Annotated in this window: 114 protein-coding genes and 2 tRNA genes (1 of these 116 running past the window's edge); 69 read left to right on the plus strand and 47 right to left on the minus strand. The window is 63.8% G+C overall.

The features are described 5' to 3' along the window. Positions 1 to 81 precede the first annotated feature (81 nt). Complete coding sequence (locus ACODSR_RS09390) at positions 82 to 801, minus strand: hypothetical protein (RefSeq protein ID WP_489075855.1); 720 nt, start codon at positions 799 to 801, stop codon at positions 82 to 84. Positions 802 to 836: 35 nt separating this feature from the next. Continuing rightward, on the minus strand, positions 837 to 1577 hold the full coding sequence (locus ACODSR_RS09395) for a TrmH family RNA methyltransferase (protein WP_119744745.1): 741 nt from the start codon (positions 1575 to 1577) through the stop codon (positions 837 to 839). A gap of 104 nt (positions 1578 to 1681) precedes the next feature. Here ACODSR_RS09395 and ACODSR_RS09400 point away from each other — a divergent pair. Further along, positions 1682 to 1768 (plus strand) — tRNA-Tyr (locus ACODSR_RS09400). Between the two features lie 37 nt (positions 1769 to 1805). Here ACODSR_RS09400 and ACODSR_RS09405 read toward each other — a convergent pair. Together ACODSR_RS09405 and ubiG are read right to left on the minus strand one after the other, a co-directional pair. Beyond that, positions 1806 to 2396, minus strand: coding sequence for a YdeI/OmpD-associated family protein (locus tag ACODSR_RS09405; protein ID WP_489075857.1), 591 nt, complete (start codon positions 2394 to 2396; stop codon positions 1806 to 1808). Positions 2397 to 2400: 4 nt separating this feature from the next. Next, the gene (gene ubiG, locus ACODSR_RS09410; RefSeq protein WP_489075859.1) at positions 2401 to 3135 is read right to left on the minus strand and encodes a bifunctional 2-polyprenyl-6-hydroxyphenol methylase/3-demethylubiquinol 3-O-methyltransferase UbiG; all 735 of its coding nucleotides are present in this window, start codon (positions 3133 to 3135) and stop codon (positions 2401 to 2403) included. 82 nt (positions 3136 to 3217) lie between these two features. Here ubiG and ACODSR_RS09415 point away from each other — a divergent pair, with 82 nt between their 5' ends. The 9 genes from ACODSR_RS09415 to ACODSR_RS09455 all read left to right on the plus strand — a co-directional run bounded on the left by ACODSR_RS09415 (position 3218) and on the right by ACODSR_RS09455 (position 10360). Then, the gene (locus tag ACODSR_RS09415) at positions 3218 to 4483 is read left to right on the plus strand and encodes an aspartate kinase (protein WP_489075861.1); all 1266 of its coding nucleotides are present in this window, start codon (positions 3218 to 3220) and stop codon (positions 4481 to 4483) included. A gap of 251 nt (positions 4484 to 4734) precedes the next feature. After that, positions 4735 to 5742 (plus strand): NAD(P)H-dependent flavin oxidoreductase, encoded by a 1008-nt coding sequence (locus ACODSR_RS09420; RefSeq protein ID WP_489075863.1) that lies wholly within the window; start codon positions 4735 to 4737, stop codon positions 5740 to 5742. Between the two features lie 45 nt (positions 5743 to 5787). After that, positions 5788 to 6699, plus strand: a complete 912-nt coding sequence (locus ACODSR_RS09425; protein WP_489075865.1) for a hypothetical protein — start codon at positions 5788 to 5790, stop codon at positions 6697 to 6699. Between the two features lie 109 nt (positions 6700 to 6808). Next, positions 6809 to 7171, plus strand: coding sequence for a DUF1428 domain-containing protein (locus tag ACODSR_RS09430; protein ID WP_489075867.1), 363 nt, complete (start codon positions 6809 to 6811; stop codon positions 7169 to 7171). 22 nt (positions 7172 to 7193) lie between these two features. Beyond that, a complete protein-coding gene (locus tag ACODSR_RS09435; protein ID WP_489075869.1) occupies positions 7194 to 7997 on the plus strand; it encodes a VOC family protein in 804 nt (267 codons plus the stop codon). Next, complete coding sequence (locus ACODSR_RS09440) at positions 7994 to 8485, plus strand: VOC family protein (RefSeq protein ID WP_489075871.1); 492 nt, start codon at positions 7994 to 7996, stop codon at positions 8483 to 8485. Before ACODSR_RS09435 ends, ACODSR_RS09440 begins: the two co-directional genes overlap by 4 nt. Next, entirely contained in the window at positions 8482 to 8943 is a 462-nt protein-coding gene (locus ACODSR_RS09445; protein ID WP_489075873.1) for an SRPBCC domain-containing protein, read from the plus strand. The genes ACODSR_RS09440 and ACODSR_RS09445 overlap by 4 nt, the downstream gene beginning before the upstream one ends. A 150-nt stretch (positions 8944 to 9093) precedes the next feature. Then, positions 9094 to 10032, plus strand: coding sequence for a right-handed parallel beta-helix repeat-containing protein (locus tag ACODSR_RS09450; protein ID WP_489075875.1), 939 nt, complete (start codon positions 9094 to 9096; stop codon positions 10030 to 10032). 133 nt (positions 10033 to 10165) lie between these two features. Continuing rightward, positions 10166 to 10360 carry a hypothetical protein gene (locus ACODSR_RS09455; protein WP_107124289.1) on the plus strand — a complete coding sequence of 65 codons (195 nt, stop codon included), beginning with the start codon at positions 10166 to 10168 and terminating at the stop codon, positions 10358 to 10360. On the opposite strand, the gene ACODSR_RS09460 is transcribed toward ACODSR_RS09455, so the two are convergent. After that, on the minus strand, positions 10357 to 11745 hold the full coding sequence (locus ACODSR_RS09460; RefSeq protein WP_489075877.1) for a helix-turn-helix domain-containing protein: 1389 nt from the start codon (positions 11743 to 11745) through the stop codon (positions 10357 to 10359). The genes ACODSR_RS09455 and ACODSR_RS09460 overlap by 4 nt on opposite strands. Positions 11746 to 11886: 141 nt before the next feature. On the opposite strand from ACODSR_RS09460, the gene ACODSR_RS09465 reads away from it, so the two are divergent. Continuing rightward, positions 11887 to 13482: an isocitrate lyase gene (locus ACODSR_RS09465; RefSeq protein ID WP_489075879.1), complete on the plus strand. Its 1596-nt coding sequence runs from the start codon at positions 11887 to 11889 to the stop codon at positions 13480 to 13482. A 202-nt stretch (positions 13483 to 13684) separates the two neighbouring features. Here ACODSR_RS09465 and ACODSR_RS09470 read toward each other — a convergent pair whose 3' ends face one another. Further along, positions 13685 to 15493, minus strand: a complete 1809-nt coding sequence (locus ACODSR_RS09470; protein ID WP_489075881.1) for a DUF885 domain-containing protein — start codon at positions 15491 to 15493, stop codon at positions 13685 to 13687. A 196-nt stretch (positions 15494 to 15689) separates the two neighbouring features. Between ACODSR_RS09470 and ACODSR_RS09475 the strand changes: the two genes are divergently transcribed. The 9 genes from ACODSR_RS09475 (at position 15690) to ACODSR_RS09515 (ending at position 22234) form a co-directional block, all read left to right on the plus strand. Continuing rightward, positions 15690 to 16376, plus strand: a complete 687-nt coding sequence (locus ACODSR_RS09475) for a glutathione S-transferase family protein (RefSeq protein ID WP_489075883.1) — start codon at positions 15690 to 15692, stop codon at positions 16374 to 16376. Between the two features lie 89 nt (positions 16377 to 16465). Further along, positions 16466 to 17914 carry a 3-isopropylmalate dehydratase large subunit gene (leuC, locus tag ACODSR_RS09480; protein ID WP_489075885.1) on the plus strand — a complete coding sequence of 483 codons (1449 nt, stop codon included), beginning with the start codon at positions 16466 to 16468 and terminating at the stop codon, positions 17912 to 17914. Between the two features lie 112 nt (positions 17915 to 18026). Further along, positions 18027 to 18620 (plus strand): 3-isopropylmalate dehydratase small subunit, encoded by a 594-nt coding sequence (leuD, locus tag ACODSR_RS09485; RefSeq protein WP_489075887.1) that lies wholly within the window; start codon positions 18027 to 18029, stop codon positions 18618 to 18620. Positions 18621 to 18677: 57 nt separating this feature from the next. Next, entirely contained in the window at positions 18678 to 19001 is a 324-nt protein-coding gene (locus ACODSR_RS09490) for a DUF1476 domain-containing protein (RefSeq protein ID WP_119744710.1), read from the plus strand. An 11-nt stretch (positions 19002 to 19012) separates the two neighbouring features. Next, positions 19013 to 19246: a BolA/IbaG family iron-sulfur metabolism protein gene (locus ACODSR_RS09495; protein WP_006965900.1), complete on the plus strand. Its 234-nt coding sequence runs from the start codon at positions 19013 to 19015 to the stop codon at positions 19244 to 19246. Between the two features lie 56 nt (positions 19247 to 19302). After that, positions 19303 to 19635: a Grx4 family monothiol glutaredoxin gene (grxD, locus tag ACODSR_RS09500; protein ID WP_489075889.1), complete on the plus strand. Its 333-nt coding sequence runs from the start codon at positions 19303 to 19305 to the stop codon at positions 19633 to 19635. Between the two features lie 493 nt (positions 19636 to 20128). Beyond that, positions 20129 to 20497: a BlaI/MecI/CopY family transcriptional regulator gene (locus ACODSR_RS09505; protein WP_489076181.1), complete on the plus strand. Its 369-nt coding sequence runs from the start codon at positions 20129 to 20131 to the stop codon at positions 20495 to 20497. Then, on the plus strand, positions 20494 to 22023 hold the full coding sequence (locus tag ACODSR_RS09510) for a M56 family metallopeptidase (RefSeq protein ID WP_489075891.1): 1530 nt from the start codon (positions 20494 to 20496) through the stop codon (positions 22021 to 22023). Before ACODSR_RS09505 ends, ACODSR_RS09510 begins: the two co-directional genes overlap by 4 nt. 58 nt (positions 22024 to 22081) lie before the next feature. Continuing rightward, positions 22082 to 22234, plus strand: coding sequence for a hypothetical protein (locus tag ACODSR_RS09515; protein WP_489075893.1), 153 nt, complete (start codon positions 22082 to 22084; stop codon positions 22232 to 22234). A gap of 49 nt (positions 22235 to 22283) precedes the next feature. On the opposite strand, the gene ykgO is transcribed toward ACODSR_RS09515, so the two are convergent. Then, positions 22284 to 22409, minus strand: coding sequence for a type B 50S ribosomal protein L36 (gene ykgO / locus ACODSR_RS09520; RefSeq protein ID WP_003046794.1), 126 nt, complete (start codon positions 22407 to 22409; stop codon positions 22284 to 22286). Between the two features lie 199 nt (positions 22410 to 22608). Here ykgO and ACODSR_RS09525 point away from each other — a divergent pair, with 199 nt between their 5' ends. Together ACODSR_RS09525 and ACODSR_RS09530 are read left to right on the plus strand one after the other, a co-directional pair. Beyond that, complete coding sequence (locus ACODSR_RS09525) at positions 22609 to 23208, plus strand: hypothetical protein (RefSeq protein ID WP_489075895.1); 600 nt, start codon at positions 22609 to 22611, stop codon at positions 23206 to 23208. After that, a complete protein-coding gene (locus ACODSR_RS09530; protein ID WP_489075897.1) occupies positions 23205 to 24335 on the plus strand; it encodes a M14 family metallopeptidase in 1131 nt (376 codons plus the stop codon). Before ACODSR_RS09525 ends, ACODSR_RS09530 begins: the two co-directional genes overlap by 4 nt. A gap of 124 nt (positions 24336 to 24459) precedes the next feature. Here the strand turns inward: ACODSR_RS09530 and ACODSR_RS09535 are convergent, their stop codons facing one another. The 5 genes from ACODSR_RS09535 to ACODSR_RS09555 all read right to left on the minus strand — a co-directional run bounded on the left by ACODSR_RS09535 (position 24460) and on the right by ACODSR_RS09555 (position 27863). Continuing rightward, positions 24460 to 24738, minus strand: coding sequence for a DUF2218 domain-containing protein (locus ACODSR_RS09535; RefSeq protein ID WP_489075899.1), 279 nt, complete (start codon positions 24736 to 24738; stop codon positions 24460 to 24462). Positions 24739 to 24742: 4 nt separating this feature from the next. After that, entirely contained in the window at positions 24743 to 25375 is a 633-nt protein-coding gene (locus tag ACODSR_RS09540; RefSeq protein WP_489075901.1) for a PadR family transcriptional regulator, read from the minus strand. Between the two features lie 343 nt (positions 25376 to 25718). Further along, positions 25719 to 26270 (minus strand): nucleotide exchange factor GrpE, encoded by a 552-nt coding sequence (gene grpE / locus ACODSR_RS09545; RefSeq protein ID WP_294132824.1) that lies wholly within the window; start codon positions 26268 to 26270, stop codon positions 25719 to 25721. Further along, entirely contained in the window at positions 26267 to 27313 is a 1047-nt protein-coding gene (hrcA, locus tag ACODSR_RS09550; protein ID WP_489075903.1) for a heat-inducible transcriptional repressor HrcA, read from the minus strand. The genes grpE and hrcA overlap by 4 nt, the downstream gene beginning before the upstream one ends. 55 nt (positions 27314 to 27368) lie before the next feature. After that, complete coding sequence (locus ACODSR_RS09555; RefSeq protein WP_489075905.1) at positions 27369 to 27863, minus strand: DUF6438 domain-containing protein; 495 nt, start codon at positions 27861 to 27863, stop codon at positions 27369 to 27371. Between the two features lie 105 nt (positions 27864 to 27968). On the opposite strand from ACODSR_RS09555, the gene rph reads away from it, so the two are divergent. Next, entirely contained in the window at positions 27969 to 28685 is a 717-nt protein-coding gene (gene rph, locus ACODSR_RS09560) for a ribonuclease PH (protein ID WP_088183292.1), read from the plus strand. 135 nt (positions 28686 to 28820) lie between these two features. Next, the gene (rdgB, locus tag ACODSR_RS09565) at positions 28821 to 29450 is read left to right on the plus strand and encodes an RdgB/HAM1 family non-canonical purine NTP pyrophosphatase (protein ID WP_489075907.1); all 630 of its coding nucleotides are present in this window, start codon (positions 28821 to 28823) and stop codon (positions 29448 to 29450) included. A 114-nt stretch (positions 29451 to 29564) separates the two neighbouring features. Here the strand turns inward: rdgB and ACODSR_RS09570 are convergent, their stop codons facing one another. Beyond that, on the minus strand, positions 29565 to 30245 hold the full coding sequence (locus ACODSR_RS09570) for a CAP domain-containing protein (RefSeq protein ID WP_489075909.1): 681 nt from the start codon (positions 30243 to 30245) through the stop codon (positions 29565 to 29567). Here ACODSR_RS09570 and hemW point away from each other — a divergent pair. Further along, positions 30244 to 31431, plus strand: coding sequence for a radical SAM family heme chaperone HemW (gene hemW, locus ACODSR_RS09575; protein WP_489075911.1), 1188 nt, complete (start codon positions 30244 to 30246; stop codon positions 31429 to 31431). The genes ACODSR_RS09570 and hemW overlap by 2 nt on opposite strands. 163 nt (positions 31432 to 31594) lie before the next feature. Here hemW and pyk read toward each other — a convergent pair whose 3' ends face one another. Further along, positions 31595 to 33046, minus strand: a complete 1452-nt coding sequence (gene pyk, locus ACODSR_RS09580) for a pyruvate kinase (RefSeq protein WP_119744687.1) — start codon at positions 33044 to 33046, stop codon at positions 31595 to 31597. A gap of 116 nt (positions 33047 to 33162) precedes the next feature. Between pyk and ACODSR_RS09585 the strand changes: the two genes are divergently transcribed. The 6 genes from ACODSR_RS09585 (at position 33163) to ruvC (ending at position 36102) form a co-directional block, all read left to right on the plus strand. After that, positions 33163 to 33462: a DUF1244 domain-containing protein gene (locus ACODSR_RS09585; protein WP_489075913.1), complete on the plus strand. Its 300-nt coding sequence runs from the start codon at positions 33163 to 33165 to the stop codon at positions 33460 to 33462. Between the two features lie 42 nt (positions 33463 to 33504). Then, complete coding sequence (locus ACODSR_RS09590; protein ID WP_006956223.1) at positions 33505 to 33747, plus strand: DUF2312 domain-containing protein; 243 nt, start codon at positions 33505 to 33507, stop codon at positions 33745 to 33747. 147 nt (positions 33748 to 33894) lie between these two features. Next, positions 33895 to 34221, plus strand: a complete 327-nt coding sequence (locus tag ACODSR_RS09595) for a heavy metal-binding domain-containing protein (RefSeq protein ID WP_171899206.1) — start codon at positions 33895 to 33897, stop codon at positions 34219 to 34221. A gap of 204 nt (positions 34222 to 34425) precedes the next feature. Further along, positions 34426 to 35169 (plus strand): YebC/PmpR family DNA-binding transcriptional regulator, encoded by a 744-nt coding sequence (locus tag ACODSR_RS09600; protein WP_489075915.1) that lies wholly within the window; start codon positions 34426 to 34428, stop codon positions 35167 to 35169. Positions 35170 to 35215: 46 nt separating this feature from the next. Next, the gene (locus tag ACODSR_RS09605; RefSeq protein ID WP_489075917.1) at positions 35216 to 35614 is read left to right on the plus strand and encodes an endonuclease domain-containing protein; all 399 of its coding nucleotides are present in this window, start codon (positions 35216 to 35218) and stop codon (positions 35612 to 35614) included. Further along, on the plus strand, positions 35611 to 36102 hold the full coding sequence (gene ruvC / locus ACODSR_RS09610) for a crossover junction endodeoxyribonuclease RuvC (RefSeq protein WP_006956228.1): 492 nt from the start codon (positions 35611 to 35613) through the stop codon (positions 36100 to 36102). The genes ACODSR_RS09605 and ruvC overlap by 4 nt, the downstream gene beginning before the upstream one ends. Before the next feature lie 149 nt (positions 36103 to 36251). Here the strand turns inward: ruvC and ACODSR_RS09615 are convergent, their stop codons facing one another. Genes ACODSR_RS09615 through ACODSR_RS09625 form a run of 3 tightly spaced genes read right to left on the minus strand, consistent with a single transcriptional unit; the run spans position 36252 to position 39376 of the window. Beyond that, positions 36252 to 36971, minus strand: coding sequence for a dienelactone hydrolase family protein (locus ACODSR_RS09615; protein ID WP_489075919.1), 720 nt, complete (start codon positions 36969 to 36971; stop codon positions 36252 to 36254). Positions 36972 to 36982: 11 nt separating this feature from the next. Continuing rightward, positions 36983 to 37978 carry a 50S ribosomal protein L11 methyltransferase gene (locus ACODSR_RS09620; RefSeq protein ID WP_489075921.1) on the minus strand — a complete coding sequence of 332 codons (996 nt, stop codon included), beginning with the start codon at positions 37976 to 37978 and terminating at the stop codon, positions 36983 to 36985. A gap of 45 nt (positions 37979 to 38023) precedes the next feature. Continuing rightward, positions 38024 to 39376 carry a methyl-accepting chemotaxis protein gene (locus tag ACODSR_RS09625; RefSeq protein ID WP_489075923.1) on the minus strand — a complete coding sequence of 451 codons (1353 nt, stop codon included), beginning with the start codon at positions 39374 to 39376 and terminating at the stop codon, positions 38024 to 38026. Between the two features lie 183 nt (positions 39377 to 39559). Between ACODSR_RS09625 and sdhC the strand changes: the two genes are divergently transcribed. The 3 genes from sdhC to sdhA are packed head-to-tail and all read left to right on the plus strand — an operon-like array spanning position 39560 to position 42146. Continuing rightward, positions 39560 to 39955, plus strand: coding sequence for a succinate dehydrogenase, cytochrome b556 subunit (gene sdhC, locus ACODSR_RS09630; protein ID WP_489006372.1), 396 nt, complete (start codon positions 39560 to 39562; stop codon positions 39953 to 39955). Continuing rightward, complete coding sequence (gene sdhD / locus ACODSR_RS09635) at positions 39955 to 40344, plus strand: succinate dehydrogenase, hydrophobic membrane anchor protein (protein WP_006956239.1); 390 nt, start codon at positions 39955 to 39957, stop codon at positions 40342 to 40344. Before sdhC ends, sdhD begins: the two co-directional genes overlap by 1 nt. Further along, complete coding sequence (sdhA, locus tag ACODSR_RS09640; RefSeq protein ID WP_489075925.1) at positions 40344 to 42146, plus strand: succinate dehydrogenase flavoprotein subunit; 1803 nt, start codon at positions 40344 to 40346, stop codon at positions 42144 to 42146. The genes sdhD and sdhA overlap by 1 nt, the downstream gene beginning before the upstream one ends. Positions 42147 to 42198: 52 nt before the next feature. Here sdhA and ACODSR_RS09645 read toward each other — a convergent pair whose 3' ends face one another. Genes ACODSR_RS09645 through ACODSR_RS09660 form a run of 4 tightly spaced genes read right to left on the minus strand, consistent with a single transcriptional unit; the run spans position 42199 to position 43691 of the window. Then, entirely contained in the window at positions 42199 to 42495 is a 297-nt protein-coding gene (locus ACODSR_RS09645) for a type II toxin-antitoxin system RelE/ParE family toxin (protein ID WP_489075927.1), read from the minus strand. Continuing rightward, entirely contained in the window at positions 42492 to 42731 is a 240-nt protein-coding gene (locus ACODSR_RS09650) for a type II toxin-antitoxin system ParD family antitoxin (RefSeq protein WP_489075929.1), read from the minus strand. The genes ACODSR_RS09645 and ACODSR_RS09650 overlap by 4 nt, the downstream gene beginning before the upstream one ends. A 31-nt stretch (positions 42732 to 42762) precedes the next feature. Then, positions 42763 to 43221 carry a vgr related protein gene (locus ACODSR_RS09655; RefSeq protein WP_489075931.1) on the minus strand — a complete coding sequence of 153 codons (459 nt, stop codon included), beginning with the start codon at positions 43219 to 43221 and terminating at the stop codon, positions 42763 to 42765. Then, the gene (locus ACODSR_RS09660) at positions 43218 to 43691 is read right to left on the minus strand and encodes a copper chaperone PCu(A)C (protein WP_489076183.1); all 474 of its coding nucleotides are present in this window, start codon (positions 43689 to 43691) and stop codon (positions 43218 to 43220) included. The genes ACODSR_RS09655 and ACODSR_RS09660 overlap by 4 nt, the downstream gene beginning before the upstream one ends. Before the next feature lie 175 nt (positions 43692 to 43866). Here ACODSR_RS09660 and dnaK point away from each other — a divergent pair, with 175 nt between their 5' ends. Both dnaK and dnaJ read left to right on the plus strand, forming a co-directional pair. Next, positions 43867 to 45765 carry a molecular chaperone DnaK gene (dnaK, locus tag ACODSR_RS09665; RefSeq protein WP_489075933.1) on the plus strand — a complete coding sequence of 633 codons (1899 nt, stop codon included), beginning with the start codon at positions 43867 to 43869 and terminating at the stop codon, positions 45763 to 45765. A 67-nt stretch (positions 45766 to 45832) separates the two neighbouring features. Then, positions 45833 to 46969: a molecular chaperone DnaJ gene (gene dnaJ / locus ACODSR_RS09670; protein WP_489075935.1), complete on the plus strand. Its 1137-nt coding sequence runs from the start codon at positions 45833 to 45835 to the stop codon at positions 46967 to 46969. Between the two features lie 92 nt (positions 46970 to 47061). On the opposite strand, the gene ACODSR_RS09675 is transcribed toward dnaJ, so the two are convergent. Further along, a complete protein-coding gene (locus tag ACODSR_RS09675) occupies positions 47062 to 48360 on the minus strand; it encodes an amino acid permease (RefSeq protein WP_489075937.1) in 1299 nt (432 codons plus the stop codon). Positions 48361 to 48506: 146 nt separating this feature from the next. Between ACODSR_RS09675 and ACODSR_RS09680 the strand changes: the two genes are divergently transcribed. After that, positions 48507 to 48797 (plus strand): hypothetical protein, encoded by a 291-nt coding sequence (locus ACODSR_RS09680; RefSeq protein WP_489075939.1) that lies wholly within the window; start codon positions 48507 to 48509, stop codon positions 48795 to 48797. Between the two features lie 74 nt (positions 48798 to 48871). On the opposite strand, the gene ACODSR_RS09685 is transcribed toward ACODSR_RS09680, so the two are convergent. Together ACODSR_RS09685 and ACODSR_RS09690 are read right to left on the minus strand one after the other, a co-directional pair. After that, positions 48872 to 50674, minus strand: coding sequence for an acyl-CoA dehydrogenase C-terminal domain-containing protein (locus tag ACODSR_RS09685; protein WP_489075940.1), 1803 nt, complete (start codon positions 50672 to 50674; stop codon positions 48872 to 48874). 46 nt (positions 50675 to 50720) lie between these two features. Then, positions 50721 to 51131, minus strand: coding sequence for a MerR family transcriptional regulator (locus tag ACODSR_RS09690; protein WP_294132734.1), 411 nt, complete (start codon positions 51129 to 51131; stop codon positions 50721 to 50723). 112 nt (positions 51132 to 51243) lie between these two features. Here ACODSR_RS09690 and ACODSR_RS09695 point away from each other — a divergent pair, with 112 nt between their 5' ends. The 7 genes from ACODSR_RS09695 to ACODSR_RS09725 all read left to right on the plus strand — a co-directional run bounded on the left by ACODSR_RS09695 (position 51244) and on the right by ACODSR_RS09725 (position 57928). Then, the gene (locus tag ACODSR_RS09695; protein ID WP_489075942.1) at positions 51244 to 51654 is read left to right on the plus strand and encodes a hypothetical protein; all 411 of its coding nucleotides are present in this window, start codon (positions 51244 to 51246) and stop codon (positions 51652 to 51654) included. Positions 51655 to 51921: 267 nt separating this feature from the next. Next, positions 51922 to 53961 carry a TonB-dependent receptor family protein gene (locus ACODSR_RS09700; RefSeq protein ID WP_489075944.1) on the plus strand — a complete coding sequence of 680 codons (2040 nt, stop codon included), beginning with the start codon at positions 51922 to 51924 and terminating at the stop codon, positions 53959 to 53961. A 15-nt stretch (positions 53962 to 53976) separates the two neighbouring features. After that, positions 53977 to 55245: a PepSY-associated TM helix domain-containing protein gene (locus ACODSR_RS09705; protein ID WP_489075946.1), complete on the plus strand. Its 1269-nt coding sequence runs from the start codon at positions 53977 to 53979 to the stop codon at positions 55243 to 55245. Positions 55246 to 55402: 157 nt separating this feature from the next. Next, complete coding sequence (locus ACODSR_RS09710) at positions 55403 to 57022, plus strand: NAD(P)/FAD-dependent oxidoreductase (protein WP_489075947.1); 1620 nt, start codon at positions 55403 to 55405, stop codon at positions 57020 to 57022. Between the two features lie 63 nt (positions 57023 to 57085). Beyond that, positions 57086 to 57271 carry a hypothetical protein gene (locus tag ACODSR_RS09715; protein WP_489075949.1) on the plus strand — a complete coding sequence of 62 codons (186 nt, stop codon included), beginning with the start codon at positions 57086 to 57088 and terminating at the stop codon, positions 57269 to 57271. A 70-nt stretch (positions 57272 to 57341) separates the two neighbouring features. Further along, entirely contained in the window at positions 57342 to 57629 is a 288-nt protein-coding gene (locus ACODSR_RS09720) for a type II toxin-antitoxin system RelE/ParE family toxin (protein WP_489075951.1), read from the plus strand. Next, positions 57629 to 57928 carry a HigA family addiction module antitoxin gene (locus ACODSR_RS09725; RefSeq protein WP_489075953.1) on the plus strand — a complete coding sequence of 100 codons (300 nt, stop codon included), beginning with the start codon at positions 57629 to 57631 and terminating at the stop codon, positions 57926 to 57928. Before ACODSR_RS09720 ends, ACODSR_RS09725 begins: the two co-directional genes overlap by 1 nt. Before the next feature lie 56 nt (positions 57929 to 57984). Here the strand turns inward: ACODSR_RS09725 and ACODSR_RS09730 are convergent. The 3 genes from ACODSR_RS09730 to rpoB form a co-directional block, all read right to left on the minus strand. Further along, positions 57985 to 58058 (minus strand) — tRNA-Gln (locus tag ACODSR_RS09730). A gap of 207 nt (positions 58059 to 58265) precedes the next feature. Next, entirely contained in the window at positions 58266 to 62522 is a 4257-nt protein-coding gene (rpoC, locus tag ACODSR_RS09735; protein WP_489075955.1) for a DNA-directed RNA polymerase subunit beta', read from the minus strand. Positions 62523 to 62601: 79 nt separating this feature from the next. Beyond that, positions 62602 to 66765, minus strand: coding sequence for a DNA-directed RNA polymerase subunit beta (rpoB, locus tag ACODSR_RS09740; protein ID WP_489075957.1), 4164 nt, complete (start codon positions 66763 to 66765; stop codon positions 62602 to 62604). A 525-nt stretch (positions 66766 to 67290) separates the two neighbouring features. On the opposite strand from rpoB, the gene ACODSR_RS09745 reads away from it, so the two are divergent. The 3 genes from ACODSR_RS09745 to ACODSR_RS09755 all read left to right on the plus strand — a co-directional run bounded on the left by ACODSR_RS09745 (position 67291) and on the right by ACODSR_RS09755 (position 68166). After that, entirely contained in the window at positions 67291 to 67629 is a 339-nt protein-coding gene (locus tag ACODSR_RS09745) for a DUF6481 family protein (RefSeq protein WP_489075959.1), read from the plus strand. A 118-nt stretch (positions 67630 to 67747) separates the two neighbouring features. Beyond that, positions 67748 to 67888: a hypothetical protein gene (locus ACODSR_RS09750; protein ID WP_294132692.1), complete on the plus strand. Its 141-nt coding sequence runs from the start codon at positions 67748 to 67750 to the stop codon at positions 67886 to 67888. Positions 67889 to 67956: 68 nt separating this feature from the next. Beyond that, on the plus strand, positions 67957 to 68166 hold the full coding sequence (locus ACODSR_RS09755; RefSeq protein ID WP_006950609.1) for a hypothetical protein: 210 nt from the start codon (positions 67957 to 67959) through the stop codon (positions 68164 to 68166). 8 nt (positions 68167 to 68174) lie between these two features. Here the strand turns inward: ACODSR_RS09755 and ACODSR_RS09760 are convergent, their stop codons facing one another. The 7 genes from ACODSR_RS09760 to hflK form a co-directional block, all read right to left on the minus strand. After that, positions 68175 to 69512, minus strand: coding sequence for a cell wall hydrolase (locus ACODSR_RS09760; protein WP_489075961.1), 1338 nt, complete (start codon positions 69510 to 69512; stop codon positions 68175 to 68177). Positions 69513 to 69533: 21 nt separating this feature from the next. Further along, a complete protein-coding gene (cysK, locus tag ACODSR_RS09765; RefSeq protein ID WP_489075963.1) occupies positions 69534 to 70463 on the minus strand; it encodes a cysteine synthase A in 930 nt (309 codons plus the stop codon). After that, complete coding sequence (locus ACODSR_RS09770) at positions 70460 to 71764, minus strand: MFS transporter (protein ID WP_489075965.1); 1305 nt, start codon at positions 71762 to 71764, stop codon at positions 70460 to 70462. Before ACODSR_RS09770 ends, cysK begins: the two co-directional genes overlap by 4 nt. A gap of 212 nt (positions 71765 to 71976) precedes the next feature. Further along, on the minus strand, positions 71977 to 73608 hold the full coding sequence (locus ACODSR_RS09775) for a helicase HerA-like domain-containing protein (protein ID WP_489075967.1): 1632 nt from the start codon (positions 73606 to 73608) through the stop codon (positions 71977 to 71979). 165 nt (positions 73609 to 73773) lie between these two features. Continuing rightward, positions 73774 to 75279: a Do family serine endopeptidase gene (locus ACODSR_RS09780; RefSeq protein WP_489075969.1), complete on the minus strand. Its 1506-nt coding sequence runs from the start codon at positions 75277 to 75279 to the stop codon at positions 73774 to 73776. A gap of 288 nt (positions 75280 to 75567) precedes the next feature. Continuing rightward, a complete protein-coding gene (hflC, locus tag ACODSR_RS09785) occupies positions 75568 to 76416 on the minus strand; it encodes a protease modulator HflC (protein ID WP_489075971.1) in 849 nt (282 codons plus the stop codon). Further along, complete coding sequence (hflK, locus tag ACODSR_RS09790; RefSeq protein ID WP_489075973.1) at positions 76416 to 77546, minus strand: FtsH protease activity modulator HflK; 1131 nt, start codon at positions 77544 to 77546, stop codon at positions 76416 to 76418. The genes hflC and hflK overlap by 1 nt, the downstream gene beginning before the upstream one ends. A 73-nt stretch (positions 77547 to 77619) precedes the next feature. Here hflK and ACODSR_RS09795 point away from each other — a divergent pair, with 73 nt between their 5' ends. The 9 genes from ACODSR_RS09795 to ACODSR_RS09835 all read left to right on the plus strand — a co-directional run bounded on the left by ACODSR_RS09795 (position 77620) and on the right by ACODSR_RS09835 (position 87647). Then, entirely contained in the window at positions 77620 to 78585 is a 966-nt protein-coding gene (locus ACODSR_RS09795; RefSeq protein WP_489075975.1) for an Mrp/NBP35 family ATP-binding protein, read from the plus strand. A 169-nt stretch (positions 78586 to 78754) separates the two neighbouring features. Continuing rightward, positions 78755 to 79189, plus strand: a complete 435-nt coding sequence (locus ACODSR_RS09800; protein WP_489075977.1) for a CoA-binding protein — start codon at positions 78755 to 78757, stop codon at positions 79187 to 79189. A gap of 38 nt (positions 79190 to 79227) precedes the next feature. Continuing rightward, positions 79228 to 81495: a molybdopterin cofactor-binding domain-containing protein gene (locus ACODSR_RS09805; protein ID WP_489075979.1), complete on the plus strand. Its 2268-nt coding sequence runs from the start codon at positions 79228 to 79230 to the stop codon at positions 81493 to 81495. Next, the gene (hemH, locus tag ACODSR_RS09810; protein ID WP_489075980.1) at positions 81492 to 82502 is read left to right on the plus strand and encodes a ferrochelatase; all 1011 of its coding nucleotides are present in this window, start codon (positions 81492 to 81494) and stop codon (positions 82500 to 82502) included. The genes ACODSR_RS09805 and hemH overlap by 4 nt, the downstream gene beginning before the upstream one ends. 18 nt (positions 82503 to 82520) lie before the next feature. Further along, complete coding sequence (gene phbB, locus ACODSR_RS09815; protein WP_489075982.1) at positions 82521 to 83243, plus strand: acetoacetyl-CoA reductase; 723 nt, start codon at positions 82521 to 82523, stop codon at positions 83241 to 83243. Next, positions 83243 to 83539, plus strand: a complete 297-nt coding sequence (locus ACODSR_RS09820) for a ribbon-helix-helix domain-containing protein (protein WP_489075984.1) — start codon at positions 83243 to 83245, stop codon at positions 83537 to 83539. Before phbB ends, ACODSR_RS09820 begins: the two co-directional genes overlap by 1 nt. Before the next feature lie 62 nt (positions 83540 to 83601). Beyond that, on the plus strand, positions 83602 to 86004 hold the full coding sequence (locus ACODSR_RS09825) for a TonB-dependent receptor (RefSeq protein ID WP_489075986.1): 2403 nt from the start codon (positions 83602 to 83604) through the stop codon (positions 86002 to 86004). 176 nt (positions 86005 to 86180) lie between these two features. Then, the gene (locus ACODSR_RS09830; protein ID WP_489075988.1) at positions 86181 to 86948 is read left to right on the plus strand and encodes an energy transducer TonB; all 768 of its coding nucleotides are present in this window, start codon (positions 86181 to 86183) and stop codon (positions 86946 to 86948) included. Positions 86949 to 86963: 15 nt separating this feature from the next. Beyond that, positions 86964 to 87647: a Fe2+-dependent dioxygenase gene (locus ACODSR_RS09835; protein WP_489075990.1), complete on the plus strand. Its 684-nt coding sequence runs from the start codon at positions 86964 to 86966 to the stop codon at positions 87645 to 87647. Between the two features lie 127 nt (positions 87648 to 87774). Here ACODSR_RS09835 and ACODSR_RS09840 read toward each other — a convergent pair whose 3' ends face one another. From ACODSR_RS09840 to ACODSR_RS09880, 9 genes are all read right to left on the minus strand, one after another. After that, entirely contained in the window at positions 87775 to 88128 is a 354-nt protein-coding gene (locus ACODSR_RS09840; RefSeq protein WP_489075992.1) for a hypothetical protein, read from the minus strand. Next, entirely contained in the window at positions 88125 to 88994 is an 870-nt protein-coding gene (locus ACODSR_RS09845) for an FAD:protein FMN transferase (protein WP_489076185.1), read from the minus strand. The genes ACODSR_RS09840 and ACODSR_RS09845 overlap by 4 nt, the downstream gene beginning before the upstream one ends. Before the next feature lie 98 nt (positions 88995 to 89092). Further along, positions 89093 to 89971, minus strand: a complete 879-nt coding sequence (locus ACODSR_RS09850) for a DUF4198 domain-containing protein (protein WP_489076187.1) — start codon at positions 89969 to 89971, stop codon at positions 89093 to 89095. A gap of 12 nt (positions 89972 to 89983) precedes the next feature. Beyond that, on the minus strand, positions 89984 to 90508 hold the full coding sequence (locus ACODSR_RS09855) for a DUF2271 domain-containing protein (RefSeq protein ID WP_489075994.1): 525 nt from the start codon (positions 90506 to 90508) through the stop codon (positions 89984 to 89986). A gap of 13 nt (positions 90509 to 90521) precedes the next feature. Then, complete coding sequence (locus tag ACODSR_RS09860) at positions 90522 to 91166, minus strand: PepSY-associated TM helix domain-containing protein (RefSeq protein ID WP_489075996.1); 645 nt, start codon at positions 91164 to 91166, stop codon at positions 90522 to 90524. Between the two features lie 119 nt (positions 91167 to 91285). Beyond that, a complete protein-coding gene (locus ACODSR_RS09865) occupies positions 91286 to 92026 on the minus strand; it encodes a FadR/GntR family transcriptional regulator (RefSeq protein WP_489075998.1) in 741 nt (246 codons plus the stop codon). A 16-nt stretch (positions 92027 to 92042) separates the two neighbouring features. Further along, complete coding sequence (locus ACODSR_RS09870) at positions 92043 to 92975, minus strand: Gfo/Idh/MocA family protein (protein WP_489076189.1); 933 nt, start codon at positions 92973 to 92975, stop codon at positions 92043 to 92045. A 2-nt stretch (positions 92976 to 92977) separates the two neighbouring features. Further along, on the minus strand, positions 92978 to 94555 hold the full coding sequence (locus tag ACODSR_RS09875) for an aldehyde dehydrogenase (NADP(+)) (RefSeq protein WP_489076191.1): 1578 nt from the start codon (positions 94553 to 94555) through the stop codon (positions 92978 to 92980). Positions 94556 to 94691: 136 nt separating this feature from the next. Beyond that, positions 94692 to 96494: an IlvD/Edd family dehydratase gene (locus tag ACODSR_RS09880; RefSeq protein ID WP_489076000.1), complete on the minus strand. Its 1803-nt coding sequence runs from the start codon at positions 96492 to 96494 to the stop codon at positions 94692 to 94694. 137 nt (positions 96495 to 96631) lie between these two features. Between ACODSR_RS09880 and ACODSR_RS09885 the strand changes: the two genes are divergently transcribed. The 6 genes from ACODSR_RS09885 (at position 96632) to rpsI (ending at position 101221) form a co-directional block, all read left to right on the plus strand. Continuing rightward, entirely contained in the window at positions 96632 to 97537 is a 906-nt protein-coding gene (locus tag ACODSR_RS09885; protein ID WP_489076002.1) for a 2-dehydro-3-deoxygalactonokinase, read from the plus strand. Next, positions 97534 to 98163, plus strand: coding sequence for a 2-dehydro-3-deoxy-6-phosphogalactonate aldolase (locus tag ACODSR_RS09890; protein ID WP_489076004.1), 630 nt, complete (start codon positions 97534 to 97536; stop codon positions 98161 to 98163). The genes ACODSR_RS09885 and ACODSR_RS09890 overlap by 4 nt, the downstream gene beginning before the upstream one ends. Positions 98164 to 98229: 66 nt before the next feature. Continuing rightward, positions 98230 to 99252, plus strand: coding sequence for a COX15/CtaA family protein (locus tag ACODSR_RS09895; RefSeq protein ID WP_489076006.1), 1023 nt, complete (start codon positions 98230 to 98232; stop codon positions 99250 to 99252). Positions 99253 to 99257: 5 nt separating this feature from the next. After that, positions 99258 to 100046, plus strand: a complete 789-nt coding sequence (locus ACODSR_RS09900) for a hypothetical protein (protein WP_489076193.1) — start codon at positions 99258 to 99260, stop codon at positions 100044 to 100046. Positions 100047 to 100181: 135 nt separating this feature from the next. After that, entirely contained in the window at positions 100182 to 100661 is a 480-nt protein-coding gene (gene rplM, locus ACODSR_RS09905; protein WP_119745615.1) for a 50S ribosomal protein L13, read from the plus strand. After that, positions 100661 to 101221: a 30S ribosomal protein S9 gene (gene rpsI, locus ACODSR_RS09910; protein ID WP_489076008.1), complete on the plus strand. Its 561-nt coding sequence runs from the start codon at positions 100661 to 100663 to the stop codon at positions 101219 to 101221. Before rplM ends, rpsI begins: the two co-directional genes overlap by 1 nt. Positions 101222 to 101350: 129 nt before the next feature. On the opposite strand, the gene ACODSR_RS09915 is transcribed toward rpsI, so the two are convergent. Then, complete coding sequence (locus ACODSR_RS09915; protein WP_489076010.1) at positions 101351 to 102664, minus strand: lipopolysaccharide biosynthesis protein; 1314 nt, start codon at positions 102662 to 102664, stop codon at positions 101351 to 101353. 189 nt (positions 102665 to 102853) lie between these two features. On the opposite strand from ACODSR_RS09915, the gene ACODSR_RS09920 reads away from it, so the two are divergent. Beyond that, the gene (locus tag ACODSR_RS09920) at positions 102854 to 103618 is read left to right on the plus strand and encodes a phosphocholine cytidylyltransferase family protein (protein ID WP_489076011.1); all 765 of its coding nucleotides are present in this window, start codon (positions 102854 to 102856) and stop codon (positions 103616 to 103618) included. A gap of 28 nt (positions 103619 to 103646) precedes the next feature. On the opposite strand, the gene ACODSR_RS09925 is transcribed toward ACODSR_RS09920, so the two are convergent. The 3 genes from ACODSR_RS09925 to ACODSR_RS09935 are packed head-to-tail and all read right to left on the minus strand — an operon-like array spanning position 103647 to position 106242. Continuing rightward, positions 103647 to 104084 carry an HIT family protein gene (locus ACODSR_RS09925; protein ID WP_489076013.1) on the minus strand — a complete coding sequence of 146 codons (438 nt, stop codon included), beginning with the start codon at positions 104082 to 104084 and terminating at the stop codon, positions 103647 to 103649. After that, on the minus strand, positions 104081 to 105178 hold the full coding sequence (locus ACODSR_RS09930) for a CDP-alcohol phosphatidyltransferase family protein (RefSeq protein WP_489076015.1): 1098 nt from the start codon (positions 105176 to 105178) through the stop codon (positions 104081 to 104083). The genes ACODSR_RS09925 and ACODSR_RS09930 overlap by 4 nt, the downstream gene beginning before the upstream one ends. Further along, a complete protein-coding gene (locus tag ACODSR_RS09935) occupies positions 105175 to 106242 on the minus strand; it encodes a glycosyl transferase (protein ID WP_489076017.1) in 1068 nt (355 codons plus the stop codon). Before ACODSR_RS09935 ends, ACODSR_RS09930 begins: the two co-directional genes overlap by 4 nt. Before the next feature lie 159 nt (positions 106243 to 106401). Between ACODSR_RS09935 and ACODSR_RS09940 the strand changes: the two genes are divergently transcribed. The 6 genes from ACODSR_RS09940 to ACODSR_RS09965 all read left to right on the plus strand — a co-directional run. Next, positions 106402 to 107190 (plus strand): succinate dehydrogenase iron-sulfur subunit, encoded by a 789-nt coding sequence (locus tag ACODSR_RS09940; RefSeq protein ID WP_489076019.1) that lies wholly within the window; start codon positions 106402 to 106404, stop codon positions 107188 to 107190. A gap of 2 nt (positions 107191 to 107192) precedes the next feature. Continuing rightward, on the plus strand, positions 107193 to 107654 hold the full coding sequence (locus tag ACODSR_RS09945) for a PaaI family thioesterase (RefSeq protein WP_489076021.1): 462 nt from the start codon (positions 107193 to 107195) through the stop codon (positions 107652 to 107654). After that, positions 107651 to 108763, plus strand: coding sequence for a cell division protein ZapE (zapE, locus tag ACODSR_RS09950; protein WP_489076023.1), 1113 nt, complete (start codon positions 107651 to 107653; stop codon positions 108761 to 108763). The genes ACODSR_RS09945 and zapE overlap by 4 nt, the downstream gene beginning before the upstream one ends. Before the next feature lie 305 nt (positions 108764 to 109068). Continuing rightward, on the plus strand, positions 109069 to 110031 hold the full coding sequence (gene mdh, locus ACODSR_RS09955; RefSeq protein ID WP_489076025.1) for a malate dehydrogenase: 963 nt from the start codon (positions 109069 to 109071) through the stop codon (positions 110029 to 110031). A 98-nt stretch (positions 110032 to 110129) separates the two neighbouring features. After that, positions 110130 to 111014, plus strand: coding sequence for a succinate--CoA ligase subunit alpha (gene sucD, locus ACODSR_RS09960; RefSeq protein ID WP_489076027.1), 885 nt, complete (start codon positions 110130 to 110132; stop codon positions 111012 to 111014). A gap of 83 nt (positions 111015 to 111097) precedes the next feature. Beyond that, positions 111098 to 111326: the 5' end (the start) of a 2-oxoglutarate dehydrogenase E1 component gene (locus ACODSR_RS09965; protein WP_489076029.1), read on the plus strand. Its footprint extends 2567 nt past the window's final position; the window shows 229 of its 2796 coding nt (coding positions 1–229); it begins with the start codon at positions 111098 to 111100; the stop codon falls past the right edge of the window.

Genomic DNA, 111326 nt, shown 5'->3' on the forward strand with positions numbered 1-111326 from the left:
GCCTCCCATTCAGGATATACTGTGGGAGGCCGGGTGGGGGTGCGGGCCGGTGCGGTCTGTTCAGCGAAGCTGAACCAAAATTCAACGCTGCAAGCGCAGCGTGGCAGCGGGCGCCTCACTCGTCAGCGGGGTGACCCGCCAGACGATGCGCTTCCCGTTGGGCGCGGGTTGCGCGCCTTCCTCCTGATTCTGGCTGATAATCTCCGCGTCGCTCGTCAGCGTGAAGCTGCCGTTCAGCGCTTTGGCCGCTTCCTCGCCCGGTCCGTCCGCGCCTAGCGTCGGCCCCTGGCTCTTGTCGAACCCGTTGGCAAAGCCCGGCGCTTTTACGCGTACCCGGTCGTCTCCGCGCAATTCCACCGCGACGAAGGGCAACACGATCTGCGCGTCGATGTTGAAGGGAAACAGGAAGGCATGGGTCAGTCGCCCGCTGATCGCATAGTCGACATCGAACGTGCGATTTCCCAAATAACGCGCTGATATGAAACCTTTTTCTTTCGTGAAGGCATCAGCGATCGCGCGCATTTGCACGTCGTTACCATTGTCGGCTTCGCTGTCGGACTTCTCCGCGGCAATCTGCAACAGCTGGGCCGGCGCCGCCTCGCCATCCTCGCTTGCCGGTTCAGGGATGCCCATCGCCCCCTTTCCGCTGTCCGACGCGATGATCTCGCCCTTATAGGCGAAGCTGAAACTGCGGTCGGCCCGAATGTCGAGCGAGGATTCAAACTTGCCCGGCGTCACCAGGCAAGCCGACAGCGCCATCACCCCCGGCAGGGCCAGCACCCAACGCAACAGACATTTCATGGCGACGTCCCCCGACTAGCCGCCCGGTCGGCTGCCTACCGGCTGGCGGCGGCGTACAGGGCGATGGCCGCGGCGTTGGACACGTTCAGGCTCTCCATCCGCGGACTGATCGGCAGTTTAGCCAAAATGTCGCAATGCGCCATGCTGTTGTGACGCAGCCCTTCGCCTTCGGCCCCCAGCACCAAAGCGACGCGCGATTCGCCGATCGCGTCGCCCAAATTGGTATCGGCCTCGCCATCCAGCCCGATCCGCCAGTAACCCGCCTCGGCAATTTCGTCCAAAGCCCGCGACAGGTTGACCACCCGCACCCATGGCATGATCTCCAGCGCGCCCGACGCCGCGCGCGCCAGCACGCCCGATTCGGGCGGGGCGTGCCGGTCCTGCGTCACGATGCACAGTGCATCGAACGCGGCGGCGGACCGCAGGATCGCGCCGACATTATGCGGGTCGGTCACCTGGTCCAGCACCAGGATCGGCCGCTTGTCATCGCGCCCTTCGTCCAGCACATCGCCCAGCCAGACATCGTCCAGCGGTTCGACTTCGGCGACGATGCCCTGATGCGGCGCGTCGGACGGGACCATCCGGCCCATATCGGCCACATCGGCATAGACGATCGGCAGCACCGGCGGCAGCTCCAGCGCGCCCAGCGCTTCGCGGGTGCCCCATATCTTGCGCACGATGCGGTTGGGATTGGCCAGCGCCGCAATGACGGCGTGGCGGCCATAGAAGCGCGGGAACGCGCCCTTCGGCTTTGCGGGACGATGACCTCTTTTCATGGAAGCGCTCTTTTCACATCCGACCATTGACAGGCAAGCCTCCTTTCGCCATTGAGCCGCCTCCAGCGCGGGAAAGAAGCTTTTTCCTGACCGCGAAGGGTAATGGACAGGTGGCCGAGTGGTTAAAGGCAGCAGACTGTAAATCTGCCGGGCTACGCCCTACGTTGGTTCGAACCCAACCCTGTCCACCACCCTCTCAAAGGGTCGAGCGCATCGGGTCGCTCCCCCCTATCTCTGATATTTCCAGTTCCGCCCCTTGCCCTGCGCGATCCATTCGACCGCTTGGGCCATGCGCTTCTCGCGGGTCGAATCGCTCTTGGCATCATTGATCCATTCGCAATAGTCGCGGACCTTGCCGGGCGGGAAGGCGGCCCACACCGCCGCGGCAGCCGGGTCAGCAGCAATCGCCTCTGCAAAAGCCGGATGGACTGGCAGCGGCGCGCGCGGCTCTTTCGCGCTGGTGCGCGGTCGATCCCCTGCATCAATCAACGCCATCGCTTGTGCCAGTAGCGCGGCGATCTCCGCGTCAGGCGGCAGGTCGCTCAGGCGGGTGATCCTGCCGAACTGCCCCATCGCTCCCTGCCGAGTATCATCGCGACCAACCTTGTCATGCCAGAAACCGAAAGCAGCATGACTCTTGAACGCGGCCATGCTGCACAGATTCTGGTCCTTATAGGTGAAGAAGGGCATCCCCCATTTGATCGCCTCGCCCGCGTCCGGCACCGTGGCATGAACCAGCGCACGGATATGGGTCAGGATCGGCCGGGCAAAATCCGCCTGCCGCGCAATATAGGCGTCGATGCGGGGATCACCCACCATCGCGTCAGCTTTGGTGCCGCACGGTCAGCAGATAGTTGATCGCCTTGTTCGCCGACAGGGTAAAGCCCCGACCCGGATCGAAGCTCAGCCCGCTACTGTCGATCACCTCCAGCCCGGCCTGTTCCAGCAAGGCGGTCAGTTCTTCCGGCGTGATGAACTTGCCCCAGTCATGCGTCCCCTTGGGGATACCGCCGATGCTCTCGCCGATCGTGATCATGGCCAGGCGGGACAGGGGGGTGCGGTTGGGCGTGGACAGGATCATCAGGCCATCAGGGGCTAGTTTTGCCGCCAGCGCACGGACGAAAGCGGCAGGATCGGCGACATGCTCGATCACCTCCATCGACGTGACCAGATCGAACCCGCCGTCCGCCACATCCTCCACCGGCGTCGCACGATAGTCGATCGCCAGCCCTTGGCGGTCGGCATGGGCGCGCGCCGCCGCGATATTCTCCGGCGCCGCGTCCAGCCCCGTCACGCGCGCGCCCAGCCGCGCCAGCGGTTCGGCCAGCAACCCTGCGCCGCACCCCACATCCAGCGCCCGCTTGCCCTCAAGCGGCTCAAAATCATGCGATTTGCCCGGCCAATGCGCGTCGATCGCTGCGCGAATATAGGCCAGCCGCACCGGGTTCAGCTTATGCAGCATTGCGCTGCTGCCCTGCGGGTCCCACCACTCGGCCGCCATCGTGCCGAAATGGGCGGCCTCCCTGGGGTCGATCGTTGCTGTCGGGTTGCTTGCCATATCCGTATCCGCTGCTAAAGAAGCGCCGTTTCGCCCTTCTGGGACATTTTCTTTCTCACCAACTAGCAGGTTCGACAAGCAAATGGCGCGCATCGTGATGAAATTCGGCGGCACCTCCATGGCGGGGATGGAGCGAATTCGCAACGTGGCCGCGCGGGTCAAGCATGTGGTGAGCCAGGGCCATGAAGTCGCCGTCGTCGTGTCCGCCATGGCGGGCGAAACGGACCGGCTCGTCGGCTTCTGCAAGGAAGCCTCCGCCCTCTATGATCCGGCTGAATATGATGTCGTCGTGGCAGCAGGCGAGCAGATCACCAGCGGCCTGCTGGCAATGACGCTTAAGGCCATGGACGTGGACGCGCGCAGCTGGCTTGGCTGGCAGCTCCCCATCAAGACCGTCGAAGCCCATGCCAAGGCGCGGGTCAGCAGCATCGATACCGACGCGCTGCTCGCCGCGATGGGCGCGGGGCAGGTCGCGGTGATCCCCGGTTTTCAGGGCATGATGGCCGATGGCCGCGTCTCGACGCTGGGCCGGGGCGGGTCGGATACCTCCGCCGTCGCCGTCGCCGCCGCGATCAAGGCTGACCGCTGCGACATCTATACCGACGTCGATGGCGTCTATACCACCGACCCGCGCATCGTGTCGCGCGCCCGCAAGCTTGACCTCGTTACCTATGAGGAAATGCTGGAGCTGGCGTCGGTCGGGGCCAAGGTGCTGCAAACCCGCTCTGTCGGCCTCGCCATGAAGGAAGGCGTGGTCGTGCAGGTCTTGTCCTCCTTCGATGATCCCACCCAGAACGACCTGCCCGGCACGCTGATCGTCAGCGACGAGGAACTGGAAGCCAAGCGCAAGGATAACAAGATGGAACGTCAGCTCATCACCGGCATCGCCCATGACAAGAATGAGGCGAAGATCATCGTGACCCGCGTACCCGACAAGCCGGGCGCGGTCGCCAGCATCTTCACGCCGTTGGCCGACGCGGCGATCAACGTCGACATGATCATCCAGAATGACAGCAAGGACAACGAAGAGACGGACGTCACCTTCACCGTCCCGCGCGCCGACCTCGCCCGCAGCGTTGACATATTGGAAGCGAACAAGGACGCGATCGGCTTCCGCCGCATCATCACCGACACCGAAGTCGCCAAGATCAGCGTCGTGGGTGTGGGTATGCGCAGCCATGCCGGTGTCGCCGCAACCATGTTCAAGACACTGGCCGATCGCGGCATCAATATCGAGGCTATCTCCACCAGCGAGATCAAGGTTTCGGTGCTGATCGACGAGGACGAAACCGAACTGGCCGTCCGCGTCCTGCACACCGCCTATGGTCTGGACGCCCCGGCGGTATGATAAAAGCGCCTCGCTACAACTGCGATGTATGTGGTGTTTCTTGCCAGATGGGCGGAGGTATTTGGGAAGCTAAATATTTCCAAGGCTATGAGATGAATATCTGCAATAGTTGCTATTCGTCGAATTGGGATGGATGGAGTCCCCACCATGAGATCCTAGTAATTGCTCATTGTGAGAAGAAGTCCATCACGTTACCCCAGCGCAACGCAAAAGGCTGGTTGCCGCGCGATTATCCAAGCAAGGTTTAGAACATGCAGAAACTCACTGCCCTCATGGCCCGCGGCACGCAATTTCTCGGCTGCGACAGCGCGATCCTGTGCGGGGCGATGAGCTGGGTGTCGGAACGTCATCTCGTGTCGGCCATGTCCAACGCGGGCGGTTTCGGCGTGATTGCCTGCGGCGCGATGACGCCAGCTTTGCTCGACGCGGAAATTGCAGCGACCAAGGCGCTGACCAGCAAACCCTTCGGCGTCAACCTGATCACCATGCACCCGCAACTGTTCGACCTGATCGACGTCTGCGCCAGCCATGACGTGACCCATATCGTGCTGGCCGGCGGCCTGCCGCCCAAGGGCAGTATCGAGGCGATCAAGGCCAAGGGCGCGAAACTCATCTGCTTCGCCCCCGCCCTGGCGCTGGCCAAGAAGCTGGCCCGCTCCGGCGTCGATGCGCTGATCGTCGAGGGGCATGAAGCAGGCGGCCATATCGGCCCGGTCGCCACCAGTGTGCTGGCGCAGGAAATCCTCCCCGAAATGAGCGAACAACTGCCCGTATTCGTCGCGGGCGGCATTGGCCGGGGCGAAGCGATCGCCGCCTATCTCGAAATGGGCGCGGCGGGCGTGCAGCTTGGCACCCGCTTTGCCTGCGCCACCGAAAGCATCGCCCACCCAGCCTTCAAAAAGGCCTTTTTCCGCGCCTCGGCCCGCGACGCGATCGCCAGCGTCCAGATCGACCCGCGCCTGCCGGTCATTCCCGTGCGCGCGCTCAAAAATGCGGGCATGGAAAATTTCACCGCCAAGCAGCGCGAAGTCGCCAATCTGCTCGACGCAGGCGCGGTCGACATGGGCGAGGCGCAGTTGCAGATCGAACATTTCTGGGCCGGTGCGTTGCGCCGCGCAGTGATCGACGGCGATGTCGATGGCGGGTCGCTGATGGCGGGCCAGTCGGTCGGCATGGTGACCAGGGAAGAACCGGTCGCTGACATCATCGCGCAGCTGATGGCGGAGGCCGCGACGGCGCTAGAGCGACGGGCCGCCTGAATCCTTGCGATGAACGGTTAATCAGGCATATTTCCTCCGACCACAATGCCCGGCATGACGGTGCGCAGCCCATCGGAGAAATTGATGATCGTCCTGCGCCGTATTTATGGCCGTTTTTCGCTTGTGTCGCTGGCCGTGCTGGCGGCCTGTTCGACCCCGGTGAAGAAGCCGGAGCCGACCCCGCCGCCGCCGCTGGTCGAAACGGTCAGGCCGCGCCCGCCCATGGGCGCGGTGGAGGATATGAGCATCCCGGAAATAGCGGATGGCAAATATCTGACCCCCAATCGCAAGGTCACCTCCAACACCGCGCTCTGGCATGTCCGCATGGCGCTCAACGTCGCGGCCCTGTCCTGCCGCAGCACGGCCGATCTGGCGCGGCTGCAATATAACCGTCTGCTCCATGTCCACGGCCCTGTGCTGACGCAGGCCAATGAAGCGGTCGATCGCAACTATAAGGTCGCCTATGGCACCGCAGGCTTTGGCGCGCGCGAACGGCTCAACACCACCGTCTATAATTTCTTTTCGCTGCCCCCCGTCACCAAAAGCTTCTGCCCCGTTGCCGAAGCCGTCGGGGCAAAACTGCTCACGATGCCGTCCAGCGCGCTGCTGGACTATGCCCCGACCGCGCTGGCGGATCTGGAAAAGCCGTTCCAGGATTTCTACGCCGCCTATGCCGATTATCTGCGGCGGCTGGCCGAATGGCAGTCGCGCTTCGGCGGGACGGTGACGGTATGGGCGGCCCCTACGCCGCTACCGCCGCCGCCCGTCCCGCCCGGCGAGGCGCCGCGAGCGGGCTTTGCCCCCAGCGTCACCAGCGCGATCCAGCAGAATCTGCCGCCACCGCCCGATGCGGCGGCCCCATCACAGGCCCGCCGTCCGCCCGCCGTCGCGCCGACCCTGCCCGCCGCGCCGGGACCAAAGCTGATGGTCCAGCCACTGCCGACCAATACCGAATAAGCGACGCGCCGTTGCGCATTGGCGGGCGCGGCGGCATCATCGCTGGCGAGTCGCTTGACGGCTCTGCCCGCCATGCCAGCGCATGGCGGAGCCAAGGAGGAGAGAGACGATGGCCTATATGGACGGTTTCGTGATCCCGGTGCCCAAGGGCAATAAGCAGGCCTATATCGATATCGCGGCGAAGATGGCCCCGATCTTCATCGAATATGGCGCGACCCGCGTGGTCGAATGTTGGGGCGACGATATCAAGCCGGGCAAGGTCAACGACTTCCGTACCGCCGTGATCGCGGAAGAGGAGGAAGAGGTCGTCTTTTCCTGGATCGAATGGCCCGACAAGGAAAGCCGCGATGCAGGCTCTGCCCAAATGATGACCGACGAGCGGATGAAGCCTCAGGAAGGGCAGGAGATGCCGTTCAGCGGCGCGCGCCTCATCTATGGCGGCTTTGCCGTGCTGGTCGATGAAAAGGCCTGAACCACCCGACAGGAGAGAGGCGATGACCGACCTTAAGGGACAATTTTTCTGGGTCGAGCTGATGACCAGCGATCCGCAGGCCGCGCTCGCCTTCTACACCGATGTCGTGGGCTGGACCACGATGCCGTTTGGCCAGGATGGCGGCTATACGCTGATCGTCGGCAGCGCCGGGCCGGTGGGCGGGGTGATGGCAATCCCGGACGAGGCGAAGGATTGCGGCATGACCCCCTGGTGGGGCGGCTATATCGCCTCGGCCGATGTCGATGCGGACGCCGCGCGACTGGCGGCGGCGGGAGGCAGCATCAGGCGCCCGGCGGAGGACATCGAAGGAGTCGGTCGCTTCGCCGTGATGGGCGATCCGGGCGGCGCCACCTTCATGCTGCTCAAAGGCTCCAGCCCCGACGGCATGGAAGCCCCGCCACCCATGGCGATGGCCCATGTCGGCTGGCACGAGCTGTATAGCGGCAATTTCGACGCCGACATGGCCTTCTACACCGGCCAGTTCGGCTGGACCAAGGGGGAAGCCATGGATATGGGCGACATGGGCAGCTACCAGCTCGTCTCGCAGACCGGCGGCAGCGATTTTCCCAGCATGTCGGGCGGCATCATGCCGATCCCCAAGGAAATGCCCGCGCCGCTCTGGCTCTTCTACTTCGTCGTTGGGGACATTGACGCGGCAGCGGCGCGGGTGACCGCAGGCGGCGGCACCATCCTCCATGGCCCGTCCGAAGTGCCCGGCGGCAGCTGGATCGTTCAGCTGCTCGACCCGCAGGGCGCGATGTTCGCGCTGGTCGGCACCCGCGCCGATACAGGAGAAGCCGCATGACCATCATCGCCCCCTGCCTGTGGTTCGACGGGCAAGCGGAGGAAGCGGCGCATTTCTACGTCTCCGTCTTTGGCGGGTCGGTCGATCATATCAGCTACTACCCGCAGGAAAATCTCTCTCCCTCGCCAGCGGCGGGGGGCAGCGTCCTGCTGGTCGAATTTACGCTGTTCGGGCAACCCTATCAGGGGCTGAATGGCGGCCCGCAATTCCCCTTTACCGAAGCCGTCTCGCTGTCGGTCGCGTGCAAGGATCAGGCGGAACTGGATCTTTACTATGATGCGCTGACCGCAGACGGCGGATCGCCTGCGCCGTGCGGCTGGCTCAAGGACAAATATGGCCTGTCCTGGCAACTGGTGACGCAGGGGATACTCGCCAATTATCATAGCGGCGACCAGGCCGGGATCGACCGCATGATCAAGGTGATGATGACGATGGAAAAACTCGATACCGCCGCCATGCAGGCCGCCTTCGACGGCGAAACGGCATGAGCGAAGGCGCGCACGACCTGTCCGTCACCTGCACCATCGCCGCCCCGCGCGCGACATGCTGGCGCGTGTGGACCGATCGCAAGGAAGACTGGTTCTGCCCCAAACCCTGGCGCGCGGAAGTGATCGAGGAAGATCTCCGCCCCGGCGGCCGCAGTGCGGTGCAGATGTTCGGCCCGGATGGCGAGGAAACCGGGCCGATGGAGGGCGTCTTTCTGGAAGTGGTGCCGGGCGAACGGATCGTCACCACCGACGCCTATGCCGCAGGCTGGGTCCCGCAAACCCCTTTCATGACCGCCATCTGGACCTTCGCCGAGGAGGGGGATGCCACCCGCTTCACCGCCACCGCCCGTCACTGGGACGCAGAAGCCAAGGCCCGGCACGCGGAAATGGGCTTCCACCCCGGCTGGGACCAGATGATGGCGCAATTCAAGGCGCTGTGCGAGGTTGCTGCGGGGTGAGGGTTAGATGAGGGGGCTGGGCGCTGATCCCGCTACACCCTCCCGCCTCCCATCAACCTTCCCCCACCACTCTGTCCCATAGCGGGGCAGGGCGGCGTTAACCCCGTTCCCACCTTGGTCGCTACGCCGCGCGCGCCTATCCTTGCCGCCATGCGTATCCTGTCCACCAGCCTCCTCGTCTCCATCGCCATCGCTTCGACCGCGCTGGCGCAGGGCAATCCCGCACCCTTCACCCTTGCCGAATCGGGCCGCGCCTTCGGCTCGCTGGCCGATGCGCTGGGCGCGATCGGCGACGGACGCGGAACGGTGGTGATTGCCCCCGGCACCTATCATCAATGCGCCGTGCAGCAGGACGGCGACGTCACCATTCGCGCCGCGACCCCCGGCACGGTGATCTTCGACGGCGTGCCATGCGAGGGCAAGGGCGCGTTCGTGCTGCGCGGGCGGGCGAGCGCGGTCGACGGCATCATCTTCCAGAATATCCGCGTGCCCGACGGCAATGGCGCGGGCATTCGCCTGGAAAGCGGCACCCTCACCGTCCGCAACAGCCTGTTCCGCAACAGTGAGGAAGGCATCCTCACCGGCGATTATGAAGGCGGGCAGGTCAGCATCGACAAATCGACCTTCCGGCATCTGGGCCGGTGCGACCGCGATCTCGATTGCGCCCATGGCATCTATATCGGCCGACTGGCCGCGCTCACCGTCACCAACAGCCGCTTTGACCTCGGCGATGGTGGCCATTATCTCAAAAGCCGTACCGCCCGCGTGACGATCACCGGCAACAGTTTCGACGACAGCGGCGGGAAGCTCACCAATTATATGATCGACCTGTCCAACGGCGCGACCGGTATCATCACCGGCAATGAAATGGTGCAGGGCAAGGACAAGGATAATTGGTCCGCCTTCATCACCATCGCCCCCGAAGGCCGCGAACATTCGAGTGCAGGCCTTGTGATCGAAGGCAATAGAGCCGGTTTCGTGCCGGGGTTGGAGCGCAACAGCACCTTCGTCGCCAACTTCACCGACGACGCGGTACGGATCGGGAAGAACGACCTTGCACCAAGCATGAAGGTGAAGGACCGGCGGTAGGGGCTTCCCCAACCTCCGTTCGCCCTGAGCCTGTCGAAGGGTTGTTCTTCTTCAAGTAAAGGGCGAGGCTTCGACAGGCTCAGCCCGAACGGTTTTATTTGTATAGAGCAGCGGACTATCGGATACTGGCCCCATGCGAACCACCTATGACAGCGCCACCGTGCGCCTCTATCATCTGGGCGACGATGGCGGTGCGACGACATTGATGTACGGTCCCCTGAGCGAAGCGCTGCGCGTGGCCGAGCAACAGACGCAGGAAACGCAGGACGGCCTCTATCTGGCGACCGACAATGACGTGGTGGCCTATCTCGACCTGATCGAGAGCTAACCGTCGGCAAAGCCGAAGGGCGCGCGCGTCCGGCGAAAATCGTCGGGCAGCATATCCCGCCCGATCGGCGGCGCGGATCGGGCGAGGCACTGCGGGCGGTGACACAGGCGGCAGGTGACGCCGATGGGGGTCGGCTCCGGCGTCGGCTGGCCCTGGGTATAGATCAGCCGGTGGGCATGGTCGGCGGCGCAGCAGAGCGCAATCGCCCGGTCCACCCTGGCCGCCCCCCAGCCGCCACCGCCTGCGGTGACGGTGCGGGCGATCGAGAAGAAGCGCTGCCCGTCGGGCAGTTCGAGCCACTGGGTGACGACCTCCCGCGGCGTCTCGAACACCCGATGCACCGACCAGAGCGGGCAGGAGCCGCCATGGCGGGCAAAAGGAAAACCCGCCCCGTCGAGCCTCTTCGACACGTTGCCTGCCGGATCGACGCGCAGGAAGAAGAACGGCACCCGTTCCTGACCCGGTTTCTGCAACGTGGTCAGCCGATGGGCGGTCTGTTCAAAACTGGTGCCAAACTGCCGCGCCAGCGCCTCGACATCATAACGCCGCACCTCGACTGCCTTGGCGAACGCGGTATAGGGCATCAATATCGCCGCCGCCCCATAGCTGGCCAGCGCCCGCCGCGCGAGGCGGCGGCTGCTTTCATTTGCAAACTGGCCGTCCTTCAGGATCGCGTCGAACGCCTTGCGCATCTCCAGATAGGCGATCTGGAGCGCCAGCTGGAATTGCGAACTGGCCGTATCGAGCGTGTCGTCGAGCAGCACCGCGTCGCGATGCCGGTCATAGCGGCGCAGCGACCCGGCCATGACGTCGGACGGCAGGCGGCGGACGCGGAGATTATGGCGTACGCGCAGCCAGCCGGTCAGTCCGCCCTCGGCCTCCGCCTCCGCCGCCAGTTTCTCCGCCGCATCGTCCAGCAGCGGAAAGCTGTTGCGACGGGCAGCCAGAAAGCGTCGGGACTCCGCAACCGGATCGGGCGCATCATCGGCTGCGACGCCCTGATCGGCCAACGCCAGATGCTCCTCCCGATAGCTGGTATAGAGCCGCAACAGTGCTTCGGTGATGCCCGGATAATTGACCGCAACGTCCCCGGTGGCGAGGGCAGGCAGGTCCAGATCGGCGAACATCGGGTCTTTCAGCACCGCGTGCAGCCGCGCGGTCTGTTCGGTGCCGCCGTCGCCCGCGACCTCCGCCATATCCAGCTTGTAGGTCCGCGCCAGCCGCAGCAGCATGTCGGCGGTCAGCGGACGCTGGTTGCGCTCCAGCAGCGCGACATAGGAGGCGGAAATGTCGAGATCAGCCGCCATATCGGCCTGAGTCAGGCCCAGGTCGCGGCGCAACCGCCGCAACCGTGGCCCCATATAAACCGGACTATCCTTACGCATCGGGCCGACTCCTGTGCATACTTTACAACTTTACAGCATAAATTTGTAAAGATCGACAACTGAACTTCAGGAGGACTGCCGCACTGCAACAGGAGGGGGTAGGCGGGGCGCAACAGCTCACTTTCCACGCAAGGACCGGCCATGACCTACCAGGACAATATCGCGAAGGCGCAGCAACTCATCGGCAGCCATCCCGGCACCTGGGACGGCATCAATGCCGAATCCGTCGCCCGCATGAAGCTGCAAAACCGCTTCAACACCGGTCTCGACATCGCCAAATATACTGCGGGCATCATGCGCCGCGACATGGCCGCCTATGATCTCGACCCGGCCAACTACACCCAGTCGCTGGGCTGCTGGCACGGCTTTATCGGCCAGCAGAAGATGATCGCGATCAAAAAGCATTTCGGCACGACCAAGCAGAAATATCTGTACCTGTCCGGCTGGATGGTCGCGGCGCTCCGCTCCGACTTCGGCCCGCTGCCCGACCAGTCGATGCATGAAAAGACCAGTGTTCCCGCGCTGATCGAGGAACTCTACACTTTCCTCAAGCAGGCGGACGCCCGCGAACTGGGCCTGCTGTTCCGCGATCTCGACAAGGCGCGCGAAACCGGCAACGAAGTCGAGGCGCAGCGACTGACCCACGCGATCGACAATTATGAAACCCATGTCGTCCCCATCATCGCGGACATCGACGCAGGTTTCGGCAATGCCGAAGCCACCTATCTGCTCGCCAAAAAAATGATCGAGGCGGGTGCCTGCGCGCTCCAGATCGAAAATCAGGTCAGCGACGAAAAGCAGTGCGGCCATCAGGACGGCAAGGTCACCGTGCCGCATGAGGATTTCCTCGCGAAGGTCCGCGCCTGCCGCTACGCCTTCCTCGAACTGGGCGTTGACGACGGCATCATCGTCACCCGCACCGACTCGCTGGGCGCGGGCCTCACCAAGCAGATCGCGGTCAGCAAGGAACCGGGCGACATTGGCGACCAGTATAACAGCTTCCTCGATTGCGAGGAGATCGACCCGGCCACCGCACGCAATGGCGACGTCATCCTGAACCGTGACGGCAAGCTGTTGCGCCCCAAGCGCCTGCCCAGCAACCTGTTCCAGTTCCGCGAAGGCACTGGCGCGGACCGTTGCGTCCTCGACTGCATCACCAGCCTGCAAAATGGCGCGGACCTGCTGTGGATCGAAACGGAAAAGCCGCATATCGAGCAGATCGCCTCGATGGTCGACCGCATCCGGCAAGTCATCCCCAATGCCAAGCTGGTCTATAACAACTCGCCCAGCTTCAACTGGACGCTGAATTTCCGCCAGCAGGTCTATGATGCCTGGATCGAGGCGGGCAAGGATGTCAGCGCCTATGACCGCGCGCGCCTCATGAGCGTCGATTATGACGACACCGATCTGGGCCGGGAAGCCGACGACCGTATCCGCACCTTCCAGAAGGACGCGGCAGCGCGGGCGGGGATTTTCCACCACCTCATCACCCTGCCGACCTATCATACCGCGGCGCTCAGCACCGACAATCTCGCCAAGACCTATTTCGGCGAGGAAGGGATGCTGGGCTATGTCGAAGGCGTCCAGCGCAAGGAAATCCGCCAGGGCATCGCCTGCGTGAAGCATCAGAATATGAGCGGCAGCGACATTGGCGACGATCACAAGGATTATTTCGCCGGGGAAGCCGCGCTCAAGGCGGGCGGCGCGCACAACACGATGAATCAGTTTGCAGCCTGACGCTGCTCAAGAGCCAGTTCGCGGGACGTGCAGATGTCCCGCGATTTGGGTGGAAGGACTTGACGACCCGGCGGCGCACCGCCGGGTCGTTTTTTGTTTTAGAAGGCGCAGCGTGTTCCCGCGCAGGCGGGAACCCAGTCCCGCCGTCTGAACTGGATTCCCGCCTGCGCGGGAACACACTGCATTCAATCGCTTCTTAGCGTTACACAATCCCCGCCCGCTGCCGCACCGTCTGCTTCAATATATCGAGCGGCATCGCCCCCAATGCCAGCACATCATGAAACGCCTTGATGTCGAACGCCGCGCCCTGTTTCCGCTTCACTTCCGCGCGCAGGTCGTTCCAGACGGTATGGCCGATCTTGTAGCTGCACGCCTGTCCCGGCCACACCGTATAGCGGTCGATTTCGCCCTGGCTGCGGCCACGCGCAATGCCGGTGGTGGCGATCAGATAGTCGGTCGCTTTCTCCCGGCTCCAGCGTTTGACATGCATCCCGGAGTCTACGACCAGCCGTGTCGCGCGGAACAGCAGCGACTGGAGATAGCCGACCTGCCCCAGCGGATCGTCGTCGAACATGCCCATTTCGTCGGCCAGCTGCTCGGAATAGAGCGCCCAGCCCTCCGAATAGCCGCTATACCCGCCGCGCCGCCGGATCATCGGAATGGCGTCCGATTCCAGCGCGACCGAGACTTGCAGATGATGGCCCGGCACCGCCTCATGATGGGTCAGCGTCGCCAGCCCAAATTTGGGCCGGTCGAACGTGTCGCGCAGGTTGATATAATAGATGGCCGGACGCGATCCATCGAGCGACGCATTCTGATAATAGCCGCCCGGCGCACCCGCCTGAATGGTCACCGGCACGCGGCGCACTTCGACCGGCGCCTTTGGCACGGTGTTGAAACTTTCACCCAGCCGCTTCTGCATCGCGATGATCTGGACATTGAGTTGCGCCAGCAGCGCCTCGCGACCCGGATCAGTGTTCGGGAAAAGCTGGTCGGGCCTCTGGTTGAGCGCGACAAGGCGGTCGCCCACGCTTCCCTGGCTCATACCTTCGCCCTTCAGGATCGTGTCGATCCGGGCGCTGATCTCCGCCACCTGATCCAGCCCGATCCGATGGATTTCATCGCCGGTCAGCGCGGTGGTCGTCGCCGCTTCGGCAGCGGCCGCGTAAAAGGCTTCGCCATCGGGCAGACGCCACACGCCTGCGTCATGCGTCGCCTTGGCCCGCAATGCCTGTACCAGCGCGCGCTGGCGATCGAGCGCAGGGAAGATCGTGTCCGTGACGATCTTTTCGGCCTGCGCCGCACGTTCGGGCGGCAGGCCAGCGGCGGCAAGCTTCTTGGCGAACGACGCGACAAGCACCGTCTGCGTGGCGGGCTGATCGCGCAGCGACGCCTGCATTTTCATCGTCGTGTCGAGAATATAGTCGGGCGCGAACACGCCCTTGGCCGCGTCGGCTTTTTGCCGCTCCAACTCGCCATCCATCGCCGCCGGGAAGGCTTCGAGCCGGGCGAGATAGGCGTCCGCGTCGGCGGCATTGGCGACACGATGCTGCGAATCGAGGAAATCGGGCGTCTCGCGATAACTGCCGGTTAGCTGGCTCAGCACATAGGGGGCATAACGGCCCGCCGTTTCGCCATAGCCGAAGCGTTCGCCGCCGATCGACCGATCAAGCTGATAGGTCACCACATCATAATCGAGCGTCGATGCATCGCTCAGCGCCTTGCGGTCGATGCTGGCGAGCTGCTTTGCCTGTGCCTTGCTGCGCGCCAGATCGCGCGCGACCCCGGCGGCGGACGTGTCGCTGAGCTTGCCGCGCAAATCGGCGCGCTCGCCCGTGTCGAGGCCAAGCCGGGTGGCCTGTTCTGGCGAATCCGCCAGTCGTTCGTAGAAAAAGCCGTCGAGCATGGCGCGCAATCGCGCGTCGGCGCCTACGGGCTGGGCAAAGACTGGAGTGGCGGCGGCGCTCAGCGCGGTTGCGCCGCTGGTGGCAAGAAACTGGCGTCGGTTCACGTCAGGGAACTCCGTCTGTCAGGGGTGGGGCGATAGAGGGATAACGCCCATAATGCCCCCTTGTGCCGCGCTTCCAAAGGCTTGGCCAGCCTTAGCGCCAGATAAGCCAGCCTTATATCCGCCTCGCTGGATGCGGCTATACCGTCATTTGCCCATGCGATAAGGCGCACCCAGCTTGCATCAGGGAGACACGGCCATGACCTACACCCTCATCACCGCGAACCGCAATTATAGCAGCTGGTCGCTGCGCCCCTGGGTGCTGATGACCGCATTGGACATCCCGTTCATCGACCGGATCGAACCCTTCACGCAGGCGACCAACTATGCCGCCTTCCGCAGCTTTTCGCCGACCGGACAGGTCCCTGCGTTGATAGATGGCGAACGGACCATCTGGGATTCGCTGGGCATCACCCTCTATCTGGGCGATCGTCATCCCACCGTCTGGCCGACCGACGAAGCCGCACGGGCATGGGCGCAATGCGCGGCGGCGGAAATGCACAGCGGCTTTGCGACGCTGCGCAACGATTGCACCATGAATGTCGGGGTGCGGGTCGAGCCGCACCTGCACTCGCCCGCGCTGAACAGGGAAATTGCGCGCCTCGCCGAGCTTTGGGCCGAAGGGCTGACCTGCTTCGGCGGGCCGTTCCTTGCCGGACCGGCCTTCACCGCCGTCGATGCCTTTTATGCGCCGGTCGCGTTCCGGGTGCGGACCTATGAGCTGGACGTCGGCGCGGTGGGGCAGGCATGGGTCGACCATATGCTGGCGCTGCCCGCGATGCAGGCATGGGAAGAGGCCGCCCTGGCCGAGACCTGGCGCGAGGACAGCCATGAGGCTGAAATCGGCGCGGCAGGACGGATCATCGCGGATTATCGGGCGGTGTAACATTGTTGCCCGCCATATGGACAAAAGAGCAGTTTTCCACCCGCTTCCCCCTTTTCCCTGGGCCATTCCGGGTCTAGGGGGAAACCATAATGGTTAAGCTCCGCACCCTCTATGAGAAGATCTGGGACGCGCATGTCGTCGAGCGCCGCCCGGATGGCACCTGCCTGATCTATATTGATCGCCACCTCGTCCATGAAGTGACGTCGCCACAGGCGTTTGAGGGGCTTCGTCTCGCTGGCCGAACAGTGCGCCGGCCGGACCTGACGCTGGCGGTGCCGGATCATAATCTGCCCACGACGCCGCGCCGCGACGCCGACGGCCATCGCATCCCGATCGCCGACCCGGAAAGCGCGCAGCAATTGGCCGCGCTGGAGCGCAATGCCCCGGAATTTGGCGTGCGCCTGATCGGCGACGCCGATGTGGAACAGGGCATCGTTCATGTCGTCGGACCCGAACAGGGCTTCACCCTGCCCGGCACGACCCTGGTGTGCGGTGACAGCCATACCTCATCGCATGGCGCGCTGGGTGCGCTGGCCTTCGGCATCGGCACGTCGGAAGTCGAGCATGTGCTGGCGACCCAGACGCTGCTGCTCAAACAGTCCAAAACCATGGAAGTCGTGGTCGAGGGCGAGCTGGGCTTCGGTGTCACGCCCAAGGATGTCGCGCTGGCGATTTGCGGGCATATCGGCACGGCGGGCGGCACCGGCTATGTCATGGAATATCGCGGATCGGTGTTCCGCGCCATGTCGATCGAGGGGCGGCTGACCGTCGCCAATATGTCGATCGAGGCGGGCGCGCGGTCGGGTCTGTTCGCCCCCGACGAGACGACCTTCGCCTATCTCAAGGATCGCCCGATGGCCCCCAAGGGCGCCGACTGGGACGCAGCCGTCGCCTGGTGGCGCACGCTGGTGACCGACGAGGGCGCTGTGTTCGACAAGAGCGTGGTGATCGACGCCGCCGACATCGTGCCGACCGTGACCTGGGGGACCAGCCCCGAAGATGTCGTCGCGGTGACCGGCGTGGTGCCGGACCCGGCGAGTTTCGAGGATGCGTCCAAGCGGGCAGCGGCGCAAAAGTCGCTCGACTATATGGGGCTGACCGCCGGGCAGAAATTGGCCGACGTGGCGATCGAACATATCTTCATCGGCAGCTGCACCAACAGCCGGATCGAAGATCTGCGCGCCGCCGCCGCGCTGCTTGAAGGCCGGCACATCGCCAGCGGCATCAAGCACGCGATGGTCGTCCCCGGTTCTGGCCTGGTCAAGCGGCAGGCAGAAGCCGAAGGGCTGGACCGCATCTTCACCGACGCGGGCTTTGAATGGCGCGAACCGGGCTGTTCCGCCTGCCTTGGCATGAACCCGGACAAGGTGCCTGCGGGCGAACGCTGCGCGTCGACCAGCAACCGCAATTTCATGGGCCGTCAGGGACCGGGCGCGCGCACCCATCTGGTGTCGCCCGCGATGGCGGCGGCAGCGGCGATCACCGGCCGGCTGACCGACGTGCGCGAACTGTTGAAAAAAGAAGAGGGGATGGCATAGTGAAAAAGATTTTCTGGCTGCTGACGCTGGGCGCACTGGCCAGCGCGGCGATGGCCGCGACGCTGGGCCGGGCCGAGGACATTTCCGCCACGGAAGCAAAGCAGGCGCGCTGATGGACAAGCTGACCACGGTTGAGGGTAAGGCCTATCCGTTCGGGATGAAGAATGTCGACACCGACATCATCATCCCGTCGCACTGGCTCAAGACGATTTCGCGCAACGGCATGGGCAGGGGTGCGTTTGAAGTGTTGCGCAAGGAGCCGGGCAACGTCTTTGACGATCCGGCCTATGCGGGCAGCCCGATCCTGATCGCGGGCGACAATTTCGGTTGCGGTTCCAGCCGCGAACATGCCGCCTGGGCGCTGGGCGATCTGGGCATTCGGGTTGTGATCGCGCCGAGCTTCTCCGACATCTTCTCCAGCAATGCGTTCAAGAATGGCATATTGACCGCCGTTCTGCCGCAGGACGCGATCGACCGGCTGATGGAGGTGGCGCAGACTGACCAAATCCATGTCGATCTGGAGCAGCAGACGGTCACGACCCAGTTTCAGGATCGTTTCAGCTTCGAAATCGACCCGTTCCGCAAACATTGCCTGCTGGGCGGCCTGGACGAAATCGGCCTGACGCTGGGCGATGCCGACGGCATCGGCGTCTATGAAGCAAAAGTGGCGCAGGATCGCCCCTGGATGATCCCCGCCGTTGCGTAAACGCGCGCTTCTTCCTATCTCTTTTCCTACTATCAGGTTTCAACGGGGCTTTTGGGCATGACGACTTTCGACGATCGCGAACGGGCCTTTGAAAATATGTTCGCCCATGACCAGGAAATGCAGTTCCGCATCCAGGCGCGTCGCAACCGCCTGCTGGGCGAATGGGCCGCGGTGAAGATGGGGCTGACCCCGGAAGAAACCGATTCCTATGCCAAGGCGGTGGTGCAGGCCGATTTCGAGGAAGCCGGTGACGAGGATGTCATCCGCAAGCTGGTGGGCGACATGACCTCGGCGGGTATCGACATTGACGAGCCGGGCGTGCGCGCGGCTCTGGAAGAACAGGCGGTGATCGCTCGCCGCATGTTCATCGAAGCGCAGTAAGGCCGCCTGCGATGCCGATGGCCGCCGACGACATTGCCGACATGATTCGCGCCGCGATCCCCGACGCCGATGTCGAAATTACCGATCTGGCGGGTGACGGCGATCATTATGCCGCGCGGGTGGTGGCGGAAAGTTTCCGCGGCATGAGCCGGGTGGCGCAGCAACGCGCTGTCTATGCCGCGCTCGGCGGGCGGATGGGGGGCGTGCTGCACGCCTTGCAACTGACCACTGCGGTTCCCAACTAACCCGCATCACAGATTTGCGTCCAAAAGCGGCGCCAGACAGGAATGGACTTTCGATCATGACCGACGCCGTGCATCAGCGGATTGCCGAAATCGTGGGCGCCAACGACGTTGTGCTGTTCATGAAGGGCACGCCGCTCTTTCCGCAATGCGGCTTTTCCAGCCGCGCCATTGCTATCTTGGAGCATTTGGGCGTCGCCTATGAAACAGTCGACGTGTTGCAGGACCAGGCCGTCCGTCAGGGCATCAAGGCCTTTTCCGACTGGCCGACCATCCCGCAACTCTATGTGAAGGGCGAATTTGTCGGCGGCAGCGACATCATGATGGAAATGTATGAAGCGGGCGAACTGCACCAGCTGATGACCGATCAGGGCGTCGCGTCGGCAAGCTGATCCCCAGCATATTGTCCACACCATGAAGGGCGGTCCGGTCATCGGGCCGCCTTTTTTTGCTGGATTAGGGGGAGCCACCGGGTTGGGGGTGCCGACGGAGATCGGCCAGCACCCCCAGGGTAGTTACACGGTGGGTTACGGAACTAAGAGAAGCAACCGCTGTGCCAGAAACAGCAGGGCGCGCAAATCCGCGGTTACAAGGGTTAACGGCACGCGCGATGCTGCGGCATCTGTCAAATATTCCGACATTATGGAGCGGGAAACATCCTCCCCTTGCAGGGGAGGTGGCAACGCGAAGCGTTGACGGAGGGGTGTTGCCCTATCGATACGGCAACACCCCTCCGTCTGGCCTGCGGCCCGACACCTCCCCTGCAAGGGGAGGATCTTGGCCTCCAAACACTGTGTATCAGCTCGCTGCCGCCCCTATTGACTACAATCGTAATCAATGCGATTACATCTGTAGTTGAACAAGAGGCAGAGTCGCGTGGCGCAGGTGAGTGAGAAGATCAGCGAAGCCGAACTGGTGGTCATGGAGGCGCTGTGGGAACAGTCGCCACTGACCGCCAATGACGTGGCCGATCGCGTCACTGCCGCCCGCGACTGGAGCGCGCAGACGGTCAAGACATTGCTGTCGCGACTGATGGCCAAGGATGTGATCGCCGCCGATCAGGATGGCCGCCGTTTTCTCTACCGCCCACTGGTCGCGCGGGAGGATTATGTCGCCAGCGAATCGGGGCGGCTGGTCAACCGGCTGTTCGGCGGGCGGGTGTCGCCACTGGTTGCGCAGCTGGCCAGTCAGGACCAGTTGACCGAGGATGACATTGCCGAGCTTGAGGCAATCCTGAAAGGGCTGAAATCATGAGCGTCTGGATGGTCGAAACCCTGATTGCCACGACGCTGCTGATGGCGCTGGTCATGCTGCTGCGCCGACCGGTCGCGCGATGGCTGGGGGCAGGGGCGGCCTATTGTCTTTGGGCGGTGCCATTCGCCCGGATGCTGCTGCCTGCGCTGCCCGGCGATGTCGCCAGCCCCTCGCCGCTGCATGTTGCGGTCGATCAGGCGGGCCTGCCCGACCTGCTGAGCGTCACGCCGGCGGCGCAGGTGACGACCGACACCGCCTTCCCCTGGCTGGAGGTCGGCATCGGCCTCTGGTTTGCCGGGATGCTGACCTTCCTGATCATCCAGGGGGTCGGCTATGCCCGGTTCCGGCGGCACATGCTGACCGGCGCGACGCCGATCGGCGAGGAAGGTCGCATCCGCCTGATCACCAGCCCGCACGCCAGCGGGCCGCTCGCCTTTGGCGTGTTCCAGCCCTTCATCGTCCTGCCCGCCGACTTTGCCCTGCGCTATGACGCGCTGGAACAGGAAATGGCGATCGCGCACGAACGCGCCCACCATACTCATGGCGATCTGGCAGCGAACATGGTCGCGCTGGCGCTGCTCGCCATCCATTGGTGCAACCCTGTCGCCTGGATCGCTTACCGCGCCTATCGCGCCGATCAGGAAACCGCCTGCGACGCGCGCGTGCTGGCGCTCTACGGCCAGGATCAGGCCCATATCTATGGCCGCGCGATCCTGAAAGCCGCCGGTGGCCGCCAGTTCGCCGCCGCCTGTCATCTGACCCGAATCACCACCTTGAAGGGGAGGCTCATCATGCTTTCGCGCCACGAAATTTCGCTCCAGCGGATCAGTTGGGGCATGGCCGCTGTCGCCATTGTCACCGCAACGGGTCTCGCGCTCACAGCTTCGGGCAGCCGCGCCGCGCAGCAGATGGCGGCGATCAGCGACACGGTCGAAACCGCCGACTTTGCACGGCTTTCCAATCTGGTGGCCCAACCCGCCGCCGCCACCGTGCCGCAGACTGTTGATGAATGGCCGGAAACGCCTGCCGTCCCCACCGCGGCCAGAATCGACACCGAAATGGCCGCCGCACCGCCGCCCGCGCCAAGCGCCCCGATCGTCCCTGCCGCCGACATGATCGCGCCGGTCGCGCCAGTGCCGCCCATGCCAGCGGTGCCGCCTGTCACCGTGCGCGAAGAGAAGAACGCGATCACCATCACTCATGCCGATGGCCGGGTCGAGCGCCACCACATCCCGACCGAGGCCGAAATCCGCCGCATGGTGCCGCGCGTCGATGTCCGTAACGGCTGTGAAGGCGACCAGACCGTCAGCAAGCGCGAAAGCGTGGGCAGCGATGGTCGCCGCACCATCCGCATCCGCATCTGCGAGGCGCAGATCGAGGCGCAGGCCCATCGCGCCGCCCGCGCCGGGCTGATGGCAGCCCGCGCCCAGATTGCCCGCGCCGCCCATATGACCGATCGCATTCGCGCCGACGCGCTGCGCGATCTGGACGATGAAATTGCCAAGATAGACGAGCAGGGGGACTGACCTGCGCTCGACCGGCTCAACCGGATTGCGATGCTGAAAGCCATCCATGGGTCCGCCTATGGATGGCTTTTTTGTGGGCCGTGAAGATCAGAGCATCGGTGCGATCGCCTTCACTCTCAGGCCGAATCAACCGATGGCGCACAAATGCGTCGAGCGCCTGATCGGCATCGATCAGGCGCTCGGACAGGACTCAACGGTCCCAATATCGTAACAGGCTTGCCGACCGTCACAAAGGACGGCGGCGGGCCTCACCGCATGGCTTAGCCCTGGCGGGCCTTGAAGCGGCGGTTGGTCTTGTTGATCACATAGGTGCGGCCGCGACGGCGGATCACGCGGTTATCGCGATGACGGTCCTTGAGCGACTTGAGCGAGTTGCGGATCTTCATGGAAGTCTGCCTTCTTAGAATCTGGCTTTAGCGGAAAATCGAAGCGCTGCCCCTATGGCCGGGACGGCCTCAAGTCAAGTCCGGCGGCGTCACTTTTGCCTCCGTTCATCCCCCATGCAGCAAGTTGATGGCTTGGAGCGTTCAAGGAATTACACCGTCTGTGTCGTTTAGCGGTGAATATCCCGTTGGAGTAGATGCCATGTCCAAGCGCCTGATCCTTGCCGCCAGCCTTGCCCTCCCTTTAAGCGCCTGCGCCACGGCGATTCCTCCGGTGGAGGTCACCCGCTTCCATATCGGTGATCCCGCGCGCAGCGGGACGATCGCGGTGGAGGAAATGCGCGGCAATCCTGACATCAGCCTGGAATTTCGCACCTATGCCGCCGCCGTCGCGCAGGAATGGCAGCGTGTCGGCTTCACACCGGTTACCGCTGGCGCAACCAGCGACTATGTCGCCAGCGTCGCTTTCCGTCGCAGCTTCCGCCCTGCCGGTATCGACCGCAGCAGCGACAAGCCGGTCAGCGTCGGCGTGGGCGGCGGCATCGGTAGCGGCGGCTATTCCGGGCTGGGTGTGGGCATCGGCATCAACCTGTCGGGCAAGCTCAAGGATATCGTCACCACCGAATTGCAGGTGCAGCTGCGTCGCCGCGCCGATTCGACGATGATCTGGGAAGGCCGCGCCCTGACACAGGCCCGCGAAGGCACGCCCGCCGCGCAACCGGGGCTTGCGGCACAAAAGCTGAGCGCTGCGCTGATCGGGGGCTATCCCGGCGAATCCGGGCGCACTATAACCGTCAAATGACCATCTCCATCACCAGCGCATTCGACAGCGGCAATATCCGCGTCCTTTCCATCACCGACACGCCAGAGGGTGTCCGCGCCGAACTGGAAATCGTGACCGACCATCAGAGCGATTTCTATCAATGGTTCCATTTCCGTGTGGCCAATGCTGCCGGACGCTCCGTGGAACTGGCGATCGTCAATTGCGGCGGGTCGGCCTATCCCGATGGCTGGGCCAATTATAAGGCGCGGGTGAGCGAGGATCGCGAGACCTGGAACCAGGCCGATACCAGCTATGCCAATGGCACGCTGACGATCCGGCTGGAGCCGGACAGCAATGCGCTCTGGGTCGCCTATTTCGCGCCCTATTCGATGGAGCGCCACCACGATCTGATCGCCTTTGCCGCCTGCCAGCCGGGCGTCACCCATCGCGAATTGGGGCTGACGCTGGACGGCCAGCCGATCGACCTGCTGAGCGTAGGCGAGGGGCCGAAACAGGTATGGCTCTATGCCCGCCAGCATCCCGGCGAAACGATGGCGCAATGGTGGATGGAAGGCGCGTTGGAACGGCTGTGTGACGAAGAGGATTCGGTCGCGCGCCTGCTGCGGCAGAAAGCGACCATCCATCTGGTGCCCAATATGAACCCGGACGGCAGCAGGCGGGGCCATTTGCGCACCAATGCGGTGGGCGTGAACCTCAACCGCGAATGGCATGAACCGTCGATGGAGCGCAGCCCGGAGGTGTTTCTTGTCCGCGCGGCGATGGACGAAACCGGCGTCGACATCGCGATCGACGTGCATGGCGACGAAGCCATCCCCGCCGTATTCATCGCCGGCTTTGAGGGCATCCCGTCCATCACCGAACGGCAACTGACCCTCTACCACCGCTATCGCGACACGCTGGCGGCGCGCACGCCCGATTTCCAAACGCGGCTTGGCTATCCGGTGGCGGGGGAAGGGCGGGCCAACCTGTCCATGTCCACCAATCAGGTCGCCGAACGCTTTGGCGCGGTGGCGATGACGCTGGAAATGCCGTTCAAGGATAATGACGACCTGCCCGACGCCGATTTCGGCTGGTCCCCCGCCCGCTCCGCCCAACTAGGCAAGGATTGCCTGGCCGTGCTGGCGGAGATGATCGGGGAGGTTTGATTCCACCTCCGTTCGCCCTGAGCGAAGTCGAAGGGGGCTACTGAGCGGAGCGAAGTTCCTTCACTTCGTTCAGGAGAAGGCTTCGACTTCGCTCAGCCCGAACGGGTAGGGCTGGTCAATCCCCTCACTTCCAATCAAAGGCCAGCGGGGCCTCGCGAAACGCAAAGCGGTCGAGATGCTCTGCCACCACCTTCTTGAACATCGCGACATCGGCGTCCGGGGTCGGATCGATCGTCACCACCAGCGCCTCCTCCTGCGCGGCCATGCGGATCGGGCCCATCGGGAAGGCGATGACGCCCGATTGCGGATCAAACTCCGTCTCGAATTTATGACTCCAATGTTTGCACAGCTGTTGGAGATAGCGGCTGGCGTTGGGCGTGGGGACATGGGCGGTCAGCGTCATGACTTTAGAGCCTTTCGATCCTGGTGGCGGCCTCGTCGATCAGGGACGCGACGTCGAACATGGTCTGGGCATCGGCCCCTTCCTTTTCAAGCCGCCCCTGGATCGCCATGCGCAGATTGTGCATAGCGCGGCGTAGAGGCGCGCTATCGGTGCGCTCGGCCTTTTGCGCCAGCGACGCGATCCGCTCTATCACCAGCGCCAGTCCTGCCTGATGCTCGGCCAGATAGGCCGTGCCTTCGTCGGTGATCGCAAACAGCTTGCGGCTGCCCTGTCCCGGTTGCTCGGCGATCAGGCCCATATCGGCCAGCAGGGTCAGCGTGGGATAGACCACGCCGGGGCTGGGCGCATAGACCTCGCCCGACAGGCTCTGGATCTCGCGGATCAGGTCATAGCCATGGCGCGGCGTATCGGCGATCAGCTTGAGCAGGATCAGCTTGAGCGCATCATTGTCGAACAGCCGCCGCCGCCCGCCACCGCGCCCGCCGCCCATTGGCCCGTCCCCGAAGGGACCACCCCCGAACGAACGATCCCCGCCGCGCCCGAAGCCGCCCCGGCCAAAGCCGTCAGGGCTGAGAAAGCGACCATGACCGTGATGACGGTCGCCTCGCCCATGTTGTGCGTGTGAGAAGTGCATCATTTGTCTTTCAGTCTGTTTCATGATGCACTGAGATATATCTTAAAAAATTAGACGGTCAAGAGTTGCGATATATCTTTTACGCATCTTTGTGATTTCTGGACTCCAATCCTCCCCTTATAGGGGAGGTGGCTGGCCACCGGCCAGACGGAGGGGTGTCACACTATTGATAGGGCAACACCCCTCCGTCATCGCTACGCGCTGACACCTCCCCTTATAGGGGAGAAATGTATGACGCGCAGTCTTGATCGGCTTTGATTCTGAATATCGCCAGACAGCAGAACGCCCGCCCGGCGGAAACCGGACGGGCGATCATGACTCCAACGCTCGAAACCAGCGAAAACGCTTACTCCGGCGCTTTCGCCACGCTGACCATGGCCGGGCGCAGCAGCCGGTCCTTGATCATATAGCCAGCCTGCATCTCGATCAGGATCGTGCCGGGCGCGGCATCGGCGGAGGGGACTTCCATCATCGCCTGATGCTTGTTGGGGTCGAGCGGCTGGCCGACCGACTCGATCTTGCTGATGCCGTTGCGGCCGAACACCGCCTCCAGCTCGCGGCCGGTGGCTTCCAGCCCGACGACCAGACCCTTGAACTTCTCATCCTCACGCAGGTCGGCGGGGATAGTGGCGAGCGCGCGGCTCAGATTGTCGGCCACGGACAAAATGTCGCGGGCAAAATTGGTCGCGGCATAGGCGCGGGTGTCGGCCAGCTCCTTTTCCAGCCGGCGGCGCACATTCTGCGTATCGGCATGGGCATAGAGAATGTCCTGCTTGGCGGTCGCCAGTTCCGCTTCCAGCGCGGCGATGCGCTCTGCACTGGCATCGGCCACGGGCGCATCCTCCGGCAATTGATCCACGACTTCGGTATTTTCGACGTTCAGATTTTCTTCGCTCATCTCATCAATCTCGACAGCGTTTGTGCGGTGAAATCCACCATGGGGATCACCCGTGCATAGTTCAAGCGCGTGGGGCCGATCACGCCGACCACGCCGACCACCCGGCCGTCCGCGCCACGATAGGGGGCGGCTATGACCGAAGAACCCGACAGGGAAAAGAGCTTGTTTTCCGATCCGATGAAGATTTTGGTCGCGCTGCCCGCCAATGCGCTTTCCAGCAGGCGGGATATTTCCTGCTTGCCCTCCAGCTGCTCCAGCAATTGCCGCACCCGCTCCAGGTCCGCCGCCGTGCCATCGTCGATCAGATGGGCCTGTCCCCGCACGATCAGCACCGGCCGGTCATCGGCATCATGCGACCAGATGGCGATGCCGCGCTCCACCAGCTCCCGCGCCGCGCCGTCGAGCGCGCTGCGTTCGCTCTCCATCTCCTGCGCCAGATGATCACCCGCCTGCCGCAACGTCATGCCCGCAAAGCGCGCCGACATGAAATTCGCCGCTTCGTTCAGCATGGAGGGGGACACGCCGGGCGGCAGGTCCAGCACGCGATTTTCGACCGACCCATCCTGCCCGACCAGCACCGCCAGCGCCTGCCGGTCATTCAATGGCACGAAACCGAACTGGCGCAAGACCGGCTCGCGCCGTGGCACCATCACGATCCCCGCGCAGGCCGACAGGCCCGACAATGCGGCAGTGGCGGCGGACAGCGCTTCCTCGATCGGCCCGGCCTCGCTCAGCCCCGCCTCGATCGCGCGCCGCTCCTCCGCCGATGGCAGCGCCGCCTGCATCATCCCGTCGACGAACAGGCGCAGCCCCGTCTCGGTCGGCATCCGCCCCGCCGACGTATGCGGCGCGGCGAGCAGGCCCAGCTCCTCCAGATCCTGCATCACATTGCGGATGGAGGCAGGCGACAGGCTGAGCGAGGATATTTTGCTTAAGGTTCGCGACGCAACCGGCAGGCCCGTCCCCAGATAACTTTCCACCACCAGGCGAAAGACGTCGCGGGCGCGCTCGTTCAATTCGGTCATGGGTGTCGTTGGCGTCATCGGCACGATGTAGGATGGATTGCGCCGATGCTCAACGTCTGCGTACCCAACCGGCCTATTGGGCAGGCTTGGGCTTGAGCATCGATTCGATCCCCAGCAATTTGGGGATGCCGCCGATCGTCGTGCGCAGCTTCCCATAGCGCGCGTCTATGCAGCCCGACTGATAGTCCAGCCGCGTCGGCTTGGCCTCACCCCGTGTCCATTCGATGCGGTATCCTGGCATGTCGGTCGCAAAGCGGGTGCAATTCTCGCCATGGGCGATCCGCTTTTCCGTGCCGACCGACGGCTTGTACGGGGCCAGCGCCACCCGCAACTGCCGATATTGCGCCGGGGTCACGGTAAAGCGGGTCGGCCCCGGCACGGCGGTGAATTTCTCCGGCTCCAGCAGGCCCGACCCATCCGGCGTCACCCGCACGCTATAGGCCGGGCAGGCGCCAAAGCAGCGTCCGGCGGTAAAGCGGATCGTGTCACCGGCGGCGCGCGGCATGTCCAGCTCAGTGTCGGCGGTGGCGCATCCCGCCAGCAGCATCGCGGTGGCGGCTATCATCATTCTGGTCATCATGGCCCTTCTTATCGCCTTATTGCGCGCTTGGCACTGGCAAGAAACGCCACCGGGCGCTAAGCGCCGTCCCCTGACCGTTTTGGAGAAAATATTATGCGTCCTTCCGGCCGCGCGCCCGACCAGATGCGCGACATCACCATGGAGCCAGGCTTCACCATCCATGCCGAAGGAAGCTGCCTGATCAGTTTCGGCGACACCCGCGTGCTGTGCACCGCCTCGGTCGAGGAAAAAGTGCCGCCCTTCCTGCGCGGCAAGGGGTCGGGCTGGGTCACCGCCGAATATGGCATGTTGCCCCGCGCCACCCACACCCGCGGCAGCCGCGAAGCCGCCAAGGGCAAGCAGTCGGGCCGTACCCAGGAAATCCAGCGCCTGATCGGCCGTTCACTGCGCACCGTGGTGGACATGAAGAAGCTGGGCGAACGCCAGATCGTGATCGATTGCGACGTCATCCAGGCCGATGGCGGCACCCGCACCGCGGCCATCTCCGGCTCGTGGGTCGCGCTGCGCATCGCGGTGGACAAGCTGCTGGCGTCGGGCGCGCTCAAGGAAGATCCCATCATCCAGAAGGTCGCGGCGATCAGCTGCGGCATCTATGAAGGCACGCCGGTCCTCGACCTCGACTATGCCGAGGACAGCAATGCCGAGACCGACGCCAATCTGATCCTGACCGGCGACGGCAAGTTCGCCGAAGTGCAGGCGACCGCCGAAGGCGCGGCCTATGACGAGGAAGAGCTGCTTCGTCTGCTGCGGCTGGCCCGGATCGGCTGCGCCAAAATCTTCGCCGCGCAGGATGCCGCGACGGGGCGGTAACAGAACCGTTCGGGCTGAGCGAAGTCGAAGCCTTCCGCCGAGCGAAGCGAGGTGCAGCCTTCGCCAAAGCTCAGGCGAACCCTTCGACTTCGCTCAGGGCGAACGGAGTTTTGTTTCATAACTAGGAGCGGGATCATGACCGACCAATTCGGACAGGAACAGGCGATCCGCAAACTCGCCCCCGGCAAGCTGGTGATCGCCAGTCACAATGCAGGCAAGGTGCGCGAAATTGCCGCGCTGCTTGGTCCCTACGGGATCGAGCCGATCTCCGCCGCCTTGCTCGACCTGCCCGAACCGGAGGAAAGCGGCACCACCTTCATCGCCAATGCGGAATTGAAGGCGTTGCAGGCCGCCGACCTGTCCGGCCTGCCTGCGCTGGCCGACGATAGTGGCCTGTGTGTCGAGGCGCTGGGCGGCGATCCGGGGCTGTTTTCGGCGCGCTGGGCCGGGCCGGACAAGGACTTCACCCTCGCCATGCAAAAGGTATGGGACGGGATCACCGCCAAAGGCCCGGACGCAGGCCATGACGCCCATTTCATCTGCGCCTTGGCCCTCGCCTGGCCCGACGGCCATGTCGAGGCGTTCGAGGGGCGGGTCGATGGTACGCTGGTCTGGCCGCCACGCGGGGCCAATGGCTTTGGTTATGACGCCATGTTCCAGCCGCTGGGCTTCGACATCAGCTTCGGCGAAATGGACCCGGACGCCAAACACGCGATGAGCCACCGCGCCGATGCGTTCAAGAAATTGGTGGCTGCGGTATTTTGATCTCTACTCCCCTCCCTCGCAGGGAGAGGCCGGGGGTGGGTGGCGAGCGCAACGAGCCTCCTTTGGAGGCTACCCACCCCTACCCCTCTCCCTGAGAAGGAGCGGAATATCAGCTTACCGCCCCCCGCTCGCCAACTCGATAGTCTCCGTCGCCCCGCCATCCAGCGGCCCTTGCCCAAACGCATTGCCAGCGGGAAAATAGCGGCACACCAGATACTCATAATTCGCGCCTTCACCCAGCGCGCAGCCGACCTTGCGCGTGCCGCGCCAGATCATCTGGGTATAATGGCCAACATCCTGCCAGCGCCCGCTTGTGCTGAGGTCAGGCAGTTTGCCTTCCGCCCGGAACAGCTTTTTCTCGTCCGCAAACGCGCCGACCATGACATTATAGCCATAGAGGCGACGCGGCCCCATCCACAGATTTTCGCCGCTGGGGATCGCCCGGCTGGCGCGCGGGCTGTGACGGAACGCGCCGGTCTGCGCCATGTCGGCGGCATAGCGCGCCGCGTCCGCCGCCAGCGCCTCATCCCATTCCAGCGCTGGGACGCCGACCAGCGTCCGCTCGTCATTATGCGCGTCCAGCATCACAGCGCGCAGCAGCGGTTCGCCGCGCGGGGCTTCTTCCATGCCATAATAGGATGCGGGCATGACCACGCCGGTCGGCACTCCGACCGGCGCTGCAACCGCCGCCTTGTTCCCCGGCGCGCTGTCGGACGCCGCCTGCGCGCCCGTCGCGATCAGCAACGCCGCCCATAGCCCGGCGCGCAAAAACAGATTAGGGCTGCCCCCAGCCATGGCCGTCATTCCCCCCGAATCTTCATGCCTCTCGGCGGCGACCCCCGCCGACGCCCTTGCCTTATATATGCATTGGCCCTTTTGCGTATCCAAATGTCCCTATTGCGATTTTAACAGTCATGTCCGCGAGAGCATAGACGTTGCAGCGTGGCGCACCGCCCTCCTCGCCGACATGGGCCATGAGGCCGCGCTGACCGGCGGACGCCCGCTTTCCTCCATCTTCTTTGGCGGCGGCACACCTTCGCTCATGCCTCCTGCGCTGGTGGCGGACCTGCTCGCGGCGGCGGAAGGCCATTGGGGCTTTACCCCCAATATCGAGATCACGCTGGAGGCCAATCCCAACTCGGTCGAGGCCGCCCGCTTTGCCGACCTCGCCGCCGCCGGGGTCAACCGGGTGTCGCTGGGGTTGCAGGCGCTCGACAATGACGCGCTCCATTTTCTGGGGCGCGCCCATGACGTGGCCGAAGGGCTGGCCGCGCTCGACACCGCCCAGTTGGTGTTCGACCGGGTGAGCTTCGACCTGATCTATGCCCGCCCCGACCAGAGCGAGGCCCAATGGCAAGCGGAACTGGCCCAGGCGCTGTCGTTCGGCACCGGCCATCTCTCGCTCTATCAGCTGACGATCGAACCCGGCACCCGTTTCGCCACTTTGGTGGCGCAGGGCAGGATGACGCCCGCCGACCCCGATCATGGCGCAACCCTCTATGAACTGACCGCCGCGATGACTGGCGCTGCGGGCATCCCCGCCTATGAGATCAGCAACCACGCCCGCGCCGGGCAGGAGAGCCGCCATAACCTCACCTACTGGCGCTATGGCGATTATGTCGGCGTCGGCCCCGGCGCGCACGGGCGGCGCGGTGGCATGGCGACGCAGCGCCACAAAAAGCCGGAAAACTGGATCGGCGCAGTCAGCCGCAACGGCCACGGCCTGCAAACCGAACAGCTATTGGCAGGCGAGGAACGCGCGCGTGAAGCGCTACTCATGGGGTTGCGGCTGGGCGAGGGGGTCGATCTTGCCCGCATCGCGGCGCTGTCGGGCGTTGCTGTGGCAAAGCTGGTCGATGACCGCGCCATCGACCAGCTCACCGACCTTGGCCTCATCCGCCTGACCGACACCCGCCTGCAAGTCGCGCCCGCAGGCATGCTCCTGCTCGACGCGATCCTGCCGGAGGTGGTGGCGATCTAGCCCGAAATGCTTTGTTCAGTTCGTTTCGAGCGAAGTCGAGTAACCTGCGCGCCACGTTTCTCGACTTCGCTCGAAACGATCGGGGGATGGGGTTTCAACCTGGAGCCGTTGGAGACTGGCGATCCTCCCGCACGATGACTGCGGGAGGATCGCCAGATTATTCCTAATCCCGATCCTTGAGTTCATCCCCGCGCACCGCCGCGACATGCAGCACATTGGTCGATCCCGGCGTGCCGAACGGAACCCCGGCCAGCACGACGATCTTGCCGCCCTTTTCGGCCATGCCGTGGCGCAGGGCCATGCGGCGGGCCTTGCCGATCATTTCCTCGAAATTGCCGATATCCTTGGTGCGGATCGCATGGACACCCCAGGTCAGCCCCAGCTTGCGCGCGGTGTCGGTGCGCGGGGTCAGCGCCAGGATCGGCGCGGAAGGCCGTTCACGCGCCACCCGCCGTACCGTGCTGCCCGATGAGGTGAAGCAGGTGATGGCACTTGCGCCTACGACATTGACGATATTGCCGGTGGCTTCGGCCAGCGCGTCGGCAGTGGTCGGGTCGGGCAGCGTCTCGGTAAAGTGCAACCGGGCGAGATAGCCTGGATCACGCTCCACGCTGTGCGCGATCGCATCCATCATCGCGACCGCCTCGACCGGCCAGTCGCCCGCCGCGGTTTCCGCCGACAGCATGACCGCGTCTGCGCCGTCATACACGGCCGTCGCCACGTCCGACACTTCGGCGCGAGTGGGGGACGGGGACTTGATCATCGATTCGAGCATCTGGGTCGCGACCACCACCGGGCGACCCATGCGCCGCGCGGTAGCGACGATCTGCTTTTGCAGCGGCGGCACGTCATAGGGCGGCAATTCGACGCCCAGGTCGCCGCGCGCGACCATCACGCCATCGGCCATCTCGATAATCTCCTCCAGCCGCTGCACGGCCGACGGCTTCTCGATCTTGGCCATCAGCGACCCATAGCCGCCCATCAGCTTGCGCGCTTCGGCCAGATCCTCCGGCCGTTGCACGAAACTGAGCGCAATCCAGTCGCACCCCTGTTGCATGGCAAAGCTCAGGTCACGCCGGTCCTTGTCGGTCAGCGCCGGGACCGGCACCACCACGTCGGGGACGTTCACGCCCTTGCGGTTGGACAAAGTGCCGCCAACCTCGACGATCGTGTCGATGCGATCCTCGCTGATCGCCTTCACGCGCAGCACCATCTTGCCATCGTCCAGCAACAGCCGGGTTTCAGGCACCAAAGCGGCATAGATTTCCGGGTGGGGCAGGTTCACCCGGCGCGAATCGCCCGGCGTCTCGTCCCGGTCCAGAATGAAGGGCGCGCCCGTTTCCAGCAGCGCCAGCCCCTTCTCGAACGTGCCGACGCGCAACTTTGGCCCCTGCAAATCGCCCAGGATCGTGGTGGGCCGCTGGAATTCCTTCTCCAGCGCGCGGATGGTGGCGATGCGCGCGGCATGATCCTCATGCGCGCCATGGCTCATATTGATGCGGAAGGCGTCGGCCCCGGCAACGAACAGCGCCCGGATCATTTCGGGCGTATCGCTCGCAGGACCAAGCGTCGCAAGAATGCGGACCTTGCGCGAGCGGGGCGGTAGTCGTGACATATATTCTCCTGGCCGTCATGATCGCTGCCGACTTGGTCTATGACCTTGCCAGTGCGTCGTTATGGGTTATCCGTGCTGCACGACAGGATGATGTAGATCAGCGAAAGGGTCCGCCGATGAGCGACACCATACTCACAGATGCCGCCGCCGCAACCGCCTTCCGCCGTCTGGTGATGCATTTGCAGCATCGCACGGACGTCGAAAATATAGACCTGATGGGGCTGGCGGGCTTTTGCCGCAATTGCCTGGCCGACTGGGTGGCGGAGGCCGACGGCGGCCTGACAAAGGATCAGGCGCGCGAACTGATCCACGGGATGCCCTTTGCCGAATGGAAATCCCGCTATCAGGGCGAAGCGACGCCGCAGCAGATCGCGCGGATGAAAGAGAGTGTGGCGAAGAACGCCGACAATCACTAGGACGCCCTCCAACCGATTCACATCTACCGGAGATACTCCCCCATGACTGAACCCAATGTCGCCGCCGACCAGCTCCGCCTGCTGATCGAGCGTATCGAGCGCCTGGAAGAAGAGAAAAAGGGCATCGGCGACGACATCAAGGACGTCTATCTGGAAGCCAAGGCGACCGGCTACGACCCCAAGATCATGCGCCAGATCGTCCGCCTGCGGAAGATGCAGCCCCACGACCGGCAGGAAATGGAAGCCATCCTCCAGACCTACCTGTCTGCGTTGGGCATGGAATAAGGCTCTCCTTCCGTTCGCCCCCCGTTCAGGCCGGGGGCAGGCTCTGAGCTTGTCGAAGGGTTCCACTGAGCGTAGCGAAGTGCCTTCACTGCGTTCAGGCTAAGGCTTCGACAGGCTCAGCCCGAACGGGATCAGAGGGAGAGTGAAATGTCCGAAATCATCGTCAGCACCACCAGCCGTCTGGAAGGACGGCCTGCCAAGGAATATCTCGGCATCGTCACCGGCGAAGTAATCGTGGGTGCCAATCTGTTCCGCGATCTGTTCGCCAGCGTGCGTGACATCGTCGGCGGTCGGTCGGGCGCGTATGAAGATGTGCTGCAACGCGCGCGTGAACAGGCAATCGGCGAAATGCGGATGCGTGCCGCGACGCTGGGCGCCAACGCGGTCGTCGGCGTTGATCTCGACTATGAAGTGTTGGGCGCGAACGGCTCGATGCTGATGGTGTCAGCATCGGGCACCGCCATCCTTGTCTAGAAGACGGCGCTGACGCACCAGTCCGCTCCCCCACCCGGTTACCCAAGGGCAGTATCATATGGGTGGCCGGGTGGGGGAGCGGGCTGGTGCGGACTTCCAAATGCGCCCTTTCGCGCATTTGGCAAAAGGCTCCACATTGCGCACGGGCGCGCCCCTCGCTAGAGAGCGCGCTCGTGTTTCACCAGATAATGTCAGGAGAAGGCCGTGGCCGGCCATTCCAAATTCAAGAATATCATGCATCGCAAGGGCGCGCAGGACAAGAAGCGCTCCTCGATGTTCTCCAAGCTGAGCCGCGAAATCACCGTCGCGGCCAAGATGGGGATGCCCGACCCGGACATGAACCCGCGCCTGCGGCTGGCGATCAACGCCGCCAAGGCGCAGTCCATGCCCAAGGACAATATCCAGCGCGCCGTCGACAAGGCGAACGCGGCGGGCGGCGAAAATTATGAGGAAGTGCGCTACGAGGGCTATGGCCCCGCAGGCATTGCCATCATCGTCGAGGCGCTGACCGACAACCGCAACCGCACCGCGACCAACATACGCACCGCTTTTTCCAAAAATGGCGGCAATCTTGGCGCGTCGGGGGCAGTGAGCCACGGTTTCGACCGGGTCGGCCTGATCACCTATCCCGTCAGCGCAGGCGACGCCGATGCGATCTTCGAGGCCGCACTCGAAGCGGGCGCAGAGGACGTCTCGTCCAACGAGGACGAACATGAAATCTGGACCGCGATGGACGCGCTCCACGAAGTCGCCAAGGCGCTGGAAGCCAAGATCGGCGCCGCCGACAGCGCGAAACTCGCCTGGAAGCCGCAAACCCTTGTCGATGTCGACGAAGCCAATGCCGCCACGCTGATGAAGCTGGTCGATACGCTGGAAGATGACGACGACGTCCAGACCGTCTGGGGCAATTATGAAGTGTCCGACGCGGTGATGGAGAAACTGGGTTGAACCCATGATAAGCCCCTCCCCTTCAGGGGAGGGGTAGGGGTGGGGAATGGCACAAGACCCGAAATTGCTGAAATACGCGGCGGTGATGCGCCGCGAAGCAACCCCGTTTGAAATTATATTGTGGCGTCATCTCTCTCGATCGCAGCTAGGCCATAAATTCCGTCGCCAGCATGTCGTCGGCCAGCATATTCTGAATTTCTATTGTCCGGCTAAAGCGCTTGCTGTTGAAGTAGATGGCGAAACCCATGATGCTGCGGAAATGGCGACGCGCGACGCTGAACTGAGCGTTTCATGCGCATTTATTCTGCATTTCTCCAATCTCGATATTGCCCATAATATCGATGGTGTTCTCACTCGGATTGTCGATGTGCTCAATTCTTTGCCTGATCGCTGGCCCCACCCCAACCCCTCCCCTGAAGGGGAGGGGCTAGATATGCCCTCATGATCCTCCTCGGCCTCGACCCCGGCCTTGGCACGACCGGCTGGGGCCTGATCGCCGCCGATGGCAACCGGCTCACCCATCTGGGCAATGGCCAGATCAAGACCGACAGCGCGATGCCGCTGGCGACGCGGCTATTGGCGCTCGATCTGGCGCTCACGGACCTGATCCTGGAGCATCGGCCCGACGGCGCGGCGGTTGAGGAGGTGTTCGTTAACGTCAATCCGCAATCGACGCTGAAACTGGGGCAGGCGCGCGGCGTGATCCTGCTCAATGCCGCCCGCTCCGGCATGGAGGTCGGCGAATATGCCGCGCGGCTGGTCAAAAAATCCGTGGTCGGCGTCGGTAATGCGTCGAAGGATCAGGTCCACGCCATGGTATCGCGCCTGCTGCCCGGCGTGAAGATCGCCGGGCCGGACGCGGCGGACGCACTGGCCGTCGCGATCACCCACGCCCATCATCTAGCGAGCGCGCGGCGTATTCCGACGCGCTGAAGGCGCGCCTCTCCAGTTCCGTTCGGGCTGAGCGAAGTCGAAGCCTTCTACTGACCCCGGACTTGATCCGGGGGAAGTGGCTTCGCCTGCGGCTCTGCCAAGCCCTTCGACTTCGCTCAGGGCGAACGGGATTGGTTTTACCTTACGCTCTATCCGAACACTTCTTCCAGAAAATCCACCATCGCCCGAAAGCTGCGGCGGTCCGCGTCCGCGCTATAGGCTAGCCCCTTTTCAGGCATGTTGACGCTCTCATCGGTGAAGGCATGACCAGTGCGGCCATAGGCGTGGATCTGCCAGTCGCACCCCGCTGCGGTGAGTTCCTGCGCCAGCGCGACAGTGGCTTCGGGCGGGGCGATCGGATCGTCCCAGCCATGGCAGACCAGCAATTTCGCGCGGATCGCGGCATTGGGGAAGGGCGGCGCGTCATAGACGCCGTGAAAACTGACCCCGCCCGCCATGTCCGCGCCCGCCCGCGCCAGGTCCAGCACGCATTTGCCGCCAAAGCAGAAACCGATCGCCGCCGTGCGGGCCGCGTCCACCGTGTCCAGCCCCTTGAGCAACGCATGGGCGGACAAGAGCCGGTCGCGCAGCAGGGCGCGATCGGCGTTCATCTCCGCCATATAGCCCGCTGCATCGGGATCGGCACGGGTAGTGCGCTTGCCTTGGCCATAGACATCGGCAACGAGCACCGCATAGCCCAGCGCCGCTACCTTTTCCGCATAGGCGAAATCGCCTTCCTTGGTCCCCAGCACATTGGGAAAGAGCAGGATGCCGGGCCGTGGCGCGCTGGCAGCGCTGTCCGTTACGACCATGCTCTCGAACAGGCCGCCCGGCCCTTCATGGACAATGGCTTGGCGCGTGATCGTCATAGGCGCACTCCTTAAATGCTGCCAAAGCCGGGCGCTTCGCCCCTCGCCGCCGGATTCAGGCGGTTGGGCCGTTTCCAGCCGATGCGTGGGCGCTTGCGCAAACGCAACGTCGGCCAGTCGCCCCGGTCGGCGCGTTCGGCCAGCCGCATCCCCTGCGCGCGATAGGCGGCCAGCACTGCATCGGCCTGTTCGTTCAGCAGGCCCGCCAGCAGGATCGTCCCGCCATCCTCCACCAGCGCGCAGAGCGATGGCGCGAGTTCGATCAGCGGCCCGGCCAAAATATTGGCGATCAGCAGATCATAGGGCGCGCGACCGATGATCGCGGCATGATTGACCCCGGCGGCGGTGACCAGCGCCAACTGCCCCGGCCCGGCCCCCAGCGGCACGGCGTTGGTGGCAGCATTTTCGGCGCTGATCTCGACCGCGACCGGGTCAATGTCGGACGCGATAGCATAGGCGCGCGGCCACAGGTTCATCGCGGCGAAGGCCAGCAGCCCGGTGCCGGTGCCGATGTCGGCGATATTGTTGAACCGCATCCCGACCCGGCGCATCCGGTCCAGCATGGCCAGGCACCCGGCCGTGGTTTCATGCTGGCCAGTGCCAAAGGCGCGGCTGGCGGCGATCAATATATTGACCTGACCCGGCTGCTCCGGGTCGCTGGCGAGGTTGCGGACATGGAAGCGTCCGGCGGTGACCGCTTCAAGCCCCTGCTGGCTCAGCGTCACCCAATCCTCGTCCGGCAGCGCCTCGACCAGCGGCTTGGCTCCGGCGGCGCTGGGCACCATAGAGCGCAGCAACTTGATCGCAGCGGCGCTGGGCTTGCCCTCGAAATAGGCGTCGAGCTGCCAGGCATTATCATCGTCGGGTGCCGCTTCGCTGGTCATCAGCACCGGCGGGCGGTCCATCAGCGCAAAGGCGGCAATATCCCCGTCCAGCGCTTCGGCCTCGGCGCGGGTGCAGGGCAGGGTGACTTTCCAGCTTTGTGCGGAATGTGTGGCAGCGGTCATGCCGCCGCCTTTAGCCGAGCGAGAAGGGCAGGGGAAGCCGCGCGCTTACGCGACCTGCCGCCCGAAATCGGACGATGCATGACGCAAGCTGGCAAGCTTGCCTTCGACGCTGACGAAACCGCGTTCCAATTGGTCGATTTCCGAAGCGACGACTTCGGTGTCCTGCCGGATCGCCGAAATGGTGGTCGACATCGAATCGGCGGCCAGCGCCGTTTCATCGACGGCGGCGGTGATCATGGTGACGGTCTGCGCCTGCGCGTCCATCGCGTGGCGGATGCGCTCGGCACTGGCCTGCACTTCGCCCACCGTGTCGCGGATGCGTTCGTTGGTTTCCACCGACTGGCGGGTCGATGCCTGAATGTCGGCGATCTTGCCGGCAATCTCGTCGGTCGCGCGCGCGGTCTGGTTGGCCAGGCTTTTGACTTCCTGCGCCACCACGGCAAAGCCGCGTCCGGCATCGCCTGCGCGCGCCGCCTCGATCGTGGCGTTGAGCGCCAGCAAATTGGTCTGCCCGGCAATGTCGCGGATCAGGCCCAGGATCGATTCGATCGACTTGGCATGGTCGGACAGGGTGGACGACATGGTGACCGCGTCGCCCGATTGTTTGGCGGCGCGCAGGGCAACGCCGGCCGCGCCTTCCACTTCGGTACGTGCATCCTCGATCGCGCGGATCAGCCCGGCCGATGTGCGCGCGGCTTCCCGCATCGCGAGGGCGGATTGTTCTGCGGCTGCTGCGACTTCCGACGCCTTGCCCAGCATCCCACGGGTGGCGGCGGACGCATCCTTGGCCTGTTCACGCAGCGATTCGCCAAGGCGCGTCGCGCCGTCGATTTCGCCGACGATTCGCTGTTCGAACAGGGAACCGAAGCGCTGCCGCTCGGCGCGCTGCGCTTCGGCCTGATCGCTCGACAGGACGTTGCTCATAAAGCCTGAGTCCATCATCGAGATGTGGAGCATGATGATGGTCAGTCGCTGTTTGCGGGCTTCGTCGTCGCGACTATATTGCCAGACGAGTTCGATGATTTTTTCGTTCGCTGCAGCTACGGCCGCCAGCACAGATCGCACAGAAACCCCATGTTTGCGCGCACTGCGCACGCAATTGGCAGACGACTGCGCCCATAGGGCATCTTTGAAATGCAGCAATTTCTGTTCGACATATTGATGCGTCGCCGCCTCGATCGCGCTCACGGCGGCGGGGCTGAGTTTGTCGCGCAGTCCGGTTTCCCGCATATATGTCGTGAAAAAAACGTCTCCCACGCTAGCCATGCTGTCCTGGATCAGCAGGCCGATTTCCCGCGCGCCCTGGGAAAATCTGTCGGTCGGATCGATTTTCAGGATCAAATCCGGGCTGACGCTCTCGTTCAGGATGTGGGCAGGCGATGCGGCGAAGGACGACATGATGGGACAGCCCCTGTTGGTGCAATGGTCTTTAGCAAGCAGACCTTAGCGCGCTTTGGTTAATCACTTCTTATGATCGCGGGACACGGTCGTTGGGGCAGCGATGCTTTGCGTGGCTTGCCCTCATCCGCGTTCGCTCTTAAGGGGATCGCACTTAAGGGACTTATAGGGACAAGGGTAGACATGGCGCGATCCAACAGCCGGCCGCTCTCGCCGCATTTGACGATCTGGAAATGGGGGCCGGCGATGGCCATCTCCATTTTGCACCGCGTAACCGGCAACGGCCTTGCGACCGTAGGCGCGCTGGGTCTGGTCTGGTGGCTGATGGCCGCCGCGACTGGGCCGGAAGCCTATGCGACCTTCATCACATGCGCGACATCGCCCCTTGGCTATCTGGTGATGATCGGCATCACCTGGGCCTTTTTCCAGCATCTCTTTTCGGGTCTGCGCCACTTCGTCCTAGATATGGGCGCGGGCTATGAACTGCGCACCAACAAAAGCTGGTCGATCGCAGCGATGGTCGCGTCGGTGCTGGTGACCGGCCTTATCTGGCTCTATATTTTCGGAAAGGCCTTCTGATGGGCAACGGTACTGGTATCGGCCGCGTCCGTGGCCTCGGATCGGCGCGGCATGGCGCGCACCACTGGCTGGCGCAGCGCTATACTGCCGTCGGCAACCTGCTGCTGGTGCTGTGGCTGATCTTCAGCCTCTTGAGCCTGCCGGGCCTCGACTATGACAGCGTCGTGCTGTGGATCGCCAACCCGCTGGTCGCGGTGCCGATGATGCTGATGATCGTCAGCATTTTCTGGCACCTGCGCCTCGGCATGCAGGTGATGCTGGAAGATTATGTCCACGACAAGGGGCTGGCCTTCTTCTCGATGCTGCTGCTCAACTTCTATGCCTTTGGCGGCGCAGCCGCGGGCGTCTTTGCGATCGCCAAGATCGCCTTCACGGGGGTCGTCGAATAATGACGCAAGCCTATAAGATCATCGACCATGTGTATGACACCGTGGTTGTCGGTGCTGGCGGTTCGGGCCTGCGCGCGACCATGGGCAGCGCCGAAGCGGGCCTCAAGACCGCCTGCATCACCAAGCTGTTTCCCACGCGCAGCCACACCGTCGCGGCGCAGGGCGGCATCGCCGCGTCGCTGGGCAACAACTCGCCCGATCACTGGACCTGGCATATGTACGACACCGTCAAGGGGTCGGACTGGCTGGGCGATCAGGACGCGATCGAATATATGGTGCGCGAAGCACCTGCCGCCGTCATCGAGTTGGAACATGCCGGTGTGCCGTTCAGCCGCAACGAGGACGGGACGATCTACCAGCGTCCCTTTGGCGGCCATATGCAGAATATGGGCGCTGGCCCGCCGGTGCAGCGCACCTGCGCCGCGGCCGACCGTACCGGCCACGCCATGCTGCACGCGCTCTATCAGCAGTCGCTGAAATATGACGCGGACTTCTACATCGAATATTTCGCCATCGACCTGATCATGGAAAATGGCGAATGCCGGGGCGTGATCGCCTTGTGCATGGAAGATGGCTCGATCCACCGCTTCCGCAGCCATGCCGTCGTGCTGGCGACGGGCGGCTATGGCCGGGCTTATTTCTCCGCCACCTCGGCGCATAGCTGCACCGGCGACGGCGGCGGCATGGTGCTGCGCGCAGGCCTGCCCTTGCAGGATCTGGAGTTCGTGCAGTTCCACCCGACCGGCATTTACGGCGCGGGCGTGCTGATCACCGAAGGCGCGCGGGGCGAGGGCGGTTACCTCACCAACTCCGAGGGCGAGCGGTTCATGGAACGCTATGCCCCATCAGCCAAGGATCTGGCGTCACGCGACGTCGTGTCCCGTTCGATGGCGATGGAAATGCGCGAAGGACGGGGCGTGGGCGAGCATAAGGATCATATCTTCCTGCACCTCGACCATATCGATCCCAAAGTGCTGGCCGAACGCCTGCCCGGCATCACCGAAAGCGGCAAGATTTTCGCGGGCGTCGATCTGACCCGCCAGCCGCTGCCGGTGACGCCGACCGTCCACTATAATATGGGCGGCATCCCGTGCAATTATCATGGCCAGGTTGTGACCAAGAAGGGCGACGATCCGGAAGTCATCGTCCCCGGCCTGTTCGCGGTCGGCGAAGCGGCCTGCGTGTCGGTCCATGGCGCGAATCGCCTCGGCTCCAACTCGCTGATCGACCTTGTCGTGTTCGGCCGCGCTACGGGCTTGTTCCTCAAGGATAATCTCAAGCCCAACGCGCCGCACAAGCCGCTGCCATCGGACGCCGCCGATCTGGCCCTCGGTCGCCTCGACCATTATCGCAATGCGAAGGGCGCGACGCCCACGGCGGACATCCGCCTCGACATGCAGCGCACCATGCAGAAGCACGCCGCCGTGTTCCGCGACAGCGCGCTGCTGTCCGAAGGTGTCACCCGGATGCAGGCGGTCAACAAGCGGCTCCAGGACGTGAAGGTCAGCGATCGCTCACTGATCTGGAACACCGACCTGGTCGAAACGCTGGAACTCGACAATCTGATGAGCCAGGCGATCTGCACGATGGAAGGCGCCGAAGCCCGCAAGGAATCACGCGGCGCCCACGCGCATGAGGATTTCCCGAATCGCGACGACGACAACTGGATGAAGCACACCATCAGCTGGTTTGAAGGCTGGGGCGGTTCGGACGGCAAGGTGACGCTCGATTATCGCCCGGTCCACGACTATACGATGACCGACGAAGCAGAATATGTGAAGCCCAAGGCGCGGGTTTATTGATCTGCGATCAGGTTGAGAAGTCAGAAGGGGCGGGCCGGAAGGTCCGCCCTTTTTATTGCAGCTTGGCAGTATGATCTGCGCGCTGATGCAGGATGCGGACGATTTCGATTCCCGTCCCGCGATGGCGATAATATATATTGTGCCTTTCCACACGAAACTTGCGGTATCCGCCGCGAACATCGTCGATCGGGCTGCCGATGCCTGAATAGGCAGCGATCCGGTCGATCGCATCGGCAATCGCAACCAGATAGGCCTTGGCTTGCGCCGCGCCCCATTCCGTTTCGGTATATGTCGATATTTCCGCCAGATCACGTTCGGCAGCAACGGCAAAACTGACGGCAGCGGTCACGCCTCAGGAAACCGACGATCAATCCATTTACGCATGTCGAAGTCATGCAGGACGCCACTCTCTTCACCTTCGATCAGGGCCGCCCGCAATGCCTCCAGCTTCTCCTCCTCCATTTCCAGCAGCCGCAATCCCGCACGGACGACCTCGCTGGTCGATCCGAACCGGCCCTCGGCCACCTTGCGCTCGGCAAAGGCACGGAAATGGTCGCTCAGTGCGACGGAAGTGGATTTGCTCATCCTGGCATATTACCCGATTTGGGTAATCGCTTCAACCAAAGGGCAGCAGCCCCTCATAAGCCTCCAGCCCTGGTTTCCCCTCGACCATCACGCCCTGCCGCAACAAAAACGCATGACGCACAATCTCCGCCTGCTGCTCGATGCCATAGCGCGCGAACGGTTTGCCCGGCACGACCTCATAGTCATAGCGGCAAAAGGGGTGACGCATCAGCGGCAGCCACCACCGCCCCGACCGCTGTGCCTGCCACACATGGGTCATCTCGTGAATGAAATGCCCCTGTATGTGCAGCGGACTGTCACAAAAATCCGCGCAGAACAGCCCGCCATCAGGATGAAACCACAGGTCACCATCGGGCGCCATCGTCACGCCCCTGGGCTGAAACGGCCACCATTTGCGATCATGCACCCGCACCCGGTCATAATCGATGGCTTGCCCAAACATGCCCCGCGCCAGCGCAACCTCATCGCGCGTCAGGTAACGGCTGCTCAATGGCCCTCATGCTCGCCGGTTTTGGCCGCACCGGCGCCCGCTGGTTCGGGCTTGCGGATCACCGCGTCCACCAGCAACCTGTCGCCATTGGCCATCAGGAAGGTCAGCTGCATCTTGCCCCGGCCGATCGCTGTCTCATTGACCCCCCACAGCATCAGATGCTTGCCGCCCGGCGCAAAGGCGATCTCCCCCTTGGCCGGAACATCGACGCTGTCGACTCGCTCCATCGTCATCATGCCGTCCTTGTCGATGCTTTCATGCATCTCGACCTTGAGCGCATAGTCGGTCAGCACCCCGCGAATCTGCCCGCCCGCGTCACCGCCATGGGCCACGAAATAGCCCGCCGACGGCGTCTCCTTATTGGGGCTGAGCCGCACCCAGGCCTGGTCGATATAGGTGGGTGCCGGGTCGCCGCACGCGGCCAGCGCCAGCGGCGCCAAAAGGGCAAAAAGGGCAAAGGGCGCGCGCATCTTCATGTTCCTGACTGTCTCGTTTCCGGTCGCTATGCATAGCTAATCGCCCCAGCTTCTTGTGCCAAGCAAAAGCGCCCCTATATCGCCCATGCAAACTGGCCTTGCCTTGGCGCTTTCGTGAGGTATGGGGCCATCAACCGCTGAATAGAATTTGGGGTTCAAAGAGGACACAATGGCAAAAGTTATCGGTATCGACCTTGGCACCACCAACAGCTGCGTCGCCGTCATGGACGGTGGCAAGCCCAAGGTAATCGAAAATGCGGAAGGCGCGCGCACGACGCCTTCGATCGTCGCCTTCGCCAAGGATGGCGAACGCCTGATCGGTCAGCCGGCCAAGCGCCAGGCGGTCACCAACCCGGACAGCACGATTTTCGCGGTCAAGCGCCTGATCGGCCGCCGCTTTGACGATCCCATGACCAAGAAGGACATGGAACTCGTCCCCTATGACATCAGCAAGGGTCCAAACGGCGACGCATGGGTCAAGGCCGGTGGCCAGGATTACAGCCCCTCGCAGATCAGCGCCTTCATCCTGCAAAAGATGAAGGAAACCGCCGAGAGCTATCTGGGCGAAACCGTCACACAGGCGGTGATCACCGTCCCTGCCTATTTCAACGACGCCCAGCGTCAGGCGACCAAAGACGCCGGCCAGATTGCAGGCCTTGAAGTGCTGCGCATCATCAACGAGCCGACCGCGGCGGCGCTGGCCTATGGTCTCGACAAGCAGGACGGCAAGACGATCGCGGTCTATGACCTTGGCGGCGGCACGTTCGACATCTCCATCCTGGAAATCGGCGATGGCGTGTTTGAAGTGAAGTCGACCAATGGCGACACCTTCCTGGGCGGCGAAGATTTCGACGCCAAGCTGGTAGAATTCCTGGCCGCCGACTTCCAGAAGTCCGAAGGCATTGACCTGACCAAAGACAAGCTGGCGCTCCAGCGTCTCAAGGAAGCCGCTGAAAAGGCGAAGATCGAACTGTCCTCGGCCCAGACCACCGAAGTCAACCTGCCCTTCATCACCGCCGACCAGAACGGTCCCAAGCATCTGGTGAAGTCTATCACCCGCGCCGATCTGGAGCGTCTGGTGGCCGATCTCATCAAGCGCACGATGGAACCCTGCAAGAAGGCGATGGCCGACGCAGGCGTCTCCGCCAGCGAGATCAGCGAAGTCGTCCTCGTCGGCGGCATGACGCGGATGCCCAAGGTGCGCGAAGCCGTGAAGGAATTTTTCGGCAAGGAACCGCACACCGGCGTGAACCCGGACGAAGTCGTCGCCATGGGCGCGGCGATCCAGGCGGGCGTGTTGCAGGGCGACGTCAAGGACGTGCTGCTGCTCGACGTGACGCCGCTGTCGCTCGGCATCGAAACGCTGGGCGGCGTGTTCACCCGGATGATCGATCGCAACACCACCATCCCTGCCAAAAAGTCGCAGGTCTATTCGACGGCCGACGATAACCAGCAGGCGGTGACCATCCGCGTGTTCCAGGGCGAGCGTGAAATGGCGGCGGACAATAAGATCCTCGGCCAGTTCGACCTGCTCGGCATCCCGCCAGCCCCCCGCGGCGTGCCGCAGATCGAGGTAACGTTCGACATCGACGCCAACGGGCTTGTGAATGTCAGCGCCAAGGACAAAGGCACCGGCAAGGAACAGCAGATCCGCATCCAGGCATCGGGCGGCCTGTCCGACGCCGACATCGACCAGATGGTCAAGGACGCCGAACGCTTCGCCGAAGAGGATAAGAAGCGTCGCGAATCGGCCGAAGCCAAGAACAACGCCGAAAGCCTGGTCCACACGACCGAGCAGCAGCTGTCCGAACATGGCGACAAGGTCGATGCAAGCCTGAAGGGCGAGATCGAAACCGCCATCGCCGACACCAAGGCTGCGATCGAAAGCGGCGACGCCGACGCGATGAAAGCCAAGGCGCAGGAACTCGCCACGGTCGCGATGAAGCTGGGCCAGGCCATTTATGAGAAGGAGCAGGCTGCGGCTGCCGCTCCGGGTGCCGACGCGCCCAAGGCTGACGACGATGTCGTCGACGCCGAATTCTCCGAAGTGGACGACAACAAGGCTTGAAGCTGAAGCCCCATATCCGTCATTCCGGCACAGGCCGGGGTGACGGAGTTGGCGGGCGGGGGTCCGAATGACGACCGAAATCGACTATTATACGCTGCTCGAAGTCGAGCGCACCGCCGACGCCGGGGTTCTCAAGAGCGCCTATCGCAAGCTGGCGATGAAATATCACCCGGACAAGACCGGTGGATGCACCGACAGCGAAGCCAAATTCAAGGCGGTCTCGGAAGCCTATGAGGTCCTGAAAGACCCGCAGAAGCGCGCCGCCTATGACCGTTTTGGTCATGCGGCCTTCAAGCAGCAGCAACAGGGCGGCGGCGGCGGTTTCCACGGCGGCGGCGCTGGCGGCTTTTCCGACCTGGGCGATATATTCGAGACGATTTTTGGCCAGGGCGGTGGCTTTGGCGGCGGCGGTCGCCAGCAGCAGCGGCGCGGCGCCGACCTGCGCTACGACCTCGAAATCACGCTCGACGAAGCCTATCATGGCAAGCAGACCGAAATCGAGATTGAGGTGTCCGCTGCCTGCGACAGTTGCGAAGGGTCGGGCGCGCAGCCCGGCACCGGTGCCAAGACCTGCCATACCTGCAAGGGCCATGGTCAGGTCCGCGCGCAGCAGGGCTTTTTCGTGGTCGAACGCACCTGCCCGTCCTGTCATGGCGCGGGCAAGGTGATCGAAAGCCCCTGCCGGTCGTGCCGGGGCGAAGGACGGGTGGACAAGCCCAAGACGCTGTCGGTCAACGTCCCCGCGGGCGTCGACGACGGCACCCGCATCCGCCTGTCGGGCGAGGGCGAGGCGGGCGCGCGCGGCGCACCGGCTGGCGATCTCTACATCTTCCTGCACGTCAAACGCCATTCGCTGTTCGAGCGGGACGGCACGACCCTCTTCTGCCGCTGCCCGGTCAGCTTCACCACGGCGGCGCTGGGCGGCACGATCGAAGTCCCCGGTCTTGACGGCGTGCGCCACGCCATCAAGATCCCGGTCGGCATCCAGTCGGGCAAGCAACTCCGCCAGCGCGGCGCGGGTATGCCGGTCCTCAACGGACGCGGGCAGGGCGATCTCGTCGTCCAGATCGACGTCGAAACCCCCACGAAACTGACCGCGAAGCAGAAGGAACTGCTCGAAGCCTTCCGCGAGACCGAAACCGGCGAAGAATGCCCGGCCTCCACCGGCTTCTTTGGCAAGATCAAGGATTTGTGGGGGGATTGATCCAACCACTGTTCACCCTGAGCGAAGTCGAAGGGCACGCCTGAACGCAGTGAAGGCACTTCGCTTCGCTCAGTAGAAGGCTTCGACCTCGCTCAGCCCGAACGGTTGTTGGAACGGTGCGGACTATTCCGCGCCCACCAGTAAAACGGCAACCCCGCCGCCATCAGCAGCACACTCGACCCGCTCGCAACAACCCCCGCACCCCACAGCGTCCACAACGCATAACCCAGCCCCACAATCGCGGCCGGCACCACCACCCGAAACCGCATACTCGCCAGCGCGCACCCCACATAGAGCCACAGCGTCGCCGACGTCGCCAGCAGCGCCATGGCGGTGAACAACGCCACCAGCCCCTGCAAACTATTGGCGATCAGCAACAGGCTGGCCAGCATTGTGGACAATATCAGCCCGCGCACCGGCGTCCCCTTGGCATTGGTCCCCGCCAGCCAGCGCGGCAATTCCCCCGCCCGCGCCATCGCCAGCGGCACTTCCCCCATCAGCAGCGTCCAGCCATTCAGCGCGCCAAGGCAACTGATCGCCACGAACAAAGCGATGAAGCGCGCCGGGCCGGGCGACCAATAATGGCTGACGAAAGCGCCAAAGGGCGACCCGGTCTGCGTCTCCGCCGCTGGCAGGGTCAGCGCGATCCCTGAACAGACCAGCAGATAGATCAGCCCCGTCGCCGCCGTGCCGATCAGCGTCGCACGCGGGATCGTCCGTGCCGGATCACGGACCTTGTCCGCCGCCACGCTGGCCGATTCAAACCCCAGCAGCGCCCATAAAGTCAGCGCCGCCGACGCGGTAATGCCTGCCCCGGTCAGCCCCTGCGCCGGGAAGGGCGCGACCTGCGCGGTCCCGCTCGCCGCCGTTACGACCAGCAGTAGCAGCACCACCGCAATCGGGATCAGCTTGATCAGCGTCGTGACAATCTGCGTCACCCCCGCCGCCCGTGCGCCGATCAGATTGATCCCGGTCATCGCCCACAAAAAGCCGATCGAACAGAGCGCCCCGGCACCCGGTCGCGCCAGCACCGGCATCACGCTGGACAGATTCGCCGTCGCCGCCACGGCGATCGTGACATTGGTGATGATGATCGACAGCCAGTAAATCCAGCCAATCGCAAACCCCGCCAGTGGCCCAAAGGCGCGCGCAATAATCTGCGCCGCACTCGTCCCCGGCAACGCCACCGTCAACCGCGCAATCACAAAGGCCAGAACCAGCGACCCCGCAATCGTAAACCCCCACCCCGCCACCGCATCCCACCCGAACGGCGCCAGCGCAGCGGGCAGCAGGAACACCCCCGACCCGATCATATTCCCCATCACCAGCGCAATACAGGCGGCGAGGCCCAGCGTGCGTGTGGGGCTGGCGACAACGGGGAGAGGGGTCATATCGTCCTGCACATCATCCTCCACCGCCGTCGCGCCACGCTATCGCCGCCGGAACGGGATAGCCAGAATGGAAATGGTCGGGCCGGACAGGAACCAAAAACATTGCCGGGCCGTTTCTGGACTACAATGAAGCTTAGGAGGGACTGATGGTTGACGTTCGCAACGACGGATATGATGATCGCCGCGTGATTGTCGAAAAAAGAGGGTCGGGCCGCACGATCGGCATCGTGCTGATCGCTATCCTGGCTATTGTCGGCCTGCTGTTCGCCACTGGCTTCTGGAAAGCGGACGTCTCCGGCGGCGACATGCCTGAAGTCAGCGTCAAGGGCGGTGATCTGCCTGACGTCGACGTCGATTCCAAGGAAGTTGTCGTTGGCACCAAGAAAACAACCGTTGAAGTCCCCACCGTCGGCGTCAAGGATAATGGCGAGGAATAAGCCCCTCTCTCGCAGAACGAAAAAGGCTCCCCCGCACTGGCAGGGGAGCCTTTTTTGTTGGGCATGAAAGCGCCTTACGCCGCCAGGAACATATCCGGGTCCAGCGCCATCAGCGCGTCGGCCCCGCTCTCTATCTTGCGGCGCAGCGATCCCGCGTCGGGCATGATCCGCTCGGCAAAGAAGCGCGCCGTCACCAGCTTGGCCTCCAGAAACTTTGCGTCCCCTTCGCCCGCCGCCAGCAGCCCGGTCGCGGCCTTGGCCATGCGCAGCCACATCAGCCCGGTCGCAACGATGCCCAGGATATGCATATAATGATGCGCGCCTGCGCCTGCATTGTCGGGGTTTTTCATCGCATTCTGCATCAGCCACATGGTCGCGGCCTGCAACTGGCCGGTCGCCTTTTCCAGCGCTTCGGCCAGCGCCGCCAGCTTAGGCTCGGCCTTCGCGTCGGCCACTTCGGTCGCGATGATCTTCAGGAACGCCTGCAATGCGCGCCCGCCGTTCATCGCCAGCTTGCGGCCGACCAGATCCATCGCCTGCACCCCGTTGGTGCCTTCGTAAATCTGGGCGATGCGCGCGTCGCGGACATACTGCTCCACGCCATTTTCCCAGATATAGCCATGGCCGCCAAACACCTGCTGGCTGGACACGGCAACGTCGAAACCCTTGTCGGTGCCATAGCCCTTGATCACCGGGATCAGCAGGCCGATGAGATCATCCGCCATTTGACGCTCCTCCTCGGTGGCGGCGTGGTGCGACAGGTCGACCTGCAACGCCCCCCACAGGATCAGCGCGCGCAGCCCTTCGGTGATCGCCTTGCCTTCCATCAGCATCCGGCGCACGTCGGGATGGACGAACAGCGTATCGGCCTTCTCTTCCGGCTCCTTCGGCCCGGTCAGCGCGCGGCCCTGCCGCCGGTCACGGGCGTAATGGACTGCATTCTGCAAAGCGATCTCGGCCTGTCCCAGGCCTTGCAGGCCAACGCCCAGCCGCGCCGCGTTCATCATGATGAACATCGCGGCCAGCCCCTTATTCTCCTCGCCGACCATCCAGCCGGTCGCGCCGTCATAATTCATGACGCAGGTGGCGTTGCCATGGATGCCCATCTTATGCTCGATCGAACCGCAGGACACCGCGTTACGACCACCCAGCGATCCGTCGTCATGGACCATGATCTTGGGAACGACGAACAGCGAAATGCCCTTGCTGCTGTCGGGCGCCCCCGGCGTCTTGGCCAACACCAGATGGATGATATTGTCCGACAGGTCATGCTCGCCCGCCGAAATGAAGATCTTGGTGCCGGTGATCGCAAAGCTGCCGTCGGCATTGGGTACGGCCTTGGTCTTGATGAGGCCCAGATCAGTGCCGCAATGCGGCTCGGTCAGGTTCATCGTGCCGGTCCATTCGCCTGATACCATCTTGGGGATATAGCGCTGTTGCAGCTCGTCGCTGCCCTTGGCGATCAGCGCCGCGACCGCGCCTGCCGTCAGGCCATGATACATTTCAAACGCCTGATTGGCCGACAATATATATTCGTCCACTGCCGTCGCCACCACGCTCGGTAGCCCCTGGCCGCCAAATTCGGTCGGCGAATGGAGCGTGGTCCAGCCGCCCGCGACAAATTGGTTAAACGCATCCTTGAAGCCGGTCGGCGTGGTCACGCTGCCATCGGCATGGCGGGTGCAACCTTCCTTGTCGCCCACAGCATTGAGCGGAAACAGCACTTCGGCCGCGATCTTGCCGCCTTCGGTCAGGATCGCCTCAACCAGATCGGGGGTCGCATTTTCAAAGCCGGGCAGGTTGGCATAACGTTCCAGCCCGATGACATGGTCAAGCACGAAACGTGTGTCACGGACGGGGGGCGTGTAACTGGGCATGATCGTCTCCGGGCGTTTTTGTTATTGGGGGGAGGGGGGAGGGGGTTCAGTCTTTGGCGATGGCAGCGACGAAACTCGCCAGTTCGGCAATGGCTGCGTCAATATCGTCTTTCTGCCGGGTCAGCAGCTCGATCCGCGCCTGACATTTGGCGATGGTGACGCGGCGCTGCTCCTCATGTTCCTCGTCGGCATCATACAGGTCGATCATCTCGCGAATCTCGGTCAGGCTGAAACCGACCCGCTTGCCGCGCAAAATCCACGCCAGCCGCGCGCGGTCGCGCCGCGAATAGATGCGGGCCAGACCCTGGCGTTCCGGCGCGATCAGCCCTTCATCCTCATAGAATCGCAGGGCGCGGGCGGTGACGCCGAACTCCTCGGACAGGTCGGAAATACTATAGCTCTGCTGGTCCCGATGATCGGGTAGCTCGATGCCGGCGATGCTGCTGCGCGTGTCCATGGCAGGTGATGTAATGCAGCTTTACGTTTACGTCAAGGTGAGTGAGGGCAGCGCGACATGGACCAGTTGTCTTGGTGACAGGCCGGACGCTTGCCGCTAGAGCGACCGCGTCATGACGGGGGCCATCAGACATTCCAGCACCGCGCGCGGCCTGCTTGCCGCATTGGCGCTGCTCGTGTTCGCCGTGCAATTGCTGGTGCCGTCGGGCTTCATGCCGGTCCGCACGGACAAAGGCGTTATCGTGACCCTCTGCACCGGGCAGGGCGCGATCAACGTCCTGGTCGATCGCGACTCCGCACCGGGCAAGGGCGATCATGCGCCCGACGACGGTATGGCCGGGTCCATGCCCTGCGCCTTCGCCGCCTCGCTCCAGCCCGCCGTGCCGCCTTTGTTATTGGCCGCCCTGCCCTTGCCTGCCTGGCAACTGGCCCATGGCCCAATCGCCTTCGCGCTCAAAACCGGCCTGATCGCCCGCCTCGCCGCGCCACCGCCGCCTTCATCAGGGCCGCCTGCGATCCTGTAATCCTCCCTTTTGGGGGAGGGCTGTCGCGTATGAGCCGGACCCTAATTTACTTCGTCATGCTGAACTTGTTTCAGCATCCATCGTGCCTCAACAGCCGCCGCTGGGGACGAGAAATGGACCCTGAAACAAGTTCAGGGTGACGAGTAACAAGGGCAGGGCTTCATATGCGATAGCCCCGCCCCACACGGGGCAGGACGCAATTTCCCCGGCCCCATCCTGACCGAATAAAGTCAGGACAAAAAACACTATATCAATAGGTTAAAATCCATGCGTATCACCCATGCAACACGCAGCGCGTCGCTGTGCGCTATCGCCTGCGTTCTGTCCGCCGTCCCCGCCTTCGCCAACGAAGCTCCTGACCAAAGCCGCATCATCGTCACCGCCAGCGCGCTTGCCGAGCAAGCCGCCACCCGCGTCCAGCGCACCCCCGGCGGTGTCGATGTCGTGGCCGCCGAAGATTATGAAAACAAACTCGCCGTCTCCCTGCGCGACGCGCTGACCTTCTCCCCCGGCGTCTATACCCAGCCGCGCTTCGGGCAGGAGGTCCGCATCTCCATTCGCGGGTCCGGCCTGTCGCGCGGCTTCCACATGCGCGGCCTGACCCTGTTGCAGGATGGCATCCCGATCAACATGGCCGATGACAATGGCGACTTTCAGGAACTGGACCCGCAAGTCTTTCAGCATCTCGAAGTCTATCGCGGCGGCAACGCTCTGCGCTTTGGCGGATCGACGCTGGGCGGCGCGATCAACGCGGTGACGCCGACCGGACGCAGTGCGCCGGGCGTCGAACTGCGCGTCGATGGCGGCAGCTTCGACACCATCCGCACCAAGGCCGCCTATGGCTATGCCAACGAAACCGGCGATGCCTTTGCCGCGATCACCAGCGACCGATCGGATGGCGACCGCGACCATGGCAAGCGAAAATCCTATCGCTTGAACGGCAATGTGGGCCTCAAGATCAGCGACCGGATCGAAACCCGCTTCTATGCCAGCGCCCAGACGATCCGCCAGAAACTGTCCGGGTCGCTCAGCGAAAAATCCGTCCTGACCGATCCGACCAAGGGCAATTTCACCGGCGATCAGGCGCGCGACATCGATTCGATCCGCCTGCAAAACCGCACCACGATCCAACTCGGCAGCGGCCAACTGGTGGTCGGCGTCCATTACAGCGCCAAGCAGCTCTTCCATCCCATCTTTCAGGTCATCGACCAGAAATCGGAAGATCGCGGCGCTTTCGCCAGCCTCGATCTGGCGGGCGATCTGGGCGGTGTGCCGGTGGAGGTGACGCTGGGCAGTCAGGCGCGCTTCGGTAAGGGGACGGCGCGCCAGTTCGTCAATATCGCGGGCCAATCCGGCGCGCCGACCGCCTATGCCAGAGTGCGCGCCCAGACGATCAACAGCTATGGCGAAGTCCGTGTAGCCCCCACGCCCGGCCTGTGGCTGATCGCAGGCGGCGTCTACACCCATGGCGAACGGCTGATCGACAACCGCTTCGCCCCGCAACGCAGCGGCGACGCCAGCTTCGATGCCTTCTCGCCCAAGATCGGCTTGCTCTACCAGCCCGACGACGCCCCGCAATTCTACGCCAATTACAACCGCTCGGTCGAACTGCCCGGCTATAGTGAATTGAGCCAAACCCCGGCAGGCGGCGCACCCGGTTTCACCCCGGTCGGCGCGCAAAAGGCATGGACGGCGGAAATCGGCACGCGTGGCCGCATCGGCATCGCATCCTGGGACATCAGCCTCTACCGCGCCGACATAAGGGGCGAGATGCTGCAATATAGTGTCGTTCCCGGCGTCATTCCCGCCGCGACCTTCAACGCGGACAAGACCCGCCATCAGGGCGTCGAAGCCGGGTTGGACCTCCGCTTCACCCCCTGGGCATCGCTCCGCCAAGTCTATCAATATAGCGATTTCCGCTTCCGCAACGACGCCATCTATGGCGACAATCGCCTGCCCGTGGTGCCGCGCCACTTCTATCGCGCGCAACTCAGGCTCGGCACCGACCGGCTCAGCCTGTCGCCCTCGGTCGAATGGCTGCCGCAGGGCGCGTGGGTCGATTATGTCAACAGCAAGCGGGTCGGCAGCTATGCGCTACTCAATCTGGGCGCACAGGCCAAGGTCAGCGATGGCGTCACCCTGTTCCTCGACGCGCGCAACCTGACGCAGAAGCGTGCGATCGGCGACATCAGCGCACTGGTCCGCTACACGCCCGACGTCGCGGCCACGGCGGCGGACGAAGGCAGCGTCGCCTTCTACCCGCTCGAACGCCGCGCCATCTATGGCGGCGTGCGCGCGCGTTTCTGATCCGGGGGCAGGACGATGAACGATACAGGCTTTTACCGGGCAATGTGGCGCTGGCATTTCTACGCCGGTCTCATCGTCCTGCCCATCCTGGCGCTGATGGCGGTGACGGGCGCGCTCTATCTCTACAAGCCGGAGATAGAGGCGATGCTCTATCCGGTGCATTTTTCGGATGCGCCATCGGCCTCGTCTCTCCCGCCATCACGCCTGATCGCGACGGTGGAGGAGGCGACAGGCGCGCAGGCGACCCAGATCGTCCGCCCCGCCAGCCCGTCGGAAAGCTGGCGGGTGATGACAAAGGCGGATGCTGGCCCATCCACGGTCCATTTCGTCGATCCCCGCAATGGCCGGATATTGGGTCAGATGCGCGGCGGCGGCGGCATGAAGGTCATCAAGGATCTGCACAGCCTCGCGCTCACCGGCCCGGTTGGCAACCGTCTGGTGGAGGTGGTCGCAGGCTGGGCGATCCTGCTCTGCATCACCGGCCTCTATCTGCGCTGGCCCCGGCGCGGCCAGCCCGCCCTGGCGATCCGCGGTCGGGCATCGGGTCGCCTCTTCTGGCGTGACCTTCACGGCACGCTGGGTTTCCTGTCCGCCGGCGTCATCCTGTTTCTGGCCGTCACCGGGATGCCATGGACGGACGTGTGGGGCGGGGGGCTGCGCGCCGTGGTCGCCGCCAATGACTGGGGCCGCCCGAAAATGGCAGTGATCCCCTGGAGTACGCCAGCGAAGGAGGCGCTGCCCTGGACATTGCGCGAAGGCGGCGCGGCAGCGGGCAGGACCGGCGACATCGGCGTCGACGAAGCGCTCCGCCTCGCCACTATGCGCGGCATCGGTGGCGTCCAGCTGATCCTCCCCGCCACCCCCGGCGCGCCCTATCTGGCCGCGTCCATCGTAACACAAGCGCAGGACGCTCGCGCCATCACCATCGATGCCGCATCCGGCGCGGTGGTGCAGGATATGGACTGGCGCATGTTCGGTCCCGGCGCGCAGGCCGTCGAATGGGGCATCGCCACCCATCAGGGCCAGCAATATGGCGAGGCCAACCGCCTGCTGATGTTGGCGGGCTGCCTCTGCCTCCTGCTCCTCTGTCTGACCGCGCCGGTCTTGTGGTGGAAGCGACGGCAACAGGGACGCCTCACCCCGCCACCCGCCGCCAGCCCCACCGCACAGCGCATGGTTGTAGGGCTGATGCTGCTGATCGGCCTGCTCTTCCCGCTGACCGGTCTCAGCATGATAGCCGCATTGGCGGGCGAATGGATCATGGGCCAGCGCCGCACGACCTAAACCCCGTTCGCCCTGAGCCTGTCGAAGGGTAGTCCTTTTCTTCCGGGAAGAAGGACGGGGCTTCGACAAGCTCAGCCCGAACGGATTAAATGAGGGAGCAGGCTTCTGTCCAAGGCGGACGGTTTTCTTATCCAGCCACATCCTCTACAGCCCGTCCATGATCCGTCTCTCCGGCCTGCAACTCCCGCTCGACCACCCTGCCGAGGCGATCCCCGCCGCCATCTGCGCCCGGCTGGGCATCGCCGCGTCCGATCTTCTGTCCCACAGTCTCGTCCGGCGCGGCAATGACGCCCGCCGGCGCAGCGCGATCCAGCTTGTCTATACGTTCGACATTGCCGCAACGGATGAACCCGCCATCCTTACCCGCTTCGCCGGGGACAAGGATGTGCGCCCCACGCCCGACACCAGCTATAAGTTCGTCACCCATGCCCCTGAAGGCGGCCCGGCGCGGCGTCCGGTCGTCATCGGCGCAGGACCATGCGGCCTGTTCGCGGGCCTCATCCTCGCGCAAATGGGATTCCGCCCGATCATCCTTGATCGCGGCAAGGTGGTGCGCGAACGCACCAAGGACACATGGGGGCTGTGGCGCCGCGCCGAGCTGAACCCCGATTCCAACGTCCAGTTCGGCGAAGGCGGGGCAGGCACCTTCTCCGACGGCAAACTCTATTGCCGGGTCAAAGACCCCCGCTTTCTGGGCCGCAAGGTGCTGGAGGAGTTTGTCGCCGCGGGTGCGCCTGACGACATATTATGGGAAGCCCACCCCCATATCGGCACCTTCCGCCTCGTCACCATGGTCGAATCCATGCGCCGCCAGATCGAGGCGCTGGGCGGCGAATATCGCTGGCAAACCCGTGTCGATGACATCGCGCTGGAGCCAGCAGGCGACGGCACGCAAAAGCTGCGCGGCCTCCATTTACAAGACGGCAGCTTCCTCGAAGCCGACCATGTCGTCCTCGCTGTCGGCCATAGCGCCCGCCCGACCTTCGAGATGCTGCATGCCCGCGGCGTCCATATCGAAGCCAAGCCTTTCTCGATCGGCGTGCGGATCGAACATCCGCAAAGCTGGGTCGATCGCGCCCGCTATGGCCAATGCGCGGGCCACCCGGATCTGGGCGCAGCCTCCTACAGCCTGGCCCATCACTGCGCCAATGGCCGCACCGTCTACAGCTTCTGCATGTGCCCCGGTGGCCGTGTCGTCGCCGCCACGTCGGAGGAAGGGCGCGTCGTCACCAACGGCATGAGCCAATATAGCCGCGCCGAATTTAACGCCAATTCAGGGCTGGTGGTCGGCATCGACCCCGCCCGCGACTATCCCGACGGACCGCTGGCGGGGATCGAGTTGCAACGCCGCTGGGAATCGGCTGCCTTTGTCGCGGGCGGTGCCTCCTATTTCGCGCCGGGTCAGACCGTGGGCGACTTCATGGCCGGTCGTCCGTCCACCGCGCTGGGAGAGGTCGTCCCCTCCTACAAGCCGGGCGTCACCCCCACCGACCTGTCGCTTTGCCTGCCCGACTATGTTGTGGACGCCATCCGTGAGGCGCTTCCCGCTTTCGGTCGCCAGATCAGCCATTACGACCACCCGGACGCGGTCATGACCGGCGTGGAAACCCGCACATCCTCCCCCATCCGCATCACCCGCGGCAAGGATTTCCAGAGCCTCAACGTCGCTGGGCTCTATCCGGCAGGCGAAGGCGCGGGCTATGCGGGCGGCATCCTGTCGGCGGCGATCGACGGCATCAAGGTGGCGGAGGCGGTGGCGCTGGGGATGATGCGATAGGCTGGCAAAGTCCGGCGCGCCGTATATGCTCTACCCCGCCACCGCATAACGGGAGAGACAGGCATGACCAGCGACGTCCGCGCAGCCCTTGATCGGTTCGAGAATTTTATCGGCCGTTTCAGCCAGAGCGGCATCATCGACGCAGCCAGCGGCTTCACCACGGGTGACGCGGCCTTGCTGATCGGTGAAATCGAACTGGCCGACGCCCAACGCCGCGTGGAGGAACATTACCCGCACGATGATGCGTGAGGGAGCGGTCCGCATCGCGTGAATGTAAAGCAATGCTTGACATTTATATGTAAAGCGATACTTTCCATCCATGGAGATCGAGAGCATCAGCCACAAGGCGCTCCGACGGTTTGTCGAAACTGGCAAGCCCAAAGGACTGCCGGGTGATTTGGTCGACCGTCTGTTCAGGATGATCAACTTCATCATCGACGCAGACACGCTGGACGAACTTTCGACGCCACCGAATTACGGGCTTCATCCCATGACCGGCGATCGTGCCGGAACTTGGGCGATGACAGTGACGCGCAATTGGCGGCTGACCTTTTCGATCAATGAGCAGGGTGCCGTCACCGATCTGGACCTGGAGGATTATCACTGATGGCTATCAAGGTTCATTCCTCGTTCGCGATCCATGCCGGTGAGTGGCTCAAGACGGAAATTGTCGAGGCACATGGTGTTTCGATCAACAATCTGGCCCAGGCCTTCGGCGTCAGTCGGCAATCCATCAGCTCGCTTCTGAACGGGCGGGCGGCGCTCTCGGCCGACATGGCTATCCGTTTCGAGCATGCTTTTGGCGTGAAGGCTGAGACGCTGATGCGGATGCAGGCCCGCTATGAGTTGGGCAAGGCGCGCGAACATGAGGCCGATTTGGCGGTGCCCAGCCTGATTGCGGCCTGATCAAGGGCTATGCGTGCACGAATAGCAGAAATCAGCCGCATCGCATGGATGATTAATGGATGCCCGACAAGGACTCGAACCTTGATTGACGGAGTCAGAGTCCGCTCTCTTACCATTAGAGGATCGGGCATCAATCCTTAGCGCCATGCGCTTGGGAGGCCGCAAATAGGCGGGGGCAGGGGGCAGGTCAAGAGCATTTTAGCCCAAAAGATGCCGCAAAAAGAAAAGCCCGCCGGCGCGTCAAACGCATCCGGCGGGCATTGGCATTGCCCGATCATGGGCAACGCGCTTGGGAGCCATTCCCCATGTAGGAAACGGCTCCCGCGCTTTCAAAATGTCAGTCCATGTCCTGCGTGGTGAAATCTTCACCCTGCACGGCCCCCAGCGGATCGTCGCCAATCGCGGCTTCCGGTCCCTGGCGCAGTTCGGCGGCATGTTCGGCTGCCGCACTGGCTGGCGCGATCAGGTCGACCTGGCTCGACGCCCGCAGCGCGGCGCGCATTGCTGCGTCCCGCGAGGAGGCGGCGACGCGCAGGCGGTTCATGCCCGCGCCCGTGCCTGCCGGGATCAGACGGCCCACGATGACGTTTTCCTTCAGGCCAACCAGCGTGTCCTTCTTGCCCTGAACCGCCGCTTCCGTGAGGACGCGGGTGGTTTCCTGGAAGGACGCCGCCGAGATGAAGGAGCGCGTCTGGAGCGAGGCCTTGGTGATGCCCAGCAGCACCGGCTTGCCGGCAGCAGGCAGGAAGCCCGGCGCCAGCTTGGCGTTGATCTCGTCCATTTCCTCGCGATCGACCTGCTCGCCCACCAGCAGCGTGGTGTCGCCGGACTCGATGATCTCGACCTTCTGCAACATCTGACGAACGATCGTCTCGATATGCTTGTCGTTGATCTTCACGCCCTGCAAGCGATAGACTTCCTGGATTTCCGCGACCAGATATTCGGCCAACGGCTCGATGCCGAGAACTTCCAGAATGTCGTGCGGATCGGGCGAACCGCCGATCAGATTGTCGCCACGCTTGACATAGTCGCCTTCCTGAACGTCGATCACCTTGCTCTTGGGGATCAGATATTCGACCGGTTCACCGCCATCTTCAGGATTGATGGCGATCTTGCGCTTTGCCTTATAGTCCTTGAGGAACTGGACGCGGCCCGACACCTTGGCGATGATAGCGTTGTCCTTGGGCTTGCGTGCCTCGAACAGCTCGGCCACGCGCGGCAGACCGCCCGTAATGTCGCGGGTCTTGGCGGCTTCGCGGCTGACACGCGCCAGCACGTCACCGGCCTGCACCGTCTGACCATCCTCGACCGAAAGCATCGCGCCCACGGCCAGCATGTAGCGGGCCGCTTCGCCCGAACCATCGTCCAGCAGGGTCAGGCGCGGACGCAGATCCTCCTTGGTGCGGCTGGAGCCACGATGCTCGGTGACGACCTTCTGGGAAATGCCCGTCGCTTCGTCGGTCTGCTCGGTCAGCGTCTTGCTGTCGATCAGGTCGACATATTTGACGATGCCCGGACGTTCGGTGATCACCGGCATGGTGAAGGGATCCCATTCGGCGATCCGGTCGCCCTGCTTCACGGGGGCGTTATTCTCAAAGAGAATGGTCGCACCATAAGGCAGGCGATGCACCGCGCGTTCGCGACCTTCATTGTCGATGATCGCCAGTTCGCCGTTGCGGGCGAGCGACAGGCGGCGGCCACGGCTGTCCGTGATCGTCGGCATGTCGCGCAGTTCCAGCGTCCCATCGGCAATCGCTTCCAGGTTCGACGTTTCATTGAGCTGCGCCGCGCCGCCGATGTGGAAGGTCCGCATCGTCAGCTGGGTGCCAGGTTCACCGATGGACTGCGCCGCGATGACGCCGACCGCTTCACCGATATTGACCGGCGTTCCGCGGGCCAGGTCACGACCGTAGCATTTGCCGCACACGCCCATCTTGCTTTCGCAGATGAGAGGGCTGCGGATCTTCACCGCCTGCGTGCCGATCGCCTCGATCTTGGCGATCATCGGCTCGTCCAGCAACGTGCCGATCGGGATGATGACGGTGCCGTCCTTGCTGTCGACAATGTCCTGCGCAGTGGTGCGGCCCAGGATGCGTTCGCCCAGCGAGGCGATGGTGGAACCGCCCTGCACGATCGCCTTCATCTCCAGCGCGCGGTCGGTGCCGCAATCTTCCTCAACGATCGTGCAATCCTGCGACACGTCGACCAGACGGCGGGTCAGGTAACCCGAATTCGCCGTCTTGAGCGCGGTGTCGGCCAGACCCTTGCGGGCGCCGTGGGTGGAGTTGAAATATTCAAGGACGGTCAGGCCTTCCTTGAAGTTGGAGATGATCGGCGTTTCGATGATCTCGCCCGACGGCTTGGCCATCAGGCCGCGCATACCCGCAAGCTGCTTCATCTGCGCCTGCGAACCACGCGCACCGGAGTGCGCCATCATGTAGATCGAGTTGATCTGCGCCAGGCGGCCGGTCTGCGGGTCCTTGGGCTGGGCGCGGATTTCGTCCATCATCGCGTTGGCGACACGATCGCCGCAACCCGACCAGGCGTCGATCACCTTATTGTACTTTTCCTGCTGGGTGATCAGGCCGTCCTGATATTGCTGCTCATAGTCGGCCACCAGCGCCTTGGTCTCGTCAACCAAAGTCACCTTGCTGTCGGGGATGACCATGTCGTCCTTGCCGAACGAAATGCCCGCCTGGAACGCATGGCGGAAGCCCAGCGCCATGATGGCATCGGCAAACAGCACCGTGTCCTTCTGGCCGGTGTGACGATAGACCTCGTCGATCACGTCGCCGACGTCCTTCTTGGTCAGCAGGCGGTTGACGACATCGAACGGAACCTTGTGGTTCTGCGGCAGACATTCGCCCAGCAACATGCGGCCCGGCGTGGTCTCATAACGCTTGAGGTAGCTGTTGCCCGCCTCGTCGGTCTGCGGCACGCGGCTGATGATCTTGCTGTGCAGCGTCACCGACTTGGTGAACAGCGCCTGATGCACTTCCTGCATGTCGCTCAGCAACATGCCTTCGCCCGGCTCGCCTTCGCGCTCCATCGACAGATAATAGATGCCCAGCACCATGTCCTGCGACGGCACGATGATCGGCTTGCCGTTCGCTGGCGACAGGATGTTGTTGGTGGACATCATCAGCACGCGCGCTTCCAGCTGGGCTTCCAGGCTCAGCGGAACGTGGACGGCCATCTGGTCACCGTCAAAGTCGGCGTTGAAAGCGGAGCAGACCAGCGGGTGAAGCTGGATCGCCTTGCCCTCGATCAGCACGGGTTCGAACGCCTGGATGCCCAGGCGGTGAAGCGTCGGCGCGCGGTTTAGCATCACGGGATGCTCGCGGATCACCTCGTCCAGGATGTCCCAGACTTCCTTGCGCTCCTTCTCGACCCACTTCTTGGCCTGCTTCAGGGTCATGGACAGACCCTTGGCATCCAGACGCGCGTAGATGAACGGCTTGAACAGTTCGAGCGCCATCTTCTTGGGCAGGCCGCACTGGTGCAGCTTCAGCTCAGGACCGGTGACGATGACCGAACGACCCGAATAATCGACGCGCTTGCCCAGAAGGTTCTGGCGGAAGCGGCCCTGCTTGCCCTTGAGCATGTCGGACAGCGACTTCAGAGGACGCTTGTTGGCACCGGTGATGACACGGCCGCGACGGCCATTGTCGAACAGGGCGTCGACCGCTTCCTGCAACATGCGCTTTTCGTTGCGGACGATGATGTCCGGCGCGCGCAGTTCCATCAGCCGCTTCAAACGGTTGTTACGGTTGATCACGCGGCGATAGAGATCGTTGAGATCCGACGTCGCGAAACGGCCACCGTCCAGCGGCACCAGCGGGCGCAGCTCTGGCGGGATGACGGGCACGACGTCCAGGATCATCCATTCGGGGCGGTTGCCCGAATCGATGAAGCTTTCCACGACCTTCAAACGCTTGATGATCTTCTTGGGCTTCAGCTCCGACTTGGTCGTCGCCAGTTCCTCAAGCAGAACCTGCTTCTCGCCCTCAAGGTCGAGATCCATCAGCATCTGCTTGACCGCTTCGGCGCCGATCCCGGCGGAGAAGGCGTCCTCGCCATATTCGTCCTGCGCGTCGAGCAGTTCGTCCTCGTTCAGAAGCTGATACTTCTCCAGCGGGGTCAGGCCCGGCTCGATAACGATATAGCTCTCGAAATAAAGGACGCGCTCCAGCTGCTTCAACTGCATGTCGAGCAGCAGGCCGATGCGCGAAGGCAGCGACTTCAGGAACCAGATATGCGCAACCGGTGCGGCCAGTTCGATATGGCCCATGCGCTCGCGGCGCACCTTGCTCACCGTAACTTCGACACCGCACTTTTCGCAGACGATGCCCTTATATTTCATGCGCTTATACTTGCCGCACAGGCATTCATAATCCTTGATCGGGCCAAAGATGCGCGCGCAGAACAGGCCGTCACGTTCAGGCTTGAACGTGCGATAGTTGATGGTTTCGGGCTTCTTGATCTCGCCGAAGGACCAGGACCGGATGCGCTCAGGCGAGGCAAGGCCGATCTGGATCTGGTCGAATGTCTCGGTCTTGGCGACCGGATTGGCGAAGTTGGTCAGTTCGTTCATTTTTCATTCCCTCATGAGGGCAAAATTCTGGTGCGGGACGGGGCAGGGGCGTCGCTCGTGAGCGACGCCCGCAAATCCCTTATTCCGCCGCTGCCGCGAAGCCGCCTTCGTCCTCTGGAATCTCGTCGAGCGTGTTCAGCTCGACGTTCAGACCCAGCGAGCGCATTTCCTTGACGAGAACGTTGAAGCTTTCGGGGATACCCGCTTCGAACGTATCGTCGCCCTTGACGATCGCTTCATAGACCTTGGTGCGGCCGACCACGTCATCGGACTTCACCGTCAGCATTTCCTGCAACGTATAGGCGGCGCCATAGGCCTGGAGCGCCCAGACCTCCATTTCCCCGAAGCGCTGGCCACCGAACTGCGCCTTACCACCCAGCGGCTGCTGGGTAACGAGCGAGTAGGGACCGATCGAGCGGGCATGGATCTTGTCGTCGACAAGGTGATGCAGCTTCAACATATAGATGATGCCGACCGTGACCTTGCGGTCGAACTTGTCGCCGGTGCGGCCGTCGAACAGGTCGCTCTGACCCGACGAATGCAGCCCCGCCAGCTCCAGCATGGTCGATACGTCGGCTTCCCGCGCGCCGTCGAACACCGGCGTCGCCATCGGCACGCCGCGTTCCAGATGCTCGGCCAGATCGATGATCTGTTCGGGCGTCCGCGCTTCGATCTCGGCGGCATATTGCGGACCATAAGCGGTCAGCAGCCGGTCCTTGACCGCGTCGGGCATGTCGCCCGCCGACGGGTTGGGATTGGCCTCGCGCCATTCTTCCAGCGCGTGCTTGAGCTGCTGGCCAAGGCCACGGGCAGCCCAGCCCAGATGCGTTTCGAAGATCTGCCCGACATTCATGCGCGACGGCACACCCAGCGGGTTGAGCACGATGTCGACATGGGTGCCATCTTCCAGGAACGGCATGTCCTCGACCGGCAGGATGCGCGAAATGACGCCCTTGTTCCCGTGACGGCCGGCCATCTTGTCGCCCGGTTGCAGCTTGCGCTTCACCGCGACGAACACCTTGACCATCTTCAGCACGCCCGGCGGCAGTTCGTCGCCACGCTGCAGCTTGTCGACGCGATCCTCGAACTTGTCGACGATGATCTTCACCGCTTCGTCATATTGCGCCTTGACGGCTTCGATGCCCGCCTGACGGACATCGTCCGCCACCGCGAATTTCCACCATTCATGACGCTCGACTTCGCCCAGCAGAGCCTCGTCGATTTCGACACCCTTGCGCACGCCCTTGGGCGCGGCTGTGGCGGTCTGGCCGATCAGCATTTCCTGAAGGCGGTTGAAGGTCGCACGGTTCAGGATGGCGCGTTCGTCCTCGCGATCCTTGGCCAGGCGGTCGATTTCCTCCCGCTCGATCGCCATGGCGCGCTCGTCCTTGTCGATGCCGTGGCGGTTGAACACGCGCACTTCAACGACCGTCCCGGCAACGCCCGGCGGCAGACGCAGCGACGTGTCACGCACGTCGGACGCCTTTTCACCGAAGATCGCGCGGAGCAGCTTTTCTTCCGGGGTCATCGGCGATTCACCCTTGGGGGTGATCTTGCCGACCAGGATATCGCCGGGCTCCACTTCGGCGCCGATATAGACGATGCCCGCCTCGTCGAGGTTGCGCAGCGCTTCCTCGCCGACGTTCGGAATATCGCGGGTGATGTCCTCTGGCCCCAGCTTGGTGTCGCGGGCCATGACTTCAAACTCCTCGATATGGATCGAGGTGAACACGTCATCCTTCACGATCCGCTCGGAGATCAGGATGGAGTCTTCATAGTTGTAGCCATTCCAGGGCATGAACGCGACGAGCGTGTTGCGGCCCAGCGCCAGCTCGCCAAATTCGGTCGAGGGACCATCGGCAATGACGTCGCCTGCTTCAATGAGGTCGCCGACCTTCACCAGCGGACGCTGGTTGATGCAGGTGTCCTGGTTGGAACGCTGGAACTTCTGGAGCGTGTAGATGTCCACGCCCGACTGGCCCGGCGCAATATCGCCGGTGGCGCGGATGACGATACGGGTCGCATCGACCTGATCGACGATGCCCGCCCGCTTGGACGCGACCGCCGCGCCGGAGTCACGGGCAACCGTGCCTTCCATGCCGGTGCCAACGAACGGCGCTTCGGCGCGTACCAGAGGCACGGCCTGACGCTGCATGTTCGATCCCATCAGCGCGCGGTTGGCGTCATCGTTTTCCAGGAACGGAATGAGCGATGCGGCAACCGACACCAGCTGCTTGGGGCTGACGTCCATCAGGGTGATGTGGTCGCGCGGCGCCATCAGGAACTCGCCAGCTTCGCGGCTGGAGATGAGGTCCTCGACGAAATGGCCGTCGGCATCGACTTCGGCGTTGGCCTGCGCGATCGTGTGCTTGGCCTCTTCCATGGCGGACAGGTACACGACCTCGTCCGTCACCTTATGGTCGATGACCTTGCGGTAGGGCGTTTCGATAAAGCCGTACTTGTTCACCCGGCTGAACGTGGCCAGCGAGTTGATCAGGCCGATGTTCGGGCCTTCGGGCGTTTCGATCGGGCAGATACGGCCATAATGGGTCGGGTGAACGTCGCGGACTTCAAAGCCCGCACGTTCGCGCGTCAGACCACCCGGCCCAAGCGCCGACACGCGGCGCTTGTGGGTGACTTCCGACAGCGGATTGGTCTGATCCATGAACTGCGACAGCTGCGAGGAGCCAAAGAATTCACGCACCGCGGCCACGGCGGGCTTGGCGTTGATCAGGTCGTTGGGCATCACGGTCGACACGTCGACGCTCGACATACGCTCCTTGACGGCGCGCTCCATGCGCAGCAGCCCGACGCGATACTGGTTTTCCAGCAATTCACCGACAGAGCGGACGCGACGGTTGCCGAGGTTATCGATATCGTCGATTTCGCCCTTGCCGTCCTTCAGGTTCACCAGTTCCTTGACGACGGCCAGGATATCCTCGGTCCGCAGCGTGGTGACGGTGTCGTCGGCATCCAGGTCGAGACGCATGTTCAGCTTCACGCGGCCAACCGCCGACAGGTCGTAGCGCTCAGGATCGAAGAAGAGGCCCGCGAACAGCGATTCGGCGGTTTCCTTCGTCGGCGGCTCGCCGGGGCGCATGACGCGATAAATGTCGCTCAATGCCTGATCGCGCTCTTCGGCCTTGTCGGCCTTGAGCGTGTTGCGGATCCACGGACCGGTGCCGACATGGTCGATGTCGAGCAGTTCGAGACGGTCGATGCCCGCCTTGTCCAGCTTCTCCAGATTTTCGGGCGTCACTTCGTCACCGGCTTCGATGTAAATCTCGCCGGTGGTTTCGTTGATCAAGTCATAGGCGCTGTAGCGGCCATAGACTTCCTCGGTCGGGATCAGCAGCGTGGTCAGGCCGTCCTTTTCCGCCTTGTTGGCGGCGCGGGGGCTGATCTTGTGACCGGCGGCGAACACGACTTCGCCCGAATTGCCATCGACAATGTCGAATGCAGGCTTCAGGCCGCGCCAGGCTTCTGCCAGATAAGGAATCTGCCAGCCGCCTTCGCTGCGAACGAAGGTCACCTTGTTATAGAAGTGACCCAGTATTTCCTCGGCGGTCAGGCCCAGCGCATAGAGCAGGGCCGTGACCGGCAGCTTGCGCTTGCGGTCGATACGGACGTTGACGATGTCCTTGGCGTCGAACTCGAAGTCCAGCCAAGACCCGCGATAGGGGATGACGCGCGCGGCGAACAGATATTTGCCCGACGAATGGGTCTTGCCCCGGTCATGGTCGAACAGGACGCCCGGCGAACGGTGCATCTGGCTGACGATGACGCGCTCGGTGCCATTGACGATGAAGGTGCCGTTGCCCGTCATCAGGGGCATGTCGCCCATATAGACGTCCTGCTCCTTGATATCCAGAACCGAACGGGTTTCGGTGTCCTGATCCACTTCGAACACGATCAGGCGCAGCGTAACGCGCATCGGCGCTGCATAGGTGATGCCGCGCTGACGGCATTCCTCGGTGTCGTATTTCGGGTCTTCCAGCTCGTAATGGACGAAATCCATTTCGGCGGTGCCGGCGAAATCGCGGATCGGGAACACGCTGCGCAGCGTCTTTTCCAGGCCCGACACATAGCCGATCGACGGGTCCGACCGCAGGAACTGTTCATAGCTTTCGCGCTGAACCTCAATCAGGTTCGGCATCTGCACCACTTCGTGGATGTCGCCGAACACCTTTCTGATGCGCTTCTTTGCGCCGGTGTTGCTGATGGAGGGAGCCTTGGTCGCCATGCGTTGTCCTTGCCTTCGTTCGTCGCGTATTTTTCGCATCGCAGCGAAAATTCAGCCTGAACGCGAATGGAAAGGGGTGATTCGCACCCCTGCATCCACGCAAAAAAGTGCGGGTCGGGACTGTCCGAACCGCACTGTCAGCGTCTTGTAACCCGCCAAATTCGCCCCATACTGCCAGTGATCGTGCGCAATGCGACCCTGTACCCCGGACGATTCGGGAGACGGTTCCTGCCATGCCGCAAAGCTGCCTGAACCGGATTTCGAAGGGCGCATATAGGACAGGCATAGTCCTTTGTGAAGGGGGTAAGCGCCGCCGCCGCGCCAGAGTCACAGCCCCGTTTTTCCCCGCACCTTCCCTTTTGCTGCAACAGCTGCTATATGGATTTTGCTTACGTCGCCTTTTGACGGATATCGGACTGCCCTCGGCTTCTCCTCTTGTCCCCCATCGCGCCTCAGAAAGCCGGGATGTGCGAATAGTCGCGCATCCCTCTCATATCATGCGCAATGCAGGACAGATTAGAACGAATGCTGAAATATAAGGAACCCGATTTTCAGGAACGCAGGGCGCTCGCCACACAGGCGCGTGACAAGGCGCTGGCCAAGCTGCGCGCCAAGCCCCCGGTCGATCCGGTGCTGGCTGCCGAACGCGCCGCTGCGGCAGAGGTCAAGGCTGCTGCCGAACAGGAAAAGCGTCGCCTGGCCAAGCTCGCCCGCGAAGAAGAACGCGCTGCCAAGGTGGAGCGCGCGCGTCTGGAGGCAGAAGCCGCCGCCGCCGCGATCAAGCCGGAACTGACCGACGAAGAACGCAAGGCTGCGCGCGACGCGCGCTATCAGGCCCGTAAGGCCCGTAAAGGCGGGCGCTGACAGCGTCCCCGGTCGCGCCCGATGGCGCGCGGCTGACACACTCATGGTCGCATGGCCGGCATGGTGCCGCTATGGACCCAAATCACTTGTTACGCGGCATTGGCCGCGAGGAATAATTTTGCATAACCATTCACCCAGAAGCCCACGCCCCACGCTCTCGCTGTTCGACAGGAAGCGCCCTTATCATCCCGGCCTGACGCCGGGCGGCACCCTGTCCGCGAACCAGCTCAAGCAGATCGTTGCGGATATGGTGGGCTAAATATCGATCATGTCGGGGGAGCGCCGGTTGGTACTCCCCTTTTTTTCTGTCATTCAAAAGGAGGCCCTATGAGCCGCGCAGCAATCCGTCCCTTCCTGATCAGCAAAGATGAAGAAGGCCATTTCCGCCTGACCGTGCGGGAAACCCGCTATAATTCGCAGGGTTATCCGCTGACCTCGTCGCTGCTCCAGGACGAAAAATTCAAGACCGCGACCGCCGTCCGCGCCTTCGCGCGCGATATGTTCAAGGCCGAAGCCGGCCAGTTCGCGACGAAATAAGTCTTTGCCTAAGGGCTGGCGGCCGGGACTGTCCCGGTCCCAGAAACGGGAGATTTGGGCACCGGCGAGATCGTCACCGTTTCGAACCGTTGCTTCCATCGCACCCCGGCCAGCCCTGCTTGGGTCGTAACAGTCGTCGGTACGCGCTGGCGCATACATTCGCCCTTCACGGCGCGCGGCGTCTGGGCGCAATTCCACAAGGCGCGCTGCAATCCGCTGCCGACATTGTGGATATAGGCGAAGCTCATCGCTTCCATCTGCTTGTCATTGAGCGGCAGTCCGGCAGGTGCGCTGCCCGCCCGCCACGCCATGATCCGGCACTCGCCCCGCCCGGCGCAAAATGTCTGCGCGATGGCAGGCCAGCTATCCGCGCCGCTGTCCCGGCCAAGTTCCACCAGAAAACTTTTGGCTCCGGGCGCAACCGCGACCAGCCGCACCCCGGCCATCTCCTTGCCCAACGACTCCGCGCCAATCGCCTGTAGCGGCTGTGCCGCGAGATCGGCGGCTGCGCCCGTGGCAGACAGGGCAGGCGATCCCGCCGTCAACAAGTCGGTGGCACCATGATGCGCTGCCGACAGCCGCGCGATCCTGCCGATCAGCGGCTCCCCCGCCGCACTCCCGGCGCGAAACGCTGGCGGCGTCCCCCACCAGCCACGCCAGCGAAAGAAGAGATGCGTCCCCACGGCGGTCAGCTTGTCCAGGCTCCCGCTCCAATAGGGTACAACCCAGTCGGTATGATAATGGGTGGCATAGCCGACCGCCGCAAACACCTTGCCCGCCAGCGCGCCCCTGGCGATTCCCCGCGCTCGTTCCCAAGCAGCGGGGGAGGGAGTGCGCGCCAGCGCGCCGTCGCAACTGAAAGTGAATTGGCAGCCCGTCGTCCGCTCCTGCCCCTGAAACACGACGCCGCACACGGTCTTGGGGAAAGCAGGATGGCGCACCCGGTTCAGCACCACCTGCGCCACCGCCCGTTGCCCTACCGAATCGTCGCCTGCCTCGTAAATCTGCGCCGCCGCCAGACAATCGACCGCCCGCGCCAGATCCGTCTCGCTGCCGCTGAACAGGAAAGGCCGCGCCGCCGGATTGCGCAGCCGCGAAAAGGGGATGGCGGCATTGACCGCCCGCGCCCGATCCGCGTCCAGCGCATAGACGGCCACCGGCTCGACCTTGGGCGGTGGACTGGGTGGCCGGACGCTGCGCGCAGCGGCGGCGAAGCGGACCTGGCCATGAACAACCTGCCGCCGACTTTCCCAGCCAGCCACGACAGCAGGCAGGCCGACAAACAGCGCCAGCCAGACCAGCCACACCCATGGACGCGGCTGGTTAGAGGATGAAGCGTCGGTCATGCCGCTGGCGCTGCTAACCTATTATTCCGGCAGGAAATCGGGCACAGACAGATAGCGTTCGCCCGTATCATAGTTGAAGCCCAGCACCCGGCTGCCAGCGGGCAATTCCTTCAACTTCTGCGCAATCGCCGCCAGCGTCGCCCCGGATGAAATGCCAACCAGCATCCCTTCCTCGCTCGCCGACCGCCTTGCATATTCTTTGGCGTCAGCCGGATCGACCTGGATCACTCCGTCCAGCAGCTGGGTATGCAGGTTGGCCGGAATGAAGCCCGCGCCAATCCCCTGGATCGGGTGCGGGCCGGGCTGACCGCCGCTGATGACATGCGACAGGGTCGGCTCGACCGCATAGACCTTGATCCCCGGCCAGGCTTTTTTCAGCACCTCCGCCGTGCCGGTGATATGCCCGCCCGTCCCGACGCCGGTAATCAGCACGTCGATCGGCGCGTCGGCAAAGTCGGCCAATATTTCCTGCGCCGTGGTGCGGGCATGGACCGCGATATTGGCGGGATTCTCGAACTGCTGCGGCATCCAGCTGTTGGGGGTCTGCGCCACCAGCTCCAGCGCCCGCTCGATCGCGCCCTTCATCCCCTTTTCGCGCGGGGTCAGGTCGAAACTGGCGCCATAGGCCAGCATCAGCCGCCGCCGCTCGATCGACATGCTTTCGGGCATGACCAGCACCAGCTTATAGCCCTTGACCGCCGCGACCATGGCCAGGCCAACGCCGGTATTGCCCGATGTCGGCTCGATGATGGTGCCGCCCGGTTGCAGGTCGCCCGACGCCTCTGCCGCCTCGATCATGGCCAGCGCGATCCGATCCTTGATCGATCCGCCCGGATTGGCGCGTTCCGACTTGATCCAGACTTCCGTGCCGTCGGGCGCATCGCCAAACAGCCGGTTCACCCGGACATGCGGGGTGTTGCCGATGGTTTCGAGAATATTGGCAGCTTTCATGGGGCTTTCTCCTGGCTTGGGTCCGCCGCCCTTATGTCGGGTGGGTCGAAGGTGCGTGCAAGGCGCAATTCGGGAAAGAGCCGCGCCCAGAACAGGGTGATGACGATAGCACCGATACCGCCGCCAATAACAGCGGCAACCGGCCCGACCAGCGCGGCCAGGAAACCGCTTTCCGCCTCGCCCAGCTCGTTGGACGCGGAAATGGTGAGTTGCGACAGGCTCGACACCCGCCCGCGCATCGCGTCGGGGGTATGCAACTGCACCAGCGACTGGCGCACGAACACCGAAATCATGTCCGCCGCGCCCAGCACGACCAGCGCGCCGATGCCAAATTCCATCGCGATGCTGCGCGGCAGGAAGGCGGTGCAACCGAACGCTATGGTGGCAATGCCGAACAGGACAACCGCCCCCAACATCTTGACGCCCACTTCATTCTTCAATGGCCGAAACGAAAACCACAGCGCCACCAGCCCCGCGCCGATCCCCGGCGCGGCCGCCAGATGCCCAAGCCCCGCCGACCCCACATGCAATATGTCGCGTGCATAGACCGGCAACAGCGCGGTCGCGCCCGCCAGCAACACCGCAAACAGGTCCAGCGTGATCGTCGCCAGCACCAGCCGGTTGGTCCGCACATAGGTCAGCCCGTCGATCATCTGGCGGATCGGGTGGCGGCTGATGTCGCGCGCAGGCTGCGGCACCGGGCCGATCATCATCATCGCGCCCAGCGCCACGCCATAAAGGATTGCCGCCAGCGCATAGGCACCCCAGGGCGTCGCCGCATAGGCATAGCCGCCCAGCGCCGGGCCAACGATCGACCCGGCCTGCCACACCACGCCCGATATGGCGATGGCATTGGGCAACACCTCGCGCGGCACCAGATTGGGGGCCAGCGCGCCATAAGCGGGGCCATTGAAGGCGCGGGCAATGCCGACGATGACGGCGATGCCGAAGATCAGCGGCAGTCCGACCAAGCCCTGATATGTCGCATAGGCGAGCAACCCCGCCGCCGCGGTTAGCATCGTCAGCGTCAGCCGGGTGATGATCCGCCGGTCATAATGGTCCGCGACCCATCCGGTCAGCGGCGTCAGAAAGAATAGCGGCAAAAACTGCGCCAGTCCGATCAGCCCCAGCTGCGCCGACGCGCCCGCCGTCGTCATCGTTTCCCGCGCGATGTTGTACGCCTGCCAGCCCAGCACGATCATCATGCTATACTGCGCCAGCACCGCCGCGCACCGCCCGATCAGATAGGCCCGAAAATCGCCGAAATGCAGCGGATGGCGATGCGGGGAGGGGGCTGTCATGCCAACGGCTTTAGCCGCTGTCCCCGCAAACAGGCAACCATGGCGCTAGACAAAGGACGCAGCTTTTCTTGGCTACGCCATGCCATGGCTTTTGCCATCACCCTCCATCTTCCGTTCGCCCTGAGCTTGTCGAAGGGCTGTACTTCTTGAAGAAAAGACAAGGCTTCGACAGGTTCAGCCCGAACGGGGGCGTGCAGGGCATGTAAATGAACTTACTTGAACAAACTGCCCAAAATCCCGCGCACCAGCCGCCCCGCAATCCCGCCACTCGACGATTTGCGGCTCGATCCGCCAAACACCGCGCGGCCCAGTTCATTGGCGACCTGCCGCCCCACGGATGATCCTGCCGCGCGGGTGGCGGACTGGATCGCCTTGTCGATCGCCGATGGCTTGGCGGCCTCGCGCGCAGCGGCAGCGTCAGCGCGCGCCTGTTCCTTCAATTGCTGTTCGCGCTGCTTGGCCTCCGCCTTGGCCTGTACGGCGGCGGTCCGCTCGGCCTCATCCTGCGCCTTCTTCGCCTGCGCAGCGGCAGCGGCGGCATTGCCCCGCGCGGCCAATATTTCCTCGGCTGATTCCCGGTCGATCGCCTCGTCATATTTGCCCGCCACCGGCGAAATCGACTGGATGATCGCCCGTTCCTTGGGGCTTACCGGACCCAGCCGCGAACGCGGCGGCGCGATCAAAGTGCGCTGGACGATGCCGGGCGATCCATCCTCCTGCAACAGCGACACCAGCGCCTCGCCGACCTTCAACTCGGTAATCGCCGTCTCGACATCCAGGTCGGGATTGATGCGGAACGTCTCCGCCGCCGCCTTGATCGCGCGCTGGTCGCGCGGGGTGAAGGCGCGCAGCGCGTGCTGCACCCGGTTGCCCAATTGCCCGGCGACTTCCTCTGGTATGTCTATCGGGTTCTGGGTCACGAAATAGACGCCCACCCCCTTGGACCGGATCAGCCGCACGACCTGCTCGATCTTGTCGGTCAGCGCCTTGGGCGCCTCGTCGAACAGCAGATGCGCCTCGTCAAAGAAGAAGATCAGCACCGGCTTGTCGGGATCGCCCACTTCCGGCAACGTCTCGAACAGTTCGGACAAGAGCCACAGCAGGAAGGTCGCATAGAGTTTGGGACTCTGCATCAGCCTGTCGGCGGCCAGCACATTGATATAGCCGCGCCCCTGCTCATCCACCTTGAGCATGTCGTGAATATCAAGCGCCGGTTCGCCAAAGAAATGCGCGCCGCCTTGGGCTTCGAGCTGGAGCAATTGTCGCTGGATCGCCCCGACGCTCGCCTTGGTGACATTGCCGTAGCGCGCTGAGAGTGTGTCGGCATTTTCCGCACAATAGGCCAGCATCGCTTGCAAATCGCCCAGGTCGAGCAGCAGCAACCCTTCTTCATCGGCATAGCGGAAGGCGATGGTCAGCACGCCTTCCTGCGTTTCATTAAGGCCCATCAGCCGCGCCAGCAGCAGCGGCCCCATCTCGCTGACGGTGGTGCGAATGGGGTGACCCTGCTCCCCATACAAATCCCAGAAGATCGCCGGATTATCGGCATAGCTATAATCGGTCAGCCCGATTTCCGCCGCCCGCGCGACCAGCTTGTCAGCATTTTTGAACGTCGGGGAACCAGCCATGGCGATGCCCGACAGGTCACCCTTCACATCGGACAGGAACACCGGCACGCCCAACGAGGAGAAGCTTTCGGCAATCCCCTGCAACGTCACCGTCTTGCCAGTGCCAGTCGCCCCCGCGATCAGCCCGTGGCGGTTGGCCCGGCGCAGGTTGAGCAACTGGCGGACCCCGCCATCCTTGTCCGGCGCGCCCAGACCAATGAAAATGCCGTCGCTCATCCGCCCAATCCCCTGACAAAAAAACACCCGTTCGCCCTGAGCCTGTCGAAGGGCCGTTTTTTCTTCCCTTTTTAAAGAAGCGGCTTCGACAGGCTCAGCCCGAACGGGTCTGATATGGCTGCATCCACCCTACAGAGCGGAAGCATGTTCCGGCAAGCGCCGCGCTTATTTATCGCGCAAGCGCACCGGCAGGAAAATCGGCTGCTGGCCGCGACGCAGCACCTGGAGCAGGATGGCGTTGCGGTTCTGCGCCGCCACCGCCTTGACCTGCGCGTCCAGTTCCGCCTGGCTGGTGACCGGGCGGTTATTGGCGCTGATGATCACATCGCCGCGCCGCAGCCCCTTGGCCCCGGCATCGGTCGAACCGTCCACGGCCGTAATCACCACGCCGCGCGTATCGGCGGCCACGCCCAGCTGGCGGATGATGCCGGGCGTCAGCGGGATCGCCGAAATGCCCAGCGACTGCTGTGCCGCTTGCCCCGGATTCTGGTCCTGCTGGCTGAAATCCTCATCCTGTTGCGGGGCGAAGTTGGTCAGCTCCTCCTCGGAGGGACGCTCACCCACAACCGCCGTCACCGTCTGGCGCTGGCCATTGCGCAGCAGGACGATCGGCACCTTGCTGCCGATCGGCTGGCTGGCGACGATGGAGGACAGATTCTGGTCGGGGTTCACTTCCTGGCCATTGACCGCGACGATCACGTCGCCCGCCTTGATGCCCGCCTTGTCCGCGCCCTTGCCCGGCTCGACGCCCTGGACGAACTCGCCGCGATTCTTGGCCAGACCCAGCGAATCGGCCAGATCCTCGCCCAGCGGGCTGATCTGCACGCCCAGATAGCCGCGCTTGACGCTCTGCCCCTGACGCAGGGTCGCGACGATCGGCGCGGCCTGTTCGGACGGAATGGCAAAGCCGATGCCGACATTGCCGCCCGACGGCGACAAAATCTGGCTGTTGATGCCGATCACATTGCCGCGCATGTCGAACATCGGGCCACCGGAGTTGCCCTGGTTGATCGACGCATCGGTCTGGATGAACTTGTCATAGGTGCCGCCGGTGCCGCGATGCAGGGCGGAGATGATGCCCGCCGTCACCGTGCCGGACAGGGCGAACGGATTGCCGATCGCGACCACCCAGTCACCCACGCGCGCTTTGCTGCTGTCGCCGAACTTGACGAAGGGCAGGGGCTTTTTCGCGTCGATTTTCAGCACGGCCAGATCGGTCGCGGGATCGCGGCCGACCAGCTTGGCGCTATATTCTTCCTTGTTGGTCAGCGTCACCGTGATCGAATCGACGCTGGCGCCTTCCGCGCCTGCGGACACGACATGGTTGTTGGTGACGATATAGCCGTCAGCCGAAATCAGAAAGCCCGAACCCAGCGACTGGGCCTGCCGCGTCTGGGGCCGTCCGCCCGGTGCCTGGCCCTGGCCGAACAGGTCGCCAAAGGGCGTACCGGCAAAGGGATTCTGCACCGCCACCCGCTGCTTGGTGGAGATGTTGACGACCGCCGGTTGCAGCTTTTCGACCATGTCGGCCAGGCTCGCGGGCGCGCCCGCCGGGGCGGCGGCCTGCAATCCTTCATTCTGCGCGGTCTGCGCGCCGACATTGGGGGACGTGATGGCGATGGCGGTGCCGCCCAGCAACAGGGCACCGGTAATGGCATAAGCGTAACGCACTCGTGACGGTCCTCTCATGATCTTCAGGAAATGGAAGGCGGGACTCTCGATGGAGAGCCGGACATGCGCCGCCTTGCCTTAACCCTCATTGAATGATGCTGGTTCCGAAATGATCCGGCATGATTAGTGTCGTCTAACATTATCAATCCTCCCCCAGCGGGGGAGGTGGCAGCACGAAGTGCTGACGGAGGGGTGTCACCCTCTCGATAGGGCTACGCCCCTCCGTCTGGCCTGCGGCCATCCACCTCCCCTTAAAGGGGAGGATGATTTTGGACAGCTCAGCCCCCGTCACTTACGTCCCTGAAACTGTTGCAGAAACTCGTTGTTCGGCGACAGGATGATGTTGGTCTGCCCGGTCCGATCGGGCGAGAAGGTATAGCGATAGCTCTGCATCGCCCGATAGAAATCATAGAAGGACGGGTCCTTCCCGAAGCTTTCGGCATAGATGCGCGCGGCATTGGCGTCCGCTTCGGCGCGGATGATCTGCGCCTGCTTGGCCCCCTGCGCGCGGATCGTCAGCGCTTCCTGCTCGCGCGCCGTCCGCATCCGGGTGAAGGCGCTTTCCAGTGGCGTGCCGTCGGGCAGGTCGGCGCGCTTGATCCGCACATCGACAATCTCGGCCCCATATTGGCGCGCGACCCGGTCCAGCCCGGCCTCGATATTCTGCATCACCTGGCCCCGTTCGGGGCTAAGCAGCGCGGCAAAGGGCCGCTTGCCCAGTTCGTTGCGCAGCGCCGACCCCAGGATCGGGCGTAGTGAATCGGCCACCCGCTCCTCATTGCCCGCGGCAATATACATGCGCAGCGGATCGACGATGCGATAACGGGCGAAGGCATCGACCTGCAAGCGCAGCTGGTCGGTCGACAGCACCTGCTGGCGCTCCATCTCGACCGACAGCACCCGCTTGTCGATCCACACGATCTGGTCGATGAACGGCCAGCGCCAGATGATGCCCGCCCCGGTGTTCCCGAACGTTTCGTTCGGCTGATAGCGGTTGATGATGTCCTTGGGATCGCCAAAGCGCACGATCACGCCCTGCCGGGTTTCCGGCACGATCGTCACCGTGCTGCCGACAACGATCAGCAGGAACAGCGCGATCAGCGCTAGCGCGATGGGTTGGCGCAATATGGCTGGCATCACTGGCCTCCCGTCACGGTGGTCGCGCCGGGGGCAGCGGCGGTCGCCTGCGCGCGGCGCTTGATTTCGGGCAGCGGCAGATAGGGCGTCACATTGCCGCCTTCCACGATGGTCTTGTCGACGTTCGACAACACGCCCTCCATGGTTTCATAATACATGCGGCGGCGGGTCACGTCGGGCGACAGGCGATATTGTTCGTAAACCTTGTCGAACGACGCGGCCTCGCCCTGCGCCTTGGCCGTCACCTGCTGGGCCGCGGCGCGCGCTTCATTCAGATAGGTTTGCGCGGTCTGCTGCGCCGCAGACACGGCCTTGAACGCATCATTGACCGCGCTTGGCGGATCGGCCTGCTTGATCGCGACACCCTGAATACGGATGCCCGACCGATAACCGTCCAATATCTCCTGCATCCGCTGCTCGACCTGCTGCTCGATCGCGCTGCGCCCGGCGCCCAGCGCATCGTCCAGGCTGACGCTGGCCAGTACGGACCGCATCGCGCTTTCGGCGACTTCACGCACGGCGGCGTCGGGATCGGACAGTTGGAACAGATAGAGTTCGGGATTGCGGATGTTCCAGCGCACCGAATAAGCGAGGTCGATGATATTCTGGTCGCCGGTCAGCACCAGATTCTCGCTCTCCGCACTGGTCGATCCGACGTCGATGGTGCGGATTTCTTCCACATCCACCGTCGACACCGTCTCGAACGGCGCGGGCATGGTCAGGCTGATGCCGGGCGACAGGGTGCGGCTATATTTGCCAAGGAAGGTCACAACGCCGCGTTCCTGCGGGCCGACACGGTGGAAACTGGTCATCACCAGCCACAATATCACCAGCAGCGCGATCGCCGCAGGCCACAGCGCCTTGCCATTGGCGCGCGGGGGCAGGCCGCCAAAGCCGCCGCCACCGCCGCCGCCCTGGCCAAAGCTTTCGCGCCCCCGCCGCAGCAGTTCGTCGATGGCCGACGGGCCTTTCTGGCCGGTGGGCCGACTGGGCTGGGTCCATGGGTTGCGCGGGCCGCCATCGCCGCCCGGCCCTTTCCCGTCATTGCCATCCGGCCCGTCGCTTTTTCCGCCCCAAGGCCCTTGAGCCATGCTCATGATGCCGGGCATCCACCCGAAAATTCTTTTCATCGCTCTTCTATAGGAAGGCTTATCCACGAAAAACAGTGCCAATGGCTGCGATTATTTCCTACAGGGCGTCGCCATGACTGATATCGCCGATTTTACCGCCCGCCTGACCGCCTTGACCAATGGTCGCGCCAGCGCGCCGCGTATCAGGGATGGCATCATGACCCTCGCGCTCGACGTGGGCGGGCTTGGACCCGACCAGCGCGACGCGATCCTTGCCGCGATCCGCGACGGCGGGCTGACCGTGCCGGGCGTCACCGATGTCCGCATCGCGCAAACGTCCGAACGCCGCCCGCTCCGCATCATCGCGGTCGCGTCGGGCAAGGGCGGGGTGGGCAAATCCACCCTTTCGGCCAATCTGGCGGTCGCGCTCCACCGCCTTGGCCACAAGGTCGGGCTGGTCGATGCCGATATTTACGGTCCCTCGCAAGCCCGGCTGATGGGCAGCGAGGACCAGAAGCCCCAGGCGCGCGAAAAGAAGCTGATCCCCGTCACCGGCACACTCGGCATCCCGATGCTGTCGATGGCGCATCTGGTCGAACCGGGCAAAGCGCTGGCATGGCGCGGGCCGATGGTCGGCAATGCCCTGTCGCAACTGATCGACGCCGACTGGGGCGAAACCGAATTGCTGGTTGTGGACATGCCGCCCGGCACCGGCGACATCCAGCTGACCATGGTGCAGAAACATAAGCCGGCGGGCGCGGTGATCGTCTCCACCCCGCAGGATCTCGCGCTGATCGACGCGACCCGCGCCATCAGCCTGTTTACGCAGGCCGGCGTGCCGATGATTGGCCTCGTTGAAAATATGGCGGGTTATGCCTGCCCCCATTGCGGCGAAATCTCCGACCCGTTCGGGACCGGCGGGGCAGAAACGGCAGCGGGCGAGATGGCGATGCCCTTCCTGGGCCGTGTCCCGCTCGCCATCGACATTCGCCGCCAGTCCGACGCTGGCGATCCTCCCGCTGCTGGTGAAGGCATCCATGCCGACGCCTTCCGCGCCATCGCGCAAAAGGTCGCCGACTGGCTCGGTCGCACGGTTTGACTGTCCTACAGCCGGGCAAGCCCCTATAATGGTGCCGACATCGCGATAGGATCAGCGCCGCGCAACATTATGTCGCATTTGCCGGGAAATGTGCGAAGTTAAGCGATCATTCTCCAACATTGGGAACGCCTCGCCTCCCGCATCGTCATAGCCGCAAAGGAGAGAACCCATGCCGCTGACCGCCCCGCAGGACATCGCCACCCTGCTCAATGAAACCCGCACCATCGCCCTGGTCGGCATCTCCGACCGCCCCGACCGCGCCAGTTACCATGTCATGCAAGTCCTCCAAGACCATGGCTATCGCGTCCTGCCGGTCAACCCGCAGATAGCGGGCGAGCATGTCCATGGCGAATTTGTCTGGGGCCGCCTGTCCGACATTGGTGTCCCCATCGACATGGTCGACATCTTCCGCAACAGCGCCGCTGCTGGCGAAGTCGTGGACGAAGCCATCGCCGCCGGGGCCAAAGCGGTCTGGATGCAGCTGGGCGTCATCAACGAAGCCGCCGCCGCCCGCGCCGAAGCCGCTGGCCTGAAGGTCGTGATGGACCATTGCCCGGCGATCGAAATCCCCCGCCTCGGCATCGCGCCGATCGCGGCGGAATAACGCTTTCCAGCCCGCGCCTGCCTCTCTATCAGGCGGCTATGGCCCGCTTCCCGCGCAAGAAAACAGACCGGATCAAGGGCATCGACCGGCGCACGCTGCTGGTGGGCGGTGGCGCTGCGGCGGGCCTGCTCATCGCCTGGGGTACATGGCCGCGCCGCTACGCGCCCAACCTCAATGCAGCGCCCGGCGAAACGATCGTCAACGCCTTCCTCAAGATCGACCGGTCCGGCCAGATCATCGTCATCGTGCCGCAGACCGAAACCGGGCAGGGCGTCACCACCATCCTGCCCCAGATCGTCGCTGACGAGCTGGGCGCGGATTGGCGCACCGTCGCGGTGCAAAGCGCGCCGATCAGCCCGCTCTACGCTAACACATTGCTGGCCCGCGACTGGCTGGCGAGCGACTGGACCCGGCTGCTGGGTGACGCTGGCGACTGGGCGCTCGGCCAATATGCCACCCGCAACGCGCTGATGCTGACCGGCGGCGGCACATCGGTCCCGATGTTCCACGACGCCTGCCGCGACGCCGGGGCCGCCGCCCGCATATTGCTTTGCAAGGCCGCAGCGGCAAATTGGGACATCCCCTGGGAAAGCTGCGACATCCAGAACGGCCTCATCTCCGATGGTGGCGACCGGCGGATGAAGATCGGCGATGTGGTCGCAGAGGCGGTAGGCTTCGACCTGCCCGCCATCCTGCCGTTGCGGCAGGGGCAGGACGGGCGCCTTTCGGGGCAGGACCTCCCCCGGCTCGACACCCCGTCCAAGATTGACGGCAGCCATAATTTTGCTGCCGACATCCGCCTGCCCGACATGGTCTATGCCTCGATCCGGCAGGGGCCGATCGGCGACGCGACCCTGGCCGGGCTGGACGAGCGGTCCGCCAGCAGCGTCACCGGCTTCCTCAAGCTGATCCGGCAGGACCGCTGGCTCGCCGCCGTCGCGACCAACTGGTGGGCCGCGAACAAGGCGCTCGACCTCGCCGACCCGATCTTCACCCTGCGCGGCACCCCCGTCAGCACCGCGACGATAGATGATGCGCTGGAGGCGGCCTTCTCCAGTTCATCGGGTCGTCGCCTCTATGCCCAGGGGGATCTGCTCCCGGTATTCGAGGGCGCGACGATCCTGGCCAGCGAATATCAGGTCGATGCCGGGCTGCACCTCGCCCTCGAACCGCTCTGCGCCACCGCCCGCGTGACAGACGATGGCGCAGAAATCTGGCTGGCAACGCAAGCCCCCGGCCTCGCCCGCGCCGCCATCGCCGATGCGCTGGACTTGGCCGAAACTGCCGTCACCCTCTATCCGCTCCATGCCGGTGGCAGTTTCGGACGCAAGATGGATTGGGACGCGGGCGTGCAGGCGGCCTTGATCGCCCGCGATATGGGCCGCCCGGTGCAACTGCTCTGGTCGCGGCTGGAGGACGTCATTCACGACCGCCCGTCCGCGCCCGCCCATGCCCGCATGGCGGCAAAGCTGGGTCGCAACGGTGCGATCGAAGGCTGGCTGGCCAAGGTCGCGGCCCCCTGCGCCATGACGCAAACCTGGGCGCGCATCGCCGACGGGGCGCCGCCCCATCAGGCAGCCGTCGATAGTGCAGACAAGGCGACCCGGCTTGCGGTCGCAGGCATGGTGCCGCCCTATGCGATTCCCCACTGGGCGGTCGATCATTATCCCTGCGACGTTGGCTTGGCCCTCGGCTTCACCCGTGGCAACGCCCATCTCCACGGCGCCTTCTTCACCGAAAGCTTCGTGGATGAACTCGCCCATCTGGCGGGGATCGAGGCGATGTCCTTTCGCATCCAGATGCTCGGCGGCAATCCGCGCCTCGCCCATTGTCTGTCCAGCGCCGCCGCCATGGGCGGCTGGCAGGGCGGGATAGCGGGCAGCGGGCAGGGGATCGCCACCCATATGATGAACGGGGCCTATGGGGCCGTCATGGTCGAAGCCGCCATGCGCGGCAACCGGCTGAGCGTCGGTCGCATCATCGCTGCCGTCGATGTCGGCGATCAGGTCAATCCCGACATCGCCCGGCAACAGATTGAGGGCGGCCTGATCTATGGCCTTGCCACTGCCATGGGCGCGTCCGTTCCCTATGAGCGCGGCCTGCCGACCCGCGCGATCCTGGGCCGCATGAACCTGCCCCGCCTCGCCGACATCGGCGAAGTGACGGTGGAACTGATCCGCAGCACTGCGCCGCCCGCTGGCGTGACCGATCTTGCCGCGCCGCTGGTCGCGCCTGCCATCGCCAACGCCCTGTACACATGGACAGGTCAGCGTTTGCGCAGCCTGCCGCTACTGGGAAGCTCATGACCCTGCCACCAGACCATCCCGCCATCCCCGCGCCCAAAGTGGGCGTCCTGCTCATCAACCTGGGGACCCCCGATGCGCCCGACGCCAAATCGGTCCGCCGCTATCTCGCCGAATTTCTGTCCGACCGGCGCGTCGTCGAAATCCCGCCCTTGCTGTGGCAGCCGATCCTGCGCGGCGTCATCCTGACCACCCGGCCCAAAAAATCCGCCCATGCCTACAGCCAGGTCTGGACCGACCAGGGATCGCCGCTTGCCTTCCACACCCGCGACACCGCCCATGCGATGCAGGCGGCGATGGGCGATGGCGTGATGGTCGACTGGGCGATGCGCTACGGCAATCCCTCGATCGCCTCGCGCCTCGCCGCGATGAAAGCGGTAGGCTGCGATCGCATCCTCCTCGCGCCGCTCTATCCGCAATATAGCGGCGCGACCACCGCGACCGCCAATGACGCCGCCTTCGCCGCGCTCAAGGCGATGCGCTGGCAACCGGCCATCCGCACCCTGCCGCCCTATCATGACGACCCGGCCTATATCGCGGCGCTGAAAGTCTCGATCGAGGCCAGCATCGCCGCGCTCGACTTTACGCCCGACGCCTTGCTCGCGAGCTTCCACGGTATGCCCGAACGCACATTGCATCTGGGCGATCCCTATCATTGTCAGTCGGTCAAGACCGTCCGGCTGCTGCGCGAAACGCTTTCGCTACCGGTGCATATGAGCTTTCAGTCGCGGTTCGGCCGGGCCAAATGGCTGGAGCCGGAAACCGAAGCGACCCTCGCCAAACTGGTACAACAAGGTGTCCGAAACATTGCCGTAGCAACGCCCGGATTCTCGGCGGATTGCCTTGAGACACTAGAGGAAATTGCCCTGCGCGCGAAAGATGTTTTTTTGTCCGAAGGGGGTGAAAATTTTGCCTATTTGCCCTGTCTAAACGCCTCTCCGACGGCTATCACTCTGTACCAGAGGCTGTTGGGCCGCGAGCTTTCGGGCTGGATCAACCAGCCCGGTTAGTCAGGGAAGGATGCGCATATGTCGAGAGTAGCGATCGTGACGGGCGGAACACGCGGCATTGGGGAGGCGATCAGCCTGGCGTTGCGCGACATGGGCTATACCGTGGCGGCCAATTATGGCGGCAATGATGCCAAGGCGCAGGCCTTTACCGAAGCCACCGGCATCGCAGCCTTCAAATGGGATGTGGGCGACCATCGGGCCTGCCTTGATGGCTGCGCGGCGGTCGCGGATGCACTTGGTCCGGTCGATATCGTCGTCAACAATGCGGGCATCACCCGCGACGGCGTGCTGGCCAAGATGAGCTTTGACGACTGGAACGAAGTCATGCGCATCAACCTGGGCGGTTGCTTCAACATGGCCAAGGCGACCTTTGGCGGGATGCGCGAACGCGGTTGGGGCCGGATCGTCAATATCGGGTCGATCAACGGCCAGGCCGGCCAATATGGCCAGGTCAATTATGCCGCCGCCAAATCGGGCATCCACGGCTTTACCAAGGCGCTGGCGCAGGAAGGCGCCAAGGTCGGCGTCACCGTCAACGCCATCGCGCCCGGCTATATCGACACCGACATGGTGGCCGCCGTCCCCGCGCCGGTGCTGGAAAAGATCGTCGCCAAAATCCCTGTCGGTCGTCTGGGTCAGGCGCATGAAATCGCGCGCGGCGTTGCCTTTTTCTGTAGCGAGGATGGCGGCTTCGTGACCGGCAGCACGCTGTCGATCAACGGCGGCCAGCATATGTATTGATGATGAGCGGCGACGCCATGGACGGGCCGGATGGCCCCTTGGCGTCGCCCTTCGCCCCGCCGGTCAAGCGCAGCGTGACCATTGCGGGGCATCAGACCGCGATCAGCCTGGAACCCATTTTCTGGGACGCGCTGTGCGACCACGCCCAGCGTGACGGCCTGCCCATCAACGCCCTCATTGCCCGCATCGACCTTGCCCGCATGGGCGCACCCGATCCGCCCAATCTCGCCAGCGCGATCCGCTGTTGGCTCTTCGCACGGGCAGGTTGCGACAAAGATAATAATTATTCTCAATAGCGTTGACTCTGAGAAGGGTTCGCAATAGCAGCTTCCCCAACATCAAAGGGGATTTGCTGCATATGTCCAACTCACTGTCGCGTTCGTCTTTCCTTGCTCTCGGCTGCGTCGGCGCCATGGCCTTTGCGACCGGCGCCCACGCCCAGGAGACTGCGGCTCCCAAGCTCGGCGGCATGACCGTCACCGACACCGCGATTGATGAATCGGCGGTCAAGGTCGAGAAGGCGGAATCGCCCAAATATGTGCGCCCGCTGCTCGACACGCCCCAGACGATCACGGTGATCGGCAACCAGACCATCCGCAAGCAGAACCTGCTGACGCTGCGTGACGTATTGTCCACCATTCCGGGCATCACCTTTGGCGCGGGCGAAGGCGGCGGCGGTTATGGCGACAGCATCAACCTGCGCGGCCAGAGCGCGAACACCGATATCAGCATCGACGGCGTCCGCGACAGCGCGCAATATAGCCGCACCGACCCCTTCAACGTCGAACAGATCGAAGTGACCGGCGGCGCAAACTCCGTGTTCGGTGGTTCCGGCTCGATCGGTGGCAACATCAACATCGTGACCAAGCGGCCGACCGGCAATGACGAAACGCTGCTCCAGGCGGGCGTCGGCACGTCCGACTATTATCGCGCGACCATCGACAGCAATGTCCGCGTCTCCGACTTCATCGCCGTGCGCCTCAACGCCATGTATCATGAAAATGACGTGCCAGCCCGCGACGTCGATCGTTACGAGCGCTGGGGCGTCGCGCCATCGGTCAAGTTCGGCGTCGACGGCCCGACGTCGCTGACTTTGCTCTACACGCATCAGGAGGACAAGAATACGCCGCTCTATGGCGTGCCTTATTACAAGAATGCCCTGTATGACGGCCCGCTGCCCGGCGCGATCTACAGCGGCTATTATGGCTACAAAAATCTGGATCGTCAGGATCAGACGATCGACCAGGCCACCGCCATCTTTGACCATCGCTTCAGCGACCTGCTGGCTGTTCGCAACCTGTCGCGCTGGCAGCGGGTCGAACAGAAGCTGATCGTCAATCCGCCCCAGGGTGCCTTCTGCCTTGCCAATGGCCAGACCCCCACGGGGCTGGCCTGCGCGGCCGGGCAGGTCCCCGGCACCTATTATCCCAGCGGCCCGCGCGGCGGCTATCGCAATTCCGTCAATGACACGCTGTACAACCAACTCGACCTGACCTTCACGATTCCCGGTGGCCATTCGCTGGTGTTCGGCACGTCGATGTTGCAGGAAGATTATGCGCTGGATAACGGCAATGTCCTTCGCAATGCGGGCGGCGCGCTGCCCAACCCTGTGCTGGACCCGATCAGCATCAGCAACCCCAACGCCATCTACACCGGCCCGGTCAACGCGATCCGCACGGGCCATCAGGATGGTGACCTGTTCAACGTCGCGGCCTATGCCTTTGCCGCGGTCAAGATCGTCGATCAACTCGAAATCAATGGCGGCGTCCGCTACGAACATAATCGCGCGCGCTTCCGGTCCGACACGATCGCAACCCCGGCAACCGGCGGTGCCTACACAACGGGCCTGGCACAAAATGCGACCGACAATCTTTTCTCCTACCGGATCGGCCTGGTCTACAAGCCGGTGGAGAATGCCAGCCTCTATATCGCTTATGGCAACAGCAAAAATCCCACGGCGACTACGGTTCGTGCTGGCTGCGGCCTTGCGGCAGCGGCCAACTTCAATGCCGACCCGTGCGAGGCGAAGCCTGAACAGGCCGTCAATTACGAGATTGGCGGCAAGATCGACCTGTTCGACGCCAAGCTGCAACTGACCGCTGCTCTGTTCCGTAACGAACGGACCAATTATCGCGTTACCAGCAACGACCCTTTCATCGGCACGCTGCCCGTCAACGACGGTCGTAACCGCGTGGATGGCCTCACGCTGGGTGCGTCAGGCAACATCACCGACGCTTGGACGGTCTTCGCCAACTACACCTATCTGGATACCAAGGTGATCCAGAGCATTTCTGATGCGTGCATCGCCAATCCCGGTCCACGCAGCGTGACCAGCGGTACGCCACCGGTAACGACCATCACTAATCCCTGCGGAAATAATGCTGTGGTGCTTGACCCCCAGGCGGGCCAAGAAATGACCAATAACCCCAAGCATTCGGGTAGCCTGTGGACTACTTACACACTGCCATTCGGCTTGGAAGTGGGTTACGGTCTGACCTATCAGGGCAGCTTCCTGCTTAACAATCGGGCACTTGTGACGCCGCTGATTCCGGGCAGCACCGCGATCGCTCCAACCTATCGCTCAAACTCTTTTGTAACGCACCGCGCAATGCTGTCCTACCCGATCACGGAAAAGTTCAGTGCGCAATTGAACATCCAAAACTTCACCAACGAGAAATATTATACCAGCATCCGCAACAATGGCTGGGCCAATCCCGGCGAGGGCCGCTCCTGGGTGCTGACCCTGGGCTACAAGCTGTAACATCAAACCCTGTTCCCCCGGCATCAGTCCCTTGCCGGGGGTAGCGGACGGGCGGCGATACACTCCATCCTCCTCGGGTCGTCGCCCGTCCCACCTTACGTAAATAACGCAATTGATTCGCATTATGGTTCGCGTTATCGAGGCGGTGATCGGGTCAAGGGAAGGAAGGCGCTGCCATGCTCCATGCTGCAAGTCGGCCAGCCGACGATCTCCTGCCCGACCTGACGCATGATAATGTTCGCCCGTCCGTCATCGACATTGCCAGATCGCAGCCGCCACAGCCTGCTCCTGGCCGCTACGGCGCGCGCTCACGCCCCAACATCCCCGTCATCGCAGCCATCCTGATCCTGCATATCCTGCTGATCGGCGCGCTCATCCAGATCCGCAGCCATGTGCAGCGCGTGCAGGAGGCCAAGCTTACGGTGGTCAACCTCTCGCCACCCCCGCCACCGCCATCGGCAGAAACCCCGCCACCGCCGCCCTCGACGCCCGAAATCGTCGCGCCCCCGCCAATCGTCCAGACGCTGGTGCCGCCGGTCCAGACCGTGCAGACGACGCCCGATCCGGTGCCAGTGCCGACGCCGCAACGCGCTGTCGTGGCAACGCCCACCCCGTCACCCGCTGCTGTGTCGCCAGCACCCCCCAGCCTGATCCAGGGCGGCGACCTCAGCGCCCAGATGATCGCGGGCAAACCGCCACGCTACCCCATCGAAAGCCGCCGCAAGCGGGAACAGGGGACGGTCGTGCTGACCCTGACGCTCGGCATTGATGGCGCGGTCGATAGCATTGCCGTGTCGCAGAGCAGCGGCTTTGCCCGGCTGGACGAGGCGGCGCGCGATGCTGTGCGCAAATGGCGCTGGTCGCCGGTCGTCCGCAATGGTCAGCCGATGCGGGTCAAGGGCGTGGTCGAAATCCCCTTCGTCCTGCGCAGCGACGCGGCCTGAAACGCGGCACCAATCATGCTCATTGCCATTCCCGACCTGATCGACGCCGCCGGTGTCGCCGCGATCCGCGCCCTGATCGACGGCGCGGAATGGGTCGACGGCAACATCACATCCGGCCCGCAATCCGCGCTCGCCAAACGCAACCTGCAATTGCCGGAGGAGGCACAAGCCGCCAAACAGGCCGGGCAGATGGTGCTGGATGCGCTGGGCCGATCGCCCCTGTTCATCGCCGCCGCGCTGCCGATCAAGATATTCCCGCCCTTGTTCAACAGCTATGCGGGCGGGCAGGCGTTCGGCGTCCATGTCGATAATGCGGTGCGGATTCAGGCAGGGACGGGTTTTCGCGTCCGGTCCGACCTGTCGATCACCGTCTTTCTGGAAGAGCCGGATGCCTATGATGGCGGCGAACTGACGATCGAAACCAATTTCGGGGTGCAAAGCGTCAAGCTGCCCGCGGGCCATGCGGTCCTCTACCCGTCATCGTCCCTCCACCGGGTCGAACCGGTGACGCGCGGGCGGCGGGTGGCCAGCTTCTTCTGGCTCCAGTCGATGATCCGCGACGATGCCGCCCGGCAAATCCTGTTCGACCTGGATCGCAGCGTGCAGGAACTGGGTGCGCAACTGGGGCAGCAGCATGGCGAAGTCATCCGCCTGACCGGCATTTACCACAACCTGCTGCGCCGCTGGGCCGAAAGCTGACGCGAAGGCGAAATGTCTTTTCCTTGATCCGTTCGTTTCGAGCGAAGTCGAGAAACGGGGCGCACAGGTTTCTCGACTTCGCTCGAAACGAACGGCTGGTGGGGCTTCAAACCGAAGCCATCAGGTCCTAATTACCGTCGGCATCAACCATGAACACCATCGGCTTGCCGCGCGATGCCGGTTCCCATCCCGCCAGCAAGGCCGCACGGATGCCTCTGGCGATAATGGCATCGTTGATCTGGAGGCGGCCCCGCTGCAAGCCCTTGAGCAGGCGCTTGGGCGGCGGAAATTCCAGCACCGCGCCGCGCTGGCAATCCTGCTGCGACAGGGCGACGGTCATGCCCTTCCAGCCTTCGGCATCACTCCATTGCGGCTCGCGCCGGAGTTCCCATTCATATGTGTCCCCATCGACGGAGACGGTCCCGGCCAGATTTTGCATGAGGGTCGCATAGCAGCCTTGCGCCAGCACACCACCCTTCATTCCAGCATGGCGGCCAGCGCCGGTGTCATATATTCCTGCGCGCCATCGTGGGTCCGCAGCACCAGCCGGGCGGGCAGGGCGCGGCGGGTGGCCAGCGTCATGCCTTGGTCCGCCCCCAGCACGGTGATCGCGGTGGCCCAGGCGTCGGCCCACATGGCGCTGTCATGCAGCACCGTAACCGAAGCGACCCCCGCCGCGATGGGTGCGCCACGCGCCGGGTCTATGCTATGCGACAGCCTAGCCTCGCCATCTATGCGGAAGCGGCGATAGTCGCCCGATGTCGCGACCGACAGGCCACATAGCGCGATCCGCAGCACGGGAACGGCAAGGCCGGGCGGCGGCTCGACATCGACCCACCATGGCTGCATGTCGGGCTTCACCCCTTCGCCACGCAATTCCCCGCCGATTTCGATCAGGAAGTTGGCAACGCCCATCGCGCGTAGCTCCGCCGCAACGGCATCGACCGCAAACCCCTTGGCAATGCCCGAAAAATCGAGCGCAACATCAGCGAGACGGCGGGCCTTTTCACCCTCCAGCGCAATCGCCTGCCATGGCGAACGGTCAAGCCGCGGCGCAGGGCGGGGCAGGCTGGCGGGCCCAAAGCCCCATTGATCGACCAAATGGCCAATCGCGGGATCAAACGCACCGTCCGATAGCTGCGCTATCTCCAGCCCGACGCGCAGCACGCTCAGCATGTCCGGCGGCAGTGTCATCCATTCCCCCACCGGCGCGCGGTTGAAGCGGCTGATGGCGGACTGTGCCTCCCAATTGCTCATCTGGTCGATGATGCGGGCCAGCACATCCTCGATCACGGGGAGGCAATGGGCGGGCGGACCGACCAGTTGGGCGGACCAACTGGTCCCCATGGTCGGCCCGCCCAGCGTCACGATACGACCCGTCCGCGCCCGTCCCACAAACTGGTCGGGCGACAGGTCGGGCGGGATCGCGATACGGATGGCGGCGGTCAGGGTGCGAGCACTTCCAATGTGCTGACATAGGCCGCGCGCCGCTGCGGCGGGCCAGCCGGGCGGGCAGGACGCGGCGCGGGGGCTGCGCCCGGTGCGCCTGCACCCGGACCACCCGGCGCGCCACCTTCACGACCACCGCCGACACTGGCGTTCAGCCAGTACATGCCCGGTTGCGGCCAGGTGATCGCGACCTTGCCGTCCTGATCGGCGATCAGGTCCATCTGGCCCAGCGCGTCGCGATAGCGGATGCCGCCGGGGATGACGGTGACCTTCAGGCCCGACGCAGGCTTGCCGTCCAGCAGGAACTGGAAGGTCGCCGTCTCGCCCGACACCAGATCATTGGGGTGGGTCACCGGGACCAGTTCGATGCCCGATCCTGTCGGCTTGAATATGCCGGTGCTGGGCGCGCCCAGCGTCACGAAAATCTCGTTGCGATTGGACGCTTCGGCCACCTGCACATCGGTTGCACCCGCCGGGATGACGCTGGCCAGCTTGTCCTTGGTCGTGCCACGCGGCAGCCGTTCCTGCTTGCCGTTCAGCATATAGCTGCCCATCACATTGGTTGATGCGCTGCCGATACGGTAGGTGCCGGGCTGGGTCAGATGCACGTCGAAGGTGGAGCGATATTTGCCGGTCGCGGCATTTTCGATTTTGCCTGCGCTGCCATCCGGCTGGGTCACGACAATGCCGTCCGTCCGCATCGGCACATGCTCGAAATAGAAAAGGTCGTTGGAGACAGCGGCATCGACGGTGGTCCAGCTTTCGGTGCCGGACAGGGTGGTGGAGGATGGCATCATCCACTGGCGGTGCGCCTGCGCGGCGGCGGGCAGCATCAGGGCGGCCAAGGCGCCCGCGATCATCAGTCTGGCTTTCATCATCCTATCCCTTTATTTGCTGAAATTCAGGGCGACGGTGCCCAATTCTGCACTGCCCTGCGCCTTGACGCTCGCGCCGGGCTTTGGCGGCCAGGCGAAGGGCAGGCGTACGACTTCGCGCCCGCCGACTTCACGCGCGGCCTCCACGATCAGTGTGTAATTGCCGGGGCTGAGCGCACCGAGCGGCCCTTTGCCAGCCACGAAGGCAATCTTGTTGTCACCCGGCGCGCGGGTCGCGCCAGTTACGCCATCGGCCGGAAAGCTCATCGTCCGGCCCGATGCGCGCCACCATTGCCGCACGTCGCGCAGCCATTTGGTGCCTTCGCCCTTCTTCATGTCATAATCATACCAGACCGACAGGGTGCGCGGGGTCGCGCCCTCCTTCTCGACCCAGATCGCCACATAGGGGCGGTGATATTCGGCGACCGACAGGCGCGGGATGCCGACCGTCAGGTTGAGCGTTTGAGCGGCGGCGGGCGCCGCCATCGTCCCCAGCGCGGCAGTGCCGGTCAGCAGCAGGCGATAGCTGATCTGCATGGAAATATTCCCCTTAATGGATGAAGATGATGGCCAGCACCGCTGGCAGGGCCAGGCCGATGGCGACCAGTGGCCAGGTGCTGGGGCGCTTCTTGGCGTGCAACTGGAGCAGCAACAGCCCGGTCAGCGCGAACAGGAAACAGGCGACCGAGAAAATGTCGATAAACCATTTCCACACCGTGCCGGTATTGCGGCCCTTGTGCAGATCATTGAGGTAGCTGACCCAGCCCCGGCTGGTCGCCTCGCTCGTCACTGCGCCGTCATTCCGGTCGATCGAGACCCAGCCATCGCCGCCGGGGCGGGGCAGGGCCAGATAGATTTCGTCCGTGGACCATTCCGCCTCGCCCGTCCCGCGCTGGCCGACCGCCTTTTCAACCCAGGCCGCGACCGGCGCTGGCAGCGGCTTTTTGGCGTCGGGCGCATCGTCGGGGGCGATCAGCTTGCGCAGGTCGGCGGGCAGGGTCGCGCTCTTCTCGATCGTCTGGGGCGATCCTTCGACATCGGCGGCGTGGTTGAGCGTAATGCCGGTGAAAGCGAACAGCAGCAGGCCGATCAGGCTGACGGCCGAGCTGATCCAGTGCCAGCTATGCAGCTGCTTGAGCCAGAAGGATTTGGCGCTCTTTTTTTTCTGCTGCTGAATGCGGGCGGTTCCGTGCATCGGAAGGGGGACTGGTCCTGCGAGAATGGGTGTCGATCGCATACCGCGAACGATTCGCAATTGCAAACGAGTCGCAGGAAGAAATTTGTATCAAAATGTATGGGGCGGCAAAGCGCTGGTCAGTTGTTGCCGTTCGGCTCCGCCAGCGCGATGTCCATGTCCGCCAGCGCCAGCCGCAGCAGTTCCGCCATGGTCGCCCGCGCCGCCGCCGTGTCGCGCGCGGCGATCGCCTGAAATACGGCGCGATGATCGGGCAGGGGATCGCGTGGCAACAACTTCTTGCGATGCTTGAAGGTTGTGGTCCATCCCACCGCCGCACCCACGGAACTGGCCAGTGCTTCCAGCGCGTCATTATGGGTCGCGGCCAGGATCATATTGTGGAAGCGCTGGTCGGCAGCGCGGCCTTCGGGGTTGGAGAGGCCATAGCGGCCCATTTCGGCGAGCGCCGCCTCCATCACCGCCAATTGCTCGTCGGTGCGGCGGCGCGCGGCGAATTCCGCTGCGGCTGGCTCGATCACGCCGCGCAACTCGAACAGGTCGCGGATGAAATTCGCGTCCGGCTCGCCCGCAAACATCCAGGCGAGCATTTCTGGGTCCAGCACATTCCAGCGATTGCGCGGCAGGACGCGGGTGCCGGCCTTGGGGCGGCTTTCCAGCATCCCCTTGGCGATCAGGATGCGCACTGCCTCGCGATAGGCGGTGCGGGACACGCCCAGGCGGTCGGACGCCTCAATCTCGCCCTCGAACAATTCGCCGGGCTGGTGACGGCCGGTCAGGATAGCGGTGCCCAGATCGCGCGCGATCGTCTGGTGGATGCGCAGCCCGCACTCTTCCGATCCGACCTTGCGCCCGCTAGCCACTATTCCCGCTCCCGTTTTAGTCCTCGAATATAGCCGTAGGGCAATGCCGCCCGCAAAGGAAGGCATCCGCCACCAGCCGTAGCGGCGCGGTGTCGGCATCGATTGCGCGGGCCGCGACCAGATCGACGAAGCGGCGGTACATGGCCGGATATTCCTCGTCCGGCGCCTTCAGCTGCACTTCGCCGTCAAGGCGCAGCGTATTGCCGCCTTCGGACAAAAGTAGTGCGCCATTGTCGGTATCGACGGCAATGTCCCATGTCTGCGGCCCGGTCTGCCGCCAATCGAACACGGTGTCGATCGGTGCGCCCGACGCCGTCGCCATCGCCAGCGTCGCGCCGATCGGGGCGTCCTTGTTCGACGGCACTTCAAGGCTGGCCGACAGCAGCGTGACGGGTTCCGGCACGATTTCGGTCAGGATCGACAGCGCATTGATGCCCGGATCGAACACGCCGAAACCGCCTGCTTCCCAGATCCAGGGCTGGCCGGGATGCCAGTGGCGGACGTCCTCGCGCCACTGGATCGAGATACGCTCGATTTTGCGCTGGGCAATCCATGCCTTGGCCTGCGCCACGGCGGCGGCGTAGCGGCTGTGCCAGCTGGCATAGAGGGTGACATTCTGCGCCGTGGCCAGCGCGATCAGCGCCTCGACTTCGGACACGGTCGCGCCCGGTGGTTTTTCCAGAAACACATGCTTGCCCGCCAGCAACGCCTGCCGCGCTGCATGATAGCGGGCCTGGGGCGGCTGGCACAGGATGACGGCGTCCAGGTCCGGCTCACCCGCCAGCATCGCGCCGAGGTCGGGGTAATTATGCACCCCTTCCCCCTGCGCGTTGCGGCTGGCGATCGCGACCAGATCAATGCCGTCCGTCCTGACCATCGCGGGCAGATGCTGGTCGCGCGCGATTTTACCCAGCCCTACCAGACCTGCCCTGATAGTCTTGGCCCGGATGCTCACGCCGCGACGACCAGCTTGCCGTCGATCCGGCGGCTGAGGCCCAGCGGATTGGACGCCTGCAAGGCGGCGGGCAGCAGCGCGTCCGGCACGTCCTGATAGCAGACGGGGCGCAGGAAGCGCATCATCGCCAGCGTGCCGACCGAGGTGGAGCGGCCATCGGCTGTCGAGGGGAAGGGACCGCCATGCACCATGGCATGGGTCACTTCGACGCCGGTGGGCCAGCCATTGGTCAGGATACGCCCAACCTTGCGCGACAGCACGGGCAGCAGCCTGGCGGCGTCTGCGCTGTCGGCATCGGTCAGCTGGAGCGTCGCGGTCAACTGGCCTTCCAGGCCCGCGATCGTGGCGATGACTTCCTCGATGCTGCTGCACCGGATGAGGACGGACGATGATCCGAACACTTCCTCTGCCAGCAGCGGATTGGCGCCGAAGGTCGCCGAATCGGTCGCGAAGAAAGCGGCCTTGCCCCGGTTGCAGCCCTCTGCCTCCGTGCCGCGCGCGATGGTGGTGACGCCGTCTGCGCCCTCCAGAGCGGCGACACCCTTTTCATAGGCTTCGTGGATGCCCGGCGTCAGCATGACCTGCGGCGCTGCGCCGGACAAGGCTTCCGCTGCTGCGGCCACGAACGTGTCGAGGTCCGGCCCGTCGAGCGCGATGACCAGACCGGGGTTGGTGCAGAACTGGCCCGACCCCATGGTCAGCGACCCGACGAACGCTGCGCCCATGGCAGCGGCCCGGTCGGCCAGCGCACCGGGCAACAGGATGACGGGGTTGATCGACGACATTTCGGCATAGACCGGGATCGGTTCGGCCCGGTCGGCGGCGATCTTCATCAGCGCGACGCCGCCGCCGCGCGATCCGGTAAAGCCCACCGCCTTGACGCGCGGATCGGCAACCAGCGCGCCGCCCAATGCGCGATTGGCACCGGGCAGGTAGGAAAACACGCCTTCATGCAGACCGCACGCCTTGACCGCCGCCTGGATGGCGCGCGCGACGAGTTCGCCGGTGCCAGGATGGGCACTATGGCCCTTGACGATGACGGGCGATCCCGCCGCGAAGGCCGACGCGGTGTCACCACCCGCGACCGAGAAGGCGAGCGGGAAGTTGGACGCGCCGAACACGGCAACCGGGCCGACCGAATGGTTGACGCGGCGAAGGTCCGCGCGGGGCAGCGGCGCACGGTCGGGCAGGGCAGGGTCGATCGTCGCATCAAGCCAGTCACCGAGCCGCACATAGCTGGCGAACAGACGCAACTGGCCGACGGTGCGGCCACGCTCGCCCTCCAGCCGCGCACGCGGCAGGCCGGATTCGGCCATCGCGGTTTCGATCAGCATGTCGCCGATGGCGATGATATTGTCGGCAACGGTTTCCAGGAAGGTGGCGCGGGCGTCGGGCGTCAGCGTCGAAAAACTGTCGAACGCCGCGTCGGCCAGGGCGGCGGCTTCCGCGACCTCGGCGGGCATGGCGCTGGAAAAGGCAACTTTGCCCTTTTCGCCGGTCGCCGGATGGATGGCGTAAAAGGGATCGCCGCCTTGGCGCTCGTTTGCGCCGATGAGAATGGCTCCGTTGAATATGGCTTCGCTGGACATGGGACGTCTCCTGAAAATGACCGGACTGCTGGCTAGCCGATCGGGCGCGGACGCGCTGATCGTTTTCCGGCACAAGTGATGCAAAAATTGGATGGAACAGGGACTAGTCCGTCCCGGTTCCTTAATGATTGTCGCGCGGCAGACCCATGGTCTGGGCAATACGCTGATATTTCTCCGCCCCTTCCAGGATCGCGCCCGTGTCCATCTGACCCACGACCGATCGCTGGATTTCCTGCCAGGGGGTTTGCGAGGCGGGATAGTGATACCCGCCCGCCGCCACCAGCGCGGCGCGCCGCGCTTCCAGTTCCTCGTCGGAAATCAGTACGTTAACGGTGCCGGTGTTGAGGTCCATTCGCACCCGATCACCGGTTTCCAGCAGCGCGAGGCCACCCATCGCCGCCGCTTCGGGCGAGGCGTTGAGGATCGACGGGCTGCCCGATGTACCGGACTGGCGACCATCGCCGATGCAGGGCAGGGCGGACACGCCCTCGGTGATCAGATAAGCGGGCGGGCGCATGTTGACGACTTCGGCGGCACCGGGATAGCCGATCGGCCCCGCGCCGCGCATGAACAGCAGGGTCTGGTCGGTGATGCCGACCGACGGATCGTCAATCCGCGCATGATAATCCTCCGGCCCGTCGAACACGACCGCCGGGCCTTCAAAGGCGTTGGGATCGTCCGGGTTGGACAAATAACGATCGCGGAATTCGGCGCTGATGACACTGGTTTTCATGACCGCTGCGTCGAACAGATTGCCCGATAGCACCAGGAAGCCTGCATCCTCGACCAGCGGCTGGTCGAACGGACGGATGACCTTCTCATCCTCAATCTCCACGCCCCGGCAATTGTCGCCCATCGTCTTGCCATTGACGGTCATTGCGCCTTCATGGATCAGCCCCTGCGCGATCAGCTGCGCCACCACGGCGGGGACGCCACCGGCGCGATAATAATCCTCGCCCAGATATTCGCCCGCAGGCTGGAGGTTGACCAGCAGCGGAATCTTGTGACCCACCGTCTCCCAATCCTTGAGCGGCAGGTCGACGCCGATATGGCGGGCAATCGCGGCCAGGTGGATCGGCGCATTGGTTGATCCGCCAATCGCCGAATTGACCATGATCGCGTTGTGGAACGCATCTTTGGTCAGAATGTCGGAGGGCTTCAGATCCTCCTGCACCATCTCGACGATGCGCTTGCCGGTCAGATAGGCGACCTCCTGCCGGTCACGATAGGGGGCGGGGATCGCGGCAGAACCGGGCAGCATCATGCCGAGCGCTTCGGCCAGGCTGTTCATGGTCGATGCCGTGCCCATCGTGTTGCAATAACCGGTCGATGGCGCGGACGATGCGACCAGCTTGATGAAGCCTTCATCGTCAATCTTGCCCGCCGCCAGCAACTGGCGCGCTTTCCACACAATGGTGCCGGACCCTGTCCGCTCACCCTTATGCCAGCCGTTCAGCATCGGGCCGACCGACAAAGCGATGGCCGGGATGTTGACGGTCGCCGCCGCCATCAGCAGCGCAGGCGTGGTCTTGTCGCAGCCGGTGGTCAGAATCACGCCGTCAAGCGGATAGCCATAGATCGCCTCGACCAGGCCGAGATAGGCGAGGTTCCGGTCAAGCCCCGCAGTCGGTCGCTTGCCGGTTTCCTGAATCGGGTGGACCGGAAATTCCAGCGCGATGCCGCCCATTTCACGGATGCCGTCACGCATACGCTCCGCCAGCACCATATGATGGCGATTGCAGGGCGACAGGTCGCTGCCGGTCTGGGCGATGCCGATGATCGGCTTGCCGCTGCGCAGCTCGTCCAGGCTGAGGCCGAAATTCAGATAGCGTTCCAGATAGAGCGCGGTCATATCGATATTGTCTGGGTTGTCGAACCAGGCGCGGCTGCGCAACTTGGGGGCGGGCTTGGACAAATCGCTCATTGGGGCATCCTGACGCTTGAAAATCCGTGGCACGTTGACGCGCTTGGTCTCCTGATATACTCAGACAAATAGAAATTCAAGAAGCTGTATCGAGGACTTGTGAAGCGGATCGAGATTTTCGTGGAAGCCGATCGGCGATGAGCGGCTACACGGTCATCGGCGACTGGGGGACCAGCAATTTGCGCCTGTTCCGGGTCGAGGACGGGCGGATCGTCGCGCGTCGCGACGGGCCGGGCATCGGCGCTGTCGGACGGGCAGCGGAAGCTGCTTTTGCCGATACGGTCGCGCCCTGGCTGGTCGATGGGACACCGCTGTCCATCACCCTGTGCGGCATGGTCGGCGCGCGCGACGGCTGGGTCGAGGCACCCTATGCCGATTGCCCGGCGGACGCAGTAAGCTGGCGCGCAGCCGCCATAAGCTTTGACTGGCGCGGCGCGCCGATCGCGATCATGGCGGGGCTGGCCTGCACCGGCGCGGACGGCATCCCGGACGTGATGCGCGGCGAGGAAACGCAGATTTTCGGTGCCTGCGTGCATGACCCGGCACTGGCGCAGGGCCGCCGCCTGATCGTGCTGCCCGGCACCCACAGCAAATGGGCGCTGGTTCAGGATGGCCGGGTGCTGGCGTTCCGCACCGTGCCGACCGGTGAGCTGTTCGCCCTGCTGCGGGATCGATCGACGCTGGGACCAAAGGACGCGGTGGGCGACGCTGCGCAGGAAGCGGCTGGCTTTGCCGAGGGGCTGGCGCGGGCGGGCGAGGGCGCGGTGCTGGTCCGATTGTTCGCTGCACGGGCGATGCGGCTGCGCGCCGGGCGATCGGCCGATTGGGCGCTGGGCTATTTGTCCGGGTTGCTGATCGGCGGCGAGATCGTGGAAGCCCGCGCACTGTTGCAAGCGGACGCTGGCGTCACGCTGATCGGCGACGCGGGGCTGGCGGATCGCTATGCGCGCGCACTGGCCGCGCAGGGTGTTGAGTCGCAGCGTCTGGACGGCGACGCCTGCGCGCTGGCCGGGCTGGGCTATGTTGGAGACATGACAATATGACGATGGACGAACTGCTGGCCGATGGCGCGCCGCCGATCGCCGCCATCCTGCGCGGCATCCGCCCGGACGAGGCGCTGGACGTCGCCGCCGCGCTGGTCGAAGCGGGCATCCGCATCCTCGAAGTGCCGTTCAATTCGCCCGACCCGCTGGCCAGCATCGGCGCGATGCAACAGGCCTTTGGCGACCGCGCGATCATCGGCGGCGGCACGGTGCTGAGCGTCGAGGCGGTCGAGCAACTGCATGGCGCGGGCGGGCGCATCATGGTGACGCCCAACACCAACCCCGCCGTCATCGCGCGGGGCGCGGAACTGGGCCTTGAATTGCTGCCCGGTTTCATGACCCCCAGCGAAGCCTTCGCCGCCATCGCCGCCGGCGCACGCCGGATCAAGCTCTTCCCCGCCGCCCGGCTTGGCCCGGCCTATGTGAAGGCGGTCAAGGATGTGCTGCCCAGGCATGTCGGCGTCTGGGCCGTGGGCGGCACTGGCGCGGACACGATCGGCGAATGGCTGGCGGGCGGTTGCGAAGGCATTGGCGTGGGCGGCGCGCTCTACCGCCCCGGTGACGATGCGGCGCTGGTGGGAACGCGCGGGCGCGAACTGGTCGCGGCCTGGAAAGCGACGCGCTGACAACTTGGACGATTTGTCCCGATCGTCCTGCTTGAAACGATGCAGGCTTGGGGGCATGGACCGCTCATGGCCAATCCCTTTCCCCGCCCGGTGGCGATCGCCCGCTGGTTGCTGTTCGTCGCCGCTTTGGTGTTCATCATGGTCGTGGTTGGCGGTATTACCCGCCTGACCGAATCGGGCCTGTCGATCACCCAGTGGAAGCCGATCACCGGCGCTATTCCCCCGCTGACCCATGACCAGTGGATGGAGGCGTTCCGCCTCTACCAGCAAATCCCGGAATATCAGCAGATCAACCGGGGCATGAGCCTTGCCGATTTCCAGTTCATCTTCTTCTGGGAATGGCTGCACCGGCTGTTGGGGCGGCTGATCGGCGTCGCCTTCGCCTTGCCGCTGGCGTGGTTTGCGTGGAAGCGGGCGATTCCGGCGGGCTATGGTTGGCGGCTGGTTGCGCTGCTGGCGCTGGGCGGATTGCAGGGGGCGATCGGCTGGTGGATGGTCAAGTCCGGCCTGTCGCTGCGCACCGATGTCAGCCATTACCGGCTGGCGGTGCATCTGCTGACGGCGCTTTTCATCATTGGCGGGCTGGTCTGGACCGCGCTCGATCTGCTGGCGCTGTCCCGCAACAGCCGCGCCCGCCCGGCCCGATTGCGACCGCTGGCACTGGTGGCGCTCGTGGCGCTGTTCGTGCAGTTGATGCTGGGTGCCTTCACCGCCGGGCTGGACGCGGGCTATGTGTCCAACACCTGGCCCCTGATGAACGATCATCTGGTGCCGGATGGGATTAGCTGGCTGGGTTCGCTCTGGGCCACCGTGTCCAGCGACCCCTATCTCGTCCATTTCCTCCATCGCTGGTGGGCCTGGGGTGCAGCGCTGGCGCTGATCCTGCTGGCGCGAGAGGCCAAGCGCGCAGGCCAGCGCGCCCCTTCGATCGCGATCAATGCGACGGTGGGGACGCAGATCGTGCTGGGCATCGCGACCGTGTTGAGCGGCATCGCCCTGCCGCTCGCCGTGCTGCATCAGGCGGTCGGTGCGCTGGTGGTGGCGTCGGCGGCCTGGGGCGCCCATGCGATTGGGGTGCGTCGTATATGAGGATGATGCGCGCGGCGGCGCTCGGCCTGGCGCTGCTGGTGCCGGGGATCGCGCAAGCCGAAGCCATCGCCATCCCCTTTGCGCCCCCGGTCGATCAGCGCCTCACCTATCAGATCGAACAGCATCGCCCCGTCGAAGGCAAGGTCAGCCGGTTCAGCGCCACCCGCGATCTGCGGTTTGAGAAGGCGGGGGACGGCTATATTCTCCACGCCACGTTGCGCGCCATCGACAGCGATGCGCCCTCATCGGGCGCTGAACCCTATGCCGCCGCGCTGACGCCGCTGATCGGGGTGGAGCATCATTTCCATGTTGATGCCGCGGGGCAGATCGTTGCGCTCGACAATATGGATGCGGTCTGGAGCGCGGTGCAGGCTGGCCTCGCCAGGATGCTGGCAGCGTTCGCGCCGGACACGCCGCGCCACAAGTCAGTGCTGTCGGTGCAGGCTTTGCTGTCTGGCCTGTCGCCGGACGGGCGGCTGGCGCTGCTGGCTGGCGAATTGCGACCGCTCTTCCTGTTTGCAGGCGGCAAGGTGGAGGATGGCGCTGGTCGGGGCGTGCGGACCGTGGCGGGTGCACCGCTGGGCCGTCCGGTGCCGGTTGAAGGGATGCTGCGGGTGACGGCGCAGTCGGACAAGACGCTCGATCTGGACGAGCAACTGGCCGGGCAGGGCATTGCGGTCGGCATCACCTATCATCTGTCGCGGCATACCGGTTTGATCGAGAAACAGCAGCGCAGTCTGGCGCTGGGGACGCGCGCGGTGACGGAAAAGCGTGAGTTGACCCCGGCCAATTAGCGGCGGGTATTATTTTACCCGTCAGCAAAGCCGCCGAATCTCTTGACTTGTGACCTGCCACCGGTCATTAGCGCCCCAATTCCGGGCGTCGGCAACGGCGTCCGGTTTCCTTTTTCATTCTGGAGAATTGGCACCATGAAGGCGCTGATGAAGACCACCAAGTCGGCTTCGCCGGCGACGGTCGAAAAAAAGTGGGTCCTGATCGACGCGGAAGGCCTTGTTGTTGGCCGTCTCGCTTCGACCGTGGCGAATATCCTGCGCGGCAAGCACAAGACCAGCTTCACGCCCCATGTCGATTGTGGTGACAATGTCATCATCATCAACGCGGGCAAGGTGAAGTTCACCGGCAAGAAGCTGACCGACAAAGTCTATTACAAGCACACCGGCTATGCCGGCGGCATCAAGGAAACCACCCCTGCCAAGATTTTGGAAGGCCGTTTCCCTGAGCGCGTGCTGGAAAAGGCGATCGAACGCATGATCCCGCGTGGTCCGCTGGGTCGCCAGCAGATGCGCAACCTGCGCGTGTTCGGCGGCGCCGAGCATCCGCATGAAGCCCAGAACCCGCAAGTGCTCGACTTCGCGTCGCGCAACCGCAAGAACAAGGTGGGTGCATAATGTCCGATAACCGCCAGTCCCTGTCCGATCTCGCACAGATCGCTGCCGAAGCCGCTGCGGCTCCGGTCGCCGCGCCTGTCGCTGCCGAAGCGCCCGCCGCTGACGTCGTTGCCGATGCGCCGATCGCGCCGCCGGTTTCGACCATGCCGCTGCGTCAGCAGGAAATCGACAATCTTGGCCGCGCTTATGCGACCGGCCGCCGCAAGGATGCCGTCGCCCGCGTCTGGGTGAAGCCCGGCACCGGCAAGATCACGGTCAATGGCCGCGACCAGGAAATCTACTTTGCCCGTCCCACCCTGCGTCTGGTGATCAACCAGCCGTTCGGCGTGACCGATCGCAATGGCCAGTATGACGTGATCTGCACCGTCAAGGGCGGGGGTCTTTCGGGTCAGGCCGGTGCGGTCAAGCATGGCATCGCCCAGGCGCTGACCAAGTACGAACCGGCGCTGCGCAGCGCGGTCAAGGCCGAAGGCTTCCTGACCCGCGACAGCCGCGTTGTCGAACGTAAGAAGTACGGCAAGGCGAAGGCCCGCAAGAGCTTCCAGTTCTCGAAGCGCTAAGCGTTTCAGGCACTGCCAGACTATCGAGAAGGGGCCGGTTTTCCGGCCCCTTTTTCGTTGGGTGTCATCCCGCAGTAAGGGGAGGGCGACCACGGAGCGGTGGTGGTGCGTTACCTTTCACCCTCCCATTTACCCTTGCGCGCGCACCGCGTTGCGGCTGGCCAGGCCCATCATGACGAACCCGGCAATGGCAGCGACGATATTGGCGCTGGCGGCACCCATCGTGCCGTAGAGAGGGAGCAGCGCGGCCTGCATCCCCAGCAGCAGCGCGGTCGAGATGAAGGTGATGCGCAGCGACAGGCCCGCCCGGTCGGTCGCCATCAGCAGCGGGCGATAGCTGACCCCGATCAGGTCGATGCAGGCGGCAATGCCCAGCAGCAGCAGCAGCGGATAGGCGGGCAGGAAGTCGCGCCCGGCGATCAGCCCCAGCAGCGGATGGCCGATGATCAGGATCAGCGCGATGATGACCGCGCCTGCCACCAGCGCCAGCCGGTTGGTGCGGCGGAACAGCGCGCCCAGCGCTTCGCCCCCCTGGCTGCCGCTGCGCGACAGTTCGACGAAGATGCTGCGCGAGAGCAGCCCCGAAATCTTGGTCAGGGAATTGGCAAGCTGATTGGCGAGGCGGTAAAGGCCCGCGCCGACTGGTCCCACGAACAGCCCGACCACCAGCACCGCGACCTGCTGCCCCATGGACGACAGGCTGGTCTGGAGATTGGTGGCGGTCAGGAAGCCGATGATGCCGGGATTTTCCGCCCGTGCGTCCATCGCCCGGCCCGCGCGCCACTGGCCGATCCGCCCGCGCCCCTCGCGCAACGCCAGTCCCCAATAGGCGATGGCGCAAAGCAGCTCGGCGACCCCCCAAGCGATCAGGAAGCCGGTGATTGTCGGCATCAGCCACAGCGCCGCGACCGCGCCGATCATCCTGCCGACCGGGATCATGGTTTCGGCGAAGGCGGCCGAATCGAACCGGTCGAACAGGCGCAATATGCCGGTGGGGCTGGAGCGGATGGTGATCATCATCACCATGCAGAAAATCCAGGCCTGCCACCCCATGCCCGGCGGCAGTTCGAGCAGGCGGCCAAAGGCCAGGATGATGAAAGCGGCGATCGCGCCGCCGACTACGGCTGAGGCAAGATCAATGAGGATACAGAAGCGCAACACCCGGTTCAGCGCGTCGGCGTTACCGGTGGCTAAATGGGTCTGGCCATAGCGCACGATGATCTGCCAGCTGTCGAAACTGGTGATCGTCTTGATGACCGTCGCGGCGCTCAACACCAGCGCGAACCGCCCGAAATCGGCCACGCCCAGCGTCCGGGTGACGATGGCGAGATAGGCGAGGCTCAACACCGCGCCCACGCCCTTGCCCCCCAGCAGCCAGCCGGTATTGGCCAATATCCGGGAAAAGCCGTCCTGAGCTGCGCCGGGCTTGGGTTTCGCCATCATTCTGCTTTCCAGCCCTCGCCGCATTGTAATGCCCGTTCGTTTCGAGCGAAGTCGAGAAACGTTGCGCGCGGTTTCTCGACTTCGCTCGAAACGAACGGATGAAGTTGAAGTCGATCCGCTCTAGGCGTTGCGAACGTCAGTTTGAAGCCGCCTTTTTTTCGGCCAATTTCCCCTCTAAAGACCCGCGCCATGACCATTACCAAAGCCATCATCCTGTCCGCCGGGCAAGGATCGCGCCTGTTGCCGCTGACCCGCGACGTGCCCAAATGCATGATCGATTTTAACGGCCGCACCCTGATCAGCTGGCAGATCGCCGCGCTGGTCGCCAATGGCGTGACCGACATCGTGGTGGTGACGGGGTTCCGCACCGAACGGGTCGAGGATCATGCGCTGCAATTGTATCGTGAGACCGGCGCGCGAATCCGCTGCGTGTTCAACCCCTTCTTCCAGGTCGCCGATAACCTCGGCACCTGCTGGATCGTGCGGGAGGAGATGGACCGGGACTTCATCATCCTGAATGGCGATACCATCGTGTCGGACGAAATCGTCGCGAAACTCATCGCCGGGACACGCGATGCGATCACCGTGACGGTCGATGTGAAGCCCGACTATGACGATGACGATATGAAGGTGAACCGCGACGAGAGCGGTCGCCTGCACCATATCGGCAAGCGGCTTCTGCCGCCCGACACCAATGCCGAATCGATCGGGATGCTGGCCTTTACCGGCGAAGGCCCGGCGATCTTCCGCAACCAGATCGACCAGATGATGCGGACGCCCGAAGGGGTCGAGCGCTGGTATCTGCGCGCCATCGACATCATCGCCAAGGGCAACCGCGTCGGCACCGTGTCGATCGAGGGGCTGGAATGGCAGGAGGTCGACTTCCATCAGGATGTCGATGCGGCGAAGGCGCTGACGGCCAAGTGGGTCGCCGAGGGGCGTTACGGGCTATAAGCGAAGCGAGGGTCAAACAAGCGCGCGGCTATATCATTTCGGTATCGAAATAATTTTTTAGCCACGCTTTTACATTGTCCAGCTCACTGTCCAGCTTGACCGCCGCGCCAAGGTCCGGCTGCCCCGGCCAGCCTGAGTCCGCCACGGTCACACCCGCCGCGCTGCGTGTCCCGTCATAGCGGGGGATCACATGGAAATGGACATGGGGGTCGACCATCATCAGCATCAGATAGTTGATCTTCGCATAGCCTACCGCTTTGCCCAGCGCCGTCTCGATCGCTGCGGTGACGGTCTTGAGTTCGGCATGGGCCTGCGCGGGGAGGTCGCCAAAGGCGGTCGCGTCGCTCTTGGCGGCCAGGATCAGCGACCCCAGCGTCGGTTGGGCCGGGCGGAGCAGGACAACCCAGTGAGAGAACTCCGCGATCAGCGTCGCGGGCCAGCCGAATTTCTCGATCGTTGGGTTCATGGTTGGCCTTGCTCCATCCAGCTGACAATCGGCTGGCCGGACCGCTTGACGCCATAGGCCTGCGCCAGTCGCACGGCATGGACGACCAGCGAGATCATCGTCCACCAGGCGAGTGCAATCAGGCCGATGTCGGGGCGGGCGAACAGCAGCGACACGAACAGGATGACCATATTCGGGTTGCGCCGCGCGGTGATCAGCCGGAACTGGCTGTCGAAGCGCTGCCAGACATGGATGTCCATGCCGAAATCCTTGAGGAACATCCCCTCGATCAGTCGTTGCAGCACATAGCCTGCAATCACTGCCGCCATCACCAGCGCGAATGCCTGGGTCGAAAGCGCCAGCCCCCAATAGACCAGCCCGGTGCCCCAGAAATACCACCAGAAGGGCGGGTGGACCAGATCGACGCCATGGTCGATCACATTGCCCCATTTGGACGAGGTGATGGTGCAACGGGCGAGTTTGCCGTCCACCGTATCCAGCACCATGAAGATGAAGCCGGAGAGGAAGCCGGTCCAATACATGCCCTGCGCGAACAGATAAGTGGCGAGCAGGCAGAGGGTGACGCCGATCACCGAGACCATGTTCGGGGTCATGCGCAATTGCGCGGCGATGCGGGTCAGCACCAGTGCCAGTTCGGGCCAGAGATATTTGGTGAGGATGTCGGTCACGCCCTTATAGGCGCCGAAATAGCTTTGCCGCTCGATCGCCCGCCGGGTCGTGGGGGTCAATTCGCGCACCATCGGCTGTTCCAGCTTGCGCAGTTGGCGGTTGTAGAGGGTGCGGCCGTCCGACAGGTCGATGATATGGGGTGTGGTCAGCGGATCGACGCCCTGCGGCACCTGGCCGACGATCGGCGCATTGCCCCAGACGAACAGGGTGCCCGGCGTTTCGAGCGCGAGGCGCAGCAGCAGCGGATCGAAGGCGTAGGTCAGGTTGAACAGCAGTTCGTGGCCCGCCGCCAGCGCGCTGCCATTCTTCGCGGCGCTTTCCGCCATGCGGCGGCTGCGCTCGGCATTGGTCATGCCCCAGATCGGCGTTACATTCTCACCGATCAGGCGGACGGGACCAAGGGTGGTGGTGAGGGTCTGGCTCATAGATGCGCCTTCGCGAAGTTCAGGATGAGGTCGGCCTGCCGCTGGGACGCGGGGATGGGGGAAAGGTCGATGGAATCGCGCATGGCCGCTTCCTGAGCAGCAACGAAGCCCGGTTGCAAGTCTGCGGCGCGGGCGAGGGCGGCGGGCAGGGCGTCGGCGCTCTCGATCAGCTGGCCGAGCTTCCAGTGGGCGAAGGCCTCGCTGCTGGCATCGCGCCGGTCGAGATTGAGGAAGATGCAGGGGCGCGGCTGGATCAGGAACTCATAGACCTGACTCGACACGTCGCCGAGATAGATGTCGGCGCTCATCGTATAGCTCATGTCGATCGAGTGGCGGCTGCCCATGTCGACGCGGATGTGCGGCGCGGCGCTGACGATGGGCGGGACGGCGCGCGCCAGCTTGGTGTGGGGGGCGATGATGACGTTCCAGCCGGTCAGCGCCTCCAGCGCGGCCAGCACCGCCGGACCATGGGTGACCCATGACGAGAGCTTTGGATCGAAATGCGGATTATAGAGCAGCACCGGGCGGTCATTATCGAAGAATCGCTGGCGGGGCGCTTTCAGCTCGAATTTGGGATAGCCGCCGACGGCGACGGTATCGGGCGTGCAAAGGCCGCGCTCGATTAGGCGGCGGCGGTCCTTTTCGCCTGCGACAAGCGTAAGGTCGAAATCGGCATGACGTTTCTTGTAGCCGCCTTCTCGGTCGCCTGCGCCATGTTTGATGAGGATGAGGCGCGTTGAAAAACCGGGAACGCGGCGCGCCCAGGCGGTGGAAATCTCGGTCGTCACCAGCACGGGGAAACGGGCGATGGCAGGGTAGTTGAGCAGCAGGGTGGCGAGCCGCGAGGGCTGGCGGAACAGCGAGTCGGCGCGGCCGGGCGGACGGCGCAAACGCACCGGGATCAGCCGTTTTTCCGGGTCATAGCTGGCAACCAGCGCCAATATCTGGTCGGAGGGAGAGAGGATGCTGACCCGCACGCCGGGGCGGCGCGCCAGTGCCAGCGCGGCGGGCAGCCAGTGGTAGAGTTGCTGCGCTTCGGCAATGGCGAGAAAGGCGATATCCATCAGGTCACAAACGCTCCCACAGGACCAGTCGCCTAGCGGCGATGCCGGGGCAGATGCAAGGGCGGTGGCGTCTTTCCCTTTTGTAGGTGCTGGACCTTTGCTTATTTTTTGTTATGCGGGCCGCGACCGAACGACACTCCGAAAGAGGCTCGACGAGCGATGGCCGAATTTGCGTTGCCCAAGAACAGCAAGATCAGCGGTAAGGGTGTGACCCACCCCGCCCCCGCAGGCGCGACGAAGGTGCGCAGCTTCAAGGTCTATCGCTATGATCCCGACTCCGGGCAGAACCCGCGTTACGACACCTATGAGATTGATCTCGACACTTGCGGCCCGATGGTTCTGGACGCGCTGATCAAGATCAAGAATGAATATGATCCCACGCTGACCTTCCGCCGCTCGTGCCGCGAAGGCATTTGCGGTTCCTGTTCGATGAACATGAACGGCAAGAACGGGCTGGCCTGCACCACCGCGATCGAGGAATGTTCGGGCAAGGATGTGCGGATCACGCCGCTGCCGCATATGGACGTGATCAAGGATCTGGTCCCCGACTTCACCCATTTCTACGCGCAGTACAACTCGATCCAGCCCTGGCTCAAGACCGTGTCGCCGCCGCCGTCGGGCAAGGAGCGGCTCCAGTCGCCCGCCGACCGCGAGAAGCTGGACGGCCTCTATGAGTGCATCCTGTGCGCCTGCTGCTCGACCAGCTGCCCGTCCTATTGGTGGAACAGCGACAAGTTCCTGGGTCCGGCGATCCTGTTGCAGGCCTATCGCTGGCTGGCGGACAGCCGCGACGAATATACCGGCGATCGCCTCGACGAGCTGGAAGATCCCTTCCGCCTCTATCGCTGCCACACCATCATGAACTGCGCCAATGTTTGCCCCAAGGGTCTGTCCCCGGCCAAGGCGATTGCCGAAACCAAGAAGATGATGGTCGAGCGGCAGCTCTGACGTTGAACAGCGACGGCATTGCAGGCGGGCTTGCGCTGACCGAAGGAAAGTGGACGGGCTGGACGGCATGGGCCGACCCGCATCCCGACACATTCCTGCAGGCCATCGGCTGTGGCTTCATGCGTGGCCTGGGTACGACGAAGGCGCAGGTTGCGCTGGAGACGCGCTCCAGCCATCGCAACCGACTCGATACGCTGCACGGCGGTTTCCTTGCCGCCTTTGCCGATCATGCTTTTTTCGGCGCGCTCTGGGCGATGGGGCATAAGGCGCAGGTCAATGGCGTGACCGTTGACCTGACCATGCAATATCTGGGCGCTGGCACCGTTGGTCCCGATTTGATCGCTGAGGTAGATCTGTTGCGGGAAACCGGGCGGATGATGTTCCTGCGGATGGTCATGACGCAGGACGGCCAGCCGGTCGCGGCATCCACCGCGACGATTCGCAAGGCACCTAAGGCGAAGTGAGTCACGTTCTGACCCGCTACGACGCGCTGGTGCAGGCCGGCGAATTGCGGCCCGACCCGGACCAACGGGCGGGCGCGGAGCGACTCGATCGGTTGCAGCAGGAACTGGAAGCGGTGCCTGCGCGCGGTTCGACGCTGTGGAAGCTGTTGCGCAGAGCGCCTGAGCCGCCGCGCGGCCTCTATATGTGGGGTGGGGTCGGGCGCGGCAAGTCGATGCTGATGGACCTGTTCTTCGACACGGTGAAGATCCAGCGCAAGAAGCGCGCGCATTTCCACGAATTCATGCTGGACGTCCATGCGCGGCTCGCCGAAGCGCGCAAGTCGGAGAAGGGCGATCCGATCCCGCCGGTGGTGGAGTCGCTGGCCGACGAAGCGCGGTTGCTCTGCTTTGACGAGATGGTCGTCAATAATATGGCGGACGCTGCGATCATGTCGCGGCTGTTCACCGGACTGCTGGAAAAGCGGGTGACGATTGTTACGACGTCCAACCGCGAACCTGACGAACTTTACAAGAATGGTCTCAACCGCCAGCTCTTCCTGCCGTTCATCGACCTGATCAAGGATCGGCTGGACGTGCTGACCCTGAACGGCCCGACCGACTATCGCCGCGATCGGCTGGGCGACGCGACGCTGTGGCACTGCCCCAATGGCGAGGCGGCGACGCAAGCGCTGAGCACCGCATTCTTCCGCCTGACCGATTATCCCCCGTCCGACCGCGCCCATGTGCCGTCGGAGGACATCAAGGTGCAGGGTGGCCGCACCCTGCATGTGCCCAAGAGCCTGAAGGGCGTGGCGGTCTTTTCGTTCAAGCGGCTCTGTGCCGAAGCGCGGGGTGCGCCCGATTATCTGGCGATTGCGCGCAAATATCATACGATCATCATCGTCGGCATCCCGGTGCTGGGACCGGAGAACCGCAACGAGGCCGCGCGCTTCGTGACGCTGATCGACTCGCTCTACGAATATAAGGTCAAATTGCTGGCGTCGGCGGATGCGGAGCCGGCCCGGCTCTACCCGGAGGGCGATGGCGCGTTCGAGTTTGAGCGCACCGTGTCGCGGCTGATGGAAATGCAGTCGGACGATTATCTGGCACTGGGCCACGGTCCTAAATAAGCCGCGCGGTAAGGCACATCCTGCCGTGCGGGGCCGTCATCACGGCGCAATCTTCTTGCTCAAAACCGGGAAAAACAGGCCGGATGCTTCCTATGGGGAAAGCATCCGGCAGTATACCGCTGCAGGGAAAGCTCGGCGGCCAGGGTAGGAGCCGGGAGCGACAGGGTGTTGCAGTTGCTTATCGCAATTGCGAATGAATTGCAAAGATAATTTGTTCTGGCCGTCTTTGTTAGTTGAAACCCCCGGCTTATCGGCTTAAGCGGGCCATCAATTCCAGAATTCACGTCTTGGAGGATGACAGACATATGGCCCGTAACAAGATCGCGCTCATTGGCGCTGGTAACATCGGCGGCACGCTCGCGCATCTCGCGGCTTTGAAGGGTCTGGGCGACATCGTCCTGTTCGACGTCGTGGAAGGCGTGCCCCAGGGCAAGGCGCTCGACCTGTCGCAGTGCGCGTCGGTCGAAGGCTTCGATGCCAAGATCACCGGTTCCAATGATTATGCCGATATTGCGGGCGCCGATGTCATCATCGTCACCGCCGGTGTCGCGCGCAAGCCGGGCATGAGCCGCGATGACCTTCTGGGCATCAACCTGAAGGTCATGAAGGCTGTGGGTGAGGGCATCGCCGCCAACGCGCCCGACGCTTTCGTCATCTGCATCACCAACCCGCTCGACGCGATGGTGTGGGCGCTGCGCGAATTTTCGGGCCTGCCCCACAACAAGGTCGTCGGCATGGCTGGCGTATTGGACAGCTCGCGCTTCAACCATTTCCTGGCCGAAGAATTCAACGTGTCGGCCAAGGACGTCACCAGCTTCGTGCTGGGCGGCCATGGCGACACGATGGTGCCGGTCATCGAATATTCGACCGTCGCGGGCATCCCTGTCCCTGACCTGATCAAGCAGGGCCGTTCGACCCAGGAGCGCATCGACGCGATCGTCCAGCGCACCCGTTCGGGCGGCGGCGAGATCGTCGCGCTGCTCAAGACCGGCTCGGCCTTCTACGCGCCCGCCACCAGTGCGATCGCGATGGCCGAATCCTATCTGGGCGACAAGAAGCGCCTGCTGCCTTGCGCCGCCAACCTGACCGGCCAATATGGCATCGACAATCTCTATGTCGGCGTCCCCGTGATCATCGGCAAGGACGGCGTCGAACAGGTCATCGAAATCGAACTCAACGAGGAAGCCAAGGGCAACCTTCAAGTGTCGGTCGATGCGGTCAAGGAATTGCTGGACGCCTGCAAGGCGATCGATCCTTCGCTCGCCTGACTTTAGAGCTGCACCGTTTCGTTCCAGGTAAGTGCGCAGCCTGGGACGGAACGCCTTAGACGCCAAGTGCCACGTCCACAGAAGATAAAGGGACACCCATGTCCATTCTGGTGAACAAGAACACCAAGGTCATCACCCAGGGTATGACCGGTGCCACCGGCACCTTCCACACCGAGCAGGCGCTCGCCTACGGCACCCAGATGGTTGCAGGCGTCACGCCGGGCAAGGGTGGTTCGACCCATATCGGCCTGCCCATGTTCGACACGGTGCTGGAAGCCAAGACCAAGACCGGTGCGGATGCGTCGGTCGTCTATGTGCCGCCACCATTTGCCGCCGATTCGATCCTGGAAGCGATCGACGCGGAAATCCCGCTGATCATCTGCATCACCGAAGGTATCCCGGTGCTGGACATGGTTCGCGTGAAGCGGGCGCTGTCGGGCAGCAAGTCGCGCCTGATCGGCCCGAACTGCCCTGGCGTTCTGACCCCCAATGAATGCAAGATCGGCATCATGCCCGGTTCCATCTTCAAGGCGGGCAGCGTCGGCGTTGTCTCGCGCTCCGGCACCTTGACCTATGAGGCGGTGTTCCAGACCTCGAATGCTGGTCTGGGCCAGACCACGGCGGTCGGCATCGGCGGCGATCCGGTCAATGGCACCAACTTCATCGACGTGCTGGAACTGTTCCTGGCCGATGACGCCACCGAATCGATCATCATGATCGGTGAAATCGGCGGCGACGCGGAAGAGCAGGCTGCCCAGTTCCTGATGGATGAGGCCAAGCGTGGCCGCAAGAAGCCGATGGCTGGCTTCATCGCCGGTCGCACTGCGCCTCCGGGCCGCCGCATGGGTCATGCCGGCGCGATCGTATCGGGTGGCAAGGGCGACGCAGAAAGCAAGATTGCTGCGATGGAAGCGGCCGGGATCAAGGTCGCGGCCAGCCCGTCCGAACTGGGTACGACCCTGCTGGAAGTGCTGAAGGGCTAAACGAGCCTGGTAAGGCGGTCGGGCTGCACCCCGACCGTCCTTTGCCCGACCGCGACTGCACGCGGCACGGATGGGATATGACGATGGGTTACGAAAACCAGGAATTCGAGATCGAGCAAGGCCCAAGCTGGGCGCGCTCCAATTGGCCGTTGGCGGACACCGACGACCTGACCGGGGCGCTGGACCCCACGCAGATGCAAGTGGCCGTGAAGGCCGCTGCCAAGTCCGCAGGCAAGTCGGTGTCGGACGCCGACATAGCGCAGGCGGCCGAGGACGCCATCCGCGCGCAGATGCTGATCCGTACCTATCGCG

This window comes from Sphingobium sp. FG125 (assembly GCF_057809795.1).

Excerpts from the sequence above, each read along its gene's own strand:
- ACODSR_RS09390 (WP_489075855.1), bottom strand. The coding sequence starts at position 801 with ATGAAATGTCTGTTGCGTTGGGTGCTGGCCCTGCCGGGGGTGATGGCG.
- ACODSR_RS09395 (WP_119744745.1), bottom strand. The coding sequence starts at position 1,577 with ATGAAAAGAGGTCATCGTCCCGCAAAGCCGAAGGGCGCGTTCCCGCGC.
- ACODSR_RS09405 (WP_489075857.1), bottom strand. The coding sequence starts at position 2,396 with ATGGTGGGTGATCCCCGCATCGACGCCTATATTGCGCGGCAGGCGGAT.
- ubiG (WP_489075859.1), bottom strand. The coding sequence starts at position 3,135 with ATGGCAAGCAACCCGACAGCAACGATCGACCCCAGGGAGGCCGCCCAT.
- ACODSR_RS09415 (WP_489075861.1), top strand. The coding sequence starts at position 3,218 with ATGGCGCGCATCGTGATGAAATTCGGCGGCACCTCCATGGCGGGGATG.
- ACODSR_RS09420 (WP_489075863.1), top strand. The coding sequence starts at position 4,735 with ATGCAGAAACTCACTGCCCTCATGGCCCGCGGCACGCAATTTCTCGGC.
- ACODSR_RS09425 (WP_489075865.1), top strand. The coding sequence starts at position 5,788 with ATGCCCGGCATGACGGTGCGCAGCCCATCGGAGAAATTGATGATCGTC.
- ACODSR_RS09430 (WP_489075867.1), top strand. The coding sequence starts at position 6,809 with ATGGCCTATATGGACGGTTTCGTGATCCCGGTGCCCAAGGGCAATAAG.
- ACODSR_RS09435 (WP_489075869.1), top strand. The coding sequence starts at position 7,194 with ATGACCGACCTTAAGGGACAATTTTTCTGGGTCGAGCTGATGACCAGC.
- ACODSR_RS09440 (WP_489075871.1), top strand. The coding sequence starts at position 7,994 with ATGACCATCATCGCCCCCTGCCTGTGGTTCGACGGGCAAGCGGAGGAA.
- ACODSR_RS09445 (WP_489075873.1), top strand. The coding sequence starts at position 8,482 with ATGAGCGAAGGCGCGCACGACCTGTCCGTCACCTGCACCATCGCCGCC.
- ACODSR_RS09450 (WP_489075875.1), top strand. The coding sequence starts at position 9,094 with ATGCGTATCCTGTCCACCAGCCTCCTCGTCTCCATCGCCATCGCTTCG.
- ACODSR_RS09455 (WP_107124289.1), top strand. The coding sequence starts at position 10,166 with ATGCGAACCACCTATGACAGCGCCACCGTGCGCCTCTATCATCTGGGC.
- ACODSR_RS09460 (WP_489075877.1), bottom strand. The coding sequence starts at position 11,745 with ATGCGTAAGGATAGTCCGGTTTATATGGGGCCACGGTTGCGGCGGTTG.
- ACODSR_RS09465 (WP_489075879.1), top strand. The coding sequence starts at position 11,887 with ATGACCTACCAGGACAATATCGCGAAGGCGCAGCAACTCATCGGCAGC.
- ACODSR_RS09475 (WP_489075883.1), top strand. The coding sequence starts at position 15,690 with ATGACCTACACCCTCATCACCGCGAACCGCAATTATAGCAGCTGGTCG.
- leuC (WP_489075885.1), top strand. The coding sequence starts at position 16,466 with ATGGTTAAGCTCCGCACCCTCTATGAGAAGATCTGGGACGCGCATGTC.
- leuD (WP_489075887.1), top strand. The coding sequence starts at position 18,027 with ATGGACAAGCTGACCACGGTTGAGGGTAAGGCCTATCCGTTCGGGATG.
- ACODSR_RS09490 (WP_119744710.1), top strand. The coding sequence starts at position 18,678 with ATGACGACTTTCGACGATCGCGAACGGGCCTTTGAAAATATGTTCGCC.
- ACODSR_RS09495 (WP_006965900.1), top strand. The coding sequence starts at position 19,013 with ATGCCGATGGCCGCCGACGACATTGCCGACATGATTCGCGCCGCGATC.
- grxD (WP_489075889.1), top strand. The coding sequence starts at position 19,303 with ATGACCGACGCCGTGCATCAGCGGATTGCCGAAATCGTGGGCGCCAAC.
- ACODSR_RS09510 (WP_489075891.1), top strand. The coding sequence starts at position 20,494 with ATGAGCGTCTGGATGGTCGAAACCCTGATTGCCACGACGCTGCTGATG.
- ACODSR_RS09515 (WP_489075893.1), top strand. The coding sequence starts at position 22,082 with ATGGATGGCTTTTTTGTGGGCCGTGAAGATCAGAGCATCGGTGCGATC.
- ykgO (WP_003046794.1), bottom strand. The coding sequence starts at position 22,409 with ATGAAGATCCGCAACTCGCTCAAGTCGCTCAAGGACCGTCATCGCGAT.
- ACODSR_RS09525 (WP_489075895.1), top strand. The coding sequence starts at position 22,609 with ATGTCCAAGCGCCTGATCCTTGCCGCCAGCCTTGCCCTCCCTTTAAGC.
- ACODSR_RS09530 (WP_489075897.1), top strand. The coding sequence starts at position 23,205 with ATGACCATCTCCATCACCAGCGCATTCGACAGCGGCAATATCCGCGTC.
- ACODSR_RS09535 (WP_489075899.1), bottom strand. The coding sequence starts at position 24,738 with ATGACGCTGACCGCCCATGTCCCCACGCCCAACGCCAGCCGCTATCTC.
- ACODSR_RS09540 (WP_489075901.1), bottom strand. The coding sequence starts at position 25,375 with ATGATGCACTTCTCACACGCACAACATGGGCGAGGCGACCGTCATCAC.
- grpE (WP_294132824.1), bottom strand. The coding sequence starts at position 26,270 with ATGAGCGAAGAAAATCTGAACGTCGAAAATACCGAAGTCGTGGATCAA.
- hrcA (WP_489075903.1), bottom strand. The coding sequence starts at position 27,313 with ATGACGCCAACGACACCCATGACCGAATTGAACGAGCGCGCCCGCGAC.
- ACODSR_RS09555 (WP_489075905.1), bottom strand. The coding sequence starts at position 27,863 with ATGATGATAGCCGCCACCGCGATGCTGCTGGCGGGATGCGCCACCGCC.
- rph (WP_088183292.1), top strand. The coding sequence starts at position 27,969 with ATGCGTCCTTCCGGCCGCGCGCCCGACCAGATGCGCGACATCACCATG.
- rdgB (WP_489075907.1), top strand. The coding sequence starts at position 28,821 with ATGACCGACCAATTCGGACAGGAACAGGCGATCCGCAAACTCGCCCCC.
- hemW (WP_489075911.1), top strand. The coding sequence starts at position 30,244 with ATGGCCGTCATTCCCCCCGAATCTTCATGCCTCTCGGCGGCGACCCCC.
- ACODSR_RS09570 (WP_489075909.1), bottom strand. The coding sequence starts at position 30,245 with ATGGCTGGGGGCAGCCCTAATCTGTTTTTGCGCGCCGGGCTATGGGCG.
- pyk (WP_119744687.1), bottom strand. The coding sequence starts at position 33,046 with ATGTCACGACTACCGCCCCGCTCGCGCAAGGTCCGCATTCTTGCGACG.
- ACODSR_RS09585 (WP_489075913.1), top strand. The coding sequence starts at position 33,163 with ATGAGCGACACCATACTCACAGATGCCGCCGCCGCAACCGCCTTCCGC.
- ACODSR_RS09590 (WP_006956223.1), top strand. The coding sequence starts at position 33,505 with ATGACTGAACCCAATGTCGCCGCCGACCAGCTCCGCCTGCTGATCGAG.
- ACODSR_RS09595 (WP_171899206.1), top strand. The coding sequence starts at position 33,895 with ATGTCCGAAATCATCGTCAGCACCACCAGCCGTCTGGAAGGACGGCCT.
- ACODSR_RS09605 (WP_489075917.1), top strand. The coding sequence starts at position 35,216 with ATGGCACAAGACCCGAAATTGCTGAAATACGCGGCGGTGATGCGCCGC.
- ruvC (WP_006956228.1), top strand. The coding sequence starts at position 35,611 with ATGATCCTCCTCGGCCTCGACCCCGGCCTTGGCACGACCGGCTGGGGC.
- ACODSR_RS09615 (WP_489075919.1), bottom strand. The coding sequence starts at position 36,971 with ATGACGATCACGCGCCAAGCCATTGTCCATGAAGGGCCGGGCGGCCTG.
- ACODSR_RS09620 (WP_489075921.1), bottom strand. The coding sequence starts at position 37,978 with ATGACCGCTGCCACACATTCCGCACAAAGCTGGAAAGTCACCCTGCCC.
- ACODSR_RS09625 (WP_489075923.1), bottom strand. The coding sequence starts at position 39,376 with ATGTCGTCCTTCGCCGCATCGCCTGCCCACATCCTGAACGAGAGCGTC.
- sdhC (WP_489006372.1), top strand. The coding sequence starts at position 39,560 with ATGGCGCGATCCAACAGCCGGCCGCTCTCGCCGCATTTGACGATCTGG.
- sdhD (WP_006956239.1), top strand. The coding sequence starts at position 39,955 with ATGGGCAACGGTACTGGTATCGGCCGCGTCCGTGGCCTCGGATCGGCG.
- sdhA (WP_489075925.1), top strand. The coding sequence starts at position 40,344 with ATGACGCAAGCCTATAAGATCATCGACCATGTGTATGACACCGTGGTT.
- ACODSR_RS09650 (WP_489075929.1), bottom strand. The coding sequence starts at position 42,731 with ATGAGCAAATCCACTTCCGTCGCACTGAGCGACCATTTCCGTGCCTTT.
- ACODSR_RS09660 (WP_489076183.1), bottom strand. The coding sequence starts at position 43,691 with ATGCGCGCGCCCTTTGCCCTTTTTGCCCTTTTGGCGCCGCTGGCGCTG.
- dnaK (WP_489075933.1), top strand. The coding sequence starts at position 43,867 with ATGGCAAAAGTTATCGGTATCGACCTTGGCACCACCAACAGCTGCGTC.
- dnaJ (WP_489075935.1), top strand. The coding sequence starts at position 45,833 with ATGACGACCGAAATCGACTATTATACGCTGCTCGAAGTCGAGCGCACC.
- ACODSR_RS09675 (WP_489075937.1), bottom strand. The coding sequence starts at position 48,360 with ATGACCCCTCTCCCCGTTGTCGCCAGCCCCACACGCACGCTGGGCCTC.
- ACODSR_RS09680 (WP_489075939.1), top strand. The coding sequence starts at position 48,507 with ATGGTTGACGTTCGCAACGACGGATATGATGATCGCCGCGTGATTGTC.
- ACODSR_RS09685 (WP_489075940.1), bottom strand. The coding sequence starts at position 50,674 with ATGCCCAGTTACACGCCCCCCGTCCGTGACACACGTTTCGTGCTTGAC.
- ACODSR_RS09690 (WP_294132734.1), bottom strand. The coding sequence starts at position 51,131 with ATGGACACGCGCAGCAGCATCGCCGGCATCGAGCTACCCGATCATCGG.
- ACODSR_RS09695 (WP_489075942.1), top strand. The coding sequence starts at position 51,244 with ATGACGGGGGCCATCAGACATTCCAGCACCGCGCGCGGCCTGCTTGCC.
- ACODSR_RS09700 (WP_489075944.1), top strand. The coding sequence starts at position 51,922 with ATGCGTATCACCCATGCAACACGCAGCGCGTCGCTGTGCGCTATCGCC.
- ACODSR_RS09705 (WP_489075946.1), top strand. The coding sequence starts at position 53,977 with ATGAACGATACAGGCTTTTACCGGGCAATGTGGCGCTGGCATTTCTAC.
- ACODSR_RS09710 (WP_489075947.1), top strand. The coding sequence starts at position 55,403 with ATGATCCGTCTCTCCGGCCTGCAACTCCCGCTCGACCACCCTGCCGAG.
- ACODSR_RS09715 (WP_489075949.1), top strand. The coding sequence starts at position 57,086 with ATGACCAGCGACGTCCGCGCAGCCCTTGATCGGTTCGAGAATTTTATC.
- ACODSR_RS09720 (WP_489075951.1), top strand. The coding sequence starts at position 57,342 with ATGGAGATCGAGAGCATCAGCCACAAGGCGCTCCGACGGTTTGTCGAA.
- ACODSR_RS09725 (WP_489075953.1), top strand. The coding sequence starts at position 57,629 with ATGGCTATCAAGGTTCATTCCTCGTTCGCGATCCATGCCGGTGAGTGG.
- rpoC (WP_489075955.1), bottom strand. The coding sequence starts at position 62,522 with ATGAACGAACTGACCAACTTCGCCAATCCGGTCGCCAAGACCGAGACA.
- rpoB (WP_489075957.1), bottom strand. The coding sequence starts at position 66,765 with ATGGCGACCAAGGCTCCCTCCATCAGCAACACCGGCGCAAAGAAGCGC.
- ACODSR_RS09745 (WP_489075959.1), top strand. The coding sequence starts at position 67,291 with ATGCTGAAATATAAGGAACCCGATTTTCAGGAACGCAGGGCGCTCGCC.
- ACODSR_RS09755 (WP_006950609.1), top strand. The coding sequence starts at position 67,957 with ATGAGCCGCGCAGCAATCCGTCCCTTCCTGATCAGCAAAGATGAAGAA.
- ACODSR_RS09760 (WP_489075961.1), bottom strand. The coding sequence starts at position 69,512 with ATGACCGACGCTTCATCCTCTAACCAGCCGCGTCCATGGGTGTGGCTG.
- cysK (WP_489075963.1), bottom strand. The coding sequence starts at position 70,463 with ATGAAAGCTGCCAATATTCTCGAAACCATCGGCAACACCCCGCATGTC.
- ACODSR_RS09770 (WP_489075965.1), bottom strand. The coding sequence starts at position 71,764 with ATGACAGCCCCCTCCCCGCATCGCCATCCGCTGCATTTCGGCGATTTT.
- ACODSR_RS09775 (WP_489075967.1), bottom strand. The coding sequence starts at position 73,608 with ATGAGCGACGGCATTTTCATTGGTCTGGGCGCGCCGGACAAGGATGGC.
- hflC (WP_489075971.1), bottom strand. The coding sequence starts at position 76,416 with ATGCCAGCCATATTGCGCCAACCCATCGCGCTAGCGCTGATCGCGCTG.
- hflK (WP_489075973.1), bottom strand. The coding sequence starts at position 77,546 with ATGAAAAGAATTTTCGGGTGGATGCCCGGCATCATGAGCATGGCTCAA.
- ACODSR_RS09795 (WP_489075975.1), top strand. The coding sequence starts at position 77,620 with ATGACTGATATCGCCGATTTTACCGCCCGCCTGACCGCCTTGACCAAT.
- ACODSR_RS09800 (WP_489075977.1), top strand. The coding sequence starts at position 78,755 with ATGCCGCTGACCGCCCCGCAGGACATCGCCACCCTGCTCAATGAAACC.
- ACODSR_RS09805 (WP_489075979.1), top strand. The coding sequence starts at position 79,228 with ATGGCCCGCTTCCCGCGCAAGAAAACAGACCGGATCAAGGGCATCGAC.
- hemH (WP_489075980.1), top strand. The coding sequence starts at position 81,492 with ATGACCCTGCCACCAGACCATCCCGCCATCCCCGCGCCCAAAGTGGGC.
- phbB (WP_489075982.1), top strand. The coding sequence starts at position 82,521 with ATGTCGAGAGTAGCGATCGTGACGGGCGGAACACGCGGCATTGGGGAG.
- ACODSR_RS09820 (WP_489075984.1), top strand. The coding sequence starts at position 83,243 with ATGATGAGCGGCGACGCCATGGACGGGCCGGATGGCCCCTTGGCGTCG.
- ACODSR_RS09825 (WP_489075986.1), top strand. The coding sequence starts at position 83,602 with ATGTCCAACTCACTGTCGCGTTCGTCTTTCCTTGCTCTCGGCTGCGTC.
- ACODSR_RS09830 (WP_489075988.1), top strand. The coding sequence starts at position 86,181 with ATGCTCCATGCTGCAAGTCGGCCAGCCGACGATCTCCTGCCCGACCTG.
- ACODSR_RS09835 (WP_489075990.1), top strand. The coding sequence starts at position 86,964 with ATGCTCATTGCCATTCCCGACCTGATCGACGCCGCCGGTGTCGCCGCG.
- ACODSR_RS09840 (WP_489075992.1), bottom strand. The coding sequence starts at position 88,128 with ATGAAGGGTGGTGTGCTGGCGCAAGGCTGCTATGCGACCCTCATGCAA.
- ACODSR_RS09845 (WP_489076185.1), bottom strand. The coding sequence starts at position 88,994 with ATGGGGACCAGTTGGTCCGCCCAACTGGTCGGTCCGCCCGCCCATTGC.
- ACODSR_RS09850 (WP_489076187.1), bottom strand. The coding sequence starts at position 89,971 with ATGAAAGCCAGACTGATGATCGCGGGCGCCTTGGCCGCCCTGATGCTG.
- ACODSR_RS09855 (WP_489075994.1), bottom strand. The coding sequence starts at position 90,508 with ATGCAGATCAGCTATCGCCTGCTGCTGACCGGCACTGCCGCGCTGGGG.
- ACODSR_RS09860 (WP_489075996.1), bottom strand. The coding sequence starts at position 91,166 with ATGCACGGAACCGCCCGCATTCAGCAGCAGAAAAAAAAGAGCGCCAAA.
- ACODSR_RS09880 (WP_489076000.1), bottom strand. The coding sequence starts at position 96,494 with ATGAGCGATTTGTCCAAGCCCGCCCCCAAGTTGCGCAGCCGCGCCTGG.
- ACODSR_RS09885 (WP_489076002.1), top strand. The coding sequence starts at position 96,632 with ATGAGCGGCTACACGGTCATCGGCGACTGGGGGACCAGCAATTTGCGC.
- ACODSR_RS09890 (WP_489076004.1), top strand. The coding sequence starts at position 97,534 with ATGACGATGGACGAACTGCTGGCCGATGGCGCGCCGCCGATCGCCGCC.
- ACODSR_RS09895 (WP_489076006.1), top strand. The coding sequence starts at position 98,230 with ATGGCCAATCCCTTTCCCCGCCCGGTGGCGATCGCCCGCTGGTTGCTG.
- ACODSR_RS09900 (WP_489076193.1), top strand. The coding sequence starts at position 99,258 with ATGCGCGCGGCGGCGCTCGGCCTGGCGCTGCTGGTGCCGGGGATCGCG.
- rplM (WP_119745615.1), top strand. The coding sequence starts at position 100,182 with ATGAAGGCGCTGATGAAGACCACCAAGTCGGCTTCGCCGGCGACGGTC.
- rpsI (WP_489076008.1), top strand. The coding sequence starts at position 100,661 with ATGTCCGATAACCGCCAGTCCCTGTCCGATCTCGCACAGATCGCTGCC.
- ACODSR_RS09915 (WP_489076010.1), bottom strand. The coding sequence starts at position 102,664 with ATGATGGCGAAACCCAAGCCCGGCGCAGCTCAGGACGGCTTTTCCCGG.
- ACODSR_RS09920 (WP_489076011.1), top strand. The coding sequence starts at position 102,854 with ATGACCATTACCAAAGCCATCATCCTGTCCGCCGGGCAAGGATCGCGC.
- ACODSR_RS09925 (WP_489076013.1), bottom strand. The coding sequence starts at position 104,084 with ATGAACCCAACGATCGAGAAATTCGGCTGGCCCGCGACGCTGATCGCG.
- ACODSR_RS09930 (WP_489076015.1), bottom strand. The coding sequence starts at position 105,178 with ATGAGCCAGACCCTCACCACCACCCTTGGTCCCGTCCGCCTGATCGGT.
- ACODSR_RS09935 (WP_489076017.1), bottom strand. The coding sequence starts at position 106,242 with ATGGATATCGCCTTTCTCGCCATTGCCGAAGCGCAGCAACTCTACCAC.
- ACODSR_RS09940 (WP_489076019.1), top strand. The coding sequence starts at position 106,402 with ATGGCCGAATTTGCGTTGCCCAAGAACAGCAAGATCAGCGGTAAGGGT.
- mdh (WP_489076025.1), top strand. The coding sequence starts at position 109,069 with ATGGCCCGTAACAAGATCGCGCTCATTGGCGCTGGTAACATCGGCGGC.
- sucD (WP_489076027.1), top strand. The coding sequence starts at position 110,130 with ATGTCCATTCTGGTGAACAAGAACACCAAGGTCATCACCCAGGGTATG.